Genomic DNA, 98,906 nt, shown 5'->3' with positions numbered 1-98,906 from the left:
TGTGTGTTTAGCCGCTCCGCCCAGGGTGGGACGGTGCCCGCCTCGTGCCGGCCGCGCGGGCGGCCTTACGAGGCTTACGCGGCGTCTTGCGGGCGCCGATGCCGCTCTCGCGTGTCGGTGATGCTGCTGTTTTCTAGTGTGTAGCGGCAACCTACCAGAAGACCGCCGACGGCGGTACATCAGCAGCTTGCCGCAGCGGCACCCCGGTGAAAATCCAGCCAATCGACGCCGGCCTGCTACCGGCGCGGATACGGTGGCGTTCGACGTCAATGCGCAGCGCCTGATGGGCGGCGCGCGAGACGGTCAGCATGAGCAAGTCGGTACCTGCCGCGCCGCCCATCACCGCCCCTCCCCCTGACTGCGGACCCACTAGAAAACCGCTCCCCACCAGCGCGAAGCGCACCCGCACCAAAATCAACAACGCAAATGCCAAACGTGGCCGCCCGCGCGGCCGCGGCTTGGCGACCCTGTAGATTCCATTCCCTGACCACAGGTCTAGCTGCGCAACGACCCAAGACGCACGAAGCCCTGCACGACGGGCGACCTACGAAGATCAGCTCGACGCAAAAAGCCCAAAGCACCAGAAAAAAACTACCCCTGCGCCTTGATCACTTCCCGAGCAATCACCAGTTGCTGAATCTGCGAAGTCCCTTCAAAAATTCGGAACAACCGCACATCCCGATAAAACCGCTCCACCGCATACTCCGACATATACCCCGCCCCCCCGTGAATCTGCACCGCCCGATCCGCCACTCGCCCCACCATCTCCGTCGCATACAACTTGCAGCAGGCCGCCTGCATCGTCGTGTTCTCGCCTCGGTCCCGCATCTTCGCCGCATCCAGCACCATGCAACGCGCCGCGTACAGCTCTGCCTGGCTATCGGCAATCATTGCCTGGATCAATTGGAATTCAGAAATCGGCTGCCCGAACTGCTTGCGGTCCATCGCGTATTGCACCGCGTCGCGCAGCAGACGGTCTGCGATGCCCACGCAAAGCGCCGAGATGTGCAGGCGGCCTTTGTCGAGCACCCGCATCGACGTCTTGAAGCCGTTGCCTTCCTCGCCGCCCAGCAGCGCCGACGCCGGTACCCGGCAGTTGTCGAACACCACGTCGCTGGTCAGCGCGCCCGCCTGGCCCATCTTCTTGTCCGGCTTGCCGATGATCAGGCCGGGCGTGCCAGCTTCCACCAGGAAGCACGAAATCGACGCCGCGCGGCGTTCCGGCGCCGTGCGCGCCATCACCGAGAACAGGCCCGCAATCGGCGCGTTCGTGATGTAGCGTTTCGTGCCGTTCAGCACATAGTGGTCGCCGTCGCGTTCGGCCGACAGGCGCAGCGCCATCGCGTCCGAGCCGGCGTCCGGCTCCGTCAGCGCGAACGAGCCGATCAGCTCGCCGCTGGCCAGGCGCGGCAGATAGCGCGCGCGCTGCTCGTCCGTGCCTGCCAGCACAATCGACTGCGAACCGATGCCGATATTAGTGCCTGCCAGCGAGCGGAACGCCGGCGACGTCTGGCCCAGCTCGAACACCACCCGCACCTCTTCTTCCATCGTCAGCCCCAGGCCGCCGTAATCGGGCGAGATCGACAGGCCGAACAGGCCCAGCTCGCGCATCTCGGCCACGATATCCGGCGGCACCTGGCCGCTCGCGGCCAGCTCGTCTTCGGCGGGAATCAGACGTTCGTGCGTGAAACGGCGCACCGCGTCCAGCAACAGGGTCAGGGTTTCGGTATCCAGGGCCATGATCAGGGTCTCTCAAAAGTGCGGGGCGGCGGCGCTCAGGCGCGCATGCCGCCAACCAGTAAATCGAAATAGCCGGCGGCGATTGTCTCGGCGCTGTCGCCCTGGCCGGGCTTGTACCAGCGCACCATCCAGTTCAGCATCGACAGCACCGCGCGACCGGTGGCGGGCACGTCCAGCGCGCGGAATGTGCCGTCGGCCACGCCCTGCGCGATCAACTCGCGCAAGCGCTTCTCGTAGCCGTCGCGCAGGCGGGCGGCGTCTTCGCGTTCCGGCAGCGCCATGCCCGAATAGCCGATCAGCATCGTCACGAACTCCGCGTGGTGCTGCTCGAAATAACGCGCGTGGCCCACCATGAACGCGCGCAGCCGGTCGGCCGCGCCCTCGGCGCGCGCCACTTCCTGGCCCACGCTCAGGGTCAGGCCGTTCAGCACCGCCAGGATGATCGCGTCGTAGATGTCCTGCTTGGTCGTGAAGTAGTGATAGATGGCCGCCTTGGACACGCCGATCGCGGCGGCCAGGTCCGACACGGAACTGCCGTCGTAGCCGCTGCGCGCGAACAGCTTGGCGGCTTCGGCCAGGATGCGTTCGCGCGGCGCCGCCATGGTGGGCGGGCGGCCGGCGCGGGCGCGTTTGGAAGCGGGAGCAGCGGATGTCGGCATGGAGGGGCCAGGTGAGGCGGCGCCGGCTTGGCCAATAGCGGACCAGAAGCCAGGCCCCTTCCATTGACAGCGGTTCGGCGCTTGCCGTTAAATAAAGATTAATTAATTACCGGACGGTCGGTAGGTAATTATAGGCACATCCGTTCCCGCCGCTCAAGCAAGACTTGCGCGGTCCACCCGAAACCTCACGCGACGACGCTATGCCCCACTCTCTAGTGACTGATTTGTATGGCCAGATGTCCCTGCCGGTCATCAGCGCTCCCATGTTCATCGTGTCCAACCCGAAACTGGTCGTCGCGCAATGCACGAGCGGCATCGTGGGTTCGTTTCCGGCGCTGAACGCGCGGCCGCAGAGCCTCCTGACCGACTGGCTGGACGAGATCCAGGCCGGCCTGGCCTCGTACCGCGAAGCCAACCCGGGCGCCACGGTCGCCCCCTTTGCCGTCAACCAGATCATCCACCAGTCCAACGACCGGCTCGAGCAGGACCTGGCGGTGTGCGCCAGCCACCGCGTGCCGCTGATCATCACCAGCCTGCGCGCGCCCGGCGACCTGGTCAAAGGCGTGCACGACTGGGGCGGCAAGGTGTTCCACGACGTCACCACCATCCGCCACGCCGAAAAGGCGCTGGAAGCGGGGGTGGACGGCCTGATCCTGGTGTGCGCGGGCGCAGGCGGCCATGCCGGCACGCTCAGCCCGTTCGCGCTGGTGTCCGAAGTGCGCCGCTTCTACGACGGCCCGCTGATCCTGTCGGGCGCCATCACGTCCGGCGAACACGTGCTGGCCGCGCTCGCCATGGGCTGCGACTTCGCCTACATGGGCACGCGCTTCATCGCCAGCGCCGAAGCCAATGCCAGCGACGGCTACAAATCGGCCATCGTCGACGCCAGCGCGTCCGACATTCTCTATACCCCGTTCTTCACCGGCATTCCCGGCAACTACCTGAAGGCCAGCATCACGGCTGCCGGCCTGGACCCCGCCAACCTGCCCCAGCCGGACAGCGGCGCGTCGAATTTCGGCTCCGGCCGAGTCAAGCCCTGGAAGGACATCTGGGGCGCGGGCCAGGGCGTGGGCGGCATCGCCAGCGTGCAACCCACGCGGCAGATCGTCGACACCCTGCGCCGCGAGTACGCGCAGGCAAAAGACAAGCTGGCCGCAAGGACCTACGCATGAGCGCCGGCCTGAAGGTATCGCGCGACGGCGCGGTGCTGACGCTGGTGATCGACCGCCAGGACCGCCGCAACGCGCTGGACACGGCCACCTATGCCGCGCTGACCGCGCAGATCTCGCAGGCCGCGGCCGACACCAGCGTGTCCGCCGTGATCCTGGCGGGCGCCGGTGAACACTTCACTGCCGGCAACGACCTGCGCGACTTCCAGGCCGAACGCGGCGCCGGCGACAGCGCCGGCCTGACCTTCCTGCGCGCGCTGACCCAGGCCGACGTGCCCATCATCGCCGCCGTCGAGGGCTACGCCATCGGCATCGGCGTGACGCTGCTGCAGCATTGCGACTTCGTCTACATCGGCGAAGGCGCCACGCTGCGCATGCCGTTCGTGGCACTGGGCCTGTGCCCCGAGGGCGCCTCCAGCCTCTTGATGCCGCGCCTGGCCGGCGCCCGTCGCGCCGCCGAATGGCTGCTGCAGGGCAAGGCCTTCTCGGCCCGGGAGGCCTGCGATGCCGGCCTGGGCACCGCGGTCACGGCCAAGGGGCAGGCGCTGGCGGCCGCGCAGGCCGCCGCGGCCAGCCTGGCAAGGCAGCCGCCCGCGGCGCTGCGCCTGACCAAGTCCATGCTCAAGCGCCCGGACCGCCAGGCCATCCAGGAAACGCTGGACTACGAAGCGCAGCAATTCCGCGCCCGGCTCCAGACGGAAGAGGCGCAGGCCGCGTTCGCGGCGTTCTTCAAGAAGTAAGGAATCGCGCCGCGGGCGGGGCTGCCGCCCCGCGCGTTTCCGGATTTCGCCGGGACGGCTGCGCACGGCGCCGCGCCCGGCCCCCTCAGAACGGCGAGTCGGGCCGGAAGTTCGGCGCCCGCCGTTCGCGCAGCGACTGCACGCCTTCGCGCACATCGGGGCCGCCAAAGCCCATGAATTCCAGTGCCAGCGACGTATCGAAGGTCGGGCCGGCCATGCGCAGCCAGTTGTTCAGCGAATACTTGGTCCAGCGGATGGCGGTCTGCGAGCCGGCCGCCAGGCGGTTGGCCACCTCGAAGGCGCGGCCGATCAGCTCGGATTCGTCCACGCACAGCGACACCAGGCCGATGCGCTCGGCCTCTTCCCCCGTCACGGTCTCGCACAGCATCAGGTAGTACTTGGCGCGCGCCATGCCGCACAAGAGCGGCCAGACAATGGCGGCGTGGTCGCCGGCCGTCACGCCCAGGCGGGTGTGGCCGTCGATGATGCGGGCGTCGCGCGCGGCGATGGAGATGTCGGCCAGCAGCCCGGCCACCAGGCCCGCGCCGACCGCGGCGCCGTGCATGGCCGACACGATCGGCTTGCTGCAATTGATGATGTTGTAGACCAGGTCGCGAGCCTCCCGCCAGACGCGGGTGCGCACGTCGAAATCGTCGGCCATCTGCTGCACCAGGTCCAGATCGCCGCCGCCGGAAAAGCCCTTGCCCTCGCCGCGGATCACCACCACCCGGGTGTCGGGGTCGGTATCGATATCGCGCCAGATGTCGGCCAGCTCGCGGTGCATCCGGTCGTCGGCCGTGGACAGCTTGCCCGGCTTGCCGTCCTTGGCGCCCATGATCAGTTCCAGCACGCCGTTGGGGTGCCGGCGCAGCTTCAGGGACTCGTAGGCGGAATAGTGTTCCAGCGTGATATCGGTCATTGTCTTCTCCGGGAGCGCGGGCGAAGGGCCGCGCATTTTTGGGCACTATAGTGGATAGGACACGCCCCGCCGCGCCCGCTGCAACCAGGAGCCTCAGCCAATGAACACCCCCCTGCCCCCCTCCGGCGGCGACATCCGCCGCGATGACCTGCCCGCCCTGTTCGCCCCGCGCGGCCAGGACACGCACAAGGGCAGTTTCGGCACCGTCGGCGTGGTGGGCGGCGGACGCGGCATGGAAGGCGCGGCGCTGCTGGCCGCCCGGGCCGCCCTGAAGACCGGCGCCGGCAAGGTCCTGGTGGGTTTTGCCCAGGACGCCGCGCCGCTGGCCTGCGATCCCCTGCAACCCGAACTGATGCTGCGCGACGCGCGCTCGCTGCTGGAAGGCGACTGGGGCGTCACTGCCTGGGTCGCCGGCTGCGGCATCGGCACGGGCACCGAGGCGGCCAATGCCTTGTCCGAATTGTTCGTGCTGCGCCGGGGCGCCCCGCTGGTACTGGACGCCGACGGCCTGAACCTGCTGGCCCAGGGCGCCGTGCAACCCAACTGGGGCGCTGGCCCCGTGGTGCTGACCCCGCACCCGGCCGAAGCGGCCCGCCTGCTGGGCACGGACACCGCCCGCATCCAGGCCGATCGGCCGGCCGCCGCCCAGGCGTTGGCGCAACGCTATGGCGCCTGGGCCGTCCTGAAGGGCGCCGGCACCGTGGTTTGCGCGCCGGACGGCGCCTGGCGCCGCAACACCAGCGGCAACCCCGGGCTGGCCACCGCCGGAACCGGGGACGTCTTGGCCGGCGTGCTGGCTTCACTGATCGCCCAGCACCTGCCCCTGGATCAGGCCGTGGCCGGTGCCGTCTGGCTGCACGGTGCGGCGGCGGACGCCCTGGTGGCACGAGGCATCGGCCCGATCGGGCTGACGGCGGGCGAGCTGGCGGATGCCGCGCGGCGCCTGCGCAACGGCGGCTGACACCCTCGCCACGGGGCTAAGTCCCTGTGGCAAAAAACATTTTTACAACACACTAGGGTTTTCCCCTAAAAACACATTGCTTTCGATTTAGGGTTATCCCTATAATGGTTTACACCAAGACGAAACGGACTGGAGCAAACCATGAGCGAACTGACCCTGAACCACACTGCCCGCCTGACCGACGCGCTGGAGCGCGATCTGCTCCGCGGCGCCCTCGAGAACCAACCGAATTCCCACCCGCTGACCAACCTGAAGAAGGCTGGCCAGGCGATCGCCGCCGCCGTCGCTGGCGTGTTCGCCTTCATCGACGAAGTCAACGAATCGATGAACAAGGCCCGCGCCGCCAGCTCGCGCTTCTCCGGCTCGCAGTGGTAAGAACAGCCGCGCTGGGCTGAATCGCGACCGATCTCCCGCGACTCAACCTGGCACGCTGCCAGCGCAACCCCCGCCGCCTCTGCGGCGCCTGTTGCACTGGACCGGCGCCCGGGGCATAAAGCCCTTCCCTCACCGGGCGCCATCGCGCCGCGCCGGCCCCCCCTTGCGGGGCCCCCGCGACGCCCTCCGCCACGCAATGCCGTAGCAAGAATCCCTGTCGCCCCAGTGCGTAGCCGTCCCGAAGCGGGACTGCCCGGCACTGGGGCGATTGGCATTTGGGAAGCCGCAACGGCCGCCATTCCCCTCTCGGCGTTTACCCTAGCGTCGGCTCGGCGCGCATTGACAGCGCGCGAAGCCCCTACCGATAATCGGCCCCTTGCCGTCGTGCTGGCGCCAAAAAACACCGCAAGCCCCCCCCGGCCGACGTTTCTGTTTCCCGGTTGGCCCCCTCGCTGTTCCCCCCGCCCAGCACGATCCGGTTCGTTCCCCATCCGGAGTTGTCACCATGAAGTTGCGCACCACCCTGGCCCTTGTGGCCGCCGCCATTCCCTTGGCCGCAGCCCAGGCCCAGACGCTGAAGGTCGGCCTGTCGGCCGAACCCACCTCGGCCGATCCCCACTACCACAAGATGACGCAGAACGACGCTTTCTCTGCGCACGTCTACAGCTCCCTGGTGGGCCGCAGCGCCGACATGAAGCTGGTGCCCGCGCTGGCCACCTCGTGGAAGAACCTGGATGACCTGACCTGGGAATTCAAGCTGCGCGACGACGTCAAGTTCTCCAACGGCAAGCCGTTCACGTCCGAAGACGTGCTGTTCACCATCTGCCGCACGCTGAACAACGAGACCAACGTGTCGCAGTCCTACATGGACACGACCAAGCTGATCACCGACGTGCAGACGCCGGACGCGCATACCGTCATCATCAAGACGGGCGCCCCCTTCCCGCTGATGCCCGCCGAAATGGCGCGCTCGCTGCCAATCATCTGGAACGGCATCGTCGAGCATGGCAAGCTGACGTTCGACCCGAAGAAGGGTTGCGGCGTGACCGGCGCATGGCCGACCGTGGCCGACTTCAACAACGGCAAGGATGCCATCGGCACCGGCCCGTACACCCTGAAGTCCTACGTCAAGGGCACCGGCATCGAGCTGGTGCGCAACGAAAACTACTGGGGCCCGAAGCCCTACTGGAAGGAAGTGAAGTTCGTGCCGGTGCCGGCCGCGGGTCCGCGCCTGACCGGTCTGCTGTCGGGTGACTTCGACATGATCGAAAACCCGGCCGCGCGCGACCTGCAACGCCTGAAGGACAACCCCAAGTTCGGTTTCGTGGCCACGCCGTCGACCCGCCTGGTGTTCTTCCAGCCTGACATCGGCCGCAACCCGAGCCCGTTCGTGAAGGCCGCCGACGGCAAGAACCCGCTGCAGGACCTGCGCGTGCGAAAAGCCATTTCGATGGCCATCGACCGCAAGACCATCACGGCCCGCATCATGGACGGCATGGCCACCCCGGCCTACCAGTACATGCCCGACGGCATGTTCGGCGCGTTGCCCAAGGCCCCGGAAATCAAGTACGACCCCGAAGGCGCCAAGAAGCTGCTGGCCGAAGCCGGCTACCCCAACGGCTTTGAGTTGACGCTGTCGTCCACCAACGACCGCTACGTCAACGACGGCCAGGTCGCCCAGGCCGTGGCCCAGTACCTGGCCCGTGTCGGCATCAAGACCAACGTCGACGCCATGACCGCTTCAATCTACTTCCCCAAGCGCGCCAAGCGCGAGTTCAGCTTCTCGATGGGCGGCTGGCCGGCGGAAACGGGTGAAGCCTCGGCGCTGTTCCAGCTGTGGGTCGCCTCGCTCGACTCGCCCAACAGCCTGGGCACCAGCAACTATGGCGGCTTTTCCAACGCGGATTTCGACAAGGTCTACAAGCAGGCCATCGTGACGGTCGACGCCCCCAAGCGCGAAAAACTGCTGCAGGACGCCACCCAGATCGCCCTGGACAACGTGCCGCTGATCCCGTTGCACTTCGAAAGCAGCATCTGGGCCTTCCGCAAGGGCATCACTTACGAAGGCCGCCGCGACCAGTTCACGCTGGCCACCTCGGCCAAGCCCGACGCCAAGTAATCCGGCCTCGCGCAACGCAAACGGCTGCCCCGCGGGGCAGCCGTTTTTCATGGTGGCCGGCAGCCGTCAGACCTCGGGCCCCTGGTCCAGCACCAGGTCCAGCTCGCGCGACAGCAGCGCAATGAACGCCTCGGCCTTGGGTGGCAGCACCCGCCCCTCCATGACGTAGATCTGCAGCGTCCGCGACTGCAACTCCGCGTTCGAGATCGGCACCGCTACCAATTCTTCGCGCTTCAGGCTCCAGGCGACCGAAATGTAGCCGCTGAGCATGACGGCGTCGGACTCCAGCACGAAGCCGTGCAACGGCGACGAATCGTTGCAGGTCAGCGTGGGTTCGAGCTGCACCGATTCCAGCAGGCACCCCATCTCGAACAGGTGCCGGGACGAGGTGCCCAGTCCAGTCAACGCCAGTGGATATTGGCCCAGGTCCTGCAGGCTGACATTTCGGCGCCTGGCCAGCGGGTGGCCGGCGGCCATCACCGCGTGCACCGGGGCGCGGCGGGAATAGCGCACGCTGACGCCGCTGACCCGCTCCACGTTGAAGGTCATGCCCAGCTCGACACTGCCCTCGGCCACCCGCCGGGCGACGTCGTGCGACGGGCCCACGTGCAGATCGAAGCGCACGCCAGGCCAATCGCGGCGAAAGCGCACCATGGCCAAAGGCAGGAAGACACGGGCCACGCCTTCGACCGCGGCCATCCGGATCTCGTTGCGCGCCATGCCCTTGAGCCCCGCGATCTCCTGCAGCACCGATTCGGACTCCAGCAGGGTGCGGCGGGCATGCGCCAGCAGCAACTGGCCCGCTTCGCTCAGGACCATGCCGCGCGCGGCGCGCTCGAACAACGGCGCGCCCGCCTCTTCTTCCAGCTTGGATATCTGCCGGCTGATGGCGGACACGGCCACATGCAGGCGCTCGGACGCGCCGCTCAGGCTGCCCGCCTGGGCAACCTCGACAAAGTACCTCAGGGCGATGCCGTGCATGGTCAACCCTCGCTGATGACTCGGAGCCGGGATGAAGCTTTGCCTTTTATGCAAAGCTATCAATAAATATTCTAATTGTAGAGAAAGCTTCCCTGATCCTAGAATTTGCGCAACGATCCAGGCAGGCGCGCACGACGCGTCCGCCCCAAAAAGGGGAAGTCCGTGTCAACAGCAGTTCCGAACGCCAGCCGCGCCGCCGCTGTCGGCCGCGCGGCCGCCTACGCCGAAAGCGGCGCCTTGCAGCGCGATCTGGCCGAGCTGGTCGCCTATCGCACCGAAAGCCAGAACCCGGACCAGCGCGAGACGCTGTATGACTACCTGCGGTTGGCGGTCGGTCCCCGCCTGCAGGGTCTGGGCTTTTCCTGGCAGATCAAGGACAACCCCGTGGACGGCGGCCCGCCGTTCCTGTTGGCCGAGCGCCTGGAAGACCCCGCGCTGCCCACCGCGCTGATGTACGCCCATGGCGACGTGGTGCGCGGCTACGACGAGCAGTGGCGCGACGGCCTGGCCCCCTGGCGGCTGACGGCCGAAGGCGACCGCTGGTACGGCCGCGGCACGGCCGACAACAAGGGCCAGTACTGCATCAACATGGCGGCGCTGGAACAGGTGCTGGCCGAACGCGACGGACGCCTGGGTTTCAATCTGCGCATGCTGGTGGAATGCGGCGAGGAAGTCGGCTCGCCCGGCCTGCATCAGGCCTGTGACCAGTGGCGCGAGCTGCTGGCGGCCGACGTGTTCATCGCCTCCGACGGCCCGCGGCTGGCCGCCGACCTGCCGACGTTGTTCCTGGGATCGCGCGGCACGCTGCTGTTCGACCTGGTGGTGGACCTGCGCGGCCACGCCCACCATTCCGGCAACTGGGGCGGCGTGCTGCCCAACCCCGGCATCATCCTGGCCCACGCGCTAGCCAGCCTGGTGGATGCACGCGGCCGCCTGCTGGTCGACGGCCTGCGTCCCCCGGCCATCCCGGCCGCGGTGCGCCAGGCGCTGGCCGACATCCAGGTGGGGCAGGACGAAGATGCCCCGGACATCGACCCCGATTGGGGCGAGCCCGGCCTGTCGCTGGCCGAGCGCCTGTTCGGCTGGAACACGCTGGAAGTGCTGGCCTACAAGACCGGCAATCCCGACAACCCGGTGGGCGCGATTCCGCCGCGCGCCAGCGCCACCTGCAATCTGCGCTTCGTGGTCGGCACCGACTGGCGCCAGACCGAAGCCATCCTGCGCCGCCACCTGGACGCGCGCGGCCTGTCGCAAGTGGCCATCCGCATGCGCCGCGGCACGCCCGCCACCCGGCTGGACCCGGACGATCCCTGGGCCCGTTGGGCGGTGGCCTCGCTGACCGCCACTACCGGCAAGACGCCGGCGCTGCTGCCCAACCTGGGCGGCACGGTGCCCAATGACGCGTTTTCCGAGGTGCTGGGCCTGCCCACCGTGTGGGTGCCCCATTCCTACCCCGCCTGTTGCCAGCACGGCCCGGACGAACACCTGCTGGCGTCCGTGGCGCGCGAGGCCGCGGCCATCATGGCGGGCCTGCTCTGGGACCTGGGCGAACAAGGCGCGGCCATTGCCGCCCAGCGGCGGCGCCTGGCCACCTGACCCGTTCCTGAGCGCCCTGCGCACGCATCCCCTATACAATCCCCTTCGCTTGATCGGAGTTCCCATGTCATCGTCTTCATCCGCGCCCCAGCCGCGCCCCTTTCTGCTTGCCTGTCCGGATCTGTCGGCCGAACGCCTGGGCAATACGGACACGCCGGGCGTCTGGCATTTCGACTCCGGTGTGCCGGGTAAGCGCGTCATGCTCAGCGCCCTGATCCACGGCAACGAGCTGTGCGGCGCCTGGGCCCTGAAAGAAGCCCTGGCCGCGGGCCTGCGCCCCCGGCGCGGTTCGCTGACGCTGGCGTTCTGCAACCTGGCCGCCTTCGACCGCTTCGATCCCGCCCACTACGCGCCGGCGCGCTTTGTCGACGAAGACATGAACCGCGTCTGGAGCGACGACAAGCTGGCCCTGCCCCTGAGCCAGGAACGCCGCCGCGCCGCCGAGATCCGCCCCTGGGTGGCCCAGGCCGATTGGCTGCTGGATTTCCACTCGATGAGCAATTCCGACGTGCCGCTGCAACTGACTGGCATGGAACAGCGCAACATCGACCTGGCCCTGGCGCTGGGCAACCCCGCCACTATCATCGCCGATGCCGGCCACGCCGCCGGCGTGCGCATGCGCGACTACGGCCGCTTCGGCGAAGCCGGCGACAACGGCACCCGTTCGCTGCTGATCGAATGCGGCTTCCATGGCGCCCCCGAAGCGCGCGGCGTGGCGATCGACCAGATGGCGCGGTTCCTGCTGGCCGCCGGCACGGTGGACGAAACCGACCTGCCGCAAGACTGGATCGCCCCCCAGGCCAGCGCCCAGCGCGCCCTGCGCGTGACCCATGCGGTGGCCGCGAAAAGCGCCGACTTCCGTTTCGCCGAGCCCTGGAAGGGCCTCGAAACGCTGGCGCGCGCCGGTACCGTCATCGGCTGGTCCGAAGGCGAGGCCGTGACCACGCCCTACGACGATTGCGTGCTGATCATGCCGTCCACCGCCAACCTGCGGGCCGGCGTCACCGTCGTCCGGCTGGCCCAGCCCATCCTCTGATCGTCCGAGCGGCGCGCCCTCGATGGCGCGCCGCCTTACACAAAAGCAATCCAAGGGAAGCAGCAATGTCCGCAAACGTTTTCATCCGCAGTGTCTTGTCCGCCTGTACGCTGACGGCCGCCCTGGCCGCCGCCGCGCCCGCGGCCCTGGCCCAGGCAGCCCCCCAGACGCTGCGCATCGGACTGTCGTCCGAGCCCACCGCGATGGACCCGCACTACCACCAGGCCACGCCGAACGACTCGATGACCTCGCACATCTTCGAGACGCTGGTGGGCCAGGACGCCAAGATGAACCTGATTCCGCGGCTGGCCACCGCCTGGAAGCCGGTGGACGACACCACTTGGGAATTCACGCTGCGCAACGGCGTGAAGTTCTCCAATGGCGAGCCCTTCACCGCTCAGGACGTGATCTTCACGCTGTGCCGCGCGCTGCACAACGAGCAGTCCATCGGCGGCTCGTACGCCAGCGTGGTGCAGAAGCTGGCCTCCATCGACGTGCGCGACGGCAACGTGCTGGTCATCAAGACCCACCAGCCCTACCCGCTGCTGCCCAACGACCTGACCCGCAACGCCATGATCTGGAGCGGCATCGTCCAGCACGGACCGATCAGCTTCGACCCGAAGAACCAATGCGGCGTGACCGGCCCGTGGCCCACGGTGGCCGACTTCAATACCGGCAAGTCCGCCATCGGCACCGGCCCCTATGTCCTGAAGTCGTACGTCAAGGGCAGCGCCATCGAGCTGACGCGCAACGAGGCCTACTGGGGTGACAAGCCCGCCTGGCCGAACGTGAAGCTGGTGCCGGTGCCCGCCGCCGGCCCGCGCCTGACGGGCCTGCTGGCCGGCGACTTCGACCTGATCGAGAACCCCGCCGCACGCGACGTCAAGCGCATTTCAGAAACACCGGGCTTCGGCTACGTCATCACGCCGTCGGTGCGGGTGGTGTACTTCCAGTTCGACGTGGCGCGCAGCCCCAGCCCCATGGTGCGCGCCGCCGACGGCAAGAACCCGCTGCAGGACGTGCGCGTGCGCCGCGCGATCTCGCTGGCGATCGACCGCAAGGCCATCACGCAGCGCATCATGGACGGCGCGGCCGTGCCCGCCAACCAGTTCCTGCCGGACGGCATGTCCGGCACGCTGCAGCCGGCGCCCGAGCTGAAGTACGACCCCGCCGCCGCCAAGAAACTGCTGGCCGAGGCCGGCTACCCGGACGGCTTCGAGCTGACCATCTCGTCCACCAACGACCGCTACATCAACGACGCCCAGATCTCGCAGGCCGTGGCGCAGTACCTGTCGCGCGTGGGCATCAAGACCACGGTCGACGCCATGACGCGCTCGGTCTACTTCCCAAAGCGCGCCAAGCGCGAGTTCAGCTTCGCCATGGGCGGCTGGTCGTCGGAGACCGGCGAGGCCTCGTCGTTCCTGCAGTACTGGGTCAGCGCCTTCGACAAAGAGCGCGGCCTGGGCACCAGCAACTATGGCGGCTACGACAACCCCGAATTCGACCGCGTCTTCAAGCGCGCCCTGATCACCGTCGATCCGGCGGCCCGCGAAAAGCTGCTGCAGGAATCCCTGACCCTGGCCCTGGCCGACCTGCCCAGCATTCCCTTGCATTTCGAAAGCAGCATCTGGGCGTTCAAGAAGGGCCTGACCTACGAAGGCCGCGCCGACCAGTACACCCTGGCCATGTCGGCCAAGCCCGCCCAATAGGACCGCCCTTCCGGCGCCCCAACCCCAAGCCCACCAAGGAAATCATCACGTGGCCCTTTTCATCCTACGCAGACTGATACAGAGTCTGTTCGTGCTGCTGGCCGTTTCGGTCGTGGTCTTCTTCGCGGTCTATGCCGTGGGCGACCCGATCGAGCTGCTGGTCAGCCCCGAAGCCAGCCAGGCCGCCCGCGAAGCAATGATTGCCCGCCTCGGCCTGGACCTGCCCGTGTGGCAGCAATACGCCGGGTTCCTGTGGCGCGCGCTGCACGGCGACCTGGGCACGTCGTTCGTGCACGGCATCCCCGCCATCGAACTGATCGTGCAGCGCATCCCGGCCACCTTCGAGCTGGTCATCCTGGCCATCGGCCTGACCTGTGTGGTCGGCATCCCGCTGGGCCTGGTCGCCGGCCTGTACCGGGACGAACCGCTGGGCCGTGGCATCATGAGCTCGTCCGTGCTGGGCTTTTCGCTGCCCAACTTCTGGCAGGGCATGATGCTGATCCTGCTGTTCGCCGTCTGGCTGGGCTGGCTGCCGGCCACCGGCCGCGGCGAAACCGTGACCGTGCTGGGCGTGCGCCTGTCGATCCTGACGGCTGACGGCTGGTCGCACCTGATCCTGCCGGCGATCAACCTGGCGCTGGCCAACATCGCCCTGGTGCTGCGCCTGACCGCCTCGGGCGTGGTCGAAGCGCGCAGCCAGGACTACGTGAAGTTCGCCCGCGCCAAGGGCGTCAAGCCCGGCCGCATCGTGCGCCGCCACATCCTGCGCAACATCCTGATCCCGGTCGTCACCGTGATCGGCATGGAATTCGGCAGCCTGATCGCCTATTCCACCATCACCGAAACCGTGTTCGCGTGGCCCGGCATGGGCAAGCTGCTCATCGACAGCGTCTACCAGCTGGACCGCCCCGTGGTGGTCGCCTACGTGATGCTGGTCACCCTGATCTTCGTGGTCATCAACCTGGTTGTGGACATCCTGTACGCCGCGCTCGACCCCCGCGTGCAGCTCGTGACCCCCGCTCAATAAACGCCATGGCTAATCCTCCCAATACCGGCCGCACCCGTACCGTCCAGCCCCTGGCCGATACGCCCAAGCGCGCCTCGATCCTGAAGAAACTGCGGGCCCGCCCCACCGTGCGCGGCTCCGTCATCGCCCTGGCCATCCTGATCGTGCTGGTGGTGTTCGCACCGTACTTCGCGCCGCAGAATCCCTATGACCTGGCCAACCTGTCGCTGATGGACGGCCGCCTGGCGCCGCGCCAGGCGCTGATGGACGGCAGCATCGCCTGGCTCGGCACCGACGACCAGGGCCGCGACATGCTCAGCGCCATCCTGTATGGCCTGCGCATCAGCCTGATGGTGGGCCTGTCCGCCGTGGTACTGGCCACCGCCGTGGGCGGCGCCGTCGGCCTGGTGGCCGCCTACATCGGCGGCCTGGTCGACACCGTGCTGATGCGCATCGTCGACTTCATCCTGGGCTTTCCGACCATTCTGGTGGCGCTGGTGCTGCTGGTGGTGCTGGGACGCGGGGTGGACAAGGTGATCCTGGCGCTGGTGCTGGTGCAATGGGGTCATTACGCCCGCATCATGCGCAGCCGCGCGCTGCAGGAGCGCCGCAAGGAATACGTCGAGGCCGCCGCCAACCTGGGCTTTCCGGCCTGGCGCATCATGGTGTTCCACCTGTTGCCCAACTGCCTGGGCCCCGTGATGGTGTTCGCCACCATCCAGATCGCCACCGCCATCGCCCTGGAGGCGACGCTGTCGTTCCTAGGGGTCGGCGTGCCGATTACCGAACCGTCGCTGGGCCTGTTGATCTCCAACGGCTTCCAGTACCTGCTGTCGGGCGACTACTGGATCAGCCTGTTCCCGGGCATCGCGCTGTTGCTGCTGATTCTTTCCATCAATATCGTAGGCGACCGCCTGCGCGAGAGCCTGGACCCGAAGAGATGACGCCCACCCCCGAAGCGCTGCGCGCTTCCCCCTCAAGGGGGCATGCCAGCGGCCCGGCAAAGCCGGCTCCGCGGCATCCCGATGGAGCAATGTGCATCGCATGCGTTGCGACTACGCTGCGCACTGGATTACTGAAATGAGTGAAATCCTTCTAGAGGTGCGCGGCCTGCGCACCGCATTCCATACCGAGGCTGGCGCCTGGCTGGCGGTTGATGGCGTTGATTTGACGGTGCGCCGCGGCGAAATCGTGGGCCTGGTCGGCGAATCGGGTTCGGGCAAGTCGGTCACCGGCTTCTCGCTGCTGGGCCTGATCGACCCCCCGGGCGAAGTGGTCGACGGCGAGGTCAAGTTCAAGGGCAACGACCTGCGCAAGCTCTCGGAAGAGCAGATGCGCCAGTTGCGCGGCAACCGCATCGCCATGATCTTCCAGGATCCCCTGATGACGCTCAACCCGGTGCTGCGCATCGGCGAACAGATGATGGAAGCCATCCTGACGCACGAAAACGTGCCGCGCGCGCAGGCCCTGGAACGCTGCCGCGAGGCGCTGGAGATGGTCGGCATTCCGTCGCCGGAAAAGCGCTTAAAGAGCTACCCGCACGAGTTCTCCGGCGGCATGCGCCAGCGCGTGGCGATCGCGATCGCCATGCTCAACAAGCCCGACCTGATCATCTGCGACGAGCCCACCACGGCGCTGGACGTCACCATCCAGGGCCAGATCCTGTACCGCATGCAGGAGATCTGCCGCGAGCACAACACGGCGCTGATCTGGATCACCCACGACCTGGGCGTGGTGGCCGAACTGGCCGACCGCGTCGCGGTCATGTATGCCGGCCGCATCGTCGAAAGCGGCCCGGTCGAACAGGTGCTGGACGCGCCGCGCCACCCCTACACCAAGGGCTTGCTCGACTCGATGCCCGGCGCCACCCAGCCGGGCGCGCGCCTGCACCAGATCAACGGCATGGCGCCCAGCCTGGCCGGCCGCCCGTCGGGCTGTGCCTTCCGGCCGCGCTGCGCCCATGCGGTCACGCGCTGCACCGAACAAGCCCCCACCGTCACCAATGAAGGTCCGCGCAGCTATCGCTGTTACGTCCCGATCGCCCGCGAGGCCGAGCAAGCATGAGCCAAGCCGATACCCCCGTCATCGAGCTCAAGAACGTCCATAAGCGCTTCGAGCAGCGGCCCGACCTGGCCCAGCGCATCCTGGCCCTGACCGGCCGCCCCATCGACCGCCGCACCGTCTATGCCGTCAACGGCGTGGACCTGCGCATTGGCCGCGGCGAAGTCGTCGGCCTGGTCGGAGAATCCGGCTGCGGCAAGTCCACCCTGGGCCGCGTCGTGGCCGGCCTGCACCGCCAGACCGAAGGCGACCTGCTCTACCAGGGCCAGGACGCCCGCCGCCTGCGCGGCGCCGACAAGCTCGCCTACACGCTGGGCGTGCAGATGATCTTCCAGGACCCGCAGGCCTCGCTCAATCCGCGCCAGCGCCTGCGCCAGATCCTGGGCGAATCGCTCAAGGTGCACAAGTTGGCGCCGCCGGCCGAGATTCCCTCGCGCATCGACCAGGCGCTGAAGGAAGTGGGTCTGGACACCGAATACCGCGACCGCTTCCCGCACCAGATCTCGGGCGGCCAGCGCCAGCGCATCGGCATCGCCCGCGCGCTGATGGTGGCGCCCAAGTTCCTGGTGTGCGACGAACCGGTGGCCGCGCTGGACGTGTCGATCCAGGCGCAGGTGATCAACTTGTTCATGGATCTGCGCGAGCAGCATGGCTTCACGTACCTGTTCATCAGTCATGACCTCGGCGTGGTCAAGCACATCTCGGACCGCGTCGCGATCATGTACCTGGGCAAGATCGTCGAGATCTCGACGTCGGCCGAGATTTTCGCGCGCGCCAACCACCCGTACACTCAGGCATTGATGGCCGAGGTGCCGGACGTGGGCCGCCGGGGCCGCAAGTTCACGCCGATCAAGGGAGAAATCCCGTCGCCGCTGAACCCGCCGCCGGGCTGCACGTTCAACCCCCGCTGTCCCCACGCCATGCCGCGCTGCCGCGAGCAGGCGCCGTCCCTGAAAGAAATATCGCCGGGCCACTGGTCGGCCTGCCACCTGAACGAAGCCACCGCCTGAACGCCATGAAACCCTCTGACATGTCCAATAAGGACCGCATCGCCATCGAAATGGGCCATGCGGGCCGCAACACCATCGCCTACATCGACGAAGACCGCAATGCCGACCGTCCGTTCAAGCTGCAGACCTACCGCCCCTACGGCTACACGCCGGACCGCCCGGTGGTGATCGTGCAGCACGGCGTGCTGCGCAACGGCGACGAATACCGCGACTTCTGGGTGGAGGCAGCCGACAAGCACAAGCTGCTGATCGTGGCGCTGACCTTCTCCAACGAGATCTGGCCCGGCGTCGAAAGCTACAACAACGGCCGCGTGTTCTCGGCCGGCGGCAACCCCCGCCACATCGACGGCTGGACCTACGCGCTGGTGGGCAACGTCATCCGCGACATGATCGACGGCGAAATCACCGACGGCCAGAACATCTACCTGTTCGGCCACTCGGCCGGCGGCCAGTTCGTGCACCGCCTGATGAGCAGCCAGTCGCATGCGCCCTTCAAGGCCGTGGCGGCGGGCAACCCCGGCTGGTACACCCTGCCGACGTTCGACTACCCCTTCCCCGAGGGCATGGACGGCGTGGGCTTGAACGAAGAGCACCTGGTCAAGCTGCTGGGCTACCCGATGATGATCATGGCGGGCGACCAGGACATCGCCACCGACGACCCCAACCTGCCTTCGGAACCGGCCGCCATGCGCCAGGGCCCGCACCGCTTCGCCCGCGCCCACAACTATTTCGAGGCTGGCCGCAAGGAAGCCGAACGCCGCGGCGTGCCGTTCAACTGGACGCTGCAAGTGGTGCCCGGCATCGGCCACGACGGCCGCGCCATGTCCGCGGTATGCGCCAGCCTGTGGTTCGACGGCCGCATGCCCGACGCCGCCGAGCTGGCCCGCCTGGCCGGCCAGCAGGTCGCCTGAACGCCCCCCCTTTCCTAGCCGACATCCCCGATACCGCTATGTCTTCTACCCGCACTGAACAGCTCGTCGCCGGCATCCAAAGCTGGCTGCAATGCGAATCGCCCTCGAACTTCCCCGACGGCATCGCCGCCATGGCCCGCATCATCGCCGACTACGCCGCCGCGGCCGGCCTGACGGTGGAACTGTCGTCGCTGGGCCCCGCCACCGGCCCGCTGCTGTACGCCACCAACCGCGCCCCCGGCGACACGCGCCCCGGCATCCTGATCCTGGCGCACATGGACACGGTGCACCCGGTCGGCACGCTGCTGGAGAACCCGGTGCGCATCGACGGCGACCGCCTGTACGGCCCGGGCAGCTATGACATGAAGGCCGGCATCTATCTGGCGCTGACGGCCCTGGCGGGCGTGGCCCGCCCCGGCGCAACGCAACTACCGGTGGACTTCCTGGTGGTGCCCGACGAAGAAACCGGCAGCCACGCCTCGCGCGTGCACATCGAACGTTTCGCGGCCAACGCGAAGTACGCGCTGGTGTGCGAACCGGCCCGCCCGAACGGCGGCAAGTGCGTGACGGCGCGCAAGGGCACGGGCATGCTGAACCTGAACGTCAAGGGCCGCCCTGCTCACGCAGGCATGCAGCACGAAAAGGGCCGCAGCGCGATCCGCGAGATGGCACACCAGGTGCTGGCGCTGGAAGCGATGACGGACTACGAACGCGGCATCACGGTCAGCGTGGGCACGATCGCAGGCGGCACGGTAACGAACACGGTGCCGGCGCTGTGCCGCTGCGTGGTGGACTTCCGCGTGCCGGACATGGGCGCGGCAGAAGACGTGCTGCGCCGCATGCGCGAGCTGTGCGCGGTGGGCCCTGACGTGGAGCTGGACATCGATGTGGAACTGAACCGCCCGCCGATGGTGAAGACGGACGAAGCAGCCGCGCTGCTGGCGCTGGTGCAGGGTTACGCGGAACGCGCGGGCTTCCTGCTGGAAGATGCGCCCATGACGGGCGGCGGCAGCGACGCCAACTTCACCTCCGCCATGGGGGTGCCGACGCTCGATGGTTTAGGTGCGGATGGGGATGGTGCTCATACGTTGAATGAGTACATCCTGGTTTCTACGTTGGAGCAGCGGTTGAAGTTTTGGGAGTTGTTGTTGAAGGATCTGGCTTAAGAGCTTGATGATTGTTTGATGCGCGGTTTTTTCTTCTTGAGCCGCGCGTGACGGGGCAGGCGGGTGAGGGCGGGGCTACGATTGCGGTCCGGAGCCTTCGCTCCGGACTGCCCCGTGCTCATCCTCGTCACCGCCTTCGGCGGTTCCTTCGGATTCCGCCGGGCGCATCTACACGCCCCGCCCTCACCCGCCTGCCCCGCCACGCGCTCTTGATGTGCATTACTTACGGCCTCTGGGGCGGTCAGTGTGCTTGGCATGCTAGTCACCATCAAAGGGGGTTGGAGGAGGGTGCGGTGCCCGCCTCGTGCCGGCCGCGCGGGCGGCCTTACGAGGCTTACGCGGTGTCTTGCGTAAACGGATGCCGCTCTCGCGCCTGCGGTGAGCGTGTGTGCTTTGAATGCCTGTCGTGCTTTGAGTGCGGGTCGTGCTATGAGTATCTGTCGTGCTCTTAGTGCCTGTCGCTTTGAGTGCCTGCCATGTTTTGATCACCAATAAAGCAGCATCCGATTGGCACCGGCCTTCTAGCGGCGCGGATGCCGTAGATTCCAACAAAGTCTCCAGCGCCCGATGGGCGGCGCGCGAGACGGTCTGCATGCGCAAGCCAGTGCCTGCCGCGCCGCCCATCACCGCCCCTCCCCCCTGACAGAGCAACCATTAGAAAACCGCTCCCCACCAGCGCGAAGCGCACCCCCACCACAGTCAGCAACCCAAATGCCAAACGTGGCCGCCCGCGCGGCCACGGCTTGGCGACCCTGCAGATTTCATGCCCTGACCACAGGTCTAGCAGCGCAACGGACCCAGACACGCGTAGCCCGTCGTGCAGGGCTTCGTGGCAGCGGGCAACCTCGATGCGCCCGAGGGAATCCGTAGGGAGCCGAAGGCGGACGAGGATGACAACGGGGTAGTCCGGCGCCCGCGCGCCGGACCGCAATCGTGGGCGCCCGCTGCCACGAAGCCCTGCACGACGGGCGACCTACGAAGAACAACTCGAGCCGCAAAACGCAAACACCAGCACGCCCCCCAACAAACCTGGCCTAGAATATTCCCCCAAGAGAAACCCCAAAAAAAACCACAACAACACTCAGCAAGCACCATGTCCCAAGCCACTCAAACCAGCGCCATCGCCTACGGCCTAGCCACCATTGCCGCCGACGGCACCGTTCTTGATACGTGGTATCCGCGCCCTTCCCTGGCCGACAACTCCCCCGCCGGCGGCACTCGCCACCTGACGCCTGAAGAAGCGCGCGCCGCCCTTGGCGAACATGTGCCGACGTCTCTTGGCCGCGATACGCGTCGGAAAGTCGATATCGTTGCCGTGCGCACCGCCATCGCTTCGCTCGATGCCCCGCCGGTTGATGCCCATGATGCCTATCTGCGCCTGCATCTGCTCAGCCATCGGCTCATCCGGCCGCACGGCGCCAACCTGGATGGCTTGTTCAATGTGTTGGCCAATGTGGCCTGGACCTCGGTCGGGCCTTGCGCTGTCGATCAGGTCGAGGCCTTGCGTTGGCAATTGCGGGCGACTGGCCAGGTCCTGGAAATCCGGGGCGTCGACAAGATTCCGCGCATGACCGACTACGTCGTGCCGGCCGGCGTGCGTATTGCCGATACCGCGCGGGTGCGGTTGGGTGCGCATCTGGCGGCGGGCACCACCGTGCTGCACGAAGGCTTCTGCAACTTCAATGCCGGCACCCTGGGGGCCTCCATGGTCGAAGGCCGCATCAGCGCGGGGGTCATCGTCGATGACGGCACCGACGTGGGCGGCGGCGCGTCCATCATGGGCACCATGTCTGGTGGCGGCAAACAGGTCGTCGCCATCGGCAAGCGCTGCCTGCTCGGCGCCAACTCGGGCATCGGCATCTCGTTGGGCGATGACTGCGTCGTCGAGGCGGGTTGCTATGTCACTGCCGGCACGCGCGTGCTCACGCCCGAAGGGGCCGTGGTCAAGGCCGTCGAATTGGCCGGCCAGCATGGGCTGCTATTCCGCCGTAACTCGCAGACCGGCGCGGTCGAAACACTGGTGCGCACGGCGGCCTGGGGCACGCTCAACCCGGCCCTGCATACGGGCCATTGATCCGCGCGGCGAACGCCGCGCCCCCATGACACAAGGGCCGCTTTCGCGGCCCTTGATGCTTCGGAGATTGCGCTATGCGCCTGGTGTGTGACGCCAGAGGCATCCAGGCCGTCAGGCCGATGCTGCTTGCGCCGTTTCACCCAGGCGGTCGTACACCAGGTTGACGAACAGGTCCGAACTGAGGATGCGCGCTGCGGGGCACGAGAACACCGTAGCGCCGTCGTCGGTACTCAGGCTGACCGTTTCGGTCCAGTCGTTCAGGTCGATGCGTTGCAGCGATTCGTACGGCCAGGTGTTGGCACCGATGTGCAGGCCTTCGGCCGACAGGGCCAGTTCGCGTGTGGTCAGGTCGGGGAAATCGCCGCCATCCAGCGTGCGGAACGCCACCTTCGCGCCGTCGGCCAGCTTGGCTTCCAGCACCGGCAGGCGCTGGTCGACCAGGCGCGAGCGGAACGCGTCCATGAAGCGGGGAAATTCGGCGATGTTGCCCGGCACCAGGGTCCAGCCGGGTTCGGCGCGGCTGCGGTAGGCGAAGCGGTCGATGCCGTCGGGGCCGGTTTGCGGGCCGGGGGCAGACAGATACAGGTCGGAGATGTCGGCAAAAGCGGTGTAGCGGCGCTCGCCGTCTTGCTGGCGGACGATGCCGCGCTCGTGCAGCTCAAAGCAATCCGGGGTGCTCCCCGTGTCGGCAAACACCGCCAATGCGTCGGGGGCCTGCGGGGTTCTTTCATCAGTCATGCAACTTCCTTATTGGAATCGGGGTGCTTTCGCGGCCCAGGAACGTCGCAAAGTCATGCGATACGCATTCTCCCCCATATCGGCAAAGCGTGCTTGATGACCCCGTTTTAGCGGGCGGTTGGGCAATAACCGGGTCAGGCGCGCATCACCCGCAGCATCGCCTGCGGCGATTGGCCGAATGCGCGCAGAAAGGCCTTGCGCATGCGATCGCGGTCGCCGAAGCCGGTTTCGCGCGCGACGACCTCGGCGGGATGGCGGCCCGATTGCATCATGCCCTGCGCGGCCTCCAGCCGCAGGTGTTCGACAGCCTTGGCCGGCGACTGGCCGGTTTCCTGCCGGAACACGCGGCTGAACTGGCGCGGGCTCAGGTGGGCGGCGCGGGCCAGTTCCTCGACCGACAGTTCGGCCTTCAGGTTGGCGCGGGCGTAGGCCAGCGCCGTCTGCACCCGATCGGACTTGGCATCCAGTTCCAGCAGCGCCGAATACTGCGACTGGCCGCCCGCGCGGCGCTGCGTCAGCACCAGTTTGCGCGCCACCATGCGGGCCACGTCCGCCCCCAGGTCCGCCTCCACCATGGCCAGCGCCAGATCGACGCCCGCGCTCATGCCCGCTGAAGTCCACATGGGGCCGTCGGCCACGTAGATGCGGTCTTCGTCCACCTGCAGCCCGGGATACTCGCGCTGCAGGCGCCGCGCGAAGTGCCAATGGGTGGTGACGCGGCGGCCTTCCAGCAGGCCCGCCCGTGCCAGGATGAAGGCGCCGGTGCACATCGCGGCGCAGCGCCGGACGCGGCGGCTGGCGGCGCGCAAGGCGCGCAGCAGGCCATCAGAGCCGCCTTCGCCGGTGTTGTCGCCCGCCACGATCAGCGTGTCAACCGCAAGCCGTCCCAGCTTGACGGAATCCACCGCGAAGCCTTGCGAGCTGGGCACCGGCCCGCCGTGCTCGGACACCAGCAGCACCCGGTATTCCTCCGTGCCGGTGTGCATGTTGGCCGTTTCGAAAACGGTGCCGGCCGCCAGGCTCAGGACCTGGAAACCGGGGTGCAACACGATCGCGATTGTTTTCATGGCTAAGCCCGTCAATACGAAATAGCGCCTTGCGCAAGCTCTGGACCGTCCGGCTCGGCCGAATGTCCTAAAAAGACGCTTCTATGTCATTGAGGATATTCCACTCCGATTCTACTCTGCAAGCGTACCGGCGGCGCTGGCCGCCTTCCCCCTTGGAGTCCGCAATGAGCAATACCCTCGACAACACTACCCCTGGCCGCGCGCTGATCACCGGCGCCTCGGCCGGCATCGGTGCGCGCTACGCGCATCACCTGGCACGGCGCGGCCATGACCTGACACTGGTGGCGCGCAATGCCGACCGGCTGGAAGCCCTGGCCGGCCGCCTGCGCGCCGACACCGGCCGTGACGTGCGCGTGCGGGTCGCCGACCTGTCCAACGCCCCGGATCTAGCGCGCGTCGAACAGGAACTGCGTGACGACACGACGCTGACCATGCTGGTGAACAACGCGGGCATCGGGTCCGTCGCGCCGTTGCTGCAATCCGACCCCGCCCAGATGCAGGCCATGATCGACCTGAACGTCACCGCCCTGACCCGCCTGACCATGGCCGTCGTGCCCGGCTTCGTTGCGCGCGGCCACGGCACGCTGATCAACATCGCATCGATCGTGGCGCTGCATCCCGAAATGCTCAATGGCGTCTACGGTGCCAGCAAGGCCTATGTGCTGGGCTATTCGCAATCGCTGCGTCACGAGCTGGCGGACAAGGGCTTGCGCATCCAGGCCGTGCTGCCCGGGGCCACCGGCACCGAGTTCTGGGACCTGGCGGGCAAACCGGCCAGCGAACTGCCGGCAGGCATCGTGATGAGCGCCGACGACATGGTGCAAGCGGCGCTGGCCGGCCTGGACCAGGGCGAGTTCGTCACGATTCCGGCCCTGGCCGATCCCGGCCTGTGGCAGCGCCTGGAGGATGCGCGCCAGGCCTTGGGGCCGCTGCTGTCGCACAACGCGCCTGCGCCGCGTTACGGCATTCAGGCGCCCGGCGCCACCGGCACGAACGGGTAGTGCTCGACCCGGCCGCGCGCGGCGATGATGGCGGTGGCCTCGGGCACCTCTTCCCAGGCCCCCGGCATCTCGGTCAACGGTTCGGACAGCAGCAGGAAGGCATCATCGTCCAGCGCCGCGATCTGCGGATCGTCGGGATACAGCTGGCGCAGATGGTGCAGGCAAGTGTTGTGGAACAGCGTGCGTGATTCGCCTTCACTGGAATAGCGCACCGCGATCAGGCGCTCGCCGTCCAGCGCGCAGATCGTCATGTTGATGGGTTGGGCCACCCCATGGCGCCGGCCGGTCTCCTCCACCGCGCCGACCATGCGCGCCAGCGCCGGCAGCGCGTCTTCTTCCAGGCCGAAGGTCAGCGCCAGCAGGAACATCACCTCGGAATCGGTCGACCCTTCCAGCGAACCGAAATAGCTGGGCGCGATCATCAGCATCAGATCGCGCCGCAGCAGCGGATAGTCGCGGATGACGCCGTTGTGCACGAACAGCCAGTTGCCGTGGCGGAACGGATGGCAATTGGTTTCCTGGGCCGGCGTGTCGGTGGCGGCGCGGATGTGAGCCACGAACAGCGGCGCGTGGATGGCGCGCGCGGCTTCGCGCAGGTTGCGGTCGTTCCAGGCCGGATGCACGCTGCGATAACGGAACGGCGGCTCTTGGCGGGCCAGGGCATCCCGGGGTTGACCGTCCTGGCTCGGGCCGCCCCGTGCCTGGCTGTACCAGCCCAGGCCGAAGCCGTCGCCATTGGTGGTGGTGACGCTCATGCGCGCATGCAGGCTCTGGTCGATCAGAGAGTGCTTGGCCTTGAACAGCACGCTCTCCATTTGCAGGGGACTACCGGTATAAGCCAGCCAGCGGCACATGATGCGCTCCTTCAAGGCAAGCCCGGCGCGGGGCGGTACGGGACCGTCCCAGTGTAAGCCGCGTGCAATTTTCTACAAGCCCGCCTGCGGCGGCCACGGCATAGTGCAATTCCGCCGTATCCGCCAGAGAGCCTTGCCTTGGACACCCCGACCCCATCCCTACCGCAGCTGGGTTTTTCCAGCGACAACATCGCCGGCGCCAGCCCGCAAGTCCTGGATGCGCTGCTGCGCGCCAATGAGGGACAGGCCCAGCCCTATGGCGCCGATGACGGCAGCCAGCGCGTCGCGCGGCAACTGAGTGAAATTTTCGAGCGCGAGGTCGACGTGCTGCTGGTGCCTACCGGCACGGCGGCCAATTCGCTGGCGCTGTCGGCGCTGACCCCGCCCTGGGGCAGCGTGCTATGCCATGCGCAAAGCCACATCGCCAACGACGAATGCGGCGCGCCGCAGTTCTACACCGCCGGCGCGCGCCTGACGCTGCTGGACGGCGAGGCCGCCAAGATCGACCCGGCGCAGCTTGCGGTCGAGGTGCGCCGCAAGGCTGGCGACGTGCATTCGATGCAGCCTGCCTGCGTCAGCATCACCCAGGCCACCGAAACCGGCAGCGTCTACACGCTGGATGAGATCGCCGCGATCAGCGGCATCTGCCGCGAGGCCGGCCTGCCGCTGCACATGGACGGCGCGCGCTTTGCGAATGCGCTGGTCAGCCTGGGCTGCACGCCCGCCGAGATGACCTGGAAGGCCGGCGTCACGGCGCTGTCGTTCGGCGCCACCAAGAACGGCGTGCTGGGCGCCGAAGCTATCGTGCTGTTCGAGCCCGGCCTGGCGACCGAGCTGGCCTACCGGCGCAAGCGCGGTGGTCATCTGTTTTCGAAGATGCGGTTGCTGTCGGCCCAGATGGAAGCCTACCTGGATGACGGCCTGTGGCTGCGCAATGCGCGCCAGGCCAACGCCATGGCGGCCCGCCTGGCCGCGGGCATGGCCGGCCTGCCCGGCGTGCTTACACAAGGCCCGGCGCAGGCAAACATCCTGTTCTGCCACCTGCCTGCCGCGGCTATCCAGGGTCTGCTGGCGCAAGGCTTTCTCTTCTATCACGACCGCTGGGGCCCCGGCGTGGTGCGCCTGGTCACCTCGTTCGCCACCCGCGAACAGGATGTGGACCATTTCCTGGCGGCGCTGCGCGCCCAGTTGCAATAGGGGTCAGGCCGCGCGCCGGTAGGCCGATGGCGGCACGCCATAGGCCGTGCGGAAAGCGCGGTTGAAATGGCTCTGGTCGTAAAAACCCACGTCGGCGGCGACCTGGGCGATCGACGCGGGCGCGCGGGCCAGCACGGCGCAGGCCCGCTCCAGCCGCAGACGCGTCAGCCAGGCGTGCGGCGTCAGGCCCACCGTCAGCGCGAAACGCCGCAGGAACTGGTAGCGGCTCAGGCCGCATAACCGCGCCAGGTCTTCCAGGCCGATCTTGTCGCCCAGGTGGGCCTGGCAGTAATCCAGCACCGTGCGCGTGTGCGCCGCCGACAGGCCGCCACGGATATCCTGCCGCGCCACCGCGCCGGTGCGCGCGAACAGCGCGCCCATCAGCGCCAGCGAGGCGGACTCGTGCGCCAGCGGGCCGGCGGCCGCGCCCGCCATCCATGACGCGTGCAGCGCCACGAACCGCGTGGCCAGCCCCGCGTCCTCGATCAAGGTACCCAGGAAGCGTTCGTCCGGCGCGGCGCCCGACACCTCGGCCAGGAAACCGCGCATCAAGTCGGGCGCCATGCGGAAGGTCTTCAGCGTGTAGGAATGGCCGTAGTCGTCCACGCCCGTGCCGTCGTGGATCTCGCCCGGCGGCATCAAGGCGACGGCGCCCGGCCCCAGCAGGATGCTCTGGCCGCGAAAGGTCTGGCGCTGCACGCCCTGGGTCACCAGGCCGATGTGGTAATCGACGTGGTAATGGCGGTCGAACTCGAATTCGGACAGGCGCGCCACGCCCAGCACCAAGCCCGGCGTGCCAGGCACCGGTTGATATCGAACGTCGTCCTTCATGGATAGCGCCATGGTGCAAAGCGGCAGGTATAGCCCCTGAAGCCGGCCTCCGTCATGTAATTTATTGCGGCGCTACTTCTTGAGCAACGCCTTGAGCATGGCCATGCGCTCTTTGGGGTTCATGGCGGCCGTGGTCTCGTCTTCCTGCACCGTCGGGTCATCCAGCCCCATTTCCTCGATGAAGCGCGACGGTTCGCGCACCACGTCTTCGCGCGCCCGGCGGCGGCGCTTGCACCAGCTGAGATTCAGGCTGCGCTGCGCCCGCGTGATGCCCACGTACATCAGCCGGCGCTCTTCCTGGATGCGCGTGGCCAGGTTTTCGGCCGCCCGCGCCGGATCGCCGTCTTCGTCGTCCTTGCCCAGGTGGGGCAGCAGGCCTTCTTCGACGCCGGCCAGGTACACGTGCGGATACTCCAGCCCCTTGGACGCATGCAGCGTCGACATCTTGACCGCGTCCGGCTCTTCGTCCTCGCCGCGGTCCAGCATGGTGACCAGCGCCACGTGCTGCACCAGGTCGAACAGCGACATGTTGTCCTCTTCGGCCTTGCGCTTGAGCCAGCCGGTCAGTTCCAGCACGTTCTGCCAGCGCGTCTGCGCGGGGCGCTCGTCGAACAGCTCGAACAGGTGACGTTCGTACTGGATCGCCTGCACCAGGTCGTCGAGGATGACGCCGGCCGGCTCGGCGGGCGCACCGTCCTTGCCCGACGTGGCGCCGCGGCCGGCGCGCCATTGCATGCGGCGGATGAATTCGGTGAACGTGCGCAGGGGTTCCAGCTGGCGCGGGGCCAGCTGGCTTTCCAGGCCGGTCTCTTCCACCGCGGCCAGCATCGACAGCTCGCGGCTGGCCGCGTACTGGCCCAGCGTCTGCAGGGTCGCCTGGCCGATGCCGCGCTTGGGCGTCGTGGCGGCGCGGATGAACGCCGGATCGTCCTCGTCGTTGGCCAGCAAGCGCAGGTAGGCCAGCACGTCGCGCACTTCGGCCTTGTCGAAAAAGCTCTGTCCGCCCGAGATCGTGTACGGAATCTTCAGGTTGCGCAGCGCCTGCTCCAGGATGCGCGACTGGTGGTTGCCGCGATACAGGATGGCGAAATCCTTCCATTGCGCCTGGCGCTCGAAGCGCGAGGCCGAGATCTTCATGGCGATGGATTCGGCTTCCTGCTCTTCGCCATCCATCGCCGACACCAGGATCGGTTCGCCCACGCCCAGGTCCGACCACAGCTTCTTGTCGAACAGCTTGGGGTTCTTCTCGATCACCTGGTTGGCCGCCGCCAGGATGCGCTGGACCGAGCGGTAGTTCTGCTCCAGCTTGATCAGCTTCAGGTTCGGGTAGTCGGTGGTGAGCTTGGCCAGGTTCTCGATGGTGGCGCCGCGCCAGGCGTAGATGGCCTGGTCGTCGTCGCCCACCGCGGTGAACATGGCGCGCGGCCCGGTCAGCAGTTGCACCAGGCGGTACTGGCACACGTTGGTGTCCTGGTATTCATCCACCAGCAGGTAGCGCACGCGGTTCTGCCAGCGCGTGCGCACGTCTTCGTTGTTGGCCAGCAGGATGGCCGGAATGCGGATCAGGTCGTCGAAGTCCACCGCCTGGTAGGCGGCCAGCGTGGCGGCGTAGCTGCGATAGACGTTGGCGGCCTCGACGTCGCCTGGCGTGATGGCCTCGCGCGCGGCGTCGTCCGGGTCCATCAGCGCGTTCTTCCACAGCGAGATGATGCCCTGCACATGGCGCAGCCGGCCCTTGTCGGTGGTGGCCAGCAGCTCCTGGATGATCGCCATGGCGTCGTCGGCGTCCAGGATGGAAAACGTGGGCTTGAGTCCGGCGTTGCGGGCCTCTTCACGCAGCAGCTTCACGCCCAGCGAGTGAAAGGTGCTGATGGTCAGACCCTTGCCCAGCTTGCGATCCACCAGCGTCTTGACGCGCTCGTCCATCTCGCGCGCGGCCTTATTGGTGAAGGTCAGCGCCACCACGTTGCGGCCCATGTAGCCGCACTCGCGCAGCAGGTATGCGATCTTCTGGGTGATCACGCGCGTCTTGCCGCTGCCGGCGCCGGCCAGCACCAGGCAGGGGCCGTCCAGGTACAGCACGGCTTCTTTCTGCGCGGGATTCAGGCCGTGGCCTATGGGTTCGCTTGCGGACATGGGGACTCGGGGAAAGGGAATCGATCATAGAGCAATCAGGTGGGCAGCGCCGAGGCCGCCGCCGTCAGATTTCCAGAGGATCGACCTCCAGTTGCCAGCGCACGCGGGCTTCGTTGGCCAGATACGGCAGGTGGTGCGACCACGACGCCAGGAACGCCTGCAATGCCGGGCGGCTGGTGCTTTCGACCAGCAGCTGGGCACGTTCGACATTGGCCACCCGCACCACGCGCAGCGGCACCGGGTCGTACAGCATGACTGCGTCCAGCCCCGGAAAATCGGCCGCCCACTCGCCCTCGGGCAAGGCGCGCGCCTGCTGCAGGAAAGCCTGCGCCACCGCCAGCTCGCGCGCCTCGGCCGTCAGCAGCGCCTGGTAGGCGAACGGCGGCAGGCCCGTGCTTTCGCGCTCGTGCAAGGCATGGCGGGCAAAACCCGCGTAGTCGTGGCGCAGCAGCGCCTGGTACACGGGCTGCTCCGGGTAGCCGGTCTGGATAATCACCTGGCCGTTGCCCTGGTGGCGTCCCGCCCGTCCCGCCACCTGCATCAACTGGGCGAACAGGCGTTCGGGCGCACGGAAATCGTGCGCGAACAGCGCCGAGTCCGGGTTCAGCACCCCGACCAGGCCAAGCCTGGCGAAGTCGTGGCCCTTGGCCACCATCTGCGTGCCCACCAGGATGTCGACCTCGCCCGCATGTACCGAGGCGAACAGGGCCTCGGCGCTGCCCTTCTTGCGGGTACTGTCGGCGTCGATGCGCAGGATGCGGGCCTCGGGAAACAGCTCGGCCAGGTGTTCTTCCACCCGCTGCGTGCCGCGCCCCATCGGCGCCAGGTCCTGGTCGCCGCATTCGGGACAGGCGTGCGGCACCGGCGCCTGATAGCCGCAATGATGGCATTGCAACCGGTGGCCGCGGCCGGCCCGGTGCAGCACCGTGAAGGCCGTGCAACGCGGGCAATTGCTGACCCAGCCGCAGGACTGGCAATGCAGCACCGGCGCAAACCCGCGCCGGTTCAGGAAGATCAGCGACTGTTCCTTGTTCGCCAGCCGCTCGCCGATCGCCTCCAGCAACTGCGGCGACATGCCGTGCTTCATCTGCAGCCGGCGGGTGTCCACCAGCTTCATCGACGGCAAGGTGGTGGACCGCGCCCGGGCCGGCAAGGCCAGGCGCAGGTAGCGGCCGCGCTCGGCGTGCTGCCAGGTTTCCAGCGAGGGCGTGGCCGACCCCAGCACCACCGGAATATCCAGGTCGTGCGCACGCCATACCGCCAGATCGCGCGCCGAATAGCGCAGGCCGTCCTGCTGCTTGTAGGACGCGTCGTGCTCTTCGTCCACCACGATCAGGCCCAGCTCGCTCATGGGCGCAAAAATCGACATGCGCGTGCCCAGCAACATGCGCGCCTGCCCGCGCTGCGCCCGCGACCACGCCTGCAAGCGCTCACCGTCGGACAGCCCGCTGTGCATCACCGCCAGGCCGTCGGCGCCCACCAGGCTTTCCAGCCGGGCGCGCAGCGCGCCTTCCAGCTGGGGCGTCAGGTTGATTTCCGGCACCATCAGCAGCACCTGGCGGCCCGCGGCCAGCACTTTTTCGGCGGCGCGCAGATAGACCTCGGTCTTGCCGCTACCGGTCACGCCGTACAGCAGCACCGGCTTGAAGCGCGTCAGCCCCGCAATGGTGTCGACCGCGGTCTGCTGCGCCTCGTTCAGTTCGGGGGGCTGGTCTGCCGTCGCGGCGGCACGCGCGGTCTTGCGCTTGCGCGCGTCCAGCCGCGCCACCGGACCGCCCGCCGAGCGCTTGCCCTGGTATGCCGTGGGTTTACGCAGCGGCGGCGGCAACGTCGGCAGCATCACCTCGCCCAACGGCCGCTGATAGTAGTCGGCGGCAAAGCGCGCCAGGCGCAGCCAATCGTCGTCGAATGGCGGCAGGTCTTCCAGCACCTCTTCGACCCGCTTGATCTGCTTGGGATCGAAGGACGGTTCGGCCGGGTTATCCACCACCACCCCGATCAGCTTGCGCCGGCCGAACGGCACGATCACCCGCAAGCCCGCCGTGATGGGGGCATGGTGGCGATAGTCGAACGGGCCGGGCAGCGGCACGTCGAGCGCGACACGCACCCAGCAGGTCGCCGCCGGCTCGGCCGGCGTGGATTCGACCAGCGCGGGGACTTCAGACATGGGGTACGAAACGGAACATTGACTGGGCAGGCCCGGGGCGGCCGGGATCATCGGTGGCGGGAGAAGACAAGGCCGGGCCGGTACGCAGGCCCAGGGCCATTGTCGCGCCAAGCCGGTCGGCGGCTCCAGCCCCCGCCTGTGGATAACTTTGGGGAAAAGGCTGGAGCAACGTTAAAAATTGGAATAAGGCAAGATTGCATCAACTCTTGCAAATCTGTTGAAAACCTATTTTATTCCATTAAAAACAATAACTTATACAAACTTCCAAGATTGTAAACAAGCTTCTAGAGGGTTTTCCCCAAGCGTAATCTTGCTGTGCACAAGTGCCCGCCGGGGGCCTCAAACTTCGGCCCTAAGGACCGAAGCGTTCACTCACTTACCCTCTCAGCGAACGGCTGTGTTGGTGGACTTCGTCGACCAATTCGGCTACCGCTTCCGGCGGCGTGAACCGCGAAATGCCATGGCCCAGGTTGAACACGTGGCCGCCCTTGCCGACCGGGCCGAACGCATCCAGCACCCGGCGGGCTTCGGCGCGGATGGCGGACGCGCCGCCGAACAACGCCATGGGATCCAGATTGCCCTGAAACGCGACCGAATCGCCGGTGCGGCGGCGCGCGGCCGCCAGGTCCACCGTCCAGTCCAGCCCTACCGCGTCGCTGCCGCAGGCCGCGATGGCTTCGAGCCATTGGCCGCCGCCCTTGGTGAAGACAATGGACGGGACACGGCGTCCTTCATGCTCGCGCGTCAAGCCGGCCACGACCTTGCGGGTGTAGGCCAGCGAAAACTGCTGGAACAGGCCATCGGCTAGCACGCCGCCCCAACTGTCGAACAGCATCACGGCCTGCGCGCCCGCCGCGATCTGCGCGTTCAGGTACTGCAGCGTGGCCTCGGCGTTGATTTCAAGGATGCGGTGCAGCAGGTCCGGACGCGAGTACATCAGCGTCTTGATCAGGCGGTAGTCGTCGCTGCCCTGGCCTTCGACCATGTAGCAGGCGATGGTCCAGGGGCTGCCGGCAAAGCCGATCAGCGGCACCTTGCCGTCCAGGTCGCGGCGGATGGTGGACACTGCGTCGAACACATAGCGCAGCTTGTCCATGTCGGGCACGGCCAGGCGCGCCACGTCTTCTTCGGTGCGCACCGGGCGGGCAAAGCGCGGGCCCTCGCCTTCGGCGAAGTCCAGGCCCAGGCCCATGGCGTGCGGCACGGTCAGGATGTCGGAAAACAGGATCGCCGCATCCAGGTCGTAACGCGCGAGCGGCTGCAGGGTGACTTCCGAGGCGTAGTCCGGATTCTGAGCCAGGCCCATGAAGGAACCGGCCCGGGCGCGTGTTTCGCGGTATTCGGGCAGATAGCGACCCGCCTGGCGCATGAGCCAGATGGGGGTGTAGGGCACGGGCTCGCGCAAGAGCGAGCGCAAGAACACATCGTTCTTCAAGACGGCAGCGGACACGACTATCCTCGATGATCGGAAGCCGTGATTTTACTGCCCCAAGCTGACAGGGCGTGTCCGCCCGCACACGAGCGTCTTGCCGCGGCGCAAAGGCGGACGCTTTCGCTACAGTCAGGCCCGGCCGCTAGGTGTCATCGCGCTCGGCCCGGCGGCGGTAAGGCGCAGCGTCGATGCCGTGCTTGCGCATCAGCGCCCAGAACGCCCGCCGGTGCTTGCTGGATGCGCGGGCCGCCCGCGCGACGTTGCCCTGGTGGCGCGCCAACGCCAAGCGGATGTAATCGGATTCAAAGCCATCCACCACCCGCGCCTTGGCTTGGCGGAAAGGCTCGTGCGCGCTGCGGTCCGCCTGGTGGCGCAGCCCGGCCAAGCCTTGATGCAGCACCTGCCGCGGCACACGGGGCCGCCGCTCGGGATGCGCAAGGCCGGGCTCGCGCACACCCGCCGGATACACCGGGGCGGTTTCCGCCAATTGCGCGGATGGCGGGCCCCAAGGGGTTCGGCGGGCCAGCCGCCCCAGGCGCACTCTGAGACTTTCCAGGCAGTACGGCGCCGTCATGAAATCGGCCGCGCCCAGCGCAAGCAGATCTTCGATGGCCGGCGCAGTCATATCGTGGACGAACAGCAGCACCGGCGTGGCGAGCGCGCCGCCTGCCTGCTGCAGCGCCATGCGGGTCCAGGCCAGCGAGGCGGGTGCGACGGGCAGGATGCAGTGATCGTAACGACGCAGCCTCACCGCCAGCCGGGCCAGCGCATGGATGTCCGGCCCGTCGGGCGTGCGGCTTGAGACATCGCCGGGTGGCGCCCCGGCGCCGTCCGCCAACCCGCTGCCGGAGGCAGCGCCACCCAAGGCAACGGCGTTGCGCAGCGGCACCAGATGCAGCCGGACCCGCGCCAGGCGGGGTTGGCCGCGCGCGACCCAGTCGCGCATGGCGGTTTCATGGCCAGGGGTGAGCAACACCCCGCAATCGGTGGTTTCTCGCACGCGTTCATCCTCAGGCGGCTGCCTAAAGTTGAAGGCTACTGTTGCAAAAACCGGCCGGCCATTCGTAGCGAACGCAAATCCGCTACCGGCTTACCGAGTCCGTGGGCACCGCAAGTGCATGAAAAAAGCGGCCCGTGGGCCGCTTTTTTCAAGTCCGGGGCGAACCCCGGCGGGCAAACAAACCGCTTAGTGCGACCGGCCGCCTTGGCGCAGCTTGCGCGCCGCGATGGCTTGTGCAGCCAGCATGGCGAGTTCAGCTTCGACAACCGCGATGTCGGCCTTGTCCTTGGCATTGGCCAGGGCCTCTTCGGCGCGCTTGCGCGCTTCCACGGCACGGGCTTCGTCCAGGTCGGCGGCACGAATCGCCGTGTCGGCCAGGACCGTCACGCTGCCCGGCTGCACTTCCAGAATGCCCCCGGCGACGAAGATGTTTTCCTCGCCTTGGTCGGCACGAACGATCTTGACCGTCCCGGGGCGTATGCGCGAAATCAGCGGGGTGTGGCCGGGCAGAATGCCCAGTTCACCCGCTTCGCCAGGCAGCACCACGAACTTCGCCTCACCGGAGAAGATCGCTTCCTCTGCGCTGACGACATCCACATGCAGGGTAGCCATATCGGTTCCTTATTGCAGTTTCTTGGCCTTCTCGAAGGCCTCGTCGATCGAACCGACCATGTAGAAGGCCTGTTCCGGCAGGGAATCGCACTCGCCGTTCACGATCATCTTGAAACCACGGATGGTTTCAGCCAGCGGAACGTACTTGCCGGGCGAGCCCGTGAACACTTCAGCAACGTGGAACGGCTGCGACAGGAAGCGCTGGATCTTACGCGCGCGGGCCACGGCCTGCTTGTCTTCCGGCGACAATTCGTCCATGCCCAGAATCGCGATGATGTCGCGCAGTTCCTTGTAGCGCTGCAGCGTTTGCTGCACGCCACGGGCCACGGCGTAGTGCTCTTCGCCAACGACTTGCGGGTCGAGCTGGCGGCTGGACGAATCCAGCGGGTCCACGGCCGGGTAGATACCCAGCGAAGCGATGTCACGCGACAGCACGACGGTGGAGTCCAAATGCTGGAAGGTCGTGGCAGGCGACGGGTCGGTCAAGTCGTCCGCAGGGACGTACACGGCCTGGATCGAGGTGATCGAGCCGGTCTTGGTCGACGTGATGCGCTCTTGCAGCTTGCCCATTTCTTCAGCCAGCGTGGGCTGGTAGCCCACGGCCGACGGCATACGGCCCAGCAGTGCGGACACTTCGGTACCGGCCAGGGTGTAGCGGTAGATGTTGTCCACGAAGAACAGGATGTCACGGCCTTCGTCACGGAACTTCTCGGCCATCGTCAGGCCGGTCAGTGCCACGCGCAGACGGTTGCCCGGGGGTTCGTTCATCTGACCGAACACCATCGCGACCTTGTCCAGAACGTTCGACTCTTCCATTTCGTGGTAGAAGTCGTTGCCTTCGCGGGTACGCTCACCCACGCCGGCAAACACCGACAAACCGCTGTGCTGCTTGGCGATGTTGTTGATGAGTTCCATCATGTTCACGGTCTTGCCCACGCCGGCGCCGCCGAACAGGCCGACCTTGCCGCCCTTTGCAAACGGGCAGACCAAGTCAATAACCTTGATGCCGGTTTCCAGCAGTTCCACCGACGGCGACAGTTCGTCGAAACGAGGGGCCGATTGGTGGATGCCGCGCTTTTCTTCGTGCTGGATCGGGCCGGCTTCGTCGATGGGACGACCCAGCACGTCCATGATGCGGCCCAGCGTGCCGGTGCCGACCGGCACCGAGATCGGGGCGCCCGTGCCGGTAACCTTCATGCCGCGGCGCAGGCCGTCGCTGGAGCCCAGCGCAATGGTACGCACCACGCCGTCGCCCAGCTGTTGCTGCACTTCCAGCGTCAGGCCCTTTTCGGCGAACGAGGAGGACTCGTCGTCGGCCAGGGTAAGCGCTTCATAAATCTTGGGCATGTGATCGCGGGGGAACTGAATATCCACCACGGCGCCGATGCACTGAACGATGGTTCCGTTGCTCATGTCGATTCCTTGCTTGATAGCTTTAGATGGGAGCTGCCTGCCTTAAACGGCGGCAGCGCCCCCTACGATTTCCGAAATTTCTTTGGTGATCGCGGCCTGACGGGTCTTGTTGTAGACCAGTTGCAGCTCCCCGATGACCTTCTTGGCGTTGTCCGACGCCGCCTTCATGGCGACCATCCGGGCCGACTGCTCCGAAGCCATGTTCTCGGCCACGGCTTGGTACAGCAGGCCTTCAACGTAACGCTGCAGCAGGTCATCGATCACGCTACGGGCGTCGGGTTCGTAGATGTAATCCCAGCTGTAATCCGTTTTCACTTCCGACGTCTTGGCCAGGCTTTCAGCACCCGTCTGGTACGGATCTTCCAAACCGCTCGCCAACGGCAGCAGGCGCAAGAACAGCGGCTCCTGCTTCATCGTGTTGACGAAGCGGGTCGAAGCCACGTACAGCGCGTCGATGCGGCCATCCAGGTAGGCGTCCAGCTGCACCTTGATCGCGCCCAGCAGGCGGTCCAGTTGCGGCTTGTCGCCCAGTTGCACTTCCTGGGAAACCAGTTTGGCGCCGATACGGGTCAGCACACCCACGCCCTTGTTGCCGAAAGCGGTCGCTTGGACGGCGATGCCGTTTTTCTCGAACTCTTTCAGCTTGCCCAACGTCACGCGAGTGATGTTGGTGTTCAAGCCGCCGCACAGACCCTTGTCAGTCGTCACCATGACCACGCCGACCGCTTTGATTTCGCGTTCGACCAGGTACGGGTGGCTGTACTCGGGGTTGGCCTGCATCAGGTGCGCAGCAATCTCGCGCACCTTGGTGGCGTACGGACGACCAGCACGCATCCGTTCCTGCGCCTTGCGCATTTTGGATGCGGCGACCATTTCCATCGCCTTGGTGATCTTGCGCGTGTTTTGCACGCTCTTGATCTTGGTTCGGATTTCCTTAATTCCGGGCATTGCGCTTTCCTGTGAAGACTGGCCGATGGGTTCCGCTCACGCCTCAACCATCCGGTAAGGATGGGTGAGGCGTTGCAGACGCCTAACCCATCACTTTCTTAAAAAGCACCGTGCTTCTTGAATTCCTGAACGGCGGTGGCCAATTCGGCCTCGTCGTCCTTGGACAGTTCCTTGGTGTCTTCGATGCGCTGGATCATGGCCGCATGCTTGGCCTTCAGTTGATCCTTGAGCGACTTCTCGAACGACAGCACTTGAGCCACGTCCACGTCATCCAGGTAGCCGTTGTTGACCGTGTACAGCGTGACGGCCAGTTCCCACACTTGCAGCGGCTGGTATTGCGGCTGCTTGAGCAGTTCGACCACGCGCTTGCCGCGTTCCAGCTGGCGACGGGTCGCGTCGTCCAGGTCGGAAGCGAACTGCGCGAAGGCGGCCAGTTCACGGTACTGCGCCAAGTCGGTACGGATACCGCCGGACAGCTTCTTGACGACCTTGGTCTGCGCAGCGCCACCGACACGCGACACCGAGATACCGGCGTTGATGGCGGGACGGACACCGGCGTTGAACAGGTCGGTTTCCAGGAAGATCTGGCCGTCGGTGATCGAGATCACGTTGGTCGGAACGAAGGCGGACACGTCGCCTGCCTGCGTTTCGATGATCGGCAGCGCGGTCAGCGAACCGGTCTTGCCCTTGACGGCGCCATCGGTGAACTTTTCGACGTAGTCTTCGTTCACGCGGGCAGCACGTTCCAGCAGACGCGAGTGCAGGTAGAACACGTCGCCCGGGTAGGCTTCGCGGCCCGGCGGACGGCGCAGCAGCAGCGACACTTGGCGGTAGGCCCAGGCTTGCTTGGTCAGGTCGTCATAGACGATCAGGGCGTCTTCGCCGCGATCGCGGAAGTATTCGCCCATCGTGCAGCCGGCGTAGGCAGCCAGGTATTGCATGGCGGCCGAGTCCGAAGCCGAAGCGGCCACGACGATGGTGTATTCCATCGCGCCGTGCTCTTCCAGCTTGCGCACCACGTTGTTGATCGTGGAAGCCTTCTGGCCGATAGCGACGTACACGCAGGTGACGCCCTTGCCCTTCTGGCTGATGATGGTGTCGACAGCCACGGCGGTCTTGCCGGTCTGGCGGTCGCCAATGATCAGTTCGCGCTGGCCGCGGCCGATCGGGACCATCGAGTCGATAGCCTTGATGCCGGTTTGCAGCGGTTGCGACACCGAGCGGCGGGCGATAACGCCAGGCGCCACTTTTTCGATGATGTCGGTGGCGCGGGCGTTGACCGGGCCCTTGCCGTCGATCGGCTCGCCCAGCGTGTTGACCACGCGGCCTTTCAGTTCGGGACCAACCGGAACTTCCAGAATGCGGCCGGTCGTCTTGACCTGGTCGCCTTCGGAGATGCCGGTGTAGTCGCCGAGAATAACGGCGCCGACGGAATCGCGCTCAAGGTTGAGCGCCAGACCGAAAACGTTGTTGGGGAATTCGAGCATTTCGCCCTGCATCACATCGGACAAGCCGTGGATGCGGGTAATACCGTCGGTCACGGACACGACGGTGCCCTGAGTACGGACATCAGCCGAAGCGCCCAGGCCCTCGATGCGGCTCTTGAGCAGTTCGCTGATCTCGGAGGGATTGAGTTGCATATTGACTCCTGGAATCCTGTTAGTTGCCTTAAGCGGCGAGCGTATCGCGCATGCGGGCCAATTGGGCTTGTACGGACGTATCGAGCACCTGGTCCCCGACGGCCACGCGCACGCCGCCAATCAACGACTGGTCGACGGTAACGACGGGCTTGAGCTTGAGGCCGAATTTGTGTTCGAGAGCGGTGACCAGTTCTTTGACCTGGGCATCGCTCAATTCGAACGCGCTGGTGATTTCCGCCTGCGCCGTGCCATCGTGACGATTCCGCAGCGCCACGAATTGCGTGGCGATGTCGGGCAGCAGCAGCAGCCGGTCGTTTTCAACCAGCAGCTCGATGAAATTGCGGGCGGCTTGCGGCAAATCGGCCTTGATCAGGCCGGTAAACAGGTCGACGCGCTGCTTGTCACCCAGACGCGGGTCGGCCATGGCCTCGCGCACATCGGGGTTGGAGGCGACCTGCGCCAGCTCGCTGACCAGGTTGGCCCAAACCGGCAAACCGGCCTTGTCGTCGCGCGCGGCGGCGAACAAGGCTTCGGCGTAGGGCCTGGCAACAGTGGAAAGTTCAGCCATGACGGTCCCGGATTAAAGCTGCGCGCGAAGCTGGTTCAGCAGCTCGGCGTGCGCGCGGGCGTCAACCTCGCGCTTGAGGATCTGTTCAGCACCCTTGACAGCCAGCGCGGCAACGTCGTCGCGCAGCGAATCACGGGCGCGCTGGACTTCCTGCGCGGCATCCTGTGCAGCTTGCGCCACGATGCGGGCACGCTCGGCTTCCGCTTCACGGCGGGCCTGCTCGATCAGGGAGGCGGCTTGCTTCTCGGCCTCGATGATGCGGGCGTGGTTTTCGGACTTGGCAGAAGCCTCGATCAGACTGACGCGCGCCTGGGCCTGGGCCAGATCGGCCTTACCCTTCTCGGCGGCGGCAAGGCCGTCGGCGATTTTTTGGCGGCGCTCGTCCATCGCCTTCGTCAGAGGAGGCCACACGAATTTCATCGTGAACCAGCCCAGAACGAAGAACACGAGCATCTGGAAAATGATCGTCGCGTTCAGATTCACGGTCGTTCCTTTAACACCTTGCGGCTCCGACGGCACCCGGGAGGGGCAACGCGAAGCACTCGATACTTTGCTGACCGGCGACGGGGGCTCGTGCCCACATCGCCGCCAGCGTCATGACCCGCCTTTTCGCCGGCGGGCGTGCCTTAGCCGACGAACGGGTTGGCGAAGGCGAACAGCATGGCGATACCCACGCCGATCAGGAATGCCGCGTCGATCAGGCCAGCCAGCAGGAACATCTTCGTTTGCAGAGCGTTCATCAGTTCAGGCTGACGAGCCGAGGCTTCCAGATATTTGCCGCCCATCAGTGCGATGCCGATGCAAGCGCCGATAGCGCCCAGACCGATGATAAGACCGCAAGCGAGAGCAACGAAAGCGACGTTGGTCATGACAACTCCTTGGTTAGAAATCTGAAGTCAAAAAATAAAAAATGAGGGTACTGCTCAATGCAAGAGGATCTTGCTATCCAGCGCCGGCCGGGTGGCCGACGCCGGAAATTCGGGGGATCAGTGGCCTTCGTGGGCCTGGCCGAGATACACCAGGGTCAGCATCATGAAGATGAAGGCCTGGAGCAGGACGATCAGGATGTGGAAGATTGCCCAGATCGAACCGGCCAGCACGTGGCCGATTCCCAAGCCGATGCTCGAACCGTTAAAGCCGGTCCAGGCGCCGCCCAAGAGGGCGATCAGCATGAAAATCAGTTCGCCGGCGAACATGTTGCCGAACAACCGCATGCCCAGCGACACGGACTTGGCGGCGTATTCGATCAGGTTCAGCAGCAGGTTGAACGGGGCCAGCACGACGGCGCCAATGCCGTGCGCATGGAACGGCGCGGTGAACAGTTCTTTGACGAAACCGCCCGGGTGCTTGATCTTGATGCCGTAATAGAACATCAGCAGCAGCACGCCCAGCGACATGCCCATGGGCACATTCAGGTCGGCGGTGGGCAGCACGCGGTGGTAGTAGAGGGGGTCGCCGTGGTGCGCGCCCAGGCCGGTCCAGCGCCAGATCGACGGCAGCAGGTCGACGGGCAGCAAGTCCAGCGCGTTCATCAGGATGATCCAGAGGAACACGGTGAGCGCGAGCGGAGCGATGAAAAGGCGGCTCTTGGCGTTGTGGACGATGCCCTTGGCCTGGTCGTCGACCATGTCGACGATCATTTCCACGAAGGCCTGGAAGCGGCCCGGAACGCCGGCGGTCGCACGGCTGGCGGCGCGCCACAGGAAGAAGATGACGATCAGACCCGTCAGGCCGGACCAGAACAACGAGTCGTAATTGATGATGTCGAACTGAGCAATTGCGCTCTGTTTCTCGCCCGTATTGTTCAGATGCACCAAGTGATGCTGAATATACGCGGACTGAGGCGACACGTCGCTGGCAGCAGCCATTTGAATCCTACCCTATTTGCTGTATGCCCAGCCCTTGCGAGCTGGACGATTCCACGATTCTGTTTGCCGTAAATTTCCCGGCGCGCTATGACAACTTGCGGAACATCAAAAGCAGGAGATATCCCTTCAAGGTGAGTATCAGACCGAGCAGCGCGGCAGGCCAGACGAGCGTGTCCTGCGCCACATGCGAAAGCAGCCACAACAGCAATGCCGTTGCGAACAGCTTGATCAACTCACCAGAGAGAAAGGTAAAGGGACTGGCTTTACCGGCCCGAACACTGACAGCCAGGCGCAATGCGAACAACGCATTGGGTATGAAATACGCTCCTGCCCCCGCCAGCGCCGACCAACCTGCCGCCGCCCCTCCGACACCCCCCGCTATTACTGCTGCTGCGAGCCCCATGGCGCCTTGCGCCACCAGCGCCAACAAGAGACCACGGCCTGCTTGAGCATTCAGCGCCGCGCGATCCGCGTCACTGAGCACCAGCACCCGGTCCGCCGGATCCTGACTCGCCAGAACCTGGCGCGCTTCGTCCTGTTGCGGCAATGGTTGCGGTTGTTTCCGCTCTTGCCGCGCAGGTTCGTGCCGCACTGTGTTCTGCTGCATCAAACTTCCCCGCGTGATTCCCTGGTGGGCCCTCTGGTGGACCTGCCCATAAGCGCTATTGAAAAACGCCCGGCAAGCCCCACGTAGTTACCCACGTAGTTACAAGCCCAACCTTACAAGCCCAACCTTGTCTCTTGTCCCCGCTTCTTCTAGAACCGGGGCCTGTAGCTATTCGCCCGGCCCCTGACTCTTATCCCGCAAGCGTCAAACCCGCAGAGTATAGCGTGATTCTTTTTGCACGAGCAAATGAACTTTCGGGGGTTTGTAAGGTGACAACAAGCGGGCCAGAACGGCGCCGCGCGCCAGGAAATTAGGGACGCGAATGGCCGGCCGAATCCGGTGCCGCGCGCGCCCCTGACCCGGCACCTGCGCAAAAAGAAAGCGGCCCCGACGAGGGGCCGCTGGCACGTTGGCCGGCGCCATCTTGCGACGGCGCCGATGCGCGCGGGATCAGTCTTCCTTGACCGGCGGCGGCGCCCACTGGCCGTCCAGCGCGGTGCCCTGCGGCCAATACAGACGCATGCTCAACAGGAACGGACCTTCGGTGGCCGGGCTGGCGATCCAGTTCGAGCGCTTGCGCTCGCCGGGATCGCGGCGCTGGATGTAGATGTCCAGCGAACCGTCGGCGTTGTACTTCAGGCCGTCGGTGCTGCGCAGCACGTAGCGGTTGGCCGGATTCTCGGCAAAGCCATGCTTGTCGTTATAGACATGCAGGGACCAGAACGCGTTGACGGGCGGCAATTGGCCCTTGTCGAAGTGCAGCACGTAGTCTTCGTTCGAGGTGAGCGCGCGGCCCTTCGAGTCGCGAGCCGTGACCGGATAGAGCACGTCCTGCGGCGTGGGCGCGCCCAAGCCCGCATAGGCGATGGCGGCGCGGCGCGTGTAGTCCGTGCCGTAGGTGCCGATGCCCGACAGCACGGTGCTCCAGCCGTTGATCGGCGTGGCCAGGTGCGACACGCTGTCGGCGATGCGGCGGCCGGCCAGCGGCTGCGCGTCAGTCAGGGCCTGCTGCACGGTTGGGCTCAAGCGGCCATACGAGAACGGCTGGCGGCCATCCAGGCCGATGCGGCGCATGCGGTCCAGGATAGGCGTGTCGTTGGCATGCGGCGGGTTGTTGCGCAGCACGTCGAAGAACAGCGTGAAGAACGAGGCCGCGTCCATGGCCGCGACCTGTTCGGCCGGCGAGCCTTCGATGACGTTCACGGGCATCGGCATGGGCACGTCGCTGCCGATGGGCGCGGTGCCGACGCCAGGGCCGGTCTGCGGGTACGGCGTGGTGGAGCCGCGCGTGCGGCCCGGCAGCGGCGCGGCAGCCGGCGCCACCAGCGGGGCGGCCGTCATGTTGGCCTGGATCTGGTTCACGGCCGCGTAGTCTTGCGGACCGTTGGCCTGGGTCCAGCCGATCAGCCAGCCGGTGGACGTGGGGCTGCGGATCATGTCGACGCCCGGCGGCAGCGTGCCCTGCCAGTTCGGACCGACGATGGCGAACGATTGCGGGCCCGGGCCATTGGTGCGCGTGCCGCGCGAGGCGAACACGTCGCTCCACATGTCCAGCGCCGACAGCACGCTGTAGCGGTTGCCGGTATCAGGCAGGCGCACGATCAACGGCGCGCGCGAGACGTCGAACCACAGGCTGGAATACAGCGCATCGGCGCTCGGCCACGGCGTGTCGGACGCGCGCGGGTCGGGGAACGCGGCCTTGTGGCCGAACTGGTTCACCGGCGCCTTGCCGTCCAGCGGCGACTGCACCGCGGTGGCCTTGCGGCGCGCCAGCTCCATCAGCACCATGGGATAGGCGTAGACGTAGGCGTCGATCGCGGTTTCGCGCAGCTCCTGCGCGTTCACTTGCGGCGCGGGCGCGGCGGCCGCGGGGTAAGGCGTTTCGGACACCAGCCGCATCGACGGCCGCGGTGATTGGGCTTGCGTAGCGGTCACGAAGCAGACGCTCAGGGCGCCCGCGAGCGCGGCGGCGGACCACCGGCGATTAAAAGGGGAAGTACGCATGCAAGGCTCCTTGTTGCTATTGTTTGCAGGCGAGCCGCCGCGCGTGGGCTTACCAGTTCGGGCAAGCCTCTCTGGCGCGGCACCTCTTTGTGATGACGCCCGATCAGGATAGGACCGATCACTGCAACAAGGTGCAGCCCAAAGGTTTCAAGGCGCAACGATCGCCTGTGCCGCCGCCGCATGTAAAAACGCGCCCGGGCGGGGCGCGTGAGGTCTTTCAGGAGCCCGTCCGGCAAGCCGGCGCGGACGTAACAAGAATTAACGGTGTTTAAAGTCCGGTTTACGCTTTTCGGTAAAGGCAGCCATGCCTTCCTTCTGGTCGTCGGTGGCGAACAGCGAATGGAACACGCGGCGCTCGAACAGCAGGCCTTCGTTGAGCGAGCCTTCAAAGGCGCGGTTGACGCATTCCTTGGCCATCATGACCGAAGGCAGCGACATCGAAGCGATGACGGTGGCCGCGTCCAGGGCCTCTTCCATCAGCTTATCGGCCGCGACCACGCGCGACACCAGACCGGCGCGCTCGGCTTCCTCGGCACCCATCATGCGAGCGGTCAGGGCCAGGTCCATGGCCTTGGCCTTGCCGACCGCGCGCGGCAGGCGCTGCGTGCCGCCCGCGCCGGGGATGACGCCCAGCTTGATTTCGGGCTGGCCGAACTTGGCCGTGTCCGCGGCGATGATGATGTCGCACATCATGGCCAGTTCGCAGCCGCCGCCCAGGGCATAACCGGCCACCGCGGCGATCACGGGCTTTTTGATGCGCTTGAGGGTTTCCCAGTTGCGCGTGATGTATTCGCCGTTGTAGACATCCATGTACGACCAGTCTTTCATCGCGCCGATGTCGGCGCCGGCGGCGAAGGCCTTTTCGCTGCCGGTAATGACCACCGCGCCGATACCCGCGTCGGCTTCGAAAGCCAGCAGCGCCGCCCCGAGCTCATCCATCAGTTGATCGTTGAGCGCGTTGAGCGCCTTGGGGCGGTTCAGCGTCAGCAGACCGACACGGCCGCGGGTTTCGACCAGCACAAACGACTCGCTCATTGAATGTCTCCAGAGGGAAGGATGAAATAAGATATGCGCATGGATAAAACCGATGCTTTCCCCGTACTTTACCGCCTCGCGCCCCATGACCCGGCCGGACACCGCTACCGGATAACCCTAACCGTCCAGACGCCCTCGCCGGACGGCCAGCGGCTGTCGTTGCCCGCCTGGATTCCGGGCAGCTACCTGATCCGCGATTTCTCGCGCCAGATCGAATCGCTGACGGCGTATTCGGGCAACCGGCGCGTGCTTGTCGACAAAATAGACAATCACACCTGGCAGGCCGCGCCTTGCGACGGACCGCTGCGGGTGGAGTATTCGGTGTACGCCTGGGACCTGTCGGTGCGCGGCGCCCACCTGGATGAAACGCATGGCTTTTTCAACGGCACCAGCGTGTTCCTGCGGGTGCATGGGCAAGATCACCTGCCCTGTCTGATGGACTTGGCGCCGCCGCGCGGCATCGATGGCTGGAAGGTTTACACCAGCCTGCCGCAAGCCCGCGGCCATCAGGGCGCGGCGCGGCGTCACGGCTTCGGCCGCTACCTGGCGCCCGACTACGACGCGCTGATCGACCATCCGGTGGAGATGGGCACGCCGCAAGTGGCCAGCTTCACCGCCCACGGTGCAGAGCACGAGCTGGTATTCACGGGCGTGGCGCCCAACCTGGACCTGGCGCGCATCACGGACGATGTGCGCAAGATCTGCGAAACGCAGATCGCCTTTTTCGAACCGCGCAGCAAGCGCGCGCCGTTCCTGGACAGCGCCGACCGCTACGTGTTCATGACGATGGTGACGGGCGACGGCTACGGCGGGCTGGAACATCGCGCCAGCACGGCGCTGATGACGGCGCGCAAGGATCTGCCGGTGCTGGGCCAGCAAGGCCAGGGCGAAGGCTACCGGGGCTTCCTGGGGCTGGTCAGCCACGAGTATTTCCACACCTGGAACGTGAAGCGGATCAAGCCGCAGGCGTTCGTGCCCTACGACCTGTCGCAGCCGGACCTGTCGCGGCTGCTGTGGGTGTTCGAGGGCTTCACGTCCTACTACGACGATCTGCTGCTGCTGCGTTCAAACGCGATCACGCAGAACGATTATCTGCGGCTGCTGGCCAAGACGATCACGAGCGTGGCGCGCACGCCGGGTCGCCACAAGCAATCGGTGGCGGAAAGTTCGTTCGATGCCTGGACGCGCTATTACAAGCAGGATGAGAATTCACCGAATGCGCTGGTCAGCTACTACACCAAGGGCGCGCTGGTGGCGCTGGGGCTGGATCTCCTGATCCGCCAGGAATCGTCCGGGGCGTATTCGCTGGATGATGTGATGCGCTTGCTGTGGCAGCGCTATGGGCGGGATTTCTATCGCGGCAAGCCGCAAGGGCTGCCGGAAGATGGGCTGCCCGGGTTGATCAAGGAGGCGACCGGGGTGGATACGCGGCGGTTCATCGCCCGCCATGCGTATGGGATGGCGGATGTGCCGCTGGCCGAACTGCTGGCGCCGCATGGGATCAAGGTGCAATGGAAAGCTTCCGCGAATATTCCTTCCCTGGATGTGCGCACGCGCAAGCAAGGGGACTCGTTGGTGCTGGCTACCGTGCTTGAGGGTGGCGCTGGACATAAAGGCGGCTTGTCGGCGGGGGATGTGCTGGTGGCTATCGACGGGTTGAAGGTCGAGGGGCCGGCGGGGGTCGAGGTGTTGTTGGGGCAGTACCGGGCTGGCGACCGCGTCGATGTGCATGTATTCAGGCGGGACGAGTTGAGGATGTTTACTGTCAGATTGGCTGCGCCTGAAGCGTTGGATTGTGTGTTGACTGTGGGGTGAGTTTTTTTTGGTCTTTTTGAAGGGCTCTTCTTTGGAAGGGCTCTTTGCTATTGGGGGTGGGGTTCTTGAGCCGCGCGTGACGGGGCAGGCGGGTGAGGGCGGGGCTACGATTGCGGTCCGGAGCCTTCGCTCCGGACTGCCCCGTTGTCATCCTCGTCCGCCTTCGGCTCCCTTCGGATTCCCTCGGGCGCATCTACACGCCCCGCCCTCACCCGCCTGCCCCGTCACGCGCTCTTGAAGTGCCTTACTGGCGGGCGCTGGGGCGAGTGGTGTGCTTGGCGTTTTGGCCAAAGTCGGTTTGGGGTTGGAGGGGGTTGCGGGGCCCGCCTCGTGCCGGCCGCGCGGGCGGCCTTGCTCGGCTTACGTGGGGGCTTGCGTCATGGGATGGCGCTGCGCGCTTGCGGTGTTCAATTCAGTTTGGCGCCGGAGACTTCCACCGCGTTTTTCCAGGTGGCGAGTTCTTTGTCTATGTGGTCGGCGAAGGCTTGGGGGGTGGAGCCCACGGTTTCGTAGCCGTAGCTGTTCAGTTGGGCTTTCAGGTCGGGGGCCTGGATGACGGTGGCGATGGCCGTGCTCAGGGTGTCGAGGATGGCGGACGGGGTGTTGGCGGGGGCCAGGATGCCGTACCAGCCGTTGACGACGAAGCCGGGGACGGATTCGGCGACGGTGGGGACGTTGGGGAGCAATGGGGAGCGGTGCTCGCCGGTGACGGCCAGGGCCTTGAGCTTGCCGGATTGGACTTGGGGGAGCGAGGTGGAAATGCTGTCGAACATCAGGGAGACCTCGCCGCCCAGCAGGGCGACGACGGCGGGGCCGCTGCCTTTGTAGGGGACGTGCATCATGTCGGTGCCGGTCCGGGCCTTGAACATTTCGGCGGCGAGGTGGCTGGTGTTGCCGTTGCCGGCGGAGGCGAAGCTGAGTTTGCCGGGGTGGGCCTTGGCGTAGGCGATAAGGTCGGGGATGTTGTTGGCGGGGGTGGCGAGCGGGGCCGAGACGAGCATAGGCAAGGTGGCGACGAGCGACACGGGCGCAAAGTCGCGGCGGGTGTCGTAGGGCAGCGACGGGTAGAGGCTGGGGTTGATGGCGTGGGCGGCCAGGACCATGAGCAAGGTGTAGCCGTCAGGCTTGGCGCGGGCCAGTTGCGAGGAGGCGATGGCGCCGCCGGCGCCAGGCTTGTATTCCAGGACGACCGGCTGGCCCCACTGCTTTTGCAGGGCGGCGCCCAGCGGGCGGGCGAGGATGTCGGCGCTGCCACCCGGCGGGTAGGGAATCAGCAGGGTGATGGGCTTGTCGGGATACGGGCCGGCGGCTTGTGCCGGGACGGCCGCAAGCACAGTCACCGTGGCGGCGGCCAGGGCAGCGAGGATGGAACGGGGCATGGCGGGGCTCCTGGATGTTCGGACGAAAGGTCTGCGCGGAGGCGGCGGGCGCACCCTGCTTTTGCGCCCTGCTGGAGCGTCAGCCGGCGCACCAGCGCGCAGGGTCACACGTAGCGCGGCGTGCCGGCGGGGTCGAGCTGGATGGTGTGCAGCGGCTCGGGGAACTGCAGCGGAGCTTCGGTGATGGATTGCAGGAAGTCGCGGCTGACGCCTTGCAGGACGGCGTGGACGCGCAGGCCATCAGGGGTGACATCGATGACGGCCAGGTCGGTGTAGATGCGGGTCACGACACCGGCGCCGGTAAGCGGATAGCGGCATCGGCGCAGGATCTTGGGCGCGCCGTCGCGACCGCGGTGTTCCATGATGGCCAACACCTGCTTGGCGCCGACGGCCAGGTCCATGGCGCCGCCCACGGCGGGGATGGCGTCGTCGGCGTCGGTCTTCCAGTTGGCCAGGTCGCCGCGTTCGGACACCTGGAAGGCGCCGAGCACGGCGTAGTCGAGGTGGCCGCCGCGCATCATGGCAAAGGAGATGGTGTGCTCGGTGACGGACGCGCCCGGCAGCAGGGTGATGGGCAGGCGGCTGGCGTTGATGAGGTCGGGGTCGATGGCGTCGCCGGTGGCGGCGGGCCCCATGCCGAGGATGCCGTTTTCGCTGTGCAGCAGGATGTCCTTGTCGGGCGGCAGGTAGTCGCCGACCAGCGTGGGCATGCCGATGCCGAGATTGACGATGGCGCCATCGGGGATGTCGCCGGCCAGGAGCTGGGCGACCTGTTGGCGGGTCAGGGGAGTCTGCATGTCAGGCCTCCACCCGCACGACGGCTTTGACGAAGATGCCTTGGGTCATGATCTGCTCCGGCACGAAGGTGCCCAGCGGCACGACGTCGTCGACCTGGGCGATGGCGTGGCCGGCGGCCATGCACATGACGGGGTTGAAGTTGCGCGCGGCGTGGCGGTACATGAGGTTGCCCCAGCGGTCGCCCTGGTGCGCGCGAATCAGGGCGTAGTCGCCGCGCAGCGGTTGCTCCAGCACGTAGCCCACGCCGTCGATCACTTCCTGGTGGCGGCCTTGGGCCAGTTCTGTGCCGTAGCCGGTGGGCGTGTAGAACGGGCCCAGGCCTGCACCGGCCGCGCGCAGGCGTTCGGCCAGAGTGCCTTGAGGCACGCACTCCAGTTCGACCTCGCCGGCGCGAAAGGCGCGCGCGAAGGCATCGGAGTTGGGTGGCCGCGGATGCGAGCAGATGATTTTCCTGACCTGGCGGCGGTTGAGCAGCGCGGCGATGCCGCGGTCAAAGGTGCCGGCGTTGTTGGCGATCAGGGTCAGGTCGCGGCGGCCCAGCTCCACCAGGCAGTGCAGCAGTTCGTAGGGCACGCCGGCTTCGCCGAAACCGCCGACCAGCACGGAGGCGCCGTCGGGGATGATGGCCACGGCTTCGGCCATGGACGCCTGAATCTTGTCGATCACTTATTGCTCCTGCACGATGCCCGCGGCGGCCACGATCTGTTGCCAGCGCGCGCGTTCCTGGTCGATGAAGGCGGCGAACTCGGCCGGCGTGTCGCCGCCGGCCTGCCCGCCCATGGCACGGAACCGCGCGGTGATGTCCGGGCTGCGGACCACGTCGCGGGTAGCGGCATAGAGGGTGTCGATGACCGGGCGCGGCGTGCCCGCGGGCGCGACCAGGCCGAACCAGGCGGTGACCACCATGTCCTTGACGCCGGCCTCGGCCATGGTGGGCACGTCGGGCAATTCGGCCAGGCGCCGGTCGCTGGTGACGGCCAGCGCGCGCAGCTTGCCGGACTGGATGTACGGCATGGAGCTGGGCAGGTTGTCGATCATGAAGGTGAACTGCTGCCCCAGCAGCGCGGCCACGGCGGGGCCCGCGCCCTTGTAGGGCACGTGGGTGCCGCTGATGCCGGCGCGCTGTTTGAACAGCTCGGCGGACAGGTGCGGCGACTGGCCCGAGCCCGAACTGCCGAACGAGACCTTGCCGGGATCCTGGCGCGCCTGCGTCAGCAAGTCGGCCACGTTGCGCGCGGGCGAAGCCGCGTTGACCACCAGCACATTGGGCACCGAGATCACCCGCGTGACGGGCGCGAAGTCGCCGGGCTGATACGGCAATGTCTTGTAGAGCGCGTAGTTGATGGCGTTGGGGCCGATGTTGCCCATCAGCAGCGTATAGCCGTCCGGCTTGGCGCGCGCCAGCGCCTGGGCGCCGATGATGCCGGCTGCGCCGGCACGGTTTTCCACGATGACCTGCTGGCCCAGTTTGGCGCCCAGCTTGTCCGCGATCAGGCGCGCGGCGATATCGGTGGTACCGCCCGGCGAGGCCGGAATGATGAGGGTGATGGGTCGCTCGGGCCAGGCCGCCTGCGCCGGGCCCGCCAAGGCGACAGCCAGCGCGCCGGCGGCCAGCCAGCGTTGCGGGTGCAGCATGCTTTGTCTCCCTTCGTGATCATCGGACGGATCAGCTTGTGCGCAAGAGTGTGTGCGAGGCTGCCGGAAATGCCTATTCCGGAATCTGGAGGAGCGGCTTCGCCTGCGCTGAAGAGCGTGGCGGCATGACGCCGACCCGCGCGGCGCGTGGGCTGGCGACGGGCTGGCGCGGTCAGCCGGCCAGGCGCGCCGTCATTTTCGCGGCGGTCTGCAGAAACGCCAGCAGCGCGCGGTTACGGCCCTGGCGGCGGGTGACGGCGTAGACGGTGGCGCGCGCCAATGCGGGCGGCAAGGCGCACACCGCGATGCGGTCGCCGAAATGGCCGCAGGCGGACTGCGGCACCAGCGCCACGCCCAGCCCGGCGGCCACCAGCGCCAATTGCGCCGGCACTTCGGCCACGCGCTGGGCCACCGCTTGCGGCATGCCGGCGCGCGCGCAGGCGTCGGCCAAGCCGCGGGCAAAGGCCGAAGTATCGGTGCGCAGCATCACGAACGGGTCTTCGGCCAGATCGGCCAGCGCCAGGCGCTTTCTGCCGGCCAGCCGGTGACCGGCGGGCAAGGCCGCCACCACGGGGTCGGGCCACAAGGCCAGCGATTGCAGCTCGTCGTCGTCGACTGCGGTGCGCGAGATGCTGACGTCGATGCGCTGCCCGCGCAACGCGTCCAGCTGCGCGGCCGGGTTCATTTCGTTGAGCAGCACCGACACCTGCGGGTGCGTGGCGGCGTGGCGCGCGATCAGCGCCGGCACCGGGCCCAGGAAGTGCGAACCGGACAGGCCGACTTCGACACGCCCCGCCCTGCCCTGATCCACCTCCCGAACGCGCACGGTCGCGTCTTTCAGGCCCGCCAGCGTGCCACGCACGTCGTTCAGGAAGGCCGCGCCCGCTTCGGTCAGCGCGACCCGGCGATTGTTGCGGTCGAACAGCTTCACCTCGAGCTCGCGTTCCAGTTGTGCGATCTGCAGGCTGAGCGGGGGCTGCGAAATATGCAGCCTGGCGGCGGCGCGGGTGAAGTTCAGCTCTTCGGCCAGCACGGCGAAATAGCGGAGTTGGCGGATTTCCATGGCGGCCAATTATTTGCGAAAGATATGAAACCAGACAAAAACTATATTGGAAACTATCGTTCGCGGCGAGCAGAATTATTTGGCGCCGATCGGGCGCAGACCCTTCTCAGCCGGAGTCCCGCCATGACCACGCCGCCCCGCGCCCTGCGCATCGGCCAGATTGTCCCCAGTTCCAACACCACCATGGAAACGGAGATTCCGGCCATGCTGCGGCTGCGCGAGACCATCGCGCCCGAGCGCTTCACCTTCCATTCCAGCCGCATGCGCATGAAGCAGGTGACGGCCGCCGAGCTGGCCTCGATGGACCGCGAGTCCGACCGCTGCGCGCAGGAACTGTCCGATGCCCGCGTCGACGTGCTGGGCTACGCCTGCCTGGTGGCCATCATGGCGCAGGGCCTGGGCTACCACCGCGTATCGCAAGAGCGGCTGCACCAGGCCACGGTCGACAACGGCGCGCCCGCTCCCGTCATTTCCAGCGCCGGCGCGCTGGTCGAAGGCCTGCACGCCATCGGCGCGCGCAAGGTCGCCATCCTGACGCCTTACATGAAGCCGCTGACCAAGATGGTGGTGGACTACATCGAAAACGAAGGCATCGAGGTGCACGACAGCCTGTCGCTGGAAATCGCCGACAACCTGAAGGTGGGTGCGCAGGACCCGATGGCGCCCGCCAGCCATGTCGAGCGCCTGGACACGCGCGGCGTGGATGCGGTGGTGCTGTCGGCCTGCGTGCAGATGCCGTCGCTGGCGTCCATCCAGCCGGTGCAGGAACGCCTGGGCCTGCCGGTGGTGACCGCGGCCGCGGCCACGGTGTACCGGATGCTCAAGGTGCTGAACCTGGAAACGCGCGTGCCCGATGCCGGGGCGCTGCTTACCGGCAAGTACTGATCCGCGCGGCCGCGCTCAGGGCAGGCGGCGGATGGCGCTGTTGGCGTACATCGGCCCCTGCACATGGTGGCCCGTCATGACGTTGGTCTGGTAGCGCTGCACCACGCCGTCGAGCGTTTGCGGATCAAGCAGCGCGCGCATCGTCGCGAAGCCGGCCGAGTCCACCCGTTCGGGCGCGCGGCCCTTGGGATAGAGGCGCCGCTTGCCCTCGTCGATCGGCGCCTGCAACACGCCGCCGCTGGCCGTCAGGTCCAACACCAGCTTGCCGTCGCGCACCCGCGCCGACCCGTAGGCGCCCAGCTCGGCATCGTCCAGCAGCAGGCTGCCCGTCAACGCGTAATCGCCTGAAGGCAGCGGCTGCACGTAAAGACGCAGCGTGTAGGGCGGCTCGCCGTTGCGGTCATCGACCGTCCAGCGGTATTCGCCGGCGGCCCAGCCGGGCTGGGCGGCGGCAGCCACGTCGGTGGCCGGCGCTGGCGGCGGGGCGGCTTGCGCCGCGGTGGCCGCGCAAAGCGCTGCGCCCAGGATCGCGGCGCGCAGCGATCGTGTCAGAAAGATAGGCATGGTGTTCTCCTTGTGATGCGTTCAATCAATACTTGACCCGCAGGTTCAGCATGGCGCTGCGCGGCTCGCCATAGGCGTTGCCCATGTCCGCGTTGCCCAGCCGCTGGTAATAGACCTTGTCGAACAGGTTGTTCACGTTCAGCCCCAGCGACACGTGGTCGCTGACGCGGTAGCCGATGCGGGCATTCCAGATGGCGTAGCCGGCCTGCGACACGCGCACCGAACTGCCGCTGACCGGCCCCTGCACGGCGCTCTCGGTGTAGATGCCGCTTTTGACGTTGACGCCGCCGCCCACGCTCCAGCGGTTCCATTGGCCGGGCAGCTGGTAGCTGGTCCACAGCTGGAAGATGTGCTTGGGCGTGAAGGTCCTGAACGCCGCGCCGCCATTGGCGTTGTCTTTCAGGTAGCGGGTGGTGTTGAAGGTGTAGCCGCCCGAGACTTCCCAGCCCGGCGCGATGCGGCCCGAGACCTCGGCTTCCAGGCCCTGGCTGCGCACCTGGCCGCTGGCCTCATAGCAGCAGTCGCCCACGTCGGGATAGGCGGGGTCGCGCTGCGCGCGGTTGCGCTCGGTGATGCGGAACAGCGCGAAAGACGTGTTCAGCCTGCCGTCCAGCCATTCGCTTTTCAGGCCCGCCTCGTAGTTGGACCCCACCACCGGCGGCAGCGAGCCGCCGCCCGCCGTGCGCAGGTCGCTCTGCACACGGAAGATGTCGGCATAGCTGGCGTAGGCGGTCCAGTGGCTGTCGATGTCGTAGACCAGCCCCGCGTAGGGCGTCATCCGGCCATGCTCGCTGACCGCTGGGTCGCTGCGGCCGCTGATCAGGTCCTTGCTTTGCGTGCGCCACCAGCTCATGCGCGAGCCCAGCACCAGCGTCAGCGGATCGGCCAGCTTCAGGCGCGCCATGGCATAGACGCCCGATTGCCGCGTCTTGACGTCGCTTTTGCTGCCCCACTGCGGATCGGCGGGCTCGGGATAATCATTGACGTCGTAATGGAAGACGTCCACTGGCCGCGCCGGAAAGCCCGGCAGGGAATAGGCGTTGTAGGCGCGCGCGCTGCGGTCGTACCAATTGCCGCCGAACACCAGTTCGTGGCGGCGGCCCAGCGCCTCGAACGCGCCCGTCACCATCAGGTCCACGCCCAGCTGTTCGTTGCGGTATTGGTTGCCGCCGCCATACAGACGGGGCCCCAGGCCGGTCTGGCGGTCGACGGCGCCGCGCACATAGGCGTATTTGAGCTTGCTGGTTTCCTCGGCCTGGTTGACGTTGAACTTGACCGTCCAGTCGGACGAGAATTGGTGCGCCAGCTCGGCGAACACCTGCGTGTTCTCGAAGTCCCAGCGGTTCCAATCGGCGCCCAGGTAGGTGCCGCGCGTCAGGCCCAGGTCGCCGCCGTCCTTGTAGCGCGGCAGTTGCATCATGTAGGGCAGCCAGTCGCGTTTCTGGTAGCTGCCACCCAGGGTCAGCAGCGTACGCTCGCCCAGGTCGGCTTCGACGATGCCGTAGTAGGCCTGCTTCTGCGAATTGGCCACGTCGTAGAAATACTTGCGGTCTTCCTGCGCCGTCGCCACCCTGCCGCGCACCGAGCCCGAGGCGTTCAGCGGCGTGGACAGGTCGAGTTCACCGCGATAGTTGTCCCACGAGCCGGCGCTGGCGGACCCCGAAAACTGCAGTTCGCGCGTGGGGCGCTTGCGCACCAGGTTGATGACGCCCCCGGGCTGGCCGGCGCCGTTGAACAGGCCGGCAGCGCCGCGCAGCAGTTCAACGTGGTCGAACATGAACAGGTCCGGCTGCGCCCAGGACGCCCCGCCCGTCTGCATCGGCACGCCGTCGTACTGGAAGTATTCGATCTGGAAACCGCGCGAGTAGAACTGCGGGATCGCGGCTGTGGCGGCCAGGTCGATCGTGATGCCGGGCGTCTGCGCCATGGCGTCTTCCAGCGACGCCAGGTTCTGGTCTTCGATGCGCTGACGCGTGATGACCGAGACTGACTGCGCAATCTCGCGCAGCGACAACGGCAGCTTGCCGCCGATGGTGACGCTGGGCGCCGTGTACGAACGGCTGCCTTCGGTGACGCCGATTTGCTCGCCCTGCACCGTGACCGGCGCCAAGGTGGTGACGTCAGCCCTCGCCGGCTGGGCGCCCGCGTTGCCCGCGCCCGCGGCCAGACCGACCGCCACGACGCCGCGCCGCAACCACCGTGCGGTGTGTGCCGCGTTTGCGTGGGATGAGTGTTTCCGCCGCGCGGACCGGTCCCGTCCGCCGCGCGCCCCACGTGTCTTGATACCCAAAATTTCCTCCGCTTCCAACCCGTTTAACAAGATTGATAATCATCTTCAACGGACTCTCGGCGGGCAATCGGAAAGGCTTTCGAATTCCGGATTAAGACTTTCGTTTTTTCGCCGGCGACACGGCTTGGCGGATGGCGGGCGCGTGTTGCCGCAGGGTCTGCCACAAACGGGTCATGACCGGCCCCTGCGGCCGGTCGGCCCGGCGCGCCGCGGCCAGGGTCTCGGTGCTGCCAGGCAGGTGGCGGTTGGCCAGCGACAGCAGGCGGCCATCGCGCAGCTCGTCTTCGATCAGAAAGCGCGGCATGTGGCCCCAGCCCAGGCCTTGCAGCAGGATTTCTTTCTTCATCAGTTGATCGGCCACGGTGCATTGGCGCGCGCCCTCGACCATGAAGTAATCCCGCGCGGGCGTGTGATGCGCGGTGTCGCGCATGACGCACTGGGTATAGTCGCGCAGTTGGTCCGGCCGGATGGCCCGCCCCGCAGGCAGGCTCAGATAGCCGGGCGCGGCCACCGGCACGAATGGCACGCTGCCCAGGTCCAGCCACTCCACCCGCGCATCGGCGGCATCCACCCGGTGCAGGATCAGATCGGCGTCGCCATCCATCAGGCGTTCCCACGGGCCGGTCACCGCTTCGAAATGCAGGTTCAGCCGCGTAGCCGGCCACTGCGCGAAGAACGGGCCCAACAAGCCCAACAGCAAGGGCCGGGGACAGAAGTCGCCGATCACCACGTTCAGTTCGCTTTCCTGGCCCATCGCCAACTGCTCGGCATGGGCGCGCAGGCCGTCCAGCTCGCGCAGCAGAGCCTGCGCCCGCAAGTGGAAGGACTGCCCGGCCGCGGTGGGCTTGACCCGGTAGCCGGCGCGGTCCAGCAGGGTCAGGTCCAGTTGCCGTTCCAGCTTGGCCACCGCGGCGAACACCGCGGGGTGCGAACGGTGCAGTTGGGCGGCGGCGGCCTGGAAACCGCCCGCGCGCACCACCGCGTCAAAGCACTGCAGGTCGTGCAGCGTGAATTCGCTCATGTCCGTTTTTCCGACAATGTCTGTGAGATCTTTGTAATATCTTCCAAATCGGCCCGCAACTACGATTTGCCTCGTCGTGTTCAACGTTCAAGAGGCCCATCATGCAGACCGACACCTTCATCACCACGGGCGACGGCGCCCGCATCGTCTACCGCTGGGATGGCGACGCCAGCCAGCCGGTGCTGGCGCTATCGAACTCCATCGGTACCACGCTGCACATGTGGGACGGCCTGGTGCCGGCGCTGGCGCGGCATTTCCGCGTGTTGCGGTTCGACACGCGCGGCCATGGCGGCTCGAGCGTGCCGGCAGGCGCGTATTCGCTGGACCGGCTGGGACGCGACACGCTCGAACTGTTCGATGCGCTGGGCGTGGAACGCGCGCACTTCCTGGGGCTGTCGCTGGGCGGCATCATCGGCCAATGGCTGGGCGTGCATGCCCCCGAGCGCATCGACCGCCTGATCCTGGCCAACACCTCGCCCTATCTCGGCCCCGCGCCGCAATGGGATGAACGCATCGCCGCGACGCTGCAGGCGCCGGACCTGACGGAGACGGCCGAGACCTTTCTGGCGAACTGGTTTCCGGCGTCCCTGCTACAGGCCGGCGGGCCCGTCATCGACACCTTCCGCGCCATGCTGCTGGCGATGGACAAGCAAGGCCTGGCGGGCAATTTCGCAGCGGTGCGCGACATGGACCTGCGCCGCGCCATCGCTTTGATTACGCGGCCCACGCTGGTCATCGCCGGCCGCGACGACACGGTCACGGCCGCCAGCCATGGCGAGCAGATCGCCGCGACCGTGCCGGGCGCGCAACTGCTGATGCTGAATGCGGTGCACCTGTCCAACATCGAACGGCCGGACGAATTCCGCGAGGCGGTGCTGGGCTTTCTGCTGCGGCAGTGACGCCGCGAGTATGCGCCCGAAAGGAAATCCGCCCCCGGCGCGGCTAACGCAGGGCGCTGGGGCGCACGCCGAAGCGGCGGCGGAACGCCACCGAGAAATGCGCGGGCGCGTAGCCCACGTGCCAAGCGGCCTCGGACACGCTCAGGCCGCCGCTCAGGATCAACGCGCGGCCATGCGTCAGGCGCGCCTCTTGCAGGTAACGGGCCATGCTGACGCCGAACGCGCGCTTGAAAGCCTGGTCCAGCTTGCGCGTGTGCAGACCCAGTTCGCGTGCCAGCGTCGACGACGACGGCGCGCCGCGCAGATCCGCGGCCAGACGGCGGCGTGCCTCGTGGGCCGCGTCCAGTTCGCGGGCGGCGGCCAGTGGCGCCGCCCGATATTCTTGCGGCAGCGGCGCCTGTCCGGCCTGGGCTAGCGCAATCGCCGCCAGTTCCAGGCCTTTGGCCGCCAGGTACAGGCCGCGCGCGGCCCCCTCGTAGCGGCAGACGCGCACCTGGTCCGCGATGCGGCGCGCCTCTCGGCCCGCGGCGCCGTGCCAGATGACGGGGCGGCCGTCGCCGGCCGCCGACGCGCCATGGGCCGTCCGATCCAGGCCGCGCAGGAAATCGGGCGCCACGCCCAATTCATGCCACAACGACGCGGCCGGCAGCGTGACCACGGTGTAGCGCTGCTCCACGCCGGCCTCGAAGGCGTCGGCGCCCTGCGCCTGCCCGGGGTTCCAGGCCAGGCACAGCGCGGGCCCGTGCAATGCCAGCGGCGCGCGGTCTTCGACGCGGCTTCGCACCTGCCCGTCGAGCAGGATGACCTTCAGACCGGGATACAGGGATTCTTCACGCCACTCGGTGACGCCGCGGCGGAACACGCCGGCGCGCAGGGAGCAGCCATTGGCCAGGTCCAGCGCCGCGTCGACGCGGTGGTGTTCAGCGGCGGGGGCCGCGGCGCGGGCGCGCAGTAAAGGCATGGGATCGATCCGGACGAACCGGACAACAGGTTTATTTGAGAATAATTATTATTACCCAAGTCCTGCGCGGGCTCAATCCGAGCCCGTCCCGCCGCGCGGCGTTATTCGCCTGTCCGTTCCCAGCGCCGCTGGATCGCCTTGGCGGCGACCACGCCGTCCGCCATCGACGTCACCACGCAAGGGTGCATGCGGTGGGCCACTTCGCCGATGGCGTAGATGTCCGGCACGCTGGTTTCGGCGGTGGCGGCGTCGGTGCGGATATAGCCGCGCGCGTCGCGCGCCAGTTGCAGCCCGTCGGCGAACCCCGCCTGGGGCTCCCAGCCGTAGAACACCAGGATCAGGTCGTATTGGCGGCCGTCCACGCTGCGGGTGGCGGGGTCCACCTGGTAGGGGCCGATGCGCACGCCTTCCTTGCCGGCGCGCAGCACCCATTGCTGCTGGGCCCGCACACTGCGGGCGTACAGATGCACCGTGGCCGCGCCGCGGTTGCGCACGTAGACGTAGTTCTCGAAGGCGTTGTCGCCCCCGCCCAGCACCGCGACCGACAGGCCGGAATAATCCTGCGCCACGATGGGCGAGCCGGGACCGACCAGCACGCCAGGCCAGACTGAGCCGGGCGGATGCTCCGGAAAGCCCTTGGCGCGCACGCCCGAGGCAATCACCAGGGTGCGGCCGCGCGCCAGTGATACGTCCCCATTGACGTCGGCCAGCGAGGCCTCGATGCCGCCCTTGCAGGGCCGCACCGCCGTCACGCGGGTGCCGAGCCGCAGCGGCACGCCGGCGGCGCGCACGCTGGTATCGATATTGGCGGCCACCTGCTGGCCGGTGACTCCGGGCAGCACGGCGATCCAGTCGTCCGCGAACGGGTTGTCGCTGCTCAGGCCGCCCAGGCGGTCGCCCGCCTCGACCAGCAGCGGCGCCAGGCCCAGCCTGGCCAGCCAAAGGGCGCAGGAGGCACCGGCCGGGCCGCCCCCTACAATGACCGAATCGTGCATCTGTTGCATTTCACCCCTTAATTGCCGTCGCCAGCGCCCTTGCAAGCGCCCGGACCTGGCTGAATTGTAGCCAGCGCGCGGCCCCCGGCCCGCCCTCGCCTTACAATTCCGCCTATTCCACCCAGGTTTTCATCATGCCCACACGCCGCATCATCCTTTCCGGGCTCGCGCTCGACGCCCGCATCGGCATCCTCGAACACGAGCGCCGTGCCACCCAGCCCCTGCATGTCGACGCCGAATTCGACGTGGACATCCAGCGCTCGGTCGATGACCACGATATCCACAGCGTGCTGGACTACCGCCGCCTGCGCGAAGCCATCGTCGAGGAATGCACCCAGGCGCATGTGAACCTGATCGAAACCCTGTCCGAACAAGTCGCCGCGCGCCTGCTGGCCGACTTCCAGGAAATCCGCTCGCTGCGCCTGCGCATCAGCAAGCCCATGGCCTTTTCCGACTGTGCGGCGGTGGGCGTGGAAATCCAGCTCTCGCGTTGACTATGAACGATATCTCTCCCCCCGGCATCCGCTTTCGCACCGAAGCAGAAGAGAAAGCCCGCCACGAAGGCAACAAACTGACCAAGCGCCTGGCGCGTGAAACCACGCGCGCCCTGTCCGACTACAACATGATCGAGGCGGGCGACCGCGTGATGGTGTGCCTGTCGGGCGGCAAGGATTCCTACGCCATGCTGGACATCCTGCTCCAGCTGCAAAAGCGCGCGCCGTTTCCGTTCGAGCTGATCGCCGTCAACCTGGACCAGAAGCAGCCCGGCTTTCCCGCCGACATCCTGCCGCGCTACCTGACCGAACTGGGCGTGCCGTTTCACATCGAAACGCAGGACACCTATTCGATCGTCACGCGCGTGCTCGAAGAGGGCAAGACGATGTGCTCGCTCTGTTCGCGGCTGCGCCGGGGCATCCTGTACCGCGTGGCTTCCGAGCTGGGCGCGACCAAGATCGCCCTGGGCCACCACCGCGACGACATCCTGGGCACGTTCTTCCTGAACCTGTTCTACGGCGGCAAGGCCAAGGGCATGCCGCCCAAGCTGGTCTCGGACGACGGCCGCCACACGGTGATCCGTCCGCTGGCCTATGTGCCTGAAACCGACCTGATCGCCTACGCTGAACTCAAGCAGTTCCCGATCATCCCCTGCAACCTGTGCGGCTCCCAGGAAAACCTGAAGCGCAAGGAAGTCGGTCGCATGATCAAGGAATGGGACAAGCAGCACCCGGGCCGCTCGTGGAACGTCTTCAACGCGCTCTCGCGCGTGGTGCCGTCCCACCTGATGGACCGCGACCTGTTCGACTTCGTCGGCCTCAAGCCCACCGGCGTGCCCGACGCCAATGGCGACACGGCATTCGACACGGTGGACCCCACCGACAGCGACGCCGGCGACGAAGCCTGCGGCGACACGCCAGCCGCGCAGGACCCTGCCGGCATCGTCGAAAAGAAAGTGATGTTCACCCGCGGCTAAACGCCGCCAATGCAATCCGGGGCCTCATGGGCCCCGGATTCCTCGAATCACACCATTCGCCTGCGCCCATCCGGCGCGCCGGCATTGCCTCGCGGCTAGCCGTTCAGCACGCGCACCGGCTGACCCGCGTGCCAGGCCTTCACGGCGTCCAGCGCATTGCGGTAGAACGCCTCGAAATTCTCGCGGCTGACATAGCCCAGGTGCGGCGTCAGGATGACGTTGTCCAGGTCGCGCACATTGTCGGTGGGCGACAACGGCTCTTCGGCATACACGTCCAGCCCGGCGCCCGCGATGCGGAACTTCACCAACGCGTCCATCAGCGCGTCCTGGTCCACCAGCCCGGCACGCGACGTATTCACCAGATAGGCCGACGGCTTCATCGCGGCCAGCGCGGTGGCGTCGACGATATGGCGGCTGCGCTCGGACAGGATCAGATGCAGCGTGACGACATCGGACGTGGAAAACAGCTCGTGCTTGTCCACGCGCTTGACGCCCGCTTCGGCGGCCCGCTCGTCGGTCAGGTTGGGGCTCCAGGCCACCACATCCATGCCGAAGGCCAGGCCCACTTTGGCCACGGCCGCGCCCAGCTTGCCCAGGCCCAGGATGCCCAGGCGCTTGCCGGCCAGGGGCTCGGGCATGCCCGTCTGCCACATGCCGCGGCGCATCGCCGCATCTTCGGCGGGCAGGTGCTTGAACAGGCCCAGGATGTGGGCCCAAGCCAATTCGGCGGTGGCGGTGTTGGCGTCGGCGCTGCCGGGCGCGCCGCTGACCACGATGCCCTGCGCGGCGCAGGCCTGCATGTCGATGGCGTTGTTGCGCATGCCGGTGGTGACCAGCAGGCGCAGGCGCGGCAGCGCGCGGATGCGCTCGGCCGGGAACGGGGTGCGTTCCCGCATGGCGATGATCACGTCGAACGGTTCGAGGGTGGCCTCGACCTGCTCGTCGGGAATGAAGTTGTTGAAGATCTGCACCTCGGCATCGCCGCCCAGGGAACCCCAGTCGGCGTAGCGTTTGGCGACATCGTGGTAATCGTCGAGTATTGCGATTTTCAAGTCTTGTCTCCGGGTGGCGTGGCGCGCATCGCGCCAGCCGCCCGGCCAGCGCGTTGCGCGCCGGTCAGTTCAGTCGTGCCTTGAGCTGGTCCAGCGGCAGCGCCCCGCTGATGCGCGAGCCGTCGGGGAAGAACAGCGTCGGGGTGCCGCGCACCATCAGCTGCTTGCCCAGCGCCAGCAGCTTGTCTTCAGGCACGCTGCAATTGGCGGTGGCCGGCTTCTGGCCGCGCAGCATCCAGTCGTCCCAGGCCTTGCCCGGGTCCTTCGAGCACCAGACGTCGCGCACTTTGACGTTGGAGTCGGGCGACAGGATGGGGTACAGGAAGGTGTAGACGGTGATGTTGTCGACGTCTTCCATGGTCTTGCGCAGCTGCTTGCAATAGCCGCAGTTGGGGTCTTCGAAAATCGCGACCTTGCGCGAGCCGTCGCCCTTGACCTGCTTGATGGCCAGATCCAGCGGCAGCTGGTCGAACGGAATCGTGCCCAACTTTTCCTGCGCTTCGCGCGTGACGTCGCGGCGGGTCATGGCGTCGATCAACGGACCTTCCATGACCCAGGTGACTTTTTCGTCCGTGTAGATCAGGTCCATGCCCAGCTGCACTTCGAACAGGCCATAGGGCGTGCGACGCACCGCGGTCACGTCCATGCCGGTGAAACGCTGCTTGAAGCGGTCTTTGACTGCGTCCGCCACGGGATCCGCCGGCGCCACCTGGGTGGTGGAGTAGCTTTTATCGCCTTTGGCCGGCTGCCCGACCGTGCTGGTGGAAACGGACTTGTCGCCCTGGGCCTGCGCGCCTGCGGACAAACCCAGGCCCGCGGCCATGAAGCAGGCAGCCAGCGCGGCGGGAAAACGGAAATTCATGGGGACTCCTGTAATTATCGTGACGTATCGCGTACGTAGCCGGAAAGCGTAACCGATCCGGGATGACCGGCGGCGGCAAGCAAAGAGCGGGCCTGGCGCCACGGTCCATCAGAATCAGACTCGTCCCAACCCGGCAGGGTTCCGCGGCGGGCTGATTCCGGGCGCTTTCCTGGCATGCGGGACAAAAGGCGGGGCCTGGCGGCCCCACCCCTTCAGTTCGTCGACGCGCCGGCGATCAGGCGCCGTTTGATCAGCGGCGCCCGCTCGACCCAGTGCATGCCGGCGTTGCGCAGCCAGACCAGCGGCGTGGCGTGCGAACCGAACAGCTTGTGCAGACCGTCGGTGGCCAGCCGCAGGGCCAGCACCGGCTCGGCGCGCGCCCGCTGGTAGCGGTGCAGCACCCGCAGGTCGCCCGCCTGGCGGTAGGGCTCGCGGGCGGCCACGATGCGGGCCAGCGTTTCGACATCGCCCAGGCCCAGGTTCAGGCCCTGGCCGGCCAGCGGATGCAGGCGGTGCGCGGCGTCGCCGGCCAGCGCGATGCCGGGCGCAACCATTTGGGCGCGCTCCAGCGTCAGCGGAAAACCGTGCAGCTTGCTGCGGACCTTCAGGCGGCCCAGGCGGCCTTGGGCGGCGTGCGCCAGCAGGGATTCCAGGCGGGCGGCCTGCTCGTCGGCGGGCAGCGCCAGCAATTCGGCGGCCAGCTCGCTGCGCATGGACCAGACCATGGACACCTGCGGGCCATCGGCCGTGTCGGGCAGCGGCAAGAGCGCCAGCACGCCGTCGTCGCGGAACCACTGGAAGGCGGTGCCCTGGTGGGCCAGTTCGGCGTCCAGGTTCACAACCAGGCCGGTGTCGTTGTAGGACATGGCGTCGTGCTTGAGGCCGGCGGCGGCGCGCAGCGGGGACGCGGCGCCGTCGGCGCCGACGAACAGCTCAGCCTGGATGCGGGTGCCGCTCTCGGTTTCCACGGTGCCGGCCTGGTAACCGGTGCAGCGGTCTTCAAGCCAGGGAATGCCGAACATCCGCACGGCCTGGATCAGCACGCGCTCGATTTCGCCGGATTCGACGATCCAGGCCAGTTGCGGCAAGGCCGCCTGCCAGGCGTTCAAGTGCACCAGCCCGTCGGCATCGCCATGGATCTCCATGGCCTGGACGGGAGTCAGGCGGGCGGACGGCATCGCGTCCCAGACGCCCAGCTCGGCCAGGAATCGCTGGCTGGCGGGCGAGATGGCATAGACGCGCGCATGGTAATGGTTGGGGTCGGCAGGGGGCACGGCCGTGCGCGGCGCCAACAAGGCCACGCGCTGGCCGCGGCGGGCCAGCGCCAGGGCGGTGGACAGGCCGACGATGCCGGCCCCGCATACGACGATCTGGTGGCTCATCTTGCGCTGGGCTCCCCGGCTTGCTTGGGCCACAGCAGCCACATCTGGCCGCGTTGCTTCATGCGGCCGGCCTGCTGGCCGGCTTCTTCGCCGTAGCCCCAATAGAAGTCGGCGCGCGCCGCGCCGCGGATGGCCGTGCCCGTGTCCTGGGCGAACACCAGCCGCTGTAGCGGCCGGTCGGACGCGGGGAAGGTGGTGGCCAGGAACACTGGCGTGCCCAGCGGCACGAAACCGGCGTCCACGGCGATGGCGCGCTTAGGCGCCAGATTGACGCCGTAGGCGCCCTTGGGGCCCAGCTCGGGGTCGATCACGGGTTCTTCGCGGAAGAACACCACCGCCGGGTTGGCGTTGAGCATCTCGGGCACGCGCTTGGGGTTGCGCTGCGCCCAGGCGCGGATGTTCTGCATGGAGGCCTGGTCGGCCGCCAGCTCGCCACGGTCGGCCAGCCAGCGGCCGATGGACACATAAGGCTGGCCGTTGTGGTCGGCATAGGCCACACGGATGGTCTTGCCGGTATCGGGGCCGTCGGTCAGCTGCACGCGGCCCGAGCCCTGCACCTGCAGGAAGAAGTTGTCGACGGGATCATCCACCCAGACCACCACCGGCGGGCGGCGGCCCGAGGCCTCGATCGCGGCGCGGGTGTCGTACGGCACGACCCGCTTGCCTTCCAGTTTGCCGCGCACGCGCTTGCCGGCCAGGTCGGGGTATACCGAGCCCAGGTCGATCGTCAGCAGGTCGGCCGGCACCGCGTACAGCGGCCACTGGTAGTTACCGCCCTGGCGGCGCGAGCCGCGCACCAGGGGTTCGTAGTAGCCGGTGACGGTGTTGGCCGCCGGCTTGCCGTCGGCGGCGTTCAGGCGCCAGGGCTGCAGATAGGTCTGCAAGAAGCGGCGCACGCCCTCGATGTCGGTGGCGGCAGGCGCGCGGGCCGGGTCGGCCGCCGCGGCGCAGACCGGCTGCCAGGCGCGCGGCGTGGCGCGGGCCGGCGCGGCCAGGTTGCCGCTGGTCGGACGCATCAGCCCCTTGCAGTTGCGCAGGAACAGGGGCCAGAACTGGGCCAGATCGTCGCTGGTCCAGCCCGGCATCTCGGCCCATGTGGCCGCCTTGAACTTGCCTGCCAGGGCGCGCGGCGGGGTATCGGGCAGGGCCGACAGCGCCGGCACCACCAGGGGGCCGTCAACGGAGGCGGACCGCGGGCCGGACGTGGCCGGCTGGCCGGATTCGGGAGGAACTTCGGAGGTCGTGCTGCAGGCCGCCAACAGAACGGACAGCACGGACAGACTGAGAATGCGCTTCATGAGCAGATGGAAAACCGTACAACGTGTGGCCGCGCCCCGGTCAATGCAGGGTGCGCGGCATGGCCAGGACGAATTCGGAGATCGGCACTTCGAACGGAATGCCGTTCTCGCCGACGCAATGGTAGGTGCCGCGCATCGTGCCCACCGGCGTGGGCAGGGGACAGCCGCTGGTGTATTCGAAGGTCTCGCCCGGCGCCAGCAGCGGTTGCTGCCCCACGACCCCCAGCCCGCGCACTTCCTGCACACGCTGGTTGCCATCGGTGATAATCCAGTGGCGGCTGATCACCTGGGCCGGATGCTCACCGGTATTGGTGATGCGGACGGTATAGGCGAACACGAACTGCTGCTCGCCAGGATCGGACTGTTCTGGCACGAAGCGCGGAGAGACGGAGACGCTAAGGTCGTAAGGTTTCACAGCCCTTCCCTGTGTGACACGCTCAAACTGCAATAATGGCACATTATGCCTTCCCCAACCCCGAACATCATGTCTACGTCCTCTACCCGCATTACCCCCAGCATCCTGTCAGCCGACTTTGCCCGCCTGGGCGAGGAAGTCCGTAACGTCGTGGCCGCCGGCGCCGACTGGATCCACGTCGACGTGATGGACAACCACTATGTGCCCAACCTGACCATCGGCCCGATGGTCTGTGCGGCGATCCGTCCCCATGTTTCCGTGCCGATCGACGTGCACCTGATGGTCGAGCCGGTGGACGCCCTGGTGCCGATGTTCGCCAGCGCCGGCGCCAACTACATCAGCTTCCATCCGGACGCCAGCCGCCACGTCGACCGCACACTGTCCCTGATCCGCGAAAACGGCTGCAAGGCCGGCCTGGTGTTCAACCCCGCCACGCCGCTGTCCTACATGGACTACGTGATGGACAAGATCGACCTGGTGCTCATCATGTCGGTGAACCCCGGTTTCGGCGGCCAGGGCTTCATTCCCGGCGCCCTGACCAAGCTGCGCGAGGCCCGCGCCAGGATCGACGCCTGGATGCAAGCCGGCGGCCAGGAAATCGTGCTGCAGGTGGACGGCGGCGTGAAGATCGACAACATCGCTGAAATCCGCCGCGCCGGCGCCGACACCTTCGTGGCCGGCTCGGCCATCTTCGGCAAGCCCGACTACGCCGGCATCATCACGTCCATGCGCGAGCAGATCGCCATCGGCGAAACCACCGCCATCTAAGGAACGCCATGACCGCCTTTCGCGCCGCGCTGCTGGACCTGGACGGCACCCTGCTCGACTCCATCCCCGACCTGGCCTTCGCGGCCAACGCCATGCGGGTGGAACTGGGCATGATCTCGCTGCGCGAGGACGTGGTGGCCACCTTCGTGGGCAAGGGTGTGGACAACCTGGTGCGCCGCAGCCTGGCGGGCAGCCTGGACGCCGCCGACCCCACGCCCGCCGAATTCGAGCGCGCGCGCGAGGCCTTCTACCGCCATTACCACCTGGTCAACGGCGAACGCGCCCGGGTCTACCCGGGCGTCATCGAGGGCCTCAAGCACATGCGCGACCAGGGCCTGAAGCTGGCGGTCGTCACCAACAAGCCCACCGAATTCACCCTGCCGCTGCTACAGCGCACGGGCCTGGCGGGCTTTTTCGACGCCGTGGTGTGCGGCGACACCTGCCCGCGCCGCAAGCCGGATCCGGACCAGGTGCTGCACGCCTGCGAACTGCTGGGCGTGACGGTGGACGAAGCCGTCACCATCGGCGATTCCATCAACGACGCCCAGGCGGGCCGCAGCGCCGGCACCCAGGTGCTGGTGGTGCCTTATGGTTACAACGAAGGCCGTGACGTGCGCGAGCTGGATGTCGATGGTATAGTGGACACGCTTGTCAACGCCGCCCAGTGGGTGGCGCTCTGGAATCAGAACCAGAACGCCGCGAAAACCCCGGCCTGACAGCCAAACCTGCAACACCGAATCCTGACCCAATGAACGTTTCCATCCAGAACCAAATGCTCGGCGCCTCGTGGCGCTGGTGGCGTTTGTCTTCCGGGTGGCGATGATTCCCTTCCCGGCCCTAGACGCGTACACCACCGCCTAGCGCCGATACTGTGCAAAACACAGAGCCAAGCCCGGAACCAGTAACCTGGACCGGGCTTTTTGTTGTGTGCCCGGTCCCCAAGCAGACACCATTGCCCACGAGACCCGACATGACCGAAATCGAATTCAAAGCCCTCGCCGCGCAAGGCTACAACCGCATCCCCCTGGTGGCCGAGACCTACGCCGACCTGGACACCCCGCTGGGCATCTACCTGAAGCTGGCTCACGCCGGCCCCCTGGCCGGCCGCATGACCTGCCTGATGGAATCGGTGGTGGGCGGCGAGCGCTTTGGCCGTTATTCGTTCATCGGCCTGCCGGCCCGCACCGTGATCCGCGCCAGCGGCACCCGCACCGAGGTGCTGCAGGACGGCCTGGTCACCGAAACCCACGACGGCGATCCGCTGGCCTTCATCGAGCAATACCAAAGCCGCTTCAAGGTCGCCCTGCGCCCCGGCATGCCGCGCTTCTGCGGCGGCCTGGCCGGCTATTTCGGCTACGACACCGTGCGCCACATCGAGCCGTGCCTGGGCCCGGCCGTCAAGCCCTTCCCGGCCGGCATGGAAGGCGGCACGCCCGACCTGATGCTGATGCACGTGGACGAACTGGTCATCGTCGACAATCTGGCCGGCCGCATCTACCTGATGGTGTACGCCGACCCCGCCCAGCCCGAAAGCTACAGCCGCGCGCAACAGCGCCTGCACGACCTGCGCGCGCGCCTGCGACGCCCCGTGGAAATTCCGTACAGCCACGCCAGCATGCAGACCGACGAGCGGCGCGACTTCAAGAAGGAAGACTATCTGGCGGCCGTGCACCGCGCCAAGGAACACATCGCCGCCGGCGACCTGATGCAGGTGCAGATCGGCCAGGTCATCGCCAAGCCCTTCCGCGATTCCCCGCTGTCCCTCTACCGCGCTCTGCGGTCGCTCAACCCCTCCCCCTACATGTACTTCTGGAACTTCGGTGATTTCCAGGTGGTAGGCGCATCGCCCGAGATTTTGGTGCGCCAGGAACGCGTGGTGGTCGACGGCGCGCCGAAGTCGCAGATCACCATCCGCCCGCTGGCCGGCACCCGCAAGCGCGGCGCCACGCCCGAGCAGGACGCCGCGTTGGCCGCCGAGCTGCGCGCCGACCCCAAGGAAGTGGCCGAACACGTGATGCTGATCGACCTGGCCCGCAACGACGTGGGCCGCGTAGCCGAAGTGGGCTCGGTGAAGGTCAGCGACACCATGGTCATCGAACGCTATTCGCATGTGATGCACCTGGTGTCCAACGTCACCGGCAACCTGAACCCCGGCATGAGCAGCATGGACGTGCTGCGCGCCTCGTTCCCGGCCGGCACGCTGACCGGCGCGCCCAAGGTCGAGGCCATGAAGATCATCGACGAACTGGAACCCGTGCGCCGCGGCATCTACGGCGGCGCGGCCGGCTACCTCAGCTATGGCGGCGAAATGGACGTGGCCATCGCCATCCGCACCGGTGTCATCAAGGACGGCACGCTGTATGTGCAGGCGGCCGCGGGCATCGTCGCCGACTCCAACCCCGAAGCCGAATGGGCCGAGACCGAAGCCAAAGCCCGTGCGGTGCTGCGCGCCGCCGAGCAGGTGCAGCACGGCCTGGACGAACCCATCTGAGGCCCCCCGCGCCCGCCCCCACACCGCCCCGGACCGCGCGACGGCCCGCCTGGAGAAAAAAATGCTGTTGATGATTGATAACTACGATTCGTTTACCTACAACCTGGTTCAGTACTTCGGCGAACTCGGCGAAGACGTGCGCGTGGCGCGCAACGACCAGATCACGCTGGAAGAGATCGCCGCGCTGAACCCGGACCGCATCTGCGTGTCGCCCGGCCCGTGCTCGCCGGCCGAAGCGGGCATTTCCGTGCCGGCGATCCAGGCCTTCGCCGGCAAGAAGCCGATCCTGGGCGTGTGCCTGGGGCACCAGGCCATTGGCGCGGCCTATGGCGGCGACATCGTTCGCGCGCAGAGAATCATGCACGGCAAGACGGTGCAGATCTCGCACACCGGCACCGACCTCTTCACCGGCCTGCCGACGCCGTACACTGTCATCCGATACAACTCGCTGACTATCGACCCGGCCACCCTGCCCGACTGCCTGGCCGTGACCGCCACGGCGCCGGACGGCGACATCATGGGCGTGCGTCACAAGACGCTGCCCCTGTACGGAGTACAGTTCCACCCCGAATCCGTGCTCAGCGAACACGGCCACGCCCTGCTGCGCAATTTCCTGAACCTCGCCTAAGAAGGACGCACCGTGACGATCTCCCCCGCAGAAGCGCTGACGCGCTGCATCGAACACCGCGAAATTTTCCACGACGAAATGCTGCACCTGATGCGGCTGCTGATGCGCGGCGAAATGTCGCCGCAGATTGCCAGCGCGCTGCTGATGGGCCTGCGCGTGAAAAAGGAAACCGTGGGCGAAATCACGGCGGCCGCGCAGGTGATGCGCGAATTCGCCACGCCCGTGGTCACGCCCAACCCCGAAGACCTGCTGGACATGTGCGGCACCGGCGGCGACGGCAGCCATACCTTCAATATCTCCACCACCGCCATGTTCGTGGCGGCGGCGGCCGGCGTGCCCATCGCCAAGCACGGCAACCGCAGCGCCTCGTCCTCCAGCGGCAGCGCGGACGTGCTGGAAGCGCTGGGCGCCAACTTGGTGCTGACGCCCGAAGAAGTGGCCGAATGCATCCAGGCCACCGGCATCGGTTTCATGTTCGCCCCCGCGCATCACGGCGCCATGAAGAACGTGGCCGCGGTCCGCAAGGAACTGGCCGTGCGCACGATTTTCAACATCCTGGGACCGCTGACCAACCCGGCCGGCGCCGCCAACCAGCTGATGGGCGTGTTCCATCCCGATCTGGTGGGCATCCAGGTGCGCGTGCTGGAACGCCTGGGGTCGCGCCACGTGCTGGTGGTGCACGGCAAGGACGGCATGGACGAAGCCTCGCTGGGCGGCGCCACGATGGTGGGCGAGCTCAAGGACGGCAAGGTCAGCGAGTACGAAATCCACCCCGAAGACTACGGGCTATCCATGATGTCCAATCGCAGCATCAAGGTGTCCAATCGCGAACAGTCGCGCGAACTTGTCATAGAGGCGCTGGACAATGTCGAGGGCACCGCCCGCGACATCGTCGCGCTGAATGCGGGTCTCGCCATCTACGCAGGCAATAAAGCCGATTCCATTCCCGCAGCCTTAGCGCTAGCATTTGAACTGATTTCCACCGGCGCGGCACGAGCCAAGCTGGAAGATTTCTGCGCATATACCCGGAAATTCCAGAAATGAACGATATTCTCGCGAAGATCCTCGCCGTCAAGGCCGAGGAAGTCGCCGCCGCTCGCCAGATGCGCAGCGAAGCCGAAGTCCTGCGCGAAGCGCAGGCCCGCCAGGACGTGCGCGGCTTTGCCCAGGCCATCGAAGACAAGATCTCGCAGGGCAAGGCCGGCGTCATCGCCGAAATCAAGAAAGCCTCGCCGTCCAAGGGCGTGCTGCGCGACACCTTTCAGCCCGCTGAAATCGCCTCGTCGTATGCCGTGCATGGCGCGGCCTGCCTGTCGGTGCTGACCGACGTGCAGTTCTTCCAGGGCTCGCACGACCACCTGCGCCAGGCGCGCGCCGCGTGCTCGCTGCCGGTGCTGCGCAAGGACTTCGTGATCGATCCCTACCAGATCATCGCCGCCCGCGCGATGGGCGCCGACTGCGTGCTGCTGATCGTGGCGGCGTTGTCGCCGTCGCAATTGCGCGACTACGAAACGCTGGCGATGGAACTGGGCATGGACGTGCTGGTGGAAGTGCACGACGCCCAGGAACTGGACGTGGCGCTGACGCTGAAGACGCCGCTGCTCGGCATTAACAACCGCAACCTGCGCACGTTCGAAACCAGCCTGCAGAACACGCTGGATCTCCTGCCCAGCATCCCCGCGGGCAAGCGCGTCGTGACGGAAAGCGGCATTCTCAAGCCCGAAGACGTCAAGCTCATGCGCCAGCACAAGGTCGACGCCTTCCTGGTGGGCGAGGCCTTCATGCGCGCCAAGGACCCGGGGGCCGAACTGGCCCGCCTGATCGGTTAAGACCGTCCCTGCGGCCCCCCCAAGGCCGCCGCCCGCCGGTACAGCGTGCTGCGGTGCACGCCCAGCGCGCGCGCCGCGGCGCTGACGTTGCCCGCGTGAGCGGCCAGGGCGTCGCGGATGGCGTCATCGGCAATCGCCTGCAACGTGACCGCGCTCGCGGCCATGGGCGCAGGCGCCGCTGCCGCGCCGCGGATCTCGGCCGGCAGCATCTCGCGATCGACCACGCCCGAGGCGCCCGCCAGCACATGCAAGGTGCGTAGCACCGCGGCCAGCTGGCGATAGTTGCCGGGCCACCCGTACTGCGCCAGCGTGTCTTCGATCTCGGTCGGCAGCACGGGCCCCGCCCCCTGCGCGGCCCAGAGCGCGCGCAGCAGTTCACGCAGATCGGCACGCGCCCGCAGCGGTTCCAGTGTCACGGTGTATTCGGCGATACGGAAATACAGGTCGGGGCGCACCGGCGCATCCGGGCCGTCATGCGCCAGGGGACGATGCGTGGCGCAGACCAGCGTGAAGTCCACCGCCACCGGCCGCGCCGCGCCCAGCGGCGAGACCTCGCGCGATTGCAGCACGCGCAGCAGGCGCGATTGCAGCGCCAGCGGCATGTCGCCGATCTCGTCCAGGAACAGCACGCCGCCATGTGCCTGCCGCAGCAGCCCCTTGTTGCCCTGGCGCCGCGCGCCAGTGAAGGCGCCATCTTCGTAGCCGAACAATTCGGATTCGATCAGGCTTTCGGGCAAGGCCGCGCAATTCACCGCCACGAAGGGCCCCGCCGCGCGCTGGCTGCGCGCGTGCAGCTGACGCGCGAACACTTCCTTGCCCACGCCGGTCTCGCCCTGCAGGAGGATCGACACGCCCGCGTCCGACAGATGCACCGCCCGTGCCAGCGCACCCAGGGTGGCCGCGTCGAAACTGGCAATGCCCGCGCGCGCCTCGGGCGCGGGTGTCAAGGGCAGCGCGGGCAGGCGCAAGGACGGCTGTGGCGCAACCGGCGCCCGGGTCCGCGGCAGGCGCAGGCGCGCGTGATAGATGGCGCCGGAGCGTGCATGGACGCGGCCGGCGGCGTCGGGGCTGTGTTCCAGCTCGCCGTCGAACAGGTCGGCGTAGCGATAGACGCCCAGGGCAGTGGCGGCCAGGCCCAACGCCAGCATGGCGCGGCGGTTGGCGCCCACCAGCAGGTCGCCCTGGAAGGCGAGCAGGGCTTCGCCCGGCGCGCCCAGGCCGGAACGGTCGCTGTGCAAGCGCAGCACGGCGCAGCATTCGTGCGCCGCCTCGAACAACTGATGCTCGATCAGGTCGACCGCCGCGCGCACCAGCGCCAGCACGTCGGGCCGGACCTCGCGCGCCGGGCTGGACAGGTCCAGCACGCCCAGCATGCGGCCTTCGCTGTCGGTGATGGGCACCGCCGCGCAAGTCAGGATACGGTTGGGCTCGAAATAATGTTCGGCGCCATGGACCACGGTGGGCCGGCCTTCGACCAGCGCGGTGCCGATGGCGTTGGTGCCCGCCGCCGCTTCGTCCCAGGGCGCCCCGGGCATCAGCGCCACGCGCGAGGCGCGCTGCGCGAAATCCAGGTCGCCGTCGCTGTCCAGCACCCGCCCCTGGGCGTCGGACAGGATCACCAGGCCGGCGCTGCCGCCTTCGCGCCGCAGCAGGGACATGGCGGGTTCGGACAGGCGGCGCAGCGCGTCGTTGCGCTGGCGCGCCTCGCGCAGTTCACCCGCCGTCATGAGTTCGCCGCGGCGCGCGCCGCGCATGTCAAAGCCCAGGTCGGCGCAACGGCGCCAGGACCGCAGGATGGGTTCGGCCACCAGTCCGGCCGGGACGGCGCCTTGCTGGTTGAACAGCTGGCGCGCTTGCGTCAGCGACTGCCGACGAGATTGAGTGGCCATGCATGTCTCCTTGGACGGTGTTCTGCGACACCTGTTCCGCGACAGTGTCGCGAAACGCGACACCCAAAGGCGGCGATCGCCGCCCACGCCCTTTGCCGGCGCGTGGAAATCTACTTTCGCACGCGGCACGCGCGCTTGTCCAGCGGCGAACCCCGGAGATGGCACGCGGTTTGCTTGATACCGGATAGGCACCCGACTGCCGCTATCCCAACAATATCGGAGACACAAGCATGGACATCGCTACCCGCGTCACCCCCGAATCCTACGGCACCCGCCTGGACCTGCGGACCCAGTACGACAACTTCATCGACGGCAAATGGCAGAAGCCCGCCGATGGCGAATATTTCGACAACGTCACCCCGGTGACGGGCCAGGTGTTGACCCGCAACGCCCGCTCGAAGGAGCGCGACATCGATCTGGCGCTGGATGCCGCGCATCGCGCCGCGCCGAAATGGGGTGCGACCCCTGCCGCCGAGCGCGCGCAGATGCTGATGCGGATCGCGGACGTGATGGAAGCCAACCAGGAACGGCTGGCCACCGCCGAAACCTGGGACAACGGCAAGCCCATCCGCGAAGCCCGCGCGGCCGACATCCCGCTGGCGATCGACCACTTCCGCTACTTCGCCTCGTGCATCCGCAGCCAGGAAGGCGGCCTGTCCGAAATCGACAGCGACACCGTGGCCTATCACTTCAACGAGCCGCTGGGCGTGGTCGGCCAGATCATCCCCTGGAACTTCCCCATCCTGATGGCTGCCTGGAAGCTGGCGCCGGCGCTGGCCGCGGGCAACTGCGTGGTGCTCAAGCCCGCCGAACAGACGCCGCTAGGCATCCTGCTGCTAATGGAACTGATCGGCGACATCCTGCCCCCGGGCGTGGTCAACGTGGTCACCGGCTTCGGCCTGGAAGCCGGCAAGCCGCTGGCCTCCAGCAAGCGCATCGCCAAGATCGCCTTCACGGGCGAAACCACCACCGGCCGCCTGATCATGCAGTACGCGTCGCAGAACATCATCCCGGTGACGCTGGAGCTGGGCGGCAAGTCGCCCAATATCTTCTTTGCCGACGTGGCCGCGCAGGACGATGACTTCCTGGACAAGGCCATCGAAGGCTTCGTCATGTTCGCGCTGAACCAGGGCGAAGTCTGCACCTGCCCCAGCCGCGCCCTGATCCAGGAATCGCTCTACGACCGGTTCATGGAGCGCGCGCTCAAGCGCGTGGCTGAAATCAAGCAAGGCAATCCGCTGGATGCCGACACCATGCTGGGCGCACAGGCCTCGACCGAGCAACTGGAAAAAATCCTGTCCTACCTGGACATCGGCAAGCAGGAAGGGGCGGCGGTACTGGCCGGCGGCAGCCGCGCGCAGATGCAGGGCGCGCTGGAAGGGGGCTATTACGTGCAGCCCACGGTCTTCAAGGGCCACAACAAGATGCGCGTGTTCCAGGAAGAAATCTTCGGGCCGGTCGTGGCGGTGACCACGTTCAAGGACGCCGACGATGCGCTGGCCCTGGCCAACGACACGCTCTACGGCCTGGGCGCGGGCGTCTGGTCGCGCGACGCGAACACGTGCTATCGCATGGGCCGCGCCATCAAGGCCGGCCGGGTCTGGACCAATTGCTATCACGCCTATCCCGCCCACGCGGCGTTCGGCGGCTACAAGCAATCGGGCATCGGACGCGAGAACCACAAGATGATGCTCAACCACTATCAGCAGACCAAGAACCTGCTGGTGAGCTATTCGCCCAAGAAGCTGGGGTTCTTCTGACCGCAACGTCAGGCAGCGCCGGGCCGGCAGGCCCGGCGCGACCCACGGGAGCAGCATCATGGCAGAACCCACTCCACGCGTTGTCGCCACCGACGAGGCGCGCCGCCTGATCGACACCTTGCGCGCCAAGCACGGGCCGCTGATGTTCCACCAATCCGGCGGTTGCTGCGACGGCAGCTCGCCCATGTGCTATGCGCTGGGCGAGTTCATGGTGGGCAACTCGGACGTGCTGCTGGGCGACCTGGAAGGCTGCCCGTTCTACATGGGCGAAGACCAGTTCGCCTACTGGGAGCACACCCAGCTCATCATCGACGCCGTGCCGGGGCGCGGCGGCGCGTTTTCATTGGACAGCGCCGAAGGCAAGCGCTTCCTGCTGCGCTCGCGGCTGTACTCGGATGAGGAATGGGCCAACGTGGCGGCGGTGACGCGGGGCTAGGGCCTGTGCGAGGCGCCTTCTAGTGTGAACAGGCCCTAGGCATCCTGGCGAAACGCCGGCGGCCACGCCCCGCACCGCATCACGCCCCTTGCCGTGTTCCGCCCTTGTCCGCGGCGGCCTCGGCGGCAACCTGCTTCCATTGGAACGACACGCGGCGGATGCGCGCGGCGCGAAATTGCGTGAACGAACGGCCACCGGGCATCGGGGCGCCGCGTAGGGGACTGCTGGCGTTTTTCATTGCGGATACTGCGTTGACGAAAAAACTGGCGGGCGGTTTGCGTGCAGCGGCCGGACTCAGCCGGCGGCAGCGGCGCTGGCGTTGGCGGGCGCGCGGCGGGTCCATTCCAGCGCATCTTCGAGGCGGTCGTTGCCCCAGAACATTTCGCCGTCCACGAAGAAGGTCGGCGCGCCGAACAGGCCCAGATGACGGGCCTGATCCACCTGGCGGCGCAGGGCTTCCTTGGCGGCTTCCGACTTGCCGCGCGCGATCAAGGCGTCGGCGTCCAGCGACAGGCCCGTCAGCAGCGCATGCACCACATCTTCGGCCTGGATGTCCTGGTCGTGCTGGAAATTGGCGCGGAACACGGCCACGCAGAAGTCGCGGCCCCAGGGCTCGTCCTGGCCCAGCAGCGCGATGCGCGCCGGCAGCACGCTCATGCGCGGGAACAAGCGCGGCCGGTTGTAGGGCACGCCGTACTTTTCGGCCAGGCGGGCGATGTCGCGCATCATGTAGGCGCCCTTGCCCGGGAACAGGCGGAAGGGCGTGTCGTTCCAGCCCTGGGCCTGGAAGATCGGGCCCAGCAGGAAGGGCCGCAGGTCCACCCGCACATCCGCCTGCGCCGCCAGGGCGTCGATGCGCTCGATCGCCAGATAGCTGTAGGGACTGGCGAAATCGAACCACATCTCGATGCGGGGGGTGGCGGACAAAGGCGCATTCATCGCTAAGACTCCGGCGGCGTGACGTTGGAACAGCATAGATTGGACGCCGCAGGCGTTATATTGCACAAGCGACTTTTCCGCCCCCTACGCATGAGTTTCACGAATGTCATATCCGCTGGCCAAACTGCCCCCGCTTGACCTGGTCCGCGGCTTTGTCGCCGTCGGCCGCCGCATGAGCATCACGCTGGCGGCGCAAGACCTGCACGTGACGCAATCTGCCGTCAGCCGGCAGATCCGCGCGCTGGAAGCCCATCTGGGCGTGCCGCTGCTGCTGCGCGGGTTCCGCAGCGTGTCGTTCACCTCGGAAGGCGCGCAGCTGTTCCGCATGGCCGACATCTGGCTCAGCCAGCTGGGCGACCTGACCGAACAGTTGCGCGCGCCGGAACGCCGCACCCCGGTCACCGTCACCACCACCATCGGCGTGGCTTCGCTGTGGCTGCTGCCGCGGCTGGGCGATTTCCAGGCCGCCTACCCGACCATCGACGTGCGCGTGGCGGCGGACAACCGGGTCATCGACATCGACCGCGAAAGCGTGGACATCGCCATCCGCTACAGCCTGCGCGACACCGTGCCGGATGGCGCCGTCTGGCTGTTCGGCGAATCGGTGGTGCCGGTGGCGCACCCGTCGCTCAAGGCGCGCGCCCTGGACGCCCGCGAGCTGCAGCGCCACGTGCTGCTGGAATTCGACGACCCCACCCGCCCGTGGCTGCAATGGTCCGAATGGCTCAATGCCCGCGGCCTGGGCCGCGTGCGGCCCAAGGGCATGCTGCGGTTCAACCAATACGACCAGATCGTGCACGCCGCCCTGGCCGGCCATGGCATCGCCCTGGGGCGGCTGGCCCTGATCGCGCCGATGCTGGCTGACCAGCGGCTGGCCACCGTGGGCGGACAGCCGGCGGACGCCACCGACCACGCCTATTGGCTGGTGCGCAACGCCCGCCGCAGCACCCCTGATGCCGACATCGTGACCCGCTGGCTGGTGCAACAGGCCGCCGCCACCGCCCAGGCCCTGACGCCGCAATAATGGGGCCGGACGAGCGCGGTACAAGATCTATACAAACTTTCATACATTCCCGCCTCCCCTCCTGTAGATTGCGGCCTGCGTAGCAAGCACGGGTCCGAGCTCTGCCTTCTTGCGATGGAATCCTGCGCCGCCGTCCCCCGGCAGGCCTGCAGGCCTATTGCCGCCGAATCCGGCGCGCCCACCCCGCAACCCACAAGGCGCCATGAAGCTTTTCCGATCCGCCAACGCGTGGCAAGACTGGTTCTTGAACTTCCAGCGTTCCTTCCTGATCCTGCTGGCGCCGTGGCTGGTGTCGGTGCTGGCGCAAGGCGCCGGGCGCGGCTACCTGCTGTACGCCTATGCGCCGCCCACCGCCTATTCAACGCTGCCGCAGGACATCAGCCGCACGCTGGGCATCGGCCTGCTGTTCGACATCAAGGTGTCCGCCATCGCCTTCTCGGCGCTGCTGCTGACGGCTCTGCTGCTGCCCGCCCGCAAGGCGCTGTACGCGCGATGGCTGCGCAGCCTGCCCTACCTGGGCGCCGCGCTGGCGACCCTGTTCGCCGCCACCACGGTGGTGAGCGTCTGCTACTACGCCACGTTCTCGCGGTCGATCGATATCTTCGTCTTCGGCCTGATGGATGACGACACCCACGCCATCCTGGTCACGCTGTGGCATGGCTACCCGGTGCTGCGGGCGCTGGCGCTGCTGGCGGCCGTGCTGGGCGTCACGTTCTGGCTCGGACGCCGCTGGGGCGCCAGCGTGGTGCGCGCGCGCCTGGCCCGGCGCGCGCTGGCGCCCAGTGCGCTGCGGCTGCTGCTGATCATCGGCGTCACCGTGCTGGCCTGCCGCGGATCGCTCGGCACCTTCCCGCTGAATAAGGACGACACCAGCATCTCGTCGCTGCGGCTGTTGAACGATATCGCGCCCAACGGCCTCTCGGCGTTCTTCTGGGCGCTGGACGAGCGCGGCAACGACAAGCGCTTCACGCCCGTCTCGGCGCAGGAAGGCGAACAGCTCTACCAGCGCTTCCTGGGCCGGCCCGGCCAGGGGCTGGAGCCCTTCATGGCCAGCACGGGCGCCAACCCGGCAGCCAAAGCCCGTCCGCCCCACGTGGTGCTGCAGGTCATGGAAAGCATGGGCCACCACATGAACATGTACGACGGCCCCGGACGCGACCTGCTGGGCGCGCTGCGGCCGCACTGGGAACAGGACTGGCGCTTTGACCGCTTCCTGTCCGAAGGCAACGGCACCATCGACTCGCTCAGCCGCCTGCTGGTGCGCAGCCCGGTACCGGCCATCAGCCAGTCGTCGGCGGCCAGCGGCACGTACGCCAGCAACGCCTTCACGCCCTTCCTGGCGCGCGGCTACCAGGTGCTGTTCGTGACCTCGGGCGCGGCTACCTGGCGCAACCTGGGCAGCTTCGCCACCCATCTGGGCGCGCGGGAATTCATTGACCAGCTGGCGCTGAAAGCACGCTATCCCGAAGCCCAGCCCGGCGCCTGGGGCGTGCCCGACGAATACATGTTCCGCTATATCGCCGAGCGGCTGACTCAGGCCGACCGCGATGGCCAGCCGCTGTTCATCATCGCCCTGTCCACCACCCATCACCCGCCGTTCCTGGTGCCCGCGGGCGGCCAGCGCGGCGGCATCGATCTGGACGACGTGATGCGGCTGCCGTACTACGATTCCTGGACCGGACTGGACGACGCCTTCGACACGCTGCGCTACGCCAACGACCAGCTGGGCCGTTTCCTGACCGGCCTGAAAGCCTCGCCCAACGGCGCCAACACCATCGTCGCGGTGACGGGCGACCACAACATCCTGGGCGTGGACTACCAGGCCGACACCGACGCCGTCCTGGCACGCGCCGTGCCCTTCTACCTGTACGTGCCGCAGGGCTATCGCGGGCAATCGACCTATGACCCGTCGCGCCCCGGCAGCCATAAGGACATCCTGCCGACGCTGTACCAGCTGAGCCTGTCCGACACGCCCTACTTTCGCAGCGGCTGCGACCTGCTGGCCGCGCACCCCGATCCGCAATGGTGCTTCGGCTATAACAACCCGCGCCTGCTGATTACGCGCGACGGCGCCTACCGCAAGGACCATCCGGGGCGCATCCTGCCGTGGGCCGCCGGCACGGGCCTGGCGCTGGCCCCGGAACAGGCCGCCTCGCCCGGCCAGCAGGCCGAGCAAACGCGATTGCAGGCCTACGGCCCGCTGCTGCAATGGCAGATCAACTACCAGGTGCAGAACCAGGGGCCGCCACGGCCCGACCGGCCCTAGGACCTGTTAACACTAAAAGGAGCCTGGCGCTTGGCGCTCGTCGCTACACCGCGGCCGTCTAGTCGACGCGCACCAGGGGCTCGCCCGGTACCATCTCGCCCACCACCACGGCATCGTCAAAGCCCTGGCGGTGGAACAGATCCAGCACCGCTTGCGCCGAGTCCGGCGCGCAGGCCACCAGCAGGCCGCCGGACGTCTGCGGATCGGTCAGCAGCGCGCGCTCGGTATCGGTCACGCCCGCCCCCAGGCGCACGGACTCGCCGTAGGACGCCCAGTTGCGGCCCGACGCGCCCGTCACCACGCCATCGGCGGCAAAAGCCTGCACCCCCGGCAGCCACGGCAACGCCTCGCGGCGCAGCTGCGCCGTCAACTGCGCGCCGCGCGCCATTTCCAGCGCGTGGCCCAGCAAGCCGAAACCGGTGACATCCGTGATCGCATGCACGCCGTCCAGGGCGGCCAGCGCCGAGCCCGGCCGGTTCAGGCGGGTCGTCGTATCGATCATCACGCGGTAGCCGGCCGCATCCAGCCGGTTCTTCTTCAAGGCTGCCGACAGGATGCCCACGCCCAGGCCCTTGCCCAGAATCAGCACGTCGCCGGCGCGCGCGTCGGCATTGCGCTTGATGCGGCCCGGGTGCACCAGGCCCATCGCCGCCAGCCCGTAGATCGGCTCGACCGAATCGATGCTGTGGCCGCCCGCCACCGGAATGCCGGCGTCGGCGCACACCGATTCGCCGCCGCGCAGGATGTCCGCGATGACGCTGTGCGGCAGCACGTTGATCGGCATGCCCACGATCGCCAGCGCCATGATCGGCGTGCCGCCCATCGCGTACACATCCGACAGCGCGTTGGTGGCCGCGATGCGGCCGAAATCGAACGGATCGTCCACGATGGGCATGAAGAAGTCGGTGGTCGCGATCAGGGCCTGCTCGTCGTTGAGCCGGTAGACCGCCGCATCATCGGCCGTCTCGGTGCCCACCAGCAGGTTCGGGTAGCTGGCGGCCGGCCCGAAGCGGGCCAGCAGTTGCGACAGCACGCCGGGCGCGATCTTGCAGCCACAGCCGCCGCCGTGGGACAGGGAAGTCAAGCGCGGCACCGCCGCGGACGCAGCATCCTGGGTCATGTCAGTCTCTCCATTGGGATGGGAAAAGGATAGCATCGCCCCCTGAAATGGCCCTATGATGATCCGGCAGCACGCAGCAACGGACGGCCCGCCCGCCACCGGGCGCACCGACAGCCAAACTTCACCGTGTGTGAGGGCTTCATGGATCGCCGACACTTTCTCCGTTTCTCGGGCGCCGTGTGCGCCACCCAGGCCGCCTTGCCGCTGACGGCCCGCGCGCAGCAAGCCCCCGTCACGGCCGGCTGGCGTGCCTTCGAACTGACCAGCCGCATCAGCGTAAAAGACCCCGGCGCCCAGACGCGCATCTGGATTCCGGTTCCCTACGCCACCGACACCGCCTACCAGCGCGGTGCGCAAAGCACCTGGCAGGTCAGCGGCGGCGGCATCGCGCGGCTGGTGCAAGCGCCGGGCTACGACGTGCAGATGCTGGCGGTGCAATGGCCCGACGTGCAGGCGCCGCGCGACGTCACCGTGACCAGCCGCTTCCAGACCCGCAACCGGCGCGTCGACCTGACCCAGCCGCCGCCCGCCGGCACACCCCGCGAAAGCGCCGCCACCCTGCGCGAATTCCTCAAGCCCACGGCGCTGCTGCCCACCGACGGCATCGTCAAGACCACCGCCGACCAGATCACCCGCGGCCATCACGGCGACGTGGCCCGCGCCCGCGCCATCTACGAATGGGTCGTGGAAAACACCTGCCGCACCGCGGCAACGCGCGGCTGCGGCGTCGGCGACGTGCGCTACATGCTCACCGCCAACGACCTGAACGGCAAATGCGCCGACATCAACGCGCTGTTCGTCGCCCTGGCCCGTGCCTCCGGCATCCCCGCCCGCGACGCCTACGGCCTGCGCGTGGCCAACTCCCAGCTCGGCTACAAAAGCCTGGGCAAAGCGGACGACGTCACGAAGGCCCAGCATTGCCGCGCCGAGTTCTACGCCGACGGCTACGGCTGGGTGCCCGTCGACCCCGCCGACGTGCGCAAGGTCATGCTCGAAGAGCCGCCGGGCGACCTGCCCCTGACCGATGCCCAAGTCCGCGCCGCGCGCGTCATGCTGTTCGGCGCCTGGGAAATGAACTGGGTCGCCTACAACCACGGCCACGACGTCGTCCTGCCCGGCACCGCCCACGGCCCCGTGCCGTTCCTGATGTACCCCAACGGCGAAACCGCCGACGGCCGCCTGGACAGCCTGGACCCCGACAGCTTCAGCTACAAACTGACCGCCAAGCCCTTGTCCACCTGACCCGCCCGCGCGCCATGATCAGCCGCCGCCAGCTCCTGCAATCCGGCCTGTCGCTCGCCGCCCTGCCCCCCTGGGCCCGCGCCGCCAGCGACAGCGCCCTGAAGACCGCCACCGGCCCCGACTGGGCTCCCTGGACCACCCTCACCCCGCCCCTGATCCTGCCCGACCTCTCCGGCCGCGAACAGAAACTCTCCGCCTGGCGCGGCAACGTCGTCATCGTCAGCTTCTGGGCCACCTGGTGCGACCCCTGCCGCGACGAAATCCCCCTCATGTCCGCCATGGCCCGCCGCCACCGCGAAGAAGGCCTGCGCCTGGTCGCCGTCAACGTCGGCGAAGCCCTGGGCAAAATCACCACCTTCCTGGCCAAATGGCCCGTCGCCGGCACCGTCCTGCACGACCGCAACAGCACCGCCTCCAAAAAATGGGACGCCGCCGGCCTCCCCGCCAACTACCTCATCGACCGTGGCGGCACCGCCCGCTACTGGCACCTGGGCGCCCTGGACTGGACCGCCGCCAACGTCACCAGCGTCGTCACCAAAATGCTGCGCGCGTAACCAATAGACCCCCCCAACCCAAACCGCCCGCCCAAACAAAAGGCGGCGCAAAGCGCCGCCCCCGCCAAAATAAAAAGCCTTCCGTCAATCCCCACAACGAACAAGTCGCTCACTTGCAGATCCGCATCGCGCCCCCCAATCCGACATGAGCCGTGGCGTTGCCGGGCCTGGGGTGGCGGGCCGTTTAGATTGCGCCCGACGGAATCCGAAGGGAGCCGAAGGCGTACGAGGATGAGAAGGGGGAAGTCCGGAGCAAAGGCTCCGGACCGCAATCGGAGGCCCGCCCCCCCAGGCCCGGCAACGCCACGGCGGCAGAAGAACGCAACCAACCGCCAGCAACAACACCGCAACATCAGCAAAAGAATGGCGGAAGGCAGCAGGAGTCGAACCTACCTGGGAACGTCTGACGCCCCCAACCGGGTTTGAAGCCCGGCCGTGCCACCGGACACGAATGCCTTCCGCGGCGACCCGCCTATGATACCCGCAGCACATGCGCATCCCGCACCCGCCGCGTCACCCCCGTCCGATCAAAAAACTCCAGGATCTGAATCGCCCGCTTCCTGCCCAGCCCCGTCGCATCCCGGAACGCCGCCGCATTCAATCCCGCCGGCGCGCTCGCCAATTCCACCGCCAGCGCCTTCAATTCGGCCACCCGTTCGCGGTCATAGAACAGATCCTTCACCACCTGCGCCACCTCGCCGCGCCGCAGCAGCTTGCGCAGCACCTGCCGCACCCGCTCCTCGGGCTCGGCCAGCAGGCGCGCCATGTCCCGCACCCACGGCGGATCGTACGCGCCGGCCGCCAACAGCGGCAGCAGACGCTGCGCCAATTGCGCCTCGCCCTCGGCCAGCACCGCCGTATGGCCCGGCAGATGCAACCAGGGCCCATTGCGCACCAGCCGGCCGTGCTGCTGCAGGTTGTCCAGCAGTTCCTGCCACAACGGCTCCGGCGCTGCCGGCAAGGCCATCCGGCGTAAGCGCGAACCGTCAGGCCCCGGCTCGTCCGGCGCCCCCTGGTGAAAGGCCGCCAGCGCCTGCTCGACCTTGGCGCGCAAGGCCTCCCAGTGCGACGACCGGATCAGCGTGCGCGCGCCTTGCGGCGTTCTGGACGCGATCCAGCACGCGCCGTGTGGCGCGGCAAGCTCGCTCACTGGCGTACCGGTCAGGCGCTGCAGCGCGGCCTCGTCCAGGCCCAGCACCGCCTGCTCCAGCAGCGGATGCAGCCCGCCCCCGTCCAGCATCTCGGCCACGCCGCCCAGCCACTGCAGCCGCGGCGCCGCGCGGCGCTTGCGGTCCGGCGCGTTCGGGTCCAGCACCCGGCCGCCGCCCACCGTGCGGGTCGCCTGCGCGTTGCGCACGATGTAGCGGTCGCCCGGCATCGCACACACCGGCTCGTCGAATACCAGCTGCACCCAGCCCGATTGCCCCGGCGCCAGCGACTCGGCCGACAGCGGCACCGCGTGCGCCATGTGCCGCGCCGCGCCCAGATGCACATGCAACGGCGTCCAGGCCCGCAGCGGCGCATCGGCCGATGCCAGCAGCGTCATCACCACATCCACATGGCGCGACGGCAGGAAACAGCGCGCATCCGCGATCCAATCGCCGCGCGCGATCGCGCTCTTGTCGATGCCCGCCAGGTTCAGCGCGCAGCGCTGTCCGGCCGACCCGGTTTCGCTGGCCTGGTTCTGCGCATGGATGCTGCGCACCCGCACGCGCGTGCCCGCCGGCATCAGCCGCAGATCCGCACCGTCATCGCCGGCGCGGGCCTGGCCGCCATGCACCGTGCCCGTCACCACCGTGCCGTGCCCCGCCAGCGTGAACACGCGGTCGACGGCCAGCCGGAACAGGCCCTGGCGGTCGCGTGCGCCCAGCGCCTGCGCGGTGCCGTCCAGATGGCGTTTCAGGTCCGCCGTGCCGGCGTCCTCGGCACGCGCCGCGCAGACCTCGAACAGCGGCGCGCCTTGCAGGAAGGTATCGGCCGCCAGCGCCGCGATCTCGGCGCGCACGGCGGCTAGCCGGGGCGCGTCGACGCGGTCGGTCTTGGTCAGCGCCACCGCGCCGCGCGCCACGCCCAGCAACGCCAGGATCGCCAGATGTTCGCGCGTCTGCGGCATGACGCCATCGTCGGCCGCCACCACCAGCAGGCCGAAATCGATGCCGCTGGCGCCGGCCGCCATCGTGTGCACGAGCTTTTCGTGGCCCGGCACGTCGATGAAGCCCAGCACGTCGCCATTGGCCAGCGGCGTATAGGCGTAGCCCAGTTCAATGGAAATGCCGCGTGCCTTCTCTTCCTTCAGGCGGTCGGTGTCGACACCCGTCAGCGCACGCACCAGCGTGGTCTTGCCATGGTCGATATGGCCGGCAGTGCCGACGATCATGCCAGCGGCTCCGCCAGTTGCGCCGTGAAGGCGGCCTCGTCGCGGGCTTCCAGGCAGCGCAGGTCCAGCCACAGCGCATCATCCGCAATGCGGCCGATGACTGGCACCGGCAAGCCCCGCAACTGCGCTTCCAGGCGATCCAGATGCCGCCCCGGACGGCCGCTGCCGGTGTAACGCGCTGCCAGGCCGAAACTGGGCAACTGGTCCACCGGCAAGGCGCCGCTGCCGATCTGGCTGAACATCGGCACCGCCTGCACGTCGTAGCGGGCGCCCGCGGCATGCGCGAGCACGCCGCGCAGCCGTTCGGCCAGCGGCCGGATCTCGCGCTGCGGACGGGTCAACAGCCGCAGCGTGGTCAGGCGCTGCGCCAGGAATTCCGGCGCGCGGTACAGCGCCAGCACCGGCTCCAGCGCGGCCAGCGTCAGCTTGCCCACGCGCAGCGCGCGCTTGAGCGGATTCTTCTTGATCTTGCGGATCAGGTCGGCGCGCCCGACCAGCAGGCCCGCCTGCGGCCCGCCCAGCAGCTTGTCACCGCTGAACGTCACCAGGTCCGCGCCCGCGGCGATGGTCTCGCGCACGGTGTCTTCGCGCGGCAGGCCGAACTGGGTCAGGTCCACCAGCGTGCCGCTGCCCAGGTCCACGGTGGCGGGCACGCCGCGCGCATGCGCCAGCGCCGCCACCTCGGCCACGCTGACGCTCTTGGTGAAACCGGTGACCGCGTAGTTGCTGCAATGCACCTTCATCAGCATCGCGGTGCGCGGGCCCATGGCGTTTTCGTAGTCGGCCGCATGGGTGCGGTTGGTGGTGCCGACTTCCACGAGCTTGGCGCCGGCCCGCTTCATGATGTCCGGAATGCGGAAAGCGCCGCCGATCTCGACCAGCTCGCCGCGCGACACCACGACTTCGCGGCGATCCGCCAGCGCGTTCAGCATCAGCAGCACAGCGGCCGCATTGTTGTTGACCACCGTGGCGGCCTCGGCGCCGGTCAGTTCGCACAGCAGGTCGTCGATCAGGTCATCGCGATCGCCGCGCCCGCCCGTGTCCAAGTCGAATTCCAGGTTGGCCGGCGAACGCAGCGCGCGCAGCACCGAATCCACCGCCTCGTCGGGCAGCAACGCGCGGCCCAGGTTGGTGTGCAGCACGGTGCCGGTCAGGTTGTAGACGGCCCGCAGGCGGGGCGCGGCGGCAGCCGCCAGGGCTACCGACACCGCCGCGGCGACAACGTCTTCGGCCAGCTCGGCGCGCGGCAGTTCGCCCGCCAGCGCGCGCCCGCGCAAGGCGTCCAGGTGACGGCGCAATGCCGCCACCGCCAGCGTGCGGCCATGGGTTTCCAGGGCCGCGGCCAGCGCGGGGGCATTGAGCAGACGGTCCAGCGCGGGAATGTCGGCGGCAGCGGCGAACTCGGCCATGCTTATTCCTCGTCGGCGCCGTGCCACAGCAGCGGGTTGCCGCTGGCCCGGGAATAGCCGGCTTCGCCCACCAGCACGTCCAGCATCAGGCTGGCCAGGTCGTCGGCCACCGGTTCGACGTGCAGGTCCTTGTCCTGGTAGAAGATCTTGCGATAGGCATGGCAGCGGTCGCAGGTTTCGGCCTTGATGGCGGGCGAGCGGCCTTCGATGGCCTGGTAGGCCACGGATTCCACGTCTTCGCAGTGCGTGCACTTGACCCGCACCATGTGCCATTGGGTCGCGCAGAGGCCGCAGCACAGGTAGCGGTAGCCTTCGAACTGGCCGCCCACCCGCACCACGCTGGCCACCGGCAGGCTGGCGCATACCGGGCAGACGCCGAAGGGCGATGCCACCGGAAGCTGCTTTTCGTCAAAGCGGCTGGCCAGGTCGGTCCAGTACACCTGCAGCGCGGCCATCACGAAGGGCGCCGCGGCGCCGTCCACCCCGTTGTGCTGTTCGGACAGCACCGCCTCGGCCAGGTCTTCGAGCGATTCGGTGTCTTCGTCCAGCGCGCGGCGCAGCGAGGCACAGACTTCCAGAACCTCGGCAGGCACGTCGGGACCGGCCGCCACGTCATCGACCAGTTGGCGCAGGAGGTCGCGCCACAAGGGATCACGCGGCCAGCCCACCGCCTGCAGCGGCGGCATGCCGTGGGTCTGGGCCAGGTCGATGCGGTCTTGTGTCGCGGGCGGGGCGGTGCAGTCTTTCAGCGCGCGATGCTGGGCGTCGACCAGCCGGGCCATCAGCAACAGATAGTCGGCGACCGGGCTATCCGTGGCCAGTTGGCGCAAGCGCGCCGCGCGCGTCGAGAAGACCGACTCGCGCGCCGGCAACTGGACACGGACAATGGTGTTGTGGTCTAGCGCTTCGATCTCGCCGCGCGGAAGGATTCGCTGCAATTCTCGTCTCCAGATAAACAAACACGGCTGCCGCCCCGACAAGGGGAGGCAGCCGTGCGGTCAGACCCGTTGAAACCGGCCGGGCGATTACTTGCCTTTGCCCACCTGTTCCCGGAACCAGGCGCGGTGGTGTTTCCACGCCCAGCCCGCGGTCACGTAGCCCCGCAGCATTGCCGTCAGGGAGCCCTTGACCCAGATCGCCGCATAAATATGCACAATGATCGCGCAAATCAGCACCAATGCACAAACGGCGTGCAGCACCGACGCGGCGCGGACGACCCAGATCGGGAAATAGAAGGCGAAGAACTCGCGCCAGATCACGATACCGCTGACGAACAAGCCCAGCATGCACAGGATCAGCACATAGAACAGCAGCTTCTGGCCGGCGTTGTACTTGCCGACCTCGGGCAGCTTCTCTTCGCGGTTGTCCAGCACGTCGTCCAATTGCCGCAGCCACTGGCGATCGGCCTTCGTCATGAGGTTGTAGCGCCACATGTGGCCCGCGAAAACGACGAAGCAGACGAACATCACCAACCCGATGAACGGATGCAGGATGCGGGTCCAGGGACCGCCGCCGAACAGGTTGGTCAGCCAGAACATCGACGGGTGGAACAGCGCCAGCCCGGACAGCGCCAGCATGATGAAGGTGAGCGCAATGATCCAGTGGTTGGTGCGCTCGCCCGGCGAATAGCGCTTGATGCGGCGGTGACGGTGGTCTTCACTCATGGCGCACCTCCTCTTCGGCGCGGCGTTCGTCTTCCTCGCTGACCTCGTTGCGGCCAACGCGGGCGTAGTGGAAGAAGCCGGCCAGCGCCGTCAGCGCCATGACGGCCACGCCGAGCGGCTTGGTGATGCCCTTCCACAGCGACACCATCGGGCTGATGTGCGGGTCCTTCGGCAGCCCGTGGTACAGGCCGGGCTGGTCGGCATGATGCAGCACGTACATGACGTGGGTGCCGCCCACGCCTTGCGGGTCGTACAGGCCGGCCTGGTCAAACCCGCGCGACTTCAGGTCCTCGATGCGCTCGGCCGCGTGCTGTCTCATGTCGTCCTTGGTGCCGAAGACGATGGCACCGGTGGGACAGGCCTTGACGCAGGCGGGCTCCTGGCCGACGGCCACGCGGTCGGAACACAGGGTGCACTTGTAGGCCTTGTGATCCTTCTTGGAGATGCGCGGTACGTTGAACGGACAGCCGGTGATGCAGTAACCGCAACCGATGCAGTTCTCTTCGTGGAAATCGACGATGCCGTTGTTGTACTGGATGATGGCGCCCGGCGAGGGACAGGCCTTCAGGCAGCCCGGATCCTCGCAGTGCATGCAGCCGTCCTTGCGGATCAGCCATTCCAGGTCACCCTGCGGATTCTCGTATTCGGAGAAGCGCATGACGGTCCAGGAATGCTCGGTCAGGTCGGCCGGATTGTCGTACACGCCGACGTTGGTGCCGATCTCGTCGCGCAGGTCGTTCCATTCCATACAGGCGCTTTGGCAAGCCTTGCACCCGATGCACTTGGACACGTCGATCAGCTTGGCCACCGAGCCCGTGATGGGCTCGCGGATGCCCGGCGGCGGCGTGGTGGTGGCCGAGCGCCGTTTGATGTCTAGGGATTGCATGGACATGTCAGTCACCTATGCCTTCTCGACCTGCACCAGGAACGACTTGAATTCCGGAGTCTGGGAATTGCCGTCGCCCACGAATGGCGTCAGAGTGTTGGTGAGGAAGCCCGGCTTGGCCAGGCCCACGAAGCCCCAATGGATCGGGATGCCCACGTGGTGCACGGTCTTGCCTTCGATGGTCAGGGGCCGCAGGCGCTTGGTGACCAGCGCCACCGCCTTGATGTAGCCGCGGTTGGACGAGACCTTCACGCGCGAACCGTTGGCGATGCCCAATTCCTTGGCCATGACTTCGCCGATCTCGACGAACTGCTCGGGTTGCAGGATCGCGTTGATACGGACGTTCTTGGTCCAGTAGTGGAAGTGCTCGGTCAGCCGGTAGGTCGTGGCCACGTACGGGAACTTGTCCACCGTGCCCATCGCCGCCAGGTCGTCCTTGAACACGCGCGCCGCCGGATTGCTGGTGACGCCCTTGGCCTTCGGATACAGCGGGTTGTAGCCCAGCGGCGTCTCGAACGGCTCGTAGTGTTCGGGGAACGGCCCTTCGGCCATGCCCGCCCGCGCGAAAAAGCGCGCCACGCCCTCCGGGTTCATGATGAACGGGCCCATGCCGCCGTCTGGGTTCTCGTCGCCCTTGAAGTCGGGGATGTCGGCCCCGACCCAGGCCTTGCCGTTCCACGAAATCAGGCTGCGGCGCGGGTTGAACGGCTTGCCCGAGACGTCGCACGAGGCGCGGTTGTACAGGATGCGGCGGTTGGCCGGCCACGCCCAGGCCCAGTTCAGGGTCTGGCCGATGCCGGTGGGGTCGCTGTTGTCGCGGCGCGCCATCAGGTTGCCACCGGGGCCCCAGGCGCCGGCGAAGATCCAACAGCCGCTGGCCGTGGAGCCGTCGTCGCGCAGCTCGGCAAAACCGGCCAGCTGCTCGCCGCCCTTGCGCGTGATCTTGGTCGCGTCCTTCGGGTCCGCCAGGTCCACCAGCGCCTTGCCCGAGTATTCCTTGGCCAATTCTTCCGCGGTGGGGCTTTGCGGATTGGAATACGGCCAGGACAGGTTGACGATGGGGTCCGGGTACTTGCCGCCTTCGTCCTGGTACATCTTGCGCAGGCGCGTGAAGATCAGCGACATGATCTCGATGTCGCTCTTGGCCTCGCCCGGAGGCTCGGCGCCCTTCCAGTGCCATTGCAGCCAGCGCCCGGAATTGACCAGCGCGCCGTCTTCCTCGGCGAAACAGGTGGTGGGCAGGCGGAAGACTTCGGTCTGGATCTGCGAGGGATCGACGTCATTGGCCTCGCCCGCGTTGCGCCAGAATTCCGAGGTCTCGGTGACCAGCGGATCCATGATGACCAGGAACTTCAGCTTGGCGAACCCCTGGTTCAGCTTGGCCTTGTTGGGCGCGGCCGCCAGCGGGTTGAAGCCTTGCGCCAGGTAGCCGTTCATCTTGCCCTGGACCATCAGCTCGTAGACTTGCAGCATGTCGTAGAGCTTGTCCAGCTTGGGCAGGTAGTCGAACGCCCAGTTGTTCTCGGCGGTCGCGGCCTTGCCCCACCAGGCCTTCATCAGGCTCACGTGGAACTTGCTGTAGTTCTGCCAGTAGCTCAGCTGGTTGGGCCGCAGGGGCTTGAGCGCGCGCGACTCGATGTACTTGCCGTAGTCCTGTTCGGGCTCGTTGGGCAAGGTCATATAGCCGGGCAGCAGGTTCGACATCAGGCCCAGGTCGGTCAGGCCCTGGATGTTCGAGTGCCCGCGCAGCGCGTTCATACCGCCGCCGGCGATGCCGATGTTGCCCAGGAGCAGTTGCACCATCGCGCCGGTGCGGATGATCTGCGAACCGATAGAGTGCTGCGTCCAGCCCAGCGCATACAGGATGGTGGCGGCGCGGTCGGTGGTGGCGGTGGACGCCAGCATGTCGCACACCTTCAGGAACTTGTCCTTGGGCGTGCCGCAGACGCGCTCGACCATCTCTTCGGTGTAGCGCGAATAGTGCTTCTTCAAGAGCTGGTAGACCGAGCGCGGATGCTGCAGCGTCGGGTCGGTCTTGACGAAGCCGTCATCGCCGCGCTCGTAGTCCCAGCTTGCCTTGTCGTAGCTGCGCTTCTCGGCGTTGTAGCCGGAGTACAGGCCCGCGTCGAACGTGAAGTCCTCGCGCACGATGTAGGAAAAGTCGGTGTAGTTGCGCACGTACTCGTGCTGGATCTTGTCGTGATCCAACAGGTACTTGATGACGCCGCCCAGGAAAATGATGTCGGTGCCGGTGCGTATGGGCGCGTAGAAGTCCGCCACGGATGCCGAGCGCGTAAAGCGCGGATCCACGACGATCAGCTTGGCCTTGTTATGGGCTTTCGCTTCCGTGACCCATTTGAACCCGCACGGGTGGGCCTCGGCGGCATTGCCGCCCATGATCAGTACTACGTCCGCGTTCTTGATGTCGACCCAATGGTTCGTCATCGCTCCACGGCCAAACGTCGGGGCAAGACCTGCCACCGTCGGGCCATGTCAGACACGGGCTTGATTATCGAACGCCAACATCCCCATGCTGCGCACGGTCTTGTGCGTGATGTAGCCCACCTCGTTGCTGCTTGCCGAGGCGGCCAGCATGCCGGTGGTCAGCCACCGGTTGACTGTCTTGCCGTCCGCGGTCTTCTCGACGAAGTTCGCGTCGCGGTCGGCTTTCATGAGCTTGGTGATGCGCGTCAGGGCGTCGTCCCACGACATCCGCACCCACTTGTCCGAACCGGGCGCCCGGTATTCCGGGTATTTCAGGCGGTTGGGGCTGTGGATGAAGTCGATCAGGGCCGCGCCCTTGGGACAGAGGGTCCCGCGGTTCACGGGGTGGTCGGGGTCGCCTTCGATATGCATGATGCTGGCGCGGGCATTCTTGGCGCCATCGCCCAAGCCGTACATCAAGAGACCACAGGCGACCGAACAGTAGGGACAGGTGTTGCGCGTTTCCGTCATGCGCGCAAGCTTGTACTGGCGGACTTCAGCCATCGCCGTGCCGGGGGCTACCCCCAGCAAGGCCAGGCTCGAGCCCGCCAGCGTCGTACCGGTCACCTTGAAGAACTGGCGGCGGTTCATGTTGACCATGAAACACTCCTCTCCGGGTGAATAGGGGAAATGTCGGACTCGTCCGAAGAAAAGCCCTACGACTTCCAAGGATATGCAACTAAGTATAGGCGCAGCGCGCGTCGGGCGCCATCGCTCACGGGGACGGACTTTCCCGGTGGATTTGGCGGCCAAACCGGGGGTTTTCGCAGATTTTGGATGGTCGCGGGGCTGCTACCATTGCCGGCGGCGGGTTCCGGCCCGCCTTTTCCGCCTGTCCCCCGCATGCCTGTTGGAGCGCCGATGCGCCGCTTTGCCCCCCTGGCCCTGTCCCTGTCGCTGTCGGCGCGGTCCCGCGCGGTTCCGCCCCTGGCCCTGTCCTTGACGGCCCTGGCCCTCGGCGCCACCCCGGCCTTGGCCGCGCCCGCGCTGTCACCGGCCGCCGCCGCCACCGAAGCGGCCCATGACGCGGCGATGGAAGGCTATCTGTACTTCTATCCGCTGGTCACGATGGACCTGACCCGGCGTCAGTTCACCCATCCGTCGCAGGGCGCCCAAGGCGCGCCCGCCAACACCTTTCTGCACCAGCGCGCCCTGCCGCGGCCGGGCGCCGCCACGCCGTGGGCCAACCCGGACATGCTGCGCAGCACCGCCTGGCTGGACCTGACGGCCGGCCCCGTAGTGCTGTCCGCCCCCGACAGCCACGGCCGGCTGTACACCCTGACCCTGCTGGACATGTGGAACGAGGCCTTCGCCACGCTGGGCAAGCGCAGCACCGGCACGGCGCGCGGCAACACCGCCATCGTGCCGCCGGGCTGGACCGGCACGCTGCCGTCCGGCATGCCGCGCATCGACGCCCCCACCGCCTACGTCTGGGCCAAGAACCTGATCCAGACCGGCGGCCCGGCCGACTATCCCGCCGTCAACGCCTTGCAGGACGGCTTCACAGTGACGCCGCTGGCCCAGTGGAACCTGCCGCCGCAGTCGCAGCGGGTCAAGGCAGACCCGTCCCTGGATCTGAAGATTCCGGTGCGCGAACAGGTCGAGTCGATGCCGACCGACGCCTTCTTCACCTATGCCGCCGAGCTGCTGCGCAAGAACCCGCCGCACGTGACCGATCAACCGGTGCTGGCCAAGCTGCGCTGGGTGGGGCTGATTCCCGGCCGGCCGTTCGATTTCGACAAGCAGGACCACCCGGTCAAACAGGGCCTGCGCCGCGGCCTGCGCGCCGCGCGCGACCGCATGCAGGCCGCCGCGGGCGTCACGCTGGGCGGCGTCAACGGCTGGCAGCGTGAAACCGCCAGCACCGGCATCTACGGCAACGCCTATCTGCGGCGCGCCCTGTCGGCCCAGGCCCAGCCCGGCGCGGGCCTGCCCGAAGACCTGGCCGTGCTGCTGCTGGCCACCGACAGCCAGGGGCGGCCGCTGGACGGGGCGCACCGCTACACGCTGCGCTTCGAGAGCGGCCAATTGCCGCCCGTTGGCGCGCTGTGGTCGCTGGCGGCGTACGACGGTCAGGGCATGCCCGTGGCCAACCCGCTGGACCGCTACACCCTGGGCGACGGCGATCCGCTGCAGTACAACGCCGACGGGTCGCTGGACCTGGTGATCAGCCACGCCGCGCCCGAACCCGGCGCGCAGGCCAACTGGCTGCCCGTGGCGGCGACGGGGCCCGTGACCGTGCTGCTGCGCGCCTACGCCCCCGGCCCGGCGCTGCTGGACGGACTGTGGAGGCCGCCTGCGGCCGTGCGCGACGAGCCCGTGCCCGAACCCCAGGCGGAAGCGGAAGCGGTGCCTGCGGCGGCTTCCGCCGCTACGCCGGTGCCTGCCGCGCCGGCAACAGCAGCCTCCGCGGCCTCGGCGCCCCGGGCCGGGACAGCCCGAGCCACGCCTGCCGCCGAGAAGAAACCCTGGCAAACGCCGTGAAGACGGCGATATGACAGGCATTCGCCACTACCATAGGTGTTTTATCGCCGAGTAGAACGCCCGCCATGGACGACGCCTTTAGCCACCAACTGTCGATGACCATCCTGATGACGCCCGATATGGCGAATTTTTCAGGCAATGTGCACGGCGGCACCATTCTCAAATACCTGGACCAGGTCGCCTATGCCTGTGCCAGCCGGTACGCCGGCCAGTACGTCGTGACGCTGTCGGTCGACCAGGTCGTGTTCCGCGAACCGATCCACGTCGGCGAACTGGTGACCTTCCTGGCGGCGGTGAACTACACCGGCCGCACCTCGATGGAAATCGGCATCAAGGTCGTCACCGAGGACATCCGCAAGAAGCTGGTGCGCCACACCAACAGCTGCTATTTCACGATGGTGGCCGTGGACGATGCGGGCGCGCCCACGGCGGTGCCGCCGCTGGAGCCGCGCAACCTGGAGGAAAAGCAGCGCTTCGAGGCCGCCCGCCTGCGCCGCGAGCTGCGCCAGGAAATGGAACGCCGTCACGACGAGATCAAGCGCGAAACAACCGGCTGAACCCACGCCGCCCCGCCGGCAACGCATCGCCATGCCGGCAGGCGCCTGGACACGCATGAAAAAACCGGGCAAAGGCCCGGTTTTTTCATGCGGCGGCGTCTGTGACGAACCACTGATACTGAGAACGTTACGCGCCCTCGGCCGCGCCCGGCGGGCGGGGCGGCGCACTGACCGCGGGTTCGCGGTCTCGGCCCACCATGCGCTTCAACCCCAGCCACTGCTGCGCCCAGAAGCCGCGCCCGTAGTCGCGGCCGCCCAGCTCGGGTTGCTGGTCGTGGATGCCCGTGGGGCCGTAACCCACGCCAAAGCGCGCCGAGCGGAACAGCACGTCCCAGATGGGGAACAGCGCGGCGAAGTTGTAGCCGCCGGCCGGCCCCGGCGTGGACGCGTCGTAGGCGATGGAGTGGTGGTGGCGGTGAAAGCGCGGGCTGACCAGCAGACGCTCGCCGATGGCGCCGAAGTGCATGCGCAGGTTGGCGTGCGAGAAGCTCTGCGCCAGCTGGGTAATGGCCACGATCGCCACGAACTGCGCGGGCGGCACGCCCACCAGTTGCGACACGAACACCACCAGCACGTCGCGCAGCATGTCGTCCAGCAGGTGGTTGCGGTCGTCACTCCACATGGTCATCTGGCGCTGACTGTGGTGCACCGCGTGCAGCGCCCAAAGCCAGCTGTAGCGGTGTTGCGCCCGGTGGTAGAGGTAATCCACCAGGTCGAACAGCAGCAGATAGATGACCAGGCTGACCCAGGCGTTGTCCGTGACGCCGGGCCAGTACTGATCGAGCTGGAACGGCGCGAAGCCCCAGATATGCAGCTGGCCGAAGACACTGTCCCAGAAGGGATCGATGGTGAAGAACAGCGCCAGGCGGAACAGACCCAGGCGGTGGATCAATGTATAGAGCACGTCGATGCCGATCTGCTGGCGGTCGGTGACCGCCTCGACCGGACGCAGGCGCTGCAGTGGGCCGAAGATCAGCAGCAGCACCGCCACCTGCACCAGGCCCACCAGCAGCCACATGGTGGCGTCGTAGCCGTCTTCGATGAAATTGCTCAGGCCCAGGTGGAACAGCGCGGGCTGCACCAGGGTTTCGAACAGCCATTGCTGGCAGTTCCCGAACCATTGACTAAGCGTATCCATGATCAGTGATGCGTAGCGATCCAATCGCGGTAAGCGGGATGCGTGTCCAAAGTAGCAAAACAATAGCCCTTGCGCTGCAGCCCTTCAATCAGCGGCTCGAGCACGGCGGGGGCCCAGGGGTCCTGGCGCGACCAGATGCCCAGGTGCGCCAGAAGGATGTCGCCGGGCTTGATGGTGCGCAGCGCCTGGTCCAGCAGCTTGGCGTTGGGGAACTTGTCGCTGGGCAGTTCGTCGCCCAGGAAGCCCGCCGGCGCCCAGCCCACGTGTTCATAGCCGCAGGCCTTGGCGGCGCGCAGCAGGGCCGGCGAGGTCTTGCCGCCCGGCGCGCGATACAGCGGCAGCATGGTCTTGCCCGTCATCTGCTTGAAACGGGTGGCCGATCGGGTGATTTCGGCGCAATACTGCTCGGCGGTCCAGGTCTGGCGCTTGCCCGTGTCGGGGCCGGCGCTGGGTTTGACGCGGAATTTGCCGTCGGGCAGGTCGCCCTGCCAGTAGACGTGGTCGTAGGTGTGCGAGCCGAACATATGGCCTTCGGCCGCGCGCGCCTTCCACCAGGGCGCCCATTGGTCGTCCAGGCTGCTGCCGTCGGTAAGCGTGCGCTCGTTGGCCAGGAAGAACGTGACCTTGACGTGGTGGCGCGCCAGCACGTCGGCGATCAGCGGGGCCACGCCCATGTGGCCGGTGTCGAAGGTCAGGTAGACCGGCTTTTCGCACGCCGCCGGGGCCGCCGTGGCGGCCGAGGCCGTCATGGCCAGGCAGACGGCGGCGACCAGCCGTTTAGCGGGTCGGCGCATGGTTCAACGTCCAGACCCCGTGCGGCGACTTGCCCACATTGACCTGCTTGACGACCTTTTTCTGGTCCAGGTCGACCACGGTGAGCTTGCGCGCCCAGCGCGAGGTGACCAGCAGCGTCTTGCCGTCGGCCAGGACGTCCATGCAGTCCGGGCCGCCCGGCACGGGGAAGGTATCGACCACGGCCAGCGTCTGCAGGTCGATGCGGCTGATGGAGTTGGCGGTGCGGTTGCTGACGAACAGGTGGCGCTTGTCGCCCTGCGCGCGGAAGGCGTGCGCGCCGGCGGCGGTCTTGATGCGGGAAATCAGCTTGGCCGGGCCGTTGCTGACGTCGTAGGCCTCGACGTAGGAATCGCCGGTCAGGGCCACCAGCAGCGTCTTCTGGTCGGGGGTCAGGAACACGTCGGCCGGCGTCTTGCCGGTGGAGACGGTCCATTTGGGCGTCTGCGTGGCCAGGTCGATGGCGATGAGCTGGTCGCTGTCTTGCAGCGTGACGTACGCCGTAGTGCTCTTGGCGTCGATCATGATGTGGCTGGGCGTCTTGCCCGCGGGGATGCGCTTGACCAGTTTCAGGTCAAAGCCCTTTTCCAGCGGCTTCCAGGCGTAGATGTCGATGTGGTCCAGGCGGTTGGCGGCCGTGACGAACCACTTCATGTCCGGCGAGAACTGCAACTGGTAGGGGTCGACGATGCCGGTCAGGGTGCGCTGCACCTCGCCGGTGTTGGGGTCCATCAGCGTGATCGAGTCGCCGGTGGCATTGGCCACCATCAGCGACTTCTTGTCAGGCGTGAGATACAGGTGATGCGGTTCCTTGCCCGTGGGCACGCGCCGCACTTCCGTGTAGGTGGCGGGGTCGACGATGCTGACGTTGGCGTCCAGGGAGTTCAGGACAAAGATGGGAGCAGACACCGCGGCGGCGCTGAGCGCCATCCCTGCGCCGAGAATGGCGCAGCGGACAAAATGCAAGGGATTCAATTTCCAGGTCCGACAAAAGGGGATCGGGAGCCGATCCCAATGCCCGCCATTTTGGCATAGCCGCCTGTCAAAAAACCGTAAGCAAAAACGTAAGCCAGGGCGCTCCGGGCAAAGCCCCGGCCTTGTTGCGACACCGCAACAAGGCCGGTTCCGGCAGGTCCGCAACAATCGGAAAAATCATTTCGCGACGGCGGACTGCGGGCCGACGTCGCGGAAGGTGCCGAATGACACATCGGTGCCCTGGAGCCTGACCGCGCGGCTGGCCGTATTCGCGCCCAGGTCTGCCTCGCGCACCCCGCCCTGGGCGCCGATGACGAAGCTGCCGATGCCCGTGTGGCCGTAGCGGGCGGGCCAGGCGAGGATCCAGTAACCGCCGCCGTCACGCGCCGGCAGCACCTTGTAGCGGTAACCGAAGTAGGCGTCCGCCGCCGGCACGTCCGGCCCCATCGCCAGCGCATCGGGGCCGTAGGCCTGCGGCGGATAGCCCGGCAACTCGGGCCAGTACAGGCCGTCGGTGGCGCCTGGCCGGCTGACCAGCCGGTCCGCGTAGCGGCCCTGGCCCACGCCGTCCCGGTAACGGGCCTGCGCCGCCTGCAACTCGCGCAAGGTGTCGATGGTGTTCAGTTCGTTGCGGCCGATGGCGCGGCGGCGGATTTCGGCCTTGCCCGCGACGGGATCGAACCGCCAGCCCTGTGCCACGCGCACGATCGGCACCGCCATGGTCCAGCCGGAATCGCCCACGGCCAGCCAGGCGCGCCGGTCGCCGTCGGCCACCACCTCATGCTTATGGGCCCAGGCGGCCAGGAAACGGTAGATATCGTCCTGCGCCACGCCGCCCGGCACGATCTGCCGGTAGTCCGGCCCCAGCACCTTGGCGATGGCGTCGCGGTCGCTGGTCGCCAGGGCGTCGCCGAACGCGTCGGCCGCGGCCTGCGGCGTCGGATACACCTGTTGCGCCGCGGCGGGCGCGGCCAAGGCTGCCAGCGCCAGCAGCGCGGCGGCGCCGGCCAGGCGGATGCCGCGGCAGGATTTACGGGCAAGCGCATTCATCATGGAGAC

89 protein-coding genes and 1 tRNA gene are annotated in these 98,906 nt (G+C 67.3%); 36 read left to right on the top strand and 54 right to left on the bottom strand.

Annotated elements, in window-relative coordinates; all coding sequences use genetic code 11:
* Positions 1–151: 151 nt before the first annotated feature.
* The 3 genes from A9974_RS29290 to A9974_RS29280 form a co-directional block, all read right to left on the bottom strand.
* Positions 152–433, bottom strand: a complete 282-nt coding sequence (locus A9974_RS29290; RefSeq protein WP_183007651.1) for a hypothetical protein — start codon at positions 431–433, stop codon at positions 152–154.
* A gap of 158 nt (positions 434–591) precedes the next feature.
* Entirely contained in the window at positions 592–1,740 is a 1,149-nt protein-coding gene (locus tag A9974_RS29285) for an acyl-CoA dehydrogenase family protein (RefSeq protein WP_183007650.1), read from the bottom strand.
* Between the two features lie 35 nt (positions 1,741–1,775).
* Entirely contained in the window at positions 1,776–2,399 is a 624-nt protein-coding gene (locus tag A9974_RS29280) for a TetR/AcrR family transcriptional regulator (RefSeq protein ID WP_183007649.1), read from the bottom strand.
* A 200-nt stretch (positions 2,400–2,599) separates the two neighbouring features.
* Here A9974_RS29280 and A9974_RS29275 point away from each other — a divergent pair, with 200 nt between their 5' ends.
* Together A9974_RS29275 and A9974_RS29270 are read left to right on the top strand one after the other, a co-directional pair.
* Positions 2,600–3,571: a nitronate monooxygenase family protein gene (locus A9974_RS29275; protein WP_183007648.1), complete on the top strand. Its 972-nt coding sequence runs from the start codon at positions 2,600–2,602 to the stop codon at positions 3,569–3,571.
* Positions 3,568–4,308 carry an enoyl-CoA hydratase-related protein gene (locus A9974_RS29270; RefSeq protein WP_183007647.1) on the top strand — a complete coding sequence of 247 codons (741 nt, stop codon included), beginning with the start codon at positions 3,568–3,570 and terminating at the stop codon, positions 4,306–4,308. The genes A9974_RS29275 and A9974_RS29270 overlap by 4 nt, the downstream gene beginning before the upstream one ends.
* A gap of 85 nt (positions 4,309–4,393) precedes the next feature.
* Here the strand turns inward: A9974_RS29270 and A9974_RS29265 are convergent, their stop codons facing one another.
* A complete protein-coding gene (locus A9974_RS29265) occupies positions 4,394–5,227 on the bottom strand; it encodes an enoyl-CoA hydratase/isomerase family protein (RefSeq protein ID WP_183007646.1) in 834 nt (277 codons plus the stop codon).
* A 100-nt stretch (positions 5,228–5,327) separates the two neighbouring features.
* Between A9974_RS29265 and A9974_RS29260 the strand changes: the two genes are divergently transcribed.
* The 3 genes from A9974_RS29260 to A9974_RS29250 all read left to right on the top strand — a co-directional run bounded on the left by A9974_RS29260 (position 5,328) and on the right by A9974_RS29250 (position 8,682).
* Positions 5,328–6,188: an NAD(P)H-hydrate dehydratase gene (locus tag A9974_RS29260; protein WP_183007645.1), complete on the top strand. Its 861-nt coding sequence runs from the start codon at positions 5,328–5,330 to the stop codon at positions 6,186–6,188.
* Between the two features lie 141 nt (positions 6,189–6,329).
* Positions 6,330–6,563, top strand: coding sequence for a hypothetical protein (locus A9974_RS29255; RefSeq protein WP_006392557.1), 234 nt, complete (start codon positions 6,330–6,332; stop codon positions 6,561–6,563).
* A gap of 505 nt (positions 6,564–7,068) precedes the next feature.
* Positions 7,069–8,682, top strand: coding sequence for an ABC transporter substrate-binding protein (locus A9974_RS29250; RefSeq protein WP_183007644.1), 1,614 nt, complete (start codon positions 7,069–7,071; stop codon positions 8,680–8,682).
* 66 nt (positions 8,683–8,748) lie between these two features.
* Here A9974_RS29250 and A9974_RS29245 read toward each other — a convergent pair whose 3' ends face one another.
* Positions 8,749–9,663: a LysR family transcriptional regulator gene (locus tag A9974_RS29245; RefSeq protein WP_183007643.1), complete on the bottom strand. Its 915-nt coding sequence runs from the start codon at positions 9,661–9,663 to the stop codon at positions 8,749–8,751.
* A gap of 162 nt (positions 9,664–9,825) precedes the next feature.
* Between A9974_RS29245 and A9974_RS29240 the strand changes: the two genes are divergently transcribed.
* The 10 genes from A9974_RS29240 (at position 9,826) to dapD (ending at position 22,232) form a co-directional block, all read left to right on the top strand.
* Positions 9,826–11,259 carry a M20 family metallopeptidase gene (locus A9974_RS29240; protein ID WP_183007642.1) on the top strand — a complete coding sequence of 478 codons (1,434 nt, stop codon included), beginning with the start codon at positions 9,826–9,828 and terminating at the stop codon, positions 11,257–11,259.
* A gap of 64 nt (positions 11,260–11,323) precedes the next feature.
* Positions 11,324–12,295, top strand: a complete 972-nt coding sequence (locus A9974_RS29235) for a succinylglutamate desuccinylase/aspartoacylase family protein (RefSeq protein WP_183007641.1) — start codon at positions 11,324–11,326, stop codon at positions 12,293–12,295.
* 65 nt (positions 12,296–12,360) lie between these two features.
* Positions 12,361–14,004: an ABC transporter substrate-binding protein gene (locus A9974_RS29230; protein WP_183007640.1), complete on the top strand. Its 1,644-nt coding sequence runs from the start codon at positions 12,361–12,363 to the stop codon at positions 14,002–14,004.
* A 49-nt stretch (positions 14,005–14,053) separates the two neighbouring features.
* Positions 14,054–15,031: an ABC transporter permease gene (locus tag A9974_RS29225; protein ID WP_183007639.1), complete on the top strand. Its 978-nt coding sequence runs from the start codon at positions 14,054–14,056 to the stop codon at positions 15,029–15,031.
* Positions 15,032–15,036: 5 nt separating this feature from the next.
* Complete coding sequence (locus tag A9974_RS29220) at positions 15,037–15,954, top strand: ABC transporter permease (protein ID WP_183007638.1); 918 nt, start codon at positions 15,037–15,039, stop codon at positions 15,952–15,954.
* A 136-nt stretch (positions 15,955–16,090) separates the two neighbouring features.
* Positions 16,091–17,074, top strand: coding sequence for an ABC transporter ATP-binding protein (locus A9974_RS29215; RefSeq protein WP_183007637.1), 984 nt, complete (start codon positions 16,091–16,093; stop codon positions 17,072–17,074).
* Entirely contained in the window at positions 17,071–18,081 is a 1,011-nt protein-coding gene (locus A9974_RS29210) for an ABC transporter ATP-binding protein (RefSeq protein ID WP_183007636.1), read from the top strand. The genes A9974_RS29215 and A9974_RS29210 overlap by 4 nt, the downstream gene beginning before the upstream one ends.
* A gap of 5 nt (positions 18,082–18,086) precedes the next feature.
* The gene (locus A9974_RS29205) at positions 18,087–18,992 is read left to right on the top strand and encodes an alpha/beta hydrolase (protein WP_183007635.1); all 906 of its coding nucleotides are present in this window, start codon (positions 18,087–18,089) and stop codon (positions 18,990–18,992) included.
* A gap of 38 nt (positions 18,993–19,030) precedes the next feature.
* The gene (locus A9974_RS29200; protein ID WP_183007634.1) at positions 19,031–20,158 is read left to right on the top strand and encodes a M20 family metallopeptidase; all 1,128 of its coding nucleotides are present in this window, start codon (positions 19,031–19,033) and stop codon (positions 20,156–20,158) included.
* 1,093 nt (positions 20,159–21,251) lie between these two features.
* The gene (gene dapD / locus A9974_RS29195; RefSeq protein WP_183005284.1) at positions 21,252–22,232 is read left to right on the top strand and encodes a 2,3,4,5-tetrahydropyridine-2,6-dicarboxylate N-succinyltransferase; all 981 of its coding nucleotides are present in this window, start codon (positions 21,252–21,254) and stop codon (positions 22,230–22,232) included.
* A gap of 111 nt (positions 22,233–22,343) precedes the next feature.
* Here dapD and A9974_RS29190 read toward each other — a convergent pair whose 3' ends face one another.
* Both A9974_RS29190 and A9974_RS29185 read right to left on the bottom strand, forming a co-directional pair.
* On the bottom strand, positions 22,344–22,970 hold the full coding sequence (locus tag A9974_RS29190; protein ID WP_183005283.1) for a hypothetical protein: 627 nt from the start codon (positions 22,968–22,970) through the stop codon (positions 22,344–22,346).
* A 134-nt stretch (positions 22,971–23,104) separates the two neighbouring features.
* Positions 23,105–24,037, bottom strand: coding sequence for a GlxA family transcriptional regulator (locus A9974_RS29185; RefSeq protein WP_183005282.1), 933 nt, complete (start codon positions 24,035–24,037; stop codon positions 23,105–23,107).
* 164 nt (positions 24,038–24,201) lie between these two features.
* On the opposite strand from A9974_RS29185, the gene A9974_RS29180 reads away from it, so the two are divergent.
* Positions 24,202–25,038 (top strand): SDR family oxidoreductase, encoded by an 837-nt coding sequence (locus A9974_RS29180; protein ID WP_183005281.1) that lies wholly within the window; start codon positions 24,202–24,204, stop codon positions 25,036–25,038.
* Here A9974_RS29180 and A9974_RS29175 read toward each other — a convergent pair.
* Positions 25,005–25,892 (bottom strand): class II glutamine amidotransferase, encoded by an 888-nt coding sequence (locus A9974_RS29175; protein WP_183005280.1) that lies wholly within the window; start codon positions 25,890–25,892, stop codon positions 25,005–25,007. The two genes, A9974_RS29180 and A9974_RS29175, sit on opposite strands and share 34 nt — an antisense overlap.
* A 138-nt stretch (positions 25,893–26,030) precedes the next feature.
* On the opposite strand from A9974_RS29175, the gene A9974_RS29170 reads away from it, so the two are divergent.
* On the top strand, positions 26,031–27,089 hold the full coding sequence (locus A9974_RS29170) for a low specificity L-threonine aldolase (RefSeq protein ID WP_183005279.1): 1,059 nt from the start codon (positions 26,031–26,033) through the stop codon (positions 27,087–27,089).
* 3 nt (positions 27,090–27,092) lie between these two features.
* Here A9974_RS29170 and A9974_RS29165 read toward each other — a convergent pair whose 3' ends face one another.
* The 16 genes from A9974_RS29165 to A9974_RS29090 form a co-directional block, all read right to left on the bottom strand.
* Positions 27,093–27,920, bottom strand: a complete 828-nt coding sequence (locus A9974_RS29165; RefSeq protein ID WP_183005278.1) for an AraC family transcriptional regulator — start codon at positions 27,918–27,920, stop codon at positions 27,093–27,095.
* A gap of 72 nt (positions 27,921–27,992) precedes the next feature.
* Positions 27,993–30,056 carry a UvrD-helicase domain-containing protein gene (locus tag A9974_RS29160; RefSeq protein ID WP_183005277.1) on the bottom strand — a complete coding sequence of 688 codons (2,064 nt, stop codon included), beginning with the start codon at positions 30,054–30,056 and terminating at the stop codon, positions 27,993–27,995.
* A 64-nt stretch (positions 30,057–30,120) separates the two neighbouring features.
* Complete coding sequence (locus A9974_RS29155; RefSeq protein ID WP_183005276.1) at positions 30,121–32,223, bottom strand: primosomal protein N'; 2,103 nt, start codon at positions 32,221–32,223, stop codon at positions 30,121–30,123.
* A gap of 376 nt (positions 32,224–32,599) precedes the next feature.
* Positions 32,600–33,673 (bottom strand): uroporphyrinogen decarboxylase, encoded by a 1,074-nt coding sequence (gene hemE / locus A9974_RS29150; protein ID WP_183005275.1) that lies wholly within the window; start codon positions 33,671–33,673, stop codon positions 32,600–32,602.
* A gap of 124 nt (positions 33,674–33,797) precedes the next feature.
* Positions 33,798–34,655, bottom strand: coding sequence for a helix-turn-helix domain-containing protein (locus A9974_RS29145; protein ID WP_370539641.1), 858 nt, complete (start codon positions 34,653–34,655; stop codon positions 33,798–33,800).
* A gap of 186 nt (positions 34,656–34,841) precedes the next feature.
* Positions 34,842–35,267 (bottom strand): F0F1 ATP synthase subunit epsilon, encoded by a 426-nt coding sequence (locus A9974_RS29140; RefSeq protein WP_183005274.1) that lies wholly within the window; start codon positions 35,265–35,267, stop codon positions 34,842–34,844.
* A 9-nt stretch (positions 35,268–35,276) separates the two neighbouring features.
* Entirely contained in the window at positions 35,277–36,680 is a 1,404-nt protein-coding gene (gene atpD, locus A9974_RS29135) for a F0F1 ATP synthase subunit beta (protein WP_183005273.1), read from the bottom strand.
* 42 nt (positions 36,681–36,722) lie between these two features.
* Positions 36,723–37,628, bottom strand: a complete 906-nt coding sequence (gene atpG, locus A9974_RS29130) for a F0F1 ATP synthase subunit gamma (protein WP_183005272.1) — start codon at positions 37,626–37,628, stop codon at positions 36,723–36,725.
* A gap of 98 nt (positions 37,629–37,726) precedes the next feature.
* Positions 37,727–39,268, bottom strand: coding sequence for a F0F1 ATP synthase subunit alpha (gene atpA, locus A9974_RS29125; protein WP_183005271.1), 1,542 nt, complete (start codon positions 39,266–39,268; stop codon positions 37,727–37,729).
* A gap of 28 nt (positions 39,269–39,296) precedes the next feature.
* On the bottom strand, positions 39,297–39,836 hold the full coding sequence (locus tag A9974_RS29120; protein WP_183005270.1) for a F0F1 ATP synthase subunit delta: 540 nt from the start codon (positions 39,834–39,836) through the stop codon (positions 39,297–39,299).
* Positions 39,837–39,848: 12 nt separating this feature from the next.
* Complete coding sequence (locus A9974_RS29115) at positions 39,849–40,319, bottom strand: F0F1 ATP synthase subunit B (protein WP_006227275.1); 471 nt, start codon at positions 40,317–40,319, stop codon at positions 39,849–39,851.
* A 143-nt stretch (positions 40,320–40,462) separates the two neighbouring features.
* A complete protein-coding gene (gene atpE, locus A9974_RS29110; protein ID WP_003815363.1) occupies positions 40,463–40,705 on the bottom strand; it encodes a F0F1 ATP synthase subunit C in 243 nt (80 codons plus the stop codon).
* A gap of 117 nt (positions 40,706–40,822) precedes the next feature.
* Positions 40,823–41,704 carry a F0F1 ATP synthase subunit A gene (gene atpB / locus A9974_RS29105; protein WP_183005269.1) on the bottom strand — a complete coding sequence of 294 codons (882 nt, stop codon included), beginning with the start codon at positions 41,702–41,704 and terminating at the stop codon, positions 40,823–40,825.
* Positions 41,705–41,789: 85 nt separating this feature from the next.
* Positions 41,790–42,221 (bottom strand): ATP synthase subunit I, encoded by a 432-nt coding sequence (locus tag A9974_RS29100; protein ID WP_183005380.1) that lies wholly within the window; start codon positions 42,219–42,221, stop codon positions 41,790–41,792.
* A 540-nt stretch (positions 42,222–42,761) separates the two neighbouring features.
* Positions 42,762–44,315 (bottom strand): DUF1254 domain-containing protein, encoded by a 1,554-nt coding sequence (locus tag A9974_RS29095; protein ID WP_183005268.1) that lies wholly within the window; start codon positions 44,313–44,315, stop codon positions 42,762–42,764.
* A 258-nt stretch (positions 44,316–44,573) separates the two neighbouring features.
* Entirely contained in the window at positions 44,574–45,350 is a 777-nt protein-coding gene (locus tag A9974_RS29090; RefSeq protein ID WP_183005267.1) for an enoyl-CoA hydratase, read from the bottom strand.
* 33 nt (positions 45,351–45,383) lie between these two features.
* Between A9974_RS29090 and A9974_RS29085 the strand changes: the two genes are divergently transcribed.
* Positions 45,384–47,165 carry a M61 family metallopeptidase gene (locus A9974_RS29085; protein ID WP_183005266.1) on the top strand — a complete coding sequence of 594 codons (1,782 nt, stop codon included), beginning with the start codon at positions 45,384–45,386 and terminating at the stop codon, positions 47,163–47,165.
* A gap of 407 nt (positions 47,166–47,572) precedes the next feature.
* On the opposite strand, the gene A9974_RS29080 is transcribed toward A9974_RS29085, so the two are convergent.
* From A9974_RS29080 to A9974_RS29060, 5 genes are all read right to left on the bottom strand, one after another.
* Positions 47,573–48,544 carry a tripartite tricarboxylate transporter substrate binding protein gene (locus tag A9974_RS29080; protein WP_183007633.1) on the bottom strand — a complete coding sequence of 324 codons (972 nt, stop codon included), beginning with the start codon at positions 48,542–48,544 and terminating at the stop codon, positions 47,573–47,575.
* A gap of 104 nt (positions 48,545–48,648) precedes the next feature.
* Positions 48,649–49,341, bottom strand: coding sequence for a 3-oxoacid CoA-transferase subunit B (locus A9974_RS29075; RefSeq protein ID WP_183007632.1), 693 nt, complete (start codon positions 49,339–49,341; stop codon positions 48,649–48,651).
* Position 49,342: 1 nt separating this feature from the next.
* Complete coding sequence (locus A9974_RS29070) at positions 49,343–50,008, bottom strand: 3-oxoacid CoA-transferase subunit A (protein WP_183007631.1); 666 nt, start codon at positions 50,006–50,008, stop codon at positions 49,343–49,345.
* Positions 50,009–50,977 carry a tripartite tricarboxylate transporter substrate binding protein gene (locus A9974_RS29065; protein WP_183007630.1) on the bottom strand — a complete coding sequence of 323 codons (969 nt, stop codon included), beginning with the start codon at positions 50,975–50,977 and terminating at the stop codon, positions 50,009–50,011. It abuts the gene before it with no gap.
* 172 nt (positions 50,978–51,149) lie between these two features.
* On the bottom strand, positions 51,150–52,040 hold the full coding sequence (locus A9974_RS29060) for a LysR substrate-binding domain-containing protein (protein ID WP_183007629.1): 891 nt from the start codon (positions 52,038–52,040) through the stop codon (positions 51,150–51,152).
* Positions 52,041–52,163: 123 nt separating this feature from the next.
* Between A9974_RS29060 and A9974_RS29055 the strand changes: the two genes are divergently transcribed.
* A complete protein-coding gene (locus A9974_RS29055) occupies positions 52,164–52,925 on the top strand; it encodes an aspartate/glutamate racemase family protein (RefSeq protein WP_183007628.1) in 762 nt (253 codons plus the stop codon).
* 15 nt (positions 52,926–52,940) lie between these two features.
* Here the strand turns inward: A9974_RS29055 and A9974_RS29050 are convergent, their stop codons facing one another.
* From A9974_RS29050 to A9974_RS29040, 3 genes are all read right to left on the bottom strand, one after another.
* Positions 52,941–53,489, bottom strand: coding sequence for a hypothetical protein (locus tag A9974_RS29050; protein WP_183007627.1), 549 nt, complete (start codon positions 53,487–53,489; stop codon positions 52,941–52,943).
* A 25-nt stretch (positions 53,490–53,514) separates the two neighbouring features.
* Entirely contained in the window at positions 53,515–55,668 is a 2,154-nt protein-coding gene (locus tag A9974_RS29045) for a TonB-dependent siderophore receptor (protein WP_370539694.1), read from the bottom strand.
* 202 nt (positions 55,669–55,870) lie between these two features.
* Positions 55,871–56,800, bottom strand: a complete 930-nt coding sequence (locus A9974_RS29040) for a LysR family transcriptional regulator (RefSeq protein WP_183007626.1) — start codon at positions 56,798–56,800, stop codon at positions 55,871–55,873.
* 101 nt (positions 56,801–56,901) lie between these two features.
* Between A9974_RS29040 and pcaD the strand changes: the two genes are divergently transcribed.
* Positions 56,902–57,699 carry a 3-oxoadipate enol-lactonase gene (gene pcaD / locus A9974_RS29035; protein WP_183007625.1) on the top strand — a complete coding sequence of 266 codons (798 nt, stop codon included), beginning with the start codon at positions 56,902–56,904 and terminating at the stop codon, positions 57,697–57,699.
* A 43-nt stretch (positions 57,700–57,742) separates the two neighbouring features.
* Here the strand turns inward: pcaD and A9974_RS29030 are convergent, their stop codons facing one another.
* Together A9974_RS29030 and A9974_RS29025 are read right to left on the bottom strand one after the other, a co-directional pair.
* Positions 57,743–58,660 carry an AraC family transcriptional regulator gene (locus A9974_RS29030; protein ID WP_183007624.1) on the bottom strand — a complete coding sequence of 306 codons (918 nt, stop codon included), beginning with the start codon at positions 58,658–58,660 and terminating at the stop codon, positions 57,743–57,745.
* A gap of 101 nt (positions 58,661–58,761) precedes the next feature.
* On the bottom strand, positions 58,762–59,664 hold the full coding sequence (locus A9974_RS29025) for an NAD(P)/FAD-dependent oxidoreductase (RefSeq protein WP_183007623.1): 903 nt from the start codon (positions 59,662–59,664) through the stop codon (positions 58,762–58,764).
* 125 nt (positions 59,665–59,789) lie between these two features.
* Here A9974_RS29025 and folB point away from each other — a divergent pair, with 125 nt between their 5' ends.
* On the top strand, positions 59,790–60,149 hold the full coding sequence (gene folB, locus A9974_RS29020; RefSeq protein WP_183007622.1) for a dihydroneopterin aldolase: 360 nt from the start codon (positions 59,790–59,792) through the stop codon (positions 60,147–60,149).
* 2 nt (positions 60,150–60,151) lie between these two features.
* Positions 60,152–61,126 carry a tRNA 2-thiocytidine(32) synthetase TtcA gene (ttcA, locus tag A9974_RS29015; protein WP_183007621.1) on the top strand — a complete coding sequence of 325 codons (975 nt, stop codon included), beginning with the start codon at positions 60,152–60,154 and terminating at the stop codon, positions 61,124–61,126.
* 95 nt (positions 61,127–61,221) lie between these two features.
* Here ttcA and A9974_RS29010 read toward each other — a convergent pair whose 3' ends face one another.
* The 5 genes from A9974_RS29010 to apaG all read right to left on the bottom strand — a co-directional run bounded on the left by A9974_RS29010 (position 61,222) and on the right by apaG (position 66,135).
* Complete coding sequence (locus A9974_RS29010) at positions 61,222–62,178, bottom strand: D-2-hydroxyacid dehydrogenase family protein (protein WP_183007620.1); 957 nt, start codon at positions 62,176–62,178, stop codon at positions 61,222–61,224.
* A 64-nt stretch (positions 62,179–62,242) separates the two neighbouring features.
* On the bottom strand, positions 62,243–63,040 hold the full coding sequence (locus A9974_RS29005; RefSeq protein WP_175193664.1) for a DsbC family protein: 798 nt from the start codon (positions 63,038–63,040) through the stop codon (positions 62,243–62,245).
* 212 nt (positions 63,041–63,252) lie between these two features.
* Entirely contained in the window at positions 63,253–64,422 is a 1,170-nt protein-coding gene (locus A9974_RS29000) for a UbiH/UbiF family hydroxylase (protein ID WP_183007619.1), read from the bottom strand.
* Positions 64,419–65,720 (bottom strand): murein transglycosylase A, encoded by a 1,302-nt coding sequence (locus tag A9974_RS28995; RefSeq protein ID WP_183007618.1) that lies wholly within the window; start codon positions 65,718–65,720, stop codon positions 64,419–64,421. Before A9974_RS28995 ends, A9974_RS29000 begins: the two co-directional genes overlap by 4 nt.
* A gap of 40 nt (positions 65,721–65,760) precedes the next feature.
* Positions 65,761–66,135 (bottom strand): Co2+/Mg2+ efflux protein ApaG, encoded by a 375-nt coding sequence (apaG, locus tag A9974_RS28990; protein WP_006392509.1) that lies wholly within the window; start codon positions 66,133–66,135, stop codon positions 65,761–65,763.
* A 45-nt stretch (positions 66,136–66,180) separates the two neighbouring features.
* On the opposite strand from apaG, the gene rpe reads away from it, so the two are divergent.
* The 6 genes from rpe (at position 66,181) to trpC (ending at position 71,851) form a co-directional block, all read left to right on the top strand.
* On the top strand, positions 66,181–66,903 hold the full coding sequence (rpe, locus tag A9974_RS28985) for a ribulose-phosphate 3-epimerase (RefSeq protein ID WP_183007617.1): 723 nt from the start codon (positions 66,181–66,183) through the stop codon (positions 66,901–66,903).
* 8 nt (positions 66,904–66,911) lie between these two features.
* A complete protein-coding gene (locus A9974_RS28980; RefSeq protein ID WP_183007616.1) occupies positions 66,912–67,619 on the top strand; it encodes a phosphoglycolate phosphatase in 708 nt (235 codons plus the stop codon).
* A 254-nt stretch (positions 67,620–67,873) separates the two neighbouring features.
* Complete coding sequence (gene trpE, locus A9974_RS28975; RefSeq protein WP_183007615.1) at positions 67,874–69,394, top strand: anthranilate synthase component I; 1,521 nt, start codon at positions 67,874–67,876, stop codon at positions 69,392–69,394.
* A gap of 61 nt (positions 69,395–69,455) precedes the next feature.
* On the top strand, positions 69,456–70,022 hold the full coding sequence (locus A9974_RS28970) for an aminodeoxychorismate/anthranilate synthase component II (protein ID WP_183007614.1): 567 nt from the start codon (positions 69,456–69,458) through the stop codon (positions 70,020–70,022).
* A gap of 12 nt (positions 70,023–70,034) precedes the next feature.
* Positions 70,035–71,066, top strand: a complete 1,032-nt coding sequence (gene trpD / locus A9974_RS28965) for an anthranilate phosphoribosyltransferase (protein ID WP_183007613.1) — start codon at positions 70,035–70,037, stop codon at positions 71,064–71,066.
* A complete protein-coding gene (gene trpC, locus A9974_RS28960; RefSeq protein WP_183007612.1) occupies positions 71,063–71,851 on the top strand; it encodes an indole-3-glycerol phosphate synthase TrpC in 789 nt (262 codons plus the stop codon). Before trpD ends, trpC begins: the two co-directional genes overlap by 4 nt.
* Here the strand turns inward: trpC and A9974_RS28955 are convergent.
* Positions 71,848–73,740, bottom strand: coding sequence for a sigma-54-dependent Fis family transcriptional regulator (locus A9974_RS28955; RefSeq protein WP_183007611.1), 1,893 nt, complete (start codon positions 73,738–73,740; stop codon positions 71,848–71,850). The genes trpC and A9974_RS28955 overlap by 4 nt on opposite strands.
* Before the next feature lie 230 nt (positions 73,741–73,970).
* On the opposite strand from A9974_RS28955, the gene adh reads away from it, so the two are divergent.
* Both adh and A9974_RS28945 read left to right on the top strand, forming a co-directional pair.
* Positions 73,971–75,500, top strand: coding sequence for an aldehyde dehydrogenase (gene adh / locus A9974_RS28950; protein WP_183007610.1), 1,530 nt, complete (start codon positions 73,971–73,973; stop codon positions 75,498–75,500).
* Positions 75,501–75,558: 58 nt separating this feature from the next.
* Positions 75,559–75,936: a DUF779 domain-containing protein gene (locus A9974_RS28945; RefSeq protein WP_183007609.1), complete on the top strand. Its 378-nt coding sequence runs from the start codon at positions 75,559–75,561 to the stop codon at positions 75,934–75,936.
* Between the two features lie 79 nt (positions 75,937–76,015).
* On the opposite strand, the gene A9974_RS28940 is transcribed toward A9974_RS28945, so the two are convergent.
* Complete coding sequence (locus A9974_RS28940) at positions 76,016–76,174, bottom strand: hypothetical protein (RefSeq protein WP_183007608.1); 159 nt, start codon at positions 76,172–76,174, stop codon at positions 76,016–76,018.
* A 56-nt stretch (positions 76,175–76,230) separates the two neighbouring features.
* Positions 76,231–76,875 carry a 2-hydroxychromene-2-carboxylate isomerase gene (locus tag A9974_RS28935; RefSeq protein WP_183007607.1) on the bottom strand — a complete coding sequence of 215 codons (645 nt, stop codon included), beginning with the start codon at positions 76,873–76,875 and terminating at the stop codon, positions 76,231–76,233.
* 103 nt (positions 76,876–76,978) lie between these two features.
* On the opposite strand from A9974_RS28935, the gene A9974_RS28930 reads away from it, so the two are divergent.
* Complete coding sequence (locus A9974_RS28930) at positions 76,979–77,899, top strand: LysR substrate-binding domain-containing protein (protein WP_183007606.1); 921 nt, start codon at positions 76,979–76,981, stop codon at positions 77,897–77,899.
* Positions 77,900–78,101: 202 nt separating this feature from the next.
* Positions 78,102–80,165: an LTA synthase family protein gene (locus A9974_RS28925; protein ID WP_183007605.1), complete on the top strand. Its 2,064-nt coding sequence runs from the start codon at positions 78,102–78,104 to the stop codon at positions 80,163–80,165.
* Positions 80,166–80,223: 58 nt separating this feature from the next.
* On the opposite strand, the gene selD is transcribed toward A9974_RS28925, so the two are convergent.
* The gene (gene selD, locus A9974_RS28920) at positions 80,224–81,285 is read right to left on the bottom strand and encodes a selenide, water dikinase SelD (protein ID WP_183007604.1); all 1,062 of its coding nucleotides are present in this window, start codon (positions 81,283–81,285) and stop codon (positions 80,224–80,226) included.
* A 141-nt stretch (positions 81,286–81,426) separates the two neighbouring features.
* Between selD and A9974_RS28915 the strand changes: the two genes are divergently transcribed.
* Entirely contained in the window at positions 81,427–82,527 is a 1,101-nt protein-coding gene (locus tag A9974_RS28915) for a transglutaminase-like domain-containing protein (RefSeq protein WP_183007603.1), read from the top strand.
* Positions 82,528–82,541: 14 nt separating this feature from the next.
* Complete coding sequence (locus tag A9974_RS28910; protein WP_183007602.1) at positions 82,542–83,081, top strand: TlpA disulfide reductase family protein; 540 nt, start codon at positions 82,542–82,544, stop codon at positions 83,079–83,081.
* A 364-nt stretch (positions 83,082–83,445) separates the two neighbouring features.
* Here A9974_RS28910 and A9974_RS28905 read toward each other — a convergent pair.
* From A9974_RS28905 to fdnG, 7 genes are all read right to left on the bottom strand, one after another.
* Positions 83,446–83,541: transfer RNA gene (locus A9974_RS28905), tRNA-Sec, on the bottom strand.
* Between the two features lie 12 nt (positions 83,542–83,553).
* Entirely contained in the window at positions 83,554–85,458 is a 1,905-nt protein-coding gene (selB, locus tag A9974_RS28900) for a selenocysteine-specific translation elongation factor (protein WP_183007601.1), read from the bottom strand.
* Positions 85,455–86,867 (bottom strand): L-seryl-tRNA(Sec) selenium transferase, encoded by a 1,413-nt coding sequence (gene selA, locus A9974_RS28895; RefSeq protein ID WP_183007600.1) that lies wholly within the window; start codon positions 86,865–86,867, stop codon positions 85,455–85,457. Before selA ends, selB begins: the two co-directional genes overlap by 4 nt.
* Before the next feature lie 2 nt (positions 86,868–86,869).
* Positions 86,870–87,805 carry a formate dehydrogenase accessory protein FdhE gene (gene fdhE, locus A9974_RS28890; protein WP_183007599.1) on the bottom strand — a complete coding sequence of 312 codons (936 nt, stop codon included), beginning with the start codon at positions 87,803–87,805 and terminating at the stop codon, positions 86,870–86,872.
* Between the two features lie 87 nt (positions 87,806–87,892).
* Entirely contained in the window at positions 87,893–88,531 is a 639-nt protein-coding gene (locus A9974_RS28885) for a formate dehydrogenase subunit gamma (RefSeq protein ID WP_183007598.1), read from the bottom strand.
* The gene (gene fdxH / locus A9974_RS28880) at positions 88,524–89,423 is read right to left on the bottom strand and encodes a formate dehydrogenase subunit beta (RefSeq protein WP_183007597.1); all 900 of its coding nucleotides are present in this window, start codon (positions 89,421–89,423) and stop codon (positions 88,524–88,526) included. The genes A9974_RS28885 and fdxH overlap by 8 nt, the downstream gene beginning before the upstream one ends.
* A 9-nt stretch (positions 89,424–89,432) precedes the next feature.
* Positions 89,433–92,501: a formate dehydrogenase-N subunit alpha gene (fdnG, locus tag A9974_RS28875; RefSeq protein WP_183007596.1), complete on the bottom strand. Its 3,069-nt coding sequence runs from the start codon at positions 92,499–92,501 to the stop codon at positions 89,433–89,435.
* Positions 92,502–92,762: 261 nt separating this feature from the next.
* On the opposite strand from fdnG, the gene A9974_RS28870 reads away from it, so the two are divergent.
* Positions 92,763–94,385 carry a DUF1254 domain-containing protein gene (locus A9974_RS28870; protein WP_183007595.1) on the top strand — a complete coding sequence of 541 codons (1,623 nt, stop codon included), beginning with the start codon at positions 92,763–92,765 and terminating at the stop codon, positions 94,383–94,385.
* Positions 94,386–94,450: 65 nt separating this feature from the next.
* Positions 94,451–94,942 carry an acyl-CoA thioesterase gene (locus A9974_RS28865; RefSeq protein WP_183007594.1) on the top strand — a complete coding sequence of 164 codons (492 nt, stop codon included), beginning with the start codon at positions 94,451–94,453 and terminating at the stop codon, positions 94,940–94,942.
* Positions 94,943–95,069: 127 nt separating this feature from the next.
* Here the strand turns inward: A9974_RS28865 and A9974_RS28860 are convergent, their stop codons facing one another.
* The 4 genes from A9974_RS28860 to A9974_RS28845 all read right to left on the bottom strand — a co-directional run bounded on the left by A9974_RS28860 (position 95,070) and on the right by A9974_RS28845 (position 98,900).
* A complete protein-coding gene (locus A9974_RS28860; protein WP_183007593.1) occupies positions 95,070–96,080 on the bottom strand; it encodes a sterol desaturase family protein in 1,011 nt (336 codons plus the stop codon).
* A gap of 2 nt (positions 96,081–96,082) precedes the next feature.
* Positions 96,083–96,874: a polysaccharide deacetylase family protein gene (locus tag A9974_RS28855; protein WP_183007592.1), complete on the bottom strand. Its 792-nt coding sequence runs from the start codon at positions 96,872–96,874 to the stop codon at positions 96,083–96,085.
* Positions 96,858–97,802, bottom strand: a complete 945-nt coding sequence (locus A9974_RS28850) for a beta-propeller fold lactonase family protein (protein ID WP_051593687.1) — start codon at positions 97,800–97,802, stop codon at positions 96,858–96,860. Before A9974_RS28850 ends, A9974_RS28855 begins: the two co-directional genes overlap by 17 nt.
* Before the next feature lie 222 nt (positions 97,803–98,024).
* A complete protein-coding gene (locus A9974_RS28845) occupies positions 98,025–98,900 on the bottom strand; it encodes a DUF2950 family protein (protein WP_255468361.1) in 876 nt (291 codons plus the stop codon).
* Positions 98,901–98,906 lie beyond the last annotated feature (6 nt).

Source organism: Achromobacter sp. UMC71 (assembly GCF_014170305.1).
Lineage (GTDB): Bacteria > Pseudomonadota > Gammaproteobacteria > Burkholderiales > Burkholderiaceae_B > Achromobacter.
The sequence above is the reverse complement of the archived record's forward strand: the minus strand, read 5'-3'. Positions and strand labels throughout refer to the sequence as shown.

Coding starts and splice junctions, on each gene's coding strand:
- A9974_RS29285 (WP_183007650.1), bottom strand. CDS start 1,740: ATGGCCCTGGATACCGAAACCCTGACCCTGTTGCTGGACGCGGTGCGC.
- A9974_RS29280 (WP_183007649.1), bottom strand. CDS start 2,399: ATGCCGACATCCGCTGCTCCCGCTTCCAAACGCGCCCGCGCCGGCCGC.
- A9974_RS29275 (WP_183007648.1), top strand. CDS start 2,600: ATGCCCCACTCTCTAGTGACTGATTTGTATGGCCAGATGTCCCTGCCG.
- A9974_RS29270 (WP_183007647.1), top strand. CDS start 3,568: ATGAGCGCCGGCCTGAAGGTATCGCGCGACGGCGCGGTGCTGACGCTG.
- A9974_RS29265 (WP_183007646.1), bottom strand. CDS start 5,227: ATGACCGATATCACGCTGGAACACTATTCCGCCTACGAGTCCCTGAAG.
- A9974_RS29260 (WP_183007645.1), top strand. CDS start 5,328: ATGAACACCCCCCTGCCCCCCTCCGGCGGCGACATCCGCCGCGATGAC.
- A9974_RS29255 (WP_006392557.1), top strand. CDS start 6,330: ATGAGCGAACTGACCCTGAACCACACTGCCCGCCTGACCGACGCGCTG.
- A9974_RS29250 (WP_183007644.1), top strand. CDS start 7,069: ATGAAGTTGCGCACCACCCTGGCCCTTGTGGCCGCCGCCATTCCCTTG.
- A9974_RS29245 (WP_183007643.1), bottom strand. CDS start 9,663: ATGCACGGCATCGCCCTGAGGTACTTTGTCGAGGTTGCCCAGGCGGGC.
- A9974_RS29235 (WP_183007641.1), top strand. CDS start 11,324: ATGTCATCGTCTTCATCCGCGCCCCAGCCGCGCCCCTTTCTGCTTGCC.
- A9974_RS29230 (WP_183007640.1), top strand. CDS start 12,361: ATGTCCGCAAACGTTTTCATCCGCAGTGTCTTGTCCGCCTGTACGCTG.
- A9974_RS29220 (WP_183007638.1), top strand. CDS start 15,037: ATGGCTAATCCTCCCAATACCGGCCGCACCCGTACCGTCCAGCCCCTG.
- A9974_RS29215 (WP_183007637.1), top strand. CDS start 16,091: ATGAGTGAAATCCTTCTAGAGGTGCGCGGCCTGCGCACCGCATTCCAT.
- A9974_RS29210 (WP_183007636.1), top strand. CDS start 17,071: ATGAGCCAAGCCGATACCCCCGTCATCGAGCTCAAGAACGTCCATAAG.
- A9974_RS29205 (WP_183007635.1), top strand. CDS start 18,087: ATGAAACCCTCTGACATGTCCAATAAGGACCGCATCGCCATCGAAATG.
- A9974_RS29200 (WP_183007634.1), top strand. CDS start 19,031: ATGTCTTCTACCCGCACTGAACAGCTCGTCGCCGGCATCCAAAGCTGG.
- dapD (WP_183005284.1), top strand. CDS start 21,252: ATGTCCCAAGCCACTCAAACCAGCGCCATCGCCTACGGCCTAGCCACC.
- A9974_RS29190 (WP_183005283.1), bottom strand. CDS start 22,970: ATGACTGATGAAAGAACCCCGCAGGCCCCCGACGCATTGGCGGTGTTT.
- A9974_RS29185 (WP_183005282.1), bottom strand. CDS start 24,037: ATGAAAACAATCGCGATCGTGTTGCACCCCGGTTTCCAGGTCCTGAGC.
- A9974_RS29180 (WP_183005281.1), top strand. CDS start 24,202: ATGAGCAATACCCTCGACAACACTACCCCTGGCCGCGCGCTGATCACC.
- A9974_RS29175 (WP_183005280.1), bottom strand. CDS start 25,892: ATGTGCCGCTGGCTGGCTTATACCGGTAGTCCCCTGCAAATGGAGAGC.
- A9974_RS29165 (WP_183005278.1), bottom strand. CDS start 27,920: ATGAAGGACGACGTTCGATATCAACCGGTGCCTGGCACGCCGGGCTTG.
- A9974_RS29160 (WP_183005277.1), bottom strand. CDS start 30,056: ATGTCCGCAAGCGAACCCATAGGCCACGGCCTGAATCCCGCGCAGAAA.
- A9974_RS29155 (WP_183005276.1), bottom strand. CDS start 32,223: ATGTCTGAAGTCCCCGCGCTGGTCGAATCCACGCCGGCCGAGCCGGCG.
- A9974_RS29140 (WP_183005274.1), bottom strand. CDS start 35,267: ATGGCTACCCTGCATGTGGATGTCGTCAGCGCAGAGGAAGCGATCTTC.
- atpD (WP_183005273.1), bottom strand. CDS start 36,680: ATGAGCAACGGAACCATCGTTCAGTGCATCGGCGCCGTGGTGGATATT.
- atpG (WP_183005272.1), bottom strand. CDS start 37,628: ATGCCCGGAATTAAGGAAATCCGAACCAAGATCAAGAGCGTGCAAAAC.
- atpA (WP_183005271.1), bottom strand. CDS start 39,268: ATGCAACTCAATCCCTCCGAGATCAGCGAACTGCTCAAGAGCCGCATC.
- A9974_RS29120 (WP_183005270.1), bottom strand. CDS start 39,836: ATGGCTGAACTTTCCACTGTTGCCAGGCCCTACGCCGAAGCCTTGTTC.
- atpE (WP_003815363.1), bottom strand. CDS start 40,705: ATGACCAACGTCGCTTTCGTTGCTCTCGCTTGCGGTCTTATCATCGGT.
- atpB (WP_183005269.1), bottom strand. CDS start 41,704: ATGGCTGCTGCCAGCGACGTGTCGCCTCAGTCCGCGTATATTCAGCAT.
- A9974_RS29095 (WP_183005268.1), bottom strand. CDS start 44,315: ATGCGTACTTCCCCTTTTAATCGCCGGTGGTCCGCCGCCGCGCTCGCG.
- A9974_RS29090 (WP_183005267.1), bottom strand. CDS start 45,350: ATGAGCGAGTCGTTTGTGCTGGTCGAAACCCGCGGCCGTGTCGGTCTG.
- A9974_RS29085 (WP_183005266.1), top strand. CDS start 45,384: ATGCGCATGGATAAAACCGATGCTTTCCCCGTACTTTACCGCCTCGCG.
- A9974_RS29080 (WP_183007633.1), bottom strand. CDS start 48,544: ATGCCCCGTTCCATCCTCGCTGCCCTGGCCGCCGCCACGGTGACTGTG.
- A9974_RS29075 (WP_183007632.1), bottom strand. CDS start 49,341: ATGCAGACTCCCCTGACCCGCCAACAGGTCGCCCAGCTCCTGGCCGGC.
- A9974_RS29065 (WP_183007630.1), bottom strand. CDS start 50,977: ATGCTGCACCCGCAACGCTGGCTGGCCGCCGGCGCGCTGGCTGTCGCC.
- A9974_RS29060 (WP_183007629.1), bottom strand. CDS start 52,040: ATGGAAATCCGCCAACTCCGCTATTTCGCCGTGCTGGCCGAAGAGCTG.
- A9974_RS29055 (WP_183007628.1), top strand. CDS start 52,164: ATGACCACGCCGCCCCGCGCCCTGCGCATCGGCCAGATTGTCCCCAGT.
- A9974_RS29050 (WP_183007627.1), bottom strand. CDS start 53,489: ATGCCTATCTTTCTGACACGATCGCTGCGCGCCGCGATCCTGGGCGCA.
- A9974_RS29040 (WP_183007626.1), bottom strand. CDS start 56,800: ATGAGCGAATTCACGCTGCACGACCTGCAGTGCTTTGACGCGGTGGTG.
- pcaD (WP_183007625.1), top strand. CDS start 56,902: ATGCAGACCGACACCTTCATCACCACGGGCGACGGCGCCCGCATCGTC.
- A9974_RS29030 (WP_183007624.1), bottom strand. CDS start 58,660: ATGCCTTTACTGCGCGCCCGCGCCGCGGCCCCCGCCGCTGAACACCAC.
- A9974_RS29025 (WP_183007623.1), bottom strand. CDS start 59,664: ATGCAACAGATGCACGATTCGGTCATTGTAGGGGGCGGCCCGGCCGGT.
- folB (WP_183007622.1), top strand. CDS start 59,790: ATGCCCACACGCCGCATCATCCTTTCCGGGCTCGCGCTCGACGCCCGC.
- ttcA (WP_183007621.1), top strand. CDS start 60,152: ATGAACGATATCTCTCCCCCCGGCATCCGCTTTCGCACCGAAGCAGAA.
- A9974_RS29005 (WP_175193664.1), bottom strand. CDS start 63,040: ATGAATTTCCGTTTTCCCGCCGCGCTGGCTGCCTGCTTCATGGCCGCG.
- A9974_RS29000 (WP_183007619.1), bottom strand. CDS start 64,422: ATGAGCCACCAGATCGTCGTATGCGGGGCCGGCATCGTCGGCCTGTCC.
- A9974_RS28995 (WP_183007618.1), bottom strand. CDS start 65,720: ATGAAGCGCATTCTCAGTCTGTCCGTGCTGTCCGTTCTGTTGGCGGCC.
- rpe (WP_183007617.1), top strand. CDS start 66,181: ATGCCTTCCCCAACCCCGAACATCATGTCTACGTCCTCTACCCGCATT.
- A9974_RS28980 (WP_183007616.1), top strand. CDS start 66,912: ATGACCGCCTTTCGCGCCGCGCTGCTGGACCTGGACGGCACCCTGCTC.
- trpE (WP_183007615.1), top strand. CDS start 67,874: ATGACCGAAATCGAATTCAAAGCCCTCGCCGCGCAAGGCTACAACCGC.
- A9974_RS28970 (WP_183007614.1), top strand. CDS start 69,456: ATGCTGTTGATGATTGATAACTACGATTCGTTTACCTACAACCTGGTT.
- trpC (WP_183007612.1), top strand. CDS start 71,063: ATGAACGATATTCTCGCGAAGATCCTCGCCGTCAAGGCCGAGGAAGTC.
- A9974_RS28955 (WP_183007611.1), bottom strand. CDS start 73,740: ATGGCCACTCAATCTCGTCGGCAGTCGCTGACGCAAGCGCGCCAGCTG.
- adh (WP_183007610.1), top strand. CDS start 73,971: ATGGACATCGCTACCCGCGTCACCCCCGAATCCTACGGCACCCGCCTG.
- A9974_RS28945 (WP_183007609.1), top strand. CDS start 75,559: ATGGCAGAACCCACTCCACGCGTTGTCGCCACCGACGAGGCGCGCCGC.
- A9974_RS28940 (WP_183007608.1), bottom strand. CDS start 76,174: ATGAAAAACGCCAGCAGTCCCCTACGCGGCGCCCCGATGCCCGGTGGC.
- A9974_RS28935 (WP_183007607.1), bottom strand. CDS start 76,875: ATGAATGCGCCTTTGTCCGCCACCCCCCGCATCGAGATGTGGTTCGAT.
- A9974_RS28930 (WP_183007606.1), top strand. CDS start 76,979: ATGTCATATCCGCTGGCCAAACTGCCCCCGCTTGACCTGGTCCGCGGC.
- A9974_RS28925 (WP_183007605.1), top strand. CDS start 78,102: ATGAAGCTTTTCCGATCCGCCAACGCGTGGCAAGACTGGTTCTTGAAC.
- selD (WP_183007604.1), bottom strand. CDS start 81,285: ATGACCCAGGATGCTGCGTCCGCGGCGGTGCCGCGCTTGACTTCCCTG.
- A9974_RS28915 (WP_183007603.1), top strand. CDS start 81,427: ATGGATCGCCGACACTTTCTCCGTTTCTCGGGCGCCGTGTGCGCCACC.
- A9974_RS28910 (WP_183007602.1), top strand. CDS start 82,542: ATGATCAGCCGCCGCCAGCTCCTGCAATCCGGCCTGTCGCTCGCCGCC.
- selB (WP_183007601.1), bottom strand. CDS start 85,458: ATGATCGTCGGCACTGCCGGCCATATCGACCATGGCAAGACCACGCTG.
- selA (WP_183007600.1), bottom strand. CDS start 86,867: ATGGCCGAGTTCGCCGCTGCCGCCGACATTCCCGCGCTGGACCGTCTG.
- A9974_RS28885 (WP_183007598.1), bottom strand. CDS start 88,531: ATGAGTGAAGACCACCGTCACCGCCGCATCAAGCGCTATTCGCCGGGC.
- fdxH (WP_183007597.1), bottom strand. CDS start 89,423: ATGTCCATGCAATCCCTAGACATCAAACGGCGCTCGGCCACCACCACG.
- A9974_RS28870 (WP_183007595.1), top strand. CDS start 92,763: ATGCGCCGCTTTGCCCCCCTGGCCCTGTCCCTGTCGCTGTCGGCGCGG.
- A9974_RS28865 (WP_183007594.1), top strand. CDS start 94,451: ATGGACGACGCCTTTAGCCACCAACTGTCGATGACCATCCTGATGACG.
- A9974_RS28860 (WP_183007593.1), bottom strand. CDS start 96,080: ATGGATACGCTTAGTCAATGGTTCGGGAACTGCCAGCAATGGCTGTTC.
- A9974_RS28855 (WP_183007592.1), bottom strand. CDS start 96,874: ATGCGCCGACCCGCTAAACGGCTGGTCGCCGCCGTCTGCCTGGCCATG.
- A9974_RS28850 (WP_051593687.1), bottom strand. CDS start 97,802: ATGGCGCTCAGCGCCGCCGCGGTGTCTGCTCCCATCTTTGTCCTGAAC.
- A9974_RS28845 (WP_255468361.1), bottom strand. CDS start 98,900: ATGATGAATGCGCTTGCCCGTAAATCCTGCCGCGGCATCCGCCTGGCC.